Below are 115,343 nucleotides of genomic sequence, written 5' to 3' on the forward strand. Positions count from 1 at the left end.
CAATATAAATTTAATGTTAATTTGACAAATAAAAAAGTTTAAAGCAATTTTTTAAGCAATAAAATAGAAAGAAATTAGCCTATTTTAAATTATTTACAAAAACTATCCATAAACAGTAACGGGAATCACTGAGGTTTTAGGATAAAAAATCGAGATCTGCTTCCGCAGACCTCGATTCCTCAATTATAATATAATGACTCTAACAAAACTTACTCATTTTCAATTTTAGACAACCCAAAATTCTCAAGTCTGTCGTCTACTGTCTTATGTCTATTGTCTTTTGTCTTTAAATAGCTTTAAAGTTCCAGAACCATGCAGTTCCCCATGCACCTACGCCAGGTTCAGGATAGCTTAATACAATTTCTGAATCATTAATGATCAAGATGTCATATTCATAGACAGGTGCATTTCCCTCATTTGGGGATTTACCACAAAGGACAGTCACCCCTTTGGTGGTTAATTTTCCTTTGGCCCAAACGGTTCCATCGTCCAAGGTTACTTTCTTGCCCATGTCAAAAGAAAAACTTCCCACTTCTTGTTGCCCTGTAGATTTTACTTTGGTCAATTTCGCTCCACGAAGGGAAAAGATCATTTTTGCGCCTTTTCCCTCTCCAGGAGCCTGACCATCTATATCGGCCTCTTTCAAGGTCCACCATGCTGGACCATTGCTGCCCATATAACCTCCATTTCCCCAAACTGCAGGTTTGGTCGTATCCCATACCCAAGTCTTGTCCTTACCATCGGTTAGCATTCCCCATTCCAAAGGAACAGCAAATGACAACTCATCAACAGTGACTTTCAGGGACTTACTGATCTTACTGCCATCAGGGTTTAGACCTGTAAAGATGATTTCATTTTCTCCGGTAGAAACTAGAAGAACTGTATCCGTTTTCTTTTGTGTTACGCCGGTTCCATAATCCCAGGAGGATAGGACCGGACTATTGTTGTTGACTACTACCTTATTGCTCTTTTTACCATTTACGGTCAGAACAGTGGCAGAGATATCCAGTTGCTCAGCTGCAATGGCCGAACCCAATTCCATTCGATCTTCTATAGGTTCACAACCCAATAACAAGGCAAATGAAATCGAAAATATGATGATATTGATTAAATTTCTCATTTGTTTAAGTTTATTGATTACCAACCTGGGAACTCATTGCTTGAATCTCCCCAACCTTTATTTTGAACCAATACGCCTTCTGAAAGCGCAATCTGCGAACTTGGAATTGGCCAAAAACCGCCCGTAGCATCAAAACGCGCCTTATATCCACCGCCAAATCCCTTCATTTTCGTATCGATCCCTTTGTTTTTGATGTCCACACCTTCTTGTTTTGCCAAGGCAGTACTAGCATCATTCCAACGCATCAAATCAAAATAGCGTAAGCCTTCAAATGATAGCTCCCAACGACGTTCTTTTTTTAGGGCAGCCAATGAATAAGCTACTGGTGTCAATTTTGCCCTCGCTCTTACTCGGTTTAGGTTAGTTGCGGTCTCCGTCAACTCAGCATGCATTAGCAATACATCTGCAAACCTGATTAATGCCAGGTCCTGGGTATGCGCAAGTTGCATTTCAGATTGTGCGGCATTGGCCAAGATAGCATAGGATGGGAGTAGTGCGCCGCTTTCCTTGTCATAGGCTGTAATGGATATGTATTTCTTCTGCCAAAAACCCGTTTCTTCCATTTGGTTGTCGGCCCCAAAGATATAGGAGTCCACATCAGCTGTCGCATTGATGATGGAACCTTCACGTCTTACATCAGTTGGTTCGGCCTGTTTCCATTCGTTCCATAGGTTGCTGTTCACTGGTCCTGCTCCCCAGCCTTGGCCAAATGGGAATGTTCCAGCTAAACCGTTGTTAGAACGCAATCCAAAGTGTAAGTTGTATTGATTGGAATAACCCAAATTGTACTGATCTCCCCAATCAACCAAGGTGCCGAATTTCACTGCAAATACAGTTTCCTTATGGCCTTCGCCTTCATACTTAAGGTTGTTATCCTTTGCGTATTTATAGTCCAACTTGGTGAACTCATTGGAATACGGCCACAGATTCCTGAAATCACTTACCAGGTCATGACCGCTGTTTTTGATACAATCATCTAACCATTGAATGACCTGTGCTTTGGTTACCGATCCACCAGATGCTAAAGGAAGATCTGCTTTTTTATAATATCCAGTGTAAAAAAGGAAAACTCTAGCCATCAATGCTTCTGCTGCCCATTTGGTCGCATGACCCGAAGGGATTGAATTATAGGGCGTTGCTGGCATCAAGCTGATCGCGGTCTTCAAATCCTCAGCAATCAATGCATAAGTCTCTGCTGCTGGGTTTTTAGGGATATTGGTAACTTGAGTACTGGTCACTAAAGGAACCTCACCAAACATTTGGGAGAGTTCGAAATAATATAAGGCCCTTAAAAAATGAACCTCACCAAGAACTTGATTCTTCTGTCCTTCGTTGGTCCAACCTTGAACCTGATCCAATGTTTCCAATGCCGTATTGGCCCTGAAGATCCCTTGGTATCTTGCAGTCCAAAACGTCAAGAAACGGTCGGGCTGGGTATTCATCAGATGATCTAAACCTTGCATATCGCGGTCATTCTCACCACCACCGCCAAAACGGTCGTCTGAAGCCAGTTCAGCCATATAGAAATGTGTATTCGCTACATTCGAAATTGCTGCACTTAAACTGGAGTAAATGCCTGTAAGCATGGAGTTTGCGTCCGATACATTGACCGGAAAATTCGCTGTATTTTTCTTATCGTAACTCTCAGAATCTAGAAACTTTTCACAAGAACTAAGAAATCCTACAGCCATCAATAATAATATCGTCTTTTTCATGATTGCAATTAAAATTTAAGGTTTAAACCAAACATTATAGTTCTAGGCTGTGGATAGAATCCTAAATCAATTCCAGTAACCCATGATTTATCATATCCATAACCAATTTCTGGATCCATTCCGCTGTATTTGGTAAATGTATACAGGTTCTGAACCGTTCCATATAAACGGATCTGGCTGAATGGTGATTTATTCCATAATTTGGAGAAATCATAGCCTACAGTAATGTTTTGGATCTTCACAAAATCGGCATCTTCGATATAGATATCAGAAATATATTGGTTATTGGTATGGCTACCACTGGTTAAGCGTGGTAATTTGTTGGAGGTTCCTTCTCCATGCCATCTTTCAAAAATCTCAGTCGTATAGTTCTGTAATGGACTGTCAGCAAATGAACGGTAAGATTTTGCAATCTGATGTCCAAATGAACCATGAGCAGTAATGCCCAAATCAAATCCCTTGTAACCCAAGCTGATGTTCATACCACCACTAAAGTCAGGATGTGGGTTACCGATCATCATTTTATCCTCATCAGTAATTGCACCGTCCATGTTTGCATCAACAAAAGCCACATCGCCAGGTTGTGCGGTAGGTAATACGCCTTTTCCAGCAGCACGCCATGCATCAATCTGATCTTGGTTTTGGAAGATACCATCAGTCTTGAATCCATAGAAATAGCCTATTGGAAAACCGACTTGAGCACGGTACATCTCTTTTGTTCCTTGACTCAGTACATTTTCTTCACCGTGGATAATTCCTTCTGAATTGGCGATACGAACAACTTCATTTTTGTTATAGGCACCATTCAATCCGATGCTATAATTGAAATTATCATTTCTATCTGACCAGTTCAATCCAAGTTCAAATCCTTTGTTAACGATGTCACCACCATTGATAAATGGGGCAGAGGTTCCATAGATCGCTAGTACCGGAGCTTGAACTAACCAATCCACCGTTGATTTTTTATACCAATCGAAGACTACCGATAATTTGTTGTCTACAAACCTGGAATCTAAACCTACGTTGATCTGTTCGGAAGTTTCCCAACTCACATCTGGATTAGGAAGAATATCTGGATATGCTCCGCGAAGAAGCGTATTCATGTTATTGCCAAAGTAATAGCCGTTTTTATTGTTAATGGCAATGGTAGCCAAGTATTGAAACGGTGAAATGCTTGCATTACCATTTTGTCCCCAGCTTGCTCTCAATTTGAAGAAATTGATGCTTTCATTTCCTTTTAGGAAATCTTCATTGCTCACTACCCAACCCACAGATGCCGATGGGAAATATCCCCAACGCTTTCCAGGAGCGAAATTAGATGAACCATCCGCTCTTAGGGTTAAAGTAGCCATATAGGTCTCATTGTAGTTGTAGTTGATACGTCCAAAAACAGAGGCAATGGAACCCATTGGCCAATGAACACCATTCACGGTTGGAATAAATCCATCGTATCCTTGTCCATTGCTGACCCATGCTTTATCCCATTGGCCAGGGAATGAGGAGTTAGAGGTCGATACACTTAGGTCTTCCCCAATACCACTTTTCTCCATGGATTGACCGGCTACAACATCAAATTGATGACCTGTAATCGGTTCAAAATGGTAGCTTAAAGTGTTTTCTAAAACCCAATTATATCCTACAGATTGGTTCTGACTGATGTCATCTACCGCATTTTGAACCGTGGTAGATAGGTTATAAACATCCGTATATTGCCTGTAGGTCGATGCACTCATTCTATATCCAAAATTTGACTTGAATATCAAGTTCTTGATAGGCTGGACCTCTATATAGGCATTGGCAAATAAGCTATGGCTTTTTGCTTTATTCTGACCTCTACGGAAGACCATCTCCGCCATAGGGTTGGAAATAGCTCCATCCAATGCCCATTTATCTGCTACTTTGCTCGGTTGATCATAATATCCCCCATTTTCATTGAATGCAGGCAATAATGGATTGCCTACAAGCATGTTATGAACGTCATTCCAATAGATGTTACCAATACCGATTCCTGAGCGGTTGTTGTAACCGTAATTAATGTTCTCTCCAATTTTGATGATATTGAATTCATCATTTTTCAATAGGATATGGTCTGAATTAATCCGAACGGTATGTCTTTGGAAATCAGGTTGAACTGGTTTTCCAATGATCCCTTCACGATTGGTTATGGAATATCCCATAGAGAATTTTGACTGTTCATTTCCTCCCATGAGGTTTAAGGATGTATTCTGTAAAATAGCATTGTCATTATGGATCTCTTTCATCCAGTTGGTGCCATTCCAGGTTCCATCTTGAATTTGTTGATATTGTTTAGGAATAAGGTTTGCCCAGTCATAAGGAGCTCCACCCTCATTAAAGCGACGTTCATCTTGGATCGTCATATATTCTTTTGCTGTTAATAGGGAAGGCAGTTTATAGGCATTTTGGAAACCTAAATAGTTATCAATATGCAAGGACATTTTTCCATCCTTACCTTGCTTGGTAGTGACCAAAACAACCCCATTTGCAGCTCTTGCTCCATAAATGGCTGCAGAGGCAGCGTCTTTTAATACGTCGATACGCTCAATATCCGAAGGGTTCAGCATATTGATGTCTCCACCGGCAATTCCGTCAATGACATATAAAGGGCTTGAGTTACCAATGGTTCCTAGACCGCGGATCGTTACTTTGAAGCTTTCACCCGGCATCCCTGAACTTTGGGTAATCTGCACTCCCGGAGATTGACTTTGTAGGGCCTCCAAGATACTTGGGGTGCTTAATTTCTCAAGATCTTCTCCTTTTACCTCAATGGTTGCTCCTGTAGTCAATTTCTTCTTTTGGGTACCATATCCAACAACCACAATCTCATCTAAGTCACCTAATTCTTCTTTTAGGATGATATTGATGTTCTGTTGATTGCCAATACTAACTTCTGATTTCAAGAAACCTATGTAGCTCACGATCAAGGTTATATTGTTACCATTAACCTCTAAGGAGAAGTTTCCGTTTGCATCCGTCGATGTGCCGTTGTTGCTGCCTTTTACGACTACGGAGGCACCTTGAATAGCATTTCCAGACTCATCGCTTACCTTTCCGCTGATGCGTCTCTGTTGGGCGGATCTGTTTTCTGCCGTAGAAACTTGGTTTCCTAAGGTTGGTTTTTCTGATCGACGTAGGATGATCGTGCCATCAACCAATTCCCAGGAAATAGGTTTCCCGGTAAATAGATTCGTCAAGGCCGTTTCAAGTTTTTCATCCTTGATGTCTGCATTGATCTTGGTATTTGCAATGTCTTTGCCGTTCAAGAAAAATGGAATGCCACTCTGTTTCTGAATGGATTGCATTACTTGAACCAATGGTGAGTTCTTTGCTTTTATGCTGACATGCTGTGCATAGCTGCTCGCATATACTTGAACTACACTTAGGACAGTCAATAAAAAGGTTAATTTCATGGTCAATACCCAGTGTTTTAATTTAGGTATGGCAGACCTACTGCCATAATCAAATTGTTGTATAAAAATCATATTTTTGTACAATTAGGATTTTAAATGATTAAGGTTTACTATCAGTTTACTGTATTCTTGAGATCCTCATTTATAGCCGAACATTGGTGTGAGAGACCATGTTCGGTTTTTTATGATGATCACCCTAAATGGGAATTGTGTAATGGTTTCTTTTCATAATTTGTTTAGTTTATTAAATGATGATTAGTTTATAAGTACTTCCTTTTTGTTTCAATTTGAATTTCACGCCACTCTTCTCAATCAAGCGAATGACCTCAGCCAAGTTTTTGTCCCGACCGATTTCTCCATAGAAATAGGTAGCAGGGATATTTCCTTGGTACTCCACCTGTATGTCATACCAGCGGCTCAAGCCTTTCATCACATCCCTCAACTCCGTTTCATAGAACATGAATTTATTGTTCTTCCAGGCAATAAAGCTCTCAACATCCACCGTTCTTTTGCTTAGACCACTTGCTGTATTGATCGCTTGTTGATTGGGCGTCAGGCTTACTTTGCCAGAGGCGGAATGGATATTGATGGAACCTTCTACCAAGGTAGAAATGGTTTGGGCCTCATCTGGGTATGCCGAAACATTGAATTGTGTTCCCGTTACTTCAATGGTCTGCGCACTACTGATTACCTCAAAGGGGACTCTTTTGTTGTTCTTGTTCAGCTTCGCAACTTCAAAATAACCTTCACCTTCAAGTTTTACCGTCCTTCGATTTGGCTCAAATGCCAAAGGATATTCCAATTTGGACATGGAGTTTAACCATACCTTGCTGCCATCTGGCAATACAATCTGATATTTACCTCCTTTAGGAACATTGATCGTCGCCATGATCTTGCTGAGGTCTTTTTTATCTACAGCAAGGAGTGGGGTGCCATCAGAATATTCCAAATCCTGGTCTATTACTATCCCATCTTTGTCACTTCGTAGGTTTATCGTCCTTCCATCAGATAACTTTAATTCTGCTTTATTGGAACCTGGTAATACGGACGATAGTTCTGCATCGATTTCTGTAAAATCAGGCGTACGATAATGATAAAAAGAATATCCTATTCCCAGCATCAGGACAATGGCGGCAGCATAATACAACCAGGTCCGTTTCTTATAACGGATAGGTTTTGCTTCGGCATTCCTGATTTTTTGTAAGGTATCGGACTTCATGTCTTCCAGCCATTCTGCATGGTCTGATTGGTTTAGGTTTACCCATACCAAAGCATCCTCAAACAATTCATCATCGGTCAATAGTTTTTTGAAGAATGCTTCATGTTCTGGCTTTTCCTTTATCCATTGGTCTAATCGGACACTCTCAAGCGAACTGATATTCCCCTCAATGTATTTTTTGATTAATGCAGCTACTTCTCTGGAAGTTTTCATTTTGTTTATAATGGTCGTTGGAGCTAAAACGAACATCTAGGTCAAACCTTAGTAACTTTTTTAAAATATTTTTTATTTCCTCCCAGAAGCCATAACTTTGCACCTATGCTTAACACAACAATCGGGTTCAATCAGCAATTCCCCCTTATCGCTAAGGTATTAGGGATAGTATTGCTGTTTGTATTAACCTCCTGTCCGATTAAGGCATCAATCAAGCAAAATCTGTATCAGGATACCAAAACTGAAAGCAGAAGCAACAAATCAGCAAAGCCTGATTCTTGGATTGACTACGAAACGGTAGATTGTAGCGTTGCGAATGAGCAAATCAAAGCTCATGATCTCGTGGTTAAAGATTTTCAAGTACAGCCCGCTGTATTTGCTTTGTTTAGCCTTGCCTTAATCCTTTTTTCTTTCCTGCCTAGGAAAGAAGTAAAAAACTACCATTGGAATTCCCAAAAGACAAATTCCAATGACCTATTCCTTCAATTCCGTCGATTAAACTTATAGAATTGCTATCCTGACATCTGTTTGTCATTCTGACAAATGTATGTTGGCCTGGAAATGGACTGTCTTGTCCTTTCCTAAATTTTCTGTGCAGTGGCATGGCCAAGCCATTCAATCAATTCAAATTTTAATATTTAATATGGGTTTAAAATTAAATAGCCTATTGATCCTGCTGGGGATGTTTTTTGCCATGGATAGCCATGCCCAAAACCTGCAAGATCTCTGGGACAAAACAAGGAATTATTACAAAGGATTTGAAGTTCAGAAACAACAGATCCTATTGGCAAAACAGGATAGTATTGCCCAACAGATAAAATACAAACCGCAAGTTCAAGCGCAATTCCAACAAGGGTTTAGCTCCGTAGAAGGGACTTCAGGTGCTTTTCTTCCGCTACCCGGAATTATGAATATTTCCGGTCCTAATCAATTGGATGGAGCTTCCGCCACCTTTAATCATTTCCTTTCCGGTAGTATGAACTGGGATTTGATCAACTTCGGAAGAAAAGCGCTTGACAAGGACATATCCAGTACCAAGGTTGACTATTCCAAACTGAAAGAACAGGATTTCTCTTACAACGTCCAACAAAAGTTGAGCAGACGCTATATCGAATTCCTGTTTTTCCAGGTAATGGATGATTGGTACAAAAAACATAGCGAACGCTATCAGTCTATTTTGGAGATTACCAAAGGCCTTGCGCGTGCAGGAATTGTTCCTGGAGCAGATACCTTATTGGCTACCTCATCGCTAAAGAATGTAGAAAGTAACTTGCTTCAAATCCAAGGGAAATTAAATGGCGCCAAGATCTTGTTGAAAGAATTTACCAACGAAGAGGTAGTAAGTGTCGGAAATTCCAGTCCGGAAGCTTTTTTACAGGTAATAGGGAGTCAACAAACCAATGCGGTTGAACATCCATTGCTGATGATGAAAAAGAAAGAAGAGGAATCATTGACCCTCTTGGAAAAAAAACAGGGAAAAGAACTTTTTCCTCGAGTGATGTTATTGGGAGGATTGGCCAATAGGAGCTCAGGTATTACAGCCAATGGATATGTGAATGCCAACTACAGTGAAATCTATAATGATTTTGCCAATAATTATTTTGTAGGTGTTGGTGTAACCTGGAATCTTCAGGATATGTTTAGATCCAAATCGGATAAGAAGCAATTCAACATAAAACTTCAGAACAATCTATATGAACAGGAACTGCTACAGAATGAAATAAGCAGCAACCTCAATCAGCTGAATGCCGAAATATCAGCGGCTGCTGAGGGCATTGAAGAATCAAATATCAGTAGACAACAGGCAGAAGATGCCTATCAGCTCTATAAGGCACGCTATGAAGGTGGATTAATAAACCTTTCGGAGCTCTTGCAAGTTCAGGAAATCCTGCTTCAGACAGAAAGACAGAACCTGACGGCTTATTTGAATTACTGGAACCTGATGGTCAATAAAAGCTATCAACAAGCGGATTTCAGTCAGTTGTTTACTCACTTTTAAAGAATACTATGAATTTAATACGTTTTGCTTTAAGAAAACCGATCGCCATCATCATGGTCATCTTCGCGATTGCCTATTTTTCATGGCCGGTTATCAAAAAGATTAAAGTCGATATATTTCCGGAGATCGAATCTCCAGCCATGTACATTGCCATGCCTTACGGTGGACTTTCACCGGCCTATATGGATGGCTTTATGGCCAATGAATTCCAGAAAGTACTACTCTTTGTAAACGGTGTCAAAGAGCTGGATTTCAAAAGTGTACAGGGTCTTTCCTTAATGAAATTGACCTTCTATCCCGGAACGGATATGTCCCAGGCATCTGCAGAAATCAGTATGCAGGTTTCTAGGGCAATGGGTTTCCTGCCTTCCGGAGCGGTACCTCCCATGGTTGTACGCTTCGATGGTAGTTCACTGCCGGTTGGTCAATTGGTATTCGACTCAGATCAACATTCGGTCACCGAACTTCAGACCATGGCAGTTACGAAAGTACGGCCAATGTTCGTGAATATCCCGGGGATAACGGCTCCTGCACCTTTCGGTGGTAATATGCGAAGCTTGGTGGTCAATATTGATCCCCAGAAGATGAAAGCCCATGGCTTGAGTCCAGAGGAAGTGACCCTTGCTGTCACTAAAAACTCCATGCCTTCACCCGCAGGAAATGTACGGATCGGCGATAAGAACCTGATGGCGCCTATTAATTCTATTTCCAATGGAGTGGATGAGTTTTTACAGACGCCTATTAAATCTTTGAATGGACGAACCATATTGATCGGAGACGTGGCAACCGTCATGGATGCGGCGGATCAAACCGTAGGTTATGCCATCATCAATGGAAAACGATCGGTATACCTACCGATTATCAAAAAGCCCGATGCATCCACTTTAGATGCGGTAGATAACCTGAAGAAAGCTTTGCCCATGTTGGAAAGCCTTCTTCCTGAAGGGGTGAAGATTACCTATGCCTTCGACCAATCTGTTTATATCTCCCGGTCACTTTCCAATTTGATTTTTGAAGGTGCTTTGGGAGCCTTATTGACGGGCTTGATGGTATTTCTCTTCCTTCGAGATCCAAGGGGTGCCCTTATTGTAATCCTGACGATTCCGATTGCCATTATTACTGCTGTGATTACCCTGCATATGATGGGGCAGAGTATCAATATCATGACCCTTTCGGGATTGGCACTTTCTATCGGTATTCTCGTCGACGAGGCCACGGTGACCATTGAGAATATCCATCAGCACATGGAGCTAGGGAAGAAAAAATCACGGGCCATTCTGGATGCTCTGTTAGAAATATCAGCTCCAAAATTGCTGATCCTACTCAGTATTTTGGCAGTACTGACCCCAGCATTTATGATGGAAGGGATACCGCGAGATATGTTTATGCCATTGTCCATGGCCGTAGCCTTTGCCATGATCGCTTCTTTTATATCTTCCCAAACCTTCGTGCCCATCATGGCCAATTGGATCATGAAGACCAAGAAGCATCATGCTGGGAAATATAAACGTTCTTTTGTGGACAAAGTAGGGGTGAAATACGTATATAGATTGCGCTCGTATTTTGCGAAATCAAAATTGATTTCCGTTCTATATGTTGCGGTAGCTCTGTTGTTAGTTTTTGGAGCCGTGAATATCTTAGGTACGGATATCATGCCCAAATCAGAAGGCGGTGACTTTCAAGTCAGGCTGCGCATGCCTGATGGTACCAGATTGGAGCGTACGGAAGAGGCGGTAAAATCGATGACCAAAAGTATAGTTGCCGAGTTGCCTGAAAACAGTCTGAAGATTTCATCTTCTTTTGTCGGTATGCATCCATCAGCAAATCCAATCAACCCTATTTTCTTGTTTACGAGTTCAACTGGAGAGGCTGTCATGCAATTCTCCTTGGACAAGAAGAAATTAGGGATGAAAACAGATCAGTTCAAGGAGTTTGTTCGGAACCATGTCAAGGAGAAATATCCAGAAGCAAGGATAAATTTCGAACCGATCGAACTGATGGAAAAAATTATTGGACAGGGGTCCATGACTCCGGTGGAGGTGAAAGTAAGCTCTGCGCAATTGAAGAACGCCGAAGCTTTTGCCGAAAAAATTAAAAAGGAATTGGCAAACTATCCTTTCTTAAAGGATGTGCAGCTAGCCGAACCCTTACATTATCCAACCATTGATATCAAGATTGATCGCAGAAGGTTAGCGGAATTTGGTCTAACGGTTCAGGAAGTTTCCCGAAACTTGGCTGCAACAACTTCATCGACCCGATTTACGGATAAGAACCTATGGGTGGATCCTAAATCAGGTTTGGTTTTCCAAGTGCAGGTTCAGGTACCTGAAAATATGATCCAGACGCTTCAAGATTTGAGGTCTATTCCGGTTAAAGCTGGCTCATCAACGCCTTTATTGGAAGATATTGCAACTATTACCGCCAATGAGGTTCCCGCACAGGTAAACCGTAGAGGACCAAATAGGTATGTGAGCATTATTGCAGACATCCATGAAAAAGACCTTGGTGCTGCCAACAAAGCGGTCAATGAATCCTTGGAAAAGGTAGGAGAGGCTCCACGCGGTACCCGAATCTGGAAAGAAGGTAACCTAACTTTATTAGAGGACACCTTGGCTGGATTACTTTCAGGACTATCCATTGCCATTGTCGTCATCTTCTTTATGATGTCGGCTTATTACCAATCTGTTCGTGTAAGTCTGGTTATCCTTTCTGTAGTTCCTGCAGTGATTGCCGGGTCTTCCATTATGATCTGGATCTCTGGAAGTACCTTGAACCTACAATCCTATATGGGTATCATTATGTCCATCGGTGTGTCGGTTTCCAATGCGGTCTTGTTGATCAATCAAGCAGAATGGTATAGAAAGAAACTGAATCTAACAGCTTCTCGATCTGCATTATTAGCTGCCAAATCTAGGTTCCGTCCTATTCTGATGACCGCCCTGGCCATGCTTGCGGGAATGACGCCAATGGCATTGGGAATGGGAGATGGTGGTGAACAGGTTGCTCCATTAGGTCAAGCTGTTATTGGTGGGCTGCTTAGCTCTACCTTAACTATCTTATTGATTATTCCATTGATTTTCAGTCTTATCATGAACAAAGCATCTTATGGATCACCTTCATTGGATCCTGATGATTCAAACAGTAAATTTTATTTAGAGAAATAAACCATGAAAAAACTTAGCATATTCGGACTTGTCTTATTATTAGCTGGTTGCCAGGCAAACAGCAAAGAGGCAGATACTAAAAAGGAGGGTCCATCCAATAATACGGTTTCGGTTAAGGTTACCCAACCCATCGAACAACAACCTTCGTACAGCTTGAAGTTGCCAGCTGAATTGCATCCCTATGAATCGGTGGATGTCTTTGCAAAGATCAAAGGCTTTGTCCGAAAGATCAATGTTGATGTGGGCGATCAAGTGAGCAAAGGTCAGATCCTTGCGGTTTTGGAAGCTCCTGAAATGGATATCCAATCCACAGCGGACCGAGCTAAATCCCAGCAATTGAGTGCAAATTTCGAAGTCAGCAAAAGCCGGTTCGATCGCTTGAAAAAGGTAAAGAACCAAAGTTCAGGCGCTGTTTCAGACCTTGAATACGAGCAAGCCTATGGTTCGATGTTGAGGGATAGCGCCGCATTGGAAGAGAGTAACTTCTCTTACAAGAAATCAAACCAAATGCGTGAGTATTTGGTCGTAAGGGCTCCATTCTCCGGTGTGATTACCCAAAGGAACTTTTCCGTAGGTGCATTGATGGGCGATACGGGAATGCCATTCTTTAAATTGGTAGATAACAATAATTTAAAGTTAAAGGTGGTCGTGCCTGAATTACATGCGCAGTCTATCTCAGACAGTACCGTGGCAAGATTCAAGGTGCTGAGCAAACCTGATACGGTATTTACTGCCCAGTTGAAAAGGAATGCTTTGGTAATAGATCCTGTTTCTAGGTCCTTGGCCTTAGAATTTGATGTGCCGAATAAGAGCAGGGCCTTGAATGGCGGTGATTATACGGATGTCCAATTAAACCTTAAGCGAAAAAGACCTACGGTATTTGTACCCCAATCTTCTGTGGTGAATTCCCAGTCAGGAATATTTGTCCTTAAACTTGCTGATGGAAACAAGGTAGAACGCGTTCCTGTGGTTTTAGGTCAAGCTCAAGATAAGATGATGGAAGTGTTTGGTGATCTAAAACCAACAGATCAGATCATTGAAAAGGGTTCAGAAGAAATTAATTCTGGACAAATAGTTCAAATAATAAAATAATCTAAGCAAATTTAAATATGAAAACGAAGCAAATGATTTTGGGAATCTCTATGTTGGCTCTATTGGCAGTTGGATGTAGTTCCGGGACTAAAAAGGAAGGTTCTGCTGATTCAACGGTTCAAGTTGATAACACAGAAGAAGTCCAAGAAGCGAAAATGGTCGGCAAACAAAATGACCTGAAAGCAAGTTTTACCAATATCAACGGTGAAACTGTTGCATTGAGCGATCTTAAGGGAAAGGTTGTTGTCATGAACTTCTGGGCAACATGGTGTCCGCCATGCATTGCAGAAATGCCTTCCCTGCAAAAATTGCATGAGGAATTGAAATCTGAAAAGGATATCGTCTTTATGGCCATTGAAGTAGATCAGGATATTGATAAGGCGGCCAAATTTATGGCCAAGAACAAATATACCTTGCCCTTGTACACCGTTGGGTCGGAACTCCCAGAGGAGTTAATGTCCAATTCCATTCCAATGACTGTAATCCTAGCCAAAAATGGAGACATTATCGGCAAGCAGGTCGGTATGATGGATTTCAAGTCCGAGAAACTTAAACAAGGATTAATCGACCTTACAAAAGAAAACGAAAGATAATATCAATGAAATACATAATAATTATGGTGCTACTCGCTGGATTACATGCAGATGATGCCTTCGCGCAATCACGTGAAGAACTGATCGCAAAAAATCAACAATATACAGGTGCAGATACTCAAAAAGAGCAATATAAAGCCGTGTATCAATTGGATACCGATAATCCTGATATCGTAAAGAAAGCGTTCAGAAACATCAATAACCTTCTCAAAGATCCACGTTTAAGTGGCAAACTGGAAGTCGAACTGGTGACCTTTTCCGGAGGTACGGAAGTAATGCGCAAAGACAATCAATACGAAGAACAGCTCTTGGGACTTATTGAAAAAGGAGTACGGGTGGTTCAATGCCTGAATTCTCTTGAAGAAAGAGGGTATAAAAAGGACGAACTCTTTGACTTTATTGGATACACCCCAAGTGGCAATGGAGAACTCGTGATCTTAAATAATGAGGGCTGGACAGTGATCAAGCCTTAAAGATCTTAGCAGATAATAAAAAAAGCAACCCTTTCTGGGTTGCTTTTTTTGAATCAGGATGGAAAGGATTGGAGGATAGGCCAAGATTTACAATTCTAAAAGAATACTAGCTAACTTCCAATTCTGAACGAATAGTGAGGAATCTGTACGGTGGTCCTCCCAAACAGCCTGTCATCTTCAATCGAAGATTGAAGAATTGTACGCCATTGTTTCCCAGATCTTGGTCTATCCTTTCATCCCTTTCATCCTGGTTCAATATAGCTAACAGTTCCTGTACCGAAGGTGCAGGATGACATGATCTTCAAAAACAGTAAATAGATTCCTCACTGATCGTTCAGAATAGCAGTGTGCTAAAGAAATTTTCTTTTGGTGCTTTAATCTTGTTTCATCCTCTCATCCTTTTCATCCTGGTTCCTTCCCAGTTCTTGGTCTATCCTCTTATCCTTTTAATCCTGGTTCAACCAATCCATCCCTTTAATCCCACTAAAATTCTACAAATTATGATGGATATTTTTCGAACATTCTTTTGGTCTCATTCGAGACATATTCGGAAAATTCGGAATGTGTCTCGAATAAGGTCAATCCAAAACCCAACAAGAATTCTCAAACGAAATGCAGGTCGGCTCATTCAAATTTCCTTAAAAAAGTGATAGAAAAAAATGTAAAACACTTTTATTTTCTTAATTAATCGACAACACAATGTTAATATTCACTTAATAAAGCTTTGCTATTTTCGTGACCATAACTTAAGCTGATTAAACTATGAAAATCAAATCTACTCTTTTGGGAGCATTGCTTCTTTCAGTAGTTGTTACACAAGGCCAAACTGATAACGGCATTATGGAATTATCGGAGTTTGCATATCCAGTCAAACGCAAGAACTTAAATATTCCCAATGTCAATGGTTTCCAGGTTTTGAAATGTGATTTTCATATGCATACGGTCTTTACCGATGGTCATGTTTGGCCTAATGTCCGTGTTCAGGAAGCTTGGCGTGAAGGATTGGACGCTATTTCATATACCGAACACATGGAATATAACCCGCACAGTGCGGATGTGAAGGTAGACCATAACCGTTCCCATGATTTAGCCGTAGAACTAGCAAAAGAAAACAATATCCTTTTGGTGAAAGGTACTGAAATTACCCGTCAAACTCCTCCAGGCCATTTCAATGCGCTATTTATTCAAGATGCCAATACCTTAGTTTCCGATAATAATGCAAGCCTGGACCAAGAAGCGATCGATAAGGTTTATGCCCAGAAAGCCTTTATCTTCTGGAACCATCCTGGTTGGCAGGTAAATAACATACCTGGCTCTTATGAATGGATCGATTTTGTGGAAAAGATGTACCAAGAGAAAAAGCTGCATGGCATCGAAGTGGTTAATGGACTTGGATTCCATAAAAAAGCGTTTGACTGGGCATTGGACCGAAATCTGACCATTATTGGAAATACAGATATCCATAACCTGATTGCCCATGATTATGATATGGAAAAACCAGGGGTTCATAGAACTATGACATTGGTCATGTCAAAAGACCGTTCAGCAGCTGGAATACGTGAAGCTTTGGAAGCAGGGCGTACCGTAGTTTGGTCAAGTAACTATCTTTTTGGAAAGGAAGAACATGTTAGGGAATTAGTGAATGCCTGTGTTTCGGTCTCAGCATCCTATCATGAAAAAATCAATGGCAAAACAAAAGTGAAGACCAGATATTATGAAATCAAGAACAATAGTGACCTATACTTTGAATTGGAACTAAAAGAAGGAAAGGGAACAAAGCGATTGGTCCTTTATCCAGAATCCACTCAAATCTTGACTGCCGAAGATGGCCAATCCAGACTGTCCTATGAAATTATTTCCACTTATATCAGAAGTGACAAACATTTGCAGTTTGAAGTCAATCTTAAATAAATAAGCATACAACCAACAAGTTAATATTAAAAAACCGCCCCAGAAATTCTGTGGGCGGTTTTTGTTAAAGATCGTATTTTGGATTAATGGATCAGCAGCAGAGAAATGCTTACCAAGATCATCAATAGGATTGAAAAAGCAAATGAATTGACAATGAATACTAATATTCCTATCAGAATACTCCTTCTTTTCCTAGTCGCATAGAAACGGTGATGTGCGATAAAGAAATACAGGCCTGCATATATCATGGCAATGCCGTAAATCCATGTGGAAAGATGGTTGAACCAGGCATAGGCGTGAAGGCTCGGTTCAATCAGGTTCATGATCAGGAATAAGGTAGCGATCATGAGCAAGAAAGAAAAATAATGTAGGGTAAATACGCCATGGTCGTAATACCACCATTTTTTCTTGTCATGGAAGAGGTACAGGATCATTGCAAATATTGGCAGGTAGAAGAATAAGGCTTTCGGGAAGGTATGCATAAAAACAGTCACAAAGCTCTGTACTATATCATTCAATGGAACCTGATGGTCCTTCAGTTCAAAATATTTATTCACATAAGGCCTGAAAATCTTTCTGATTATGGATGGATTTACTTGGGAGATGGAGTCGTATTCAGCTAAGGAATTAAAACTGAACAGCTTTGTGTTGCTTAAATCGGCATCATCTTCATGCTGTAAGCTATCCAGATTAAATACTTGGTCTATTTTTGAATTTAATTCCGCAGAATCTAAAACCCCAATGCTTCCATTGGCCAAAAGATCCTGATTTAGTTCCTTCCGTAGGATTTCCTTTTGCAAGGAATCCAGGGAAACATTTCCTGAATTGTCAGCATGATTGTTAGTGCCTACGAAAGACGCAATAAAGAAGGTTACAAAGGAAATGAAGATATACAGTTTGACAGGGGGCACATATCCTTGCCTTTTACCGGAAAGGTAGATTTTGGTCAGCTTTCCTGGAAAGAACAAAAGATACTTCATGGTTTTCCAGAACTGACCATCATAGTGGGTGAAGTCTTCAAAAAAGTGGGTAAAGAGATAATGAAAAGGCTGTCTGTTTTCCGTGTTTTCCTGTCCGCAATGGGGGCAGAACCTTTCCTCGACGAAGTGACCGCAGTTTAAGCAGTTTTTTTCTTCACGTAGTTTTCCGTGGCTCATTAATTTGGTTAGTATTTTAATGCAAAATATTAAATATTATTAAAAAACTAAGGCTTTAATCCGACAAAAAATATTAACCATGTAGGCCTTGTATGAACGCTAGGGTTCTTGTTTAATTTTTCTAATTAATAAAAAATAGAAAGTAATTGAATAAATATTTAACATTACACTGCGTACTGAAGCCTTGTCTTAATGTATATTTTACAATTCCTTTACACAAAAACATCAATATGCATATTCGTTAATATTGGCTTAATAATTTGTTAATTCTTAATCTTCATTTTTGTGGGGATGAGAAATAGTATAATTCGCTTTTTTCCAATCCTAACTTTGTTAGGTACTACGTTTTTCTATTCATGTAGTAATAATTCCAATTCCATCAAGATGAAGGGGTCTGATACGGAAGTAAATTTGGCGGTCAATTTGGCTGAGAAATTCACCAAGTTGGACCCGACTTTCAGCATTGCCATTTCTGGTGGTGGATCGGGATTAGGGATCACTTCTTTGATGAATGGACAGGCAGACATTGCCAATTCCTCGAGGCCACTTTCCGAGGAGGAGGTTCAGCAATTCCAAGATAAGAACATCGATATCAAAACGGTTGTTTTTGCCGAGGATGCAACAGCCTTTATTGTTCATAAGGATTTGCCAATTGATTCCATTGATGTAGAAACCTTGGCGAAAATTATGGATGGAAGCATTAAAAATTGGTCGGAGGTTAATGCAATCAATTCTCCGGTCAACATTTATGGTCGTCAGAGCAGCTCTGGTACGCATTCCTTTGTAAAAAAGAAACTGAAGATTGAATTTGCCAACACGGCAAAGGAGATGACTGGGAATGCCCAGATTATCGAGGGCGTCAAGGCGGATAAGACTGGGATTGGTTATGTAGGAGCGGGTTATGTTTCTCCAGATCCGCAAGAAGCGCAAGGCATAAAAATACTAAAGATCAAAAAGGATAAAACCAGCCATTCAATTTCACCATTGGATCAGGATGCGATCAATAATGGTACATACTTCTTCCAAAGACCGCTGTACCAATTTATCCTGGCAAAATCTTGGGAAAAGGTTCGCCCATTTATCAATTTCGAACGCAGCCCTGCGGGAAGAATATTAATTGAAGACCATGGTTATTATATCTTAGAAAATCAAAAAAATGAAATATAGAGCAAGATTATCCTTGGACGTTTTTTTCAAATTCGTTTTCAAGGCCACAGGATTTTTGGTACTGGCTTTACTGGGCGGAATATTAGCCATGTTGATTTACAATTCCTTTTCATTTTTCTTGGATGTCAGACCCTTGGATTTTATTACAGGGATGGAGTGGAACCCTACCGGGAAGAATCCTAAATACGGGATGCTTCCATTAATCATTAGTACCACGATCGTCACCTTCGGGGCGATGTTGATCGCTATTCCCTTAGGGATTGGAACAGCTGCATTTATTGCAGAATATGCAAGTCCGAGGTTGAAGAATTTTTTGAAACCGGCGATTGAAATGCTTGCTGCAATTCCTTCCGTGGTGATCGGTTTCTTAGGTATTGTGGTGGTAAGCCCAGGGATTGCGAGCTTAGCTGATCTTTCAAATGGCTTAAATGCCTTGAATGGCGCCATATTGTTGGCTGTAATGGCTTTGCCAACAATCATTACGGTCGCTGAAGATGCCATCCATGCTGTTCCAAAGACATATAAGGAAGCAAGTTATGGAGTAGGGGCGACTAAATGGCAAACACTTTGTAAAGTTGTGATTCCAGCAGCGGCGCCGGGTATTATTGCTGCGGTGATGCTAGGGGTTGGCCGTGCAATCGGTGAAACCATGACCGTATTGATGGCGACCGGAAATGCATCCATCTTACCGACAAGTATGTTTGACTCCGTAAAAACCATGACAGCGACCATCGCTATTGAAATGGGTGAAGTTCCATATCAAACAACACATTATTTCGCACTATATGCCATTGCAACCGTATTGTTCATCATGACATTAGCGGCAAATATGTTGGGCGAGTATTTTATTAACCGATTCAGAAAATATCATGCAGCGTAGAACACATAGATTATCAAGTATCATTGAGTGGGGTACTTTATTGACCAGTACCTTATTGGTGTGTTTTTTTCTGGTGGTTGTGATTTGGGAAATTGTTTCCAAAGGTTCTAGTCAACTTTCTTGGGAATTTGTTTCTAAAGTTCCATCCGATGGAATGACCAAAGGAGGGATCCTGACGCCTATCATTGGAACCGTTTTGCTTACTTTGATTACGGCATTGTTTTCCATTCCATTTGGCGTTGCCTGTGCCATCTATCTCCAAGAATATGCAGAGGATAGCTGGTTGACCAGGACCATTCGTGCTTCCATCCGTAACCTTTCTGGGGTACCTTCCATAATCTATGGGCTTTTTGGATTGGCATTATTTGTACAGGCCATGCATTTTGGAACATCATTAATTGCTGCCGGCTTAACCTTAGGGCTCCTGTCCTTACCGTATATCATTACGACAACGGAGGAAGCACTGATGCGAATCCCGAATTCAACCCGAGAAGCAGCGTTAGCGGTTGGAGCAACAAAATTTGAGACCATTAAAGATGTGATCATTCCATCAGCCATGTCAGGGATTTTGACAGGTGTTGTACTGACATTGTCACGGGCAGCCGGAGAAACAGCTCCCATACTATTTACAGGTGCCGCATTTTACATCAATGGTACCAGTGCATTTATCAATCAAGAATTTATGGCCTTGCCATATCACTTATATATGTTGTCAACACAGCATCAATCCATCGATGAAGTCCGTCCGATCGCTTATGGTACGGCTCTCGTATTAATCATTGTTGTGTTCTTACTAAACCTGACCGCATTTTATATTCGTTATAAGTACAGAAAAAATGAAAACTAAGTTATCCGCAGAAAATCTAAACATCAGTTTCGGTACCAAGCATGTGCTGAATAATGTGAACGTGGAGTTTGCAGAAAATGAAATTACAGCCTTGATTGGACCCTCAGGATGCGGAAAGAGTACGTTGTTGCGTTCTTTCAATAGAATGCATGACCTTTCAGCAGATGCCAAAATAACAGGCTCCTTGAAGTTGGAGGATCTTGATCTTTATTCCAAATCCGTTCCTGTTACGGAAATCAGAAAGCGAATTGGCATGGTTTTCCAAAAAGCCAATCCATTTCCGAAGAGTATCTATGAGAATATCGCTTATGGCTTAAAGATCAACAATTTACCACATGATAAAGCTATCATTGAAAAGGCTTTGCGTGAGGCATTCCTATGGGAAGAGGTAAAGAACGATTTGAAAATGCCTGCTACCCGTTTATCTGGTGGTCAGCAACAGCGTTTATGTATAGCACGTGCGGTTGCCCTGAGACCTGAAGTTATTTTGATGGATGAGCCCTGTTCGGCTCTGGATCCTGTGAGTACCTTGAAAATCGAAGAGCTGATCATGCACCTGAAAGAGAAATACACGATCGTTATTGTTACCCATAATATGCAACAGGCGCAGCGTATTGCTGATAAAACAGTCTTTATGTATTTAGGAGAGGTAAAAGAAGAGGGCTTGACCCAGCAAATATTTGGAAATCCGCTGAACGAAGTTACCGCAAATTACATTACTGGCCAGTTTGGCTAATCAAAAGAGATATTTTTCCGTTCCGTTTATATATTATATTATCCTTGTGAGAACCTTGAGATTACTTCGGTAAAACAAGGTTCTCTTATTTTAGGTTACCTCCCTCATCTTCAAATCCTTATTAATATTATGCTAAAAACATTTATGTTAGGTTTTTGTTAAACTATTAAAACTTTCTTTGAGTTATTAGAATTTAAACTATATTTAACCGTTAAAATAATTAAGTTATGAGAAAATTAATCGTTTTTTGTGGCCTTTGTGCTTTGTTCCTGAGCAGTTGCGGACTTAAGGGATCTGGTGAAGCCGTAAAAGGGCCTCAATTGTTGACCGTGGAGTTTGTAGGTCAACAAGATTCTGTCCTTCAGAATAGCAAAGGAAAAGTGAAATTATTTGCCGTACCAGCAAATGTAGCCGATGTATCAGCTACCATGATAGATGAAGTAGACTTTGAGGCAGCACAAGTGCCCTTTACCGTGGATTTTGAAATCCCAATGGACCATTTAACATTGATCAAACCAGAAGTACAAGAAGGAGATTCCATTAAATATTATGTTTCAATGGATTGGGATTCCAATGGCGATGGCCAAATTGATTCGATGGATATGTCAATTGATTTTGATAGACAGTTCCCTGATATCGATATCAACCAATTACACCAACAAGTCTTTCTTAAATAAGGGTTGTTGCATTCAAGAATTTTAGTTGTTTTTTAAATTTTTTAGTTAAGGATTTCCGAAAGGGAATCCTTTTTTTGAACCAGGATGGGAAGGATGGGGGGATTGACCAAGATCTGGGAATAAACCAGGATGGAAAGGATGGGTGGATTGACCAAGATCTAAGGATCCGCAGGAAGTTTCTTTAGCGCACTGCTATTCTGAACGATCAGTGAAGAATCTGTAGACTGTTTTTTTTAAAAGATGCTGTCATTCTGCACCGAAGGTGCAGGAACTGTAGGCTATGTTGACCCAGGATCCCCTTCGACGCAACTCAGGCTTCGGATGGGGGTTCGACAGGCTCACCCACCGGATTGACCAAGATCTAAGGTTCCGCAGGAAGTTTCTTTAGCACACTGCTATTCTGAACGATCAGTGAAGAATCTGTAGGCTTTTTTTTAAAAGATGCTGTCATTCTGCACCGAAGGTGCAGGAACTGTAGGCTATGTTGACCCAGGATGCCCTTCGACGCCACTCACCCAACGAGGATTAGAAGATGGGCCAAGATCATGGATAACTTATGCTCTTTGCCCATATACCCTATAATATACCTTTTAAATGCGCCCAGACGTTTTCTGCTAAGATTTGTTGTCCTTCCTTAGTGGGATGTACGCCATCACCTTGGTTCAGGGTTTGGATTCCGGCAACTTTGTCCAATAGGAAAGGTACTAAGGTCATATTCTGCTCTTTGGCCAGTTTCGGGAATATTGCTGCGAAATCCTTGAAATATTGATCACCCATGCTTGGCGGAACCATCATCCCTGCAAGAACAAGCTTGCAATCTGGATATGCTTTTTTGACTTTGTTAACAATTTCGTTTAGGTTTTGGTAAGTGGCATCTGGTGAGATCCCACGTAGTCCATCATTGGCACCTAATTCAAGGACGAATACATCAATCTTATCTTTCAATAACCAATCAACCCTATCTTTTCCACCGGCTGAAGTTTCGCCGCTCAGACCTGCATTTATACAGGTATACCCTAAATTCAAAGAGTCAATTTTGCCTTGTATCAAGGCCGGAAATGCTTCCGACTGATCATCTAACCCTAATCCTGCTGTCAAACTATTGCCGAAAAACAGGATGCGCTTGCTGCTTTCTGTTTTGGTCGTATCGAGCGTTGTACTATCAGAAGATGATGGAGATTTCTGCTGTGGGTTGGAGTTATTGCAAGATGCAAGTAAAAAAACAACGGAAACGGCTGATATTATAGATTTGATGTGATTCATAAGGCTAATTTAATTAAAAATAATATATAAATTTATTAGATATGTCATCTACTATGATCCTACAAGTTCAGCATGTCTTCAAGAATTACCAAATTGGAGACCATAAAATCCCAGTCTTAAATGATATCAATTTTGAAATAGAAGAAGGTTCCACCGTTTCTATTGTGGGACCCTCAGGCAGCGGCAAGACCACCTTGTTAGGTTTGTGCGCGGGTCTGGACCAAAGTTCGGAAGGGGATATCCTCCTAAATGGAATAAAATTAACCGGGCTGAGCGAGGATAAATTGGCTCAGGTAAGAAATGAACATGTTGGTTTTGTATTCCAAAATTTCCAATTGTTGCCTACGCTTACAGCATTGGAAAATGTATTGGTTCCGATGGAATTGCGGGGAATGAAGAATAAACAAAAGGATGCTTTGGAACTGTTGGACAAGGTAGGTCTATCTTCTCGTGCAGACCATTACCCTTCCCAGCTATCGGGTGGTGAACAACAACGGGTTTCCTTGGCGCGGGCATTTGCCAATAAACCTAAGATATTATTTGCAGACGAACCCACTGGAAACCTGGATGCAGAAACCAGCGCGATCATTGAAGACATGTTGTTTCAGTTGAATAAAGAATCTGGGACTACTTTGGTTATCGTGACCCATGATCTGGACCTAGCGGCCAAAACACAAAAGATAATTCCAATTAAGGGAGGAAGGATCCAATGAATTGGCGCTGGATACTCTTAATGGCATGGCGGGATAGCCGGAAAAATAGATCGCGGTTATTCCTCTTTATATCTTCCATTATATTGGGGATAGCGGCCTTGGTTGCAATGAATTCCTTTAATGAAAATCTGAGAAAGGACATTGATTCGCAAGCTGCGGAATTGATCGGTGCGGATCTGGAACTGGAAAGCCGCAGGGAGCCTTCTGCAGAAGCCATGAAATTTATTGATTCCCTTAAGGGTATGAGTGAGGATTTTGCCAAGGAAGAAAGATTTATGTCCATGATCCGTTTTCCAAAGGCGGAGGGCTCCAGATTGGTGCAAGTACGTGCCATTGAAGGTCATTATCCTTTTTATGGTGAAGTGGAAACTAATCCTTCCGACAGCTATCGGGATTTTGGTACCAAGGCCGGGGTATATGTGGAGAATTCACTTTTGTTGCAATTTAACGCTGTGGTAAATGATTCCGTCCAACTTGGGAACAACAGTTATCCAATCTTAGGGAATGTGCTTTCCCAGCCTGGACAGGCTGCTATAGCAGGAGCCATGGCACCTTCGGTTTTTGTACCGATTGCCCAATTGAAGAATTCGGGCCTGCAACAGCAGGGAAGTCGAATTGAATACCATTATTATTTTAAATTGCCTAAAGGATTTGCTGTTGATAAGGAGGTTGAAAAATTAGATAAAAAGATTGAGGAGCTGCAGTTGAGGGCATCAACCATACAGACTACAAAAGAAAATACCGGTAGGTCTTTTGCCGACATGGCTAGCTTCATGGAATTGGTAGGATTTGTGGCCCTGTTGCTAGGCTGTATTGGCGTATCAAGTTCCGTTCAGATCTATGTTCGCGAAAAACTGCTTTCTGTTGCTGTGTTGAGATGTTTGGGTACAACAGCGAAGCAGGCCTTTTATATCTTTTTGGTTCAATTTGCAGGTATAGGGCTAATCGGAGGTATCATTGGAGCAGTTTTAGGCTCCTTGATCCAATATTTAATTCCCGTGGTCATGCAAGATGTCATACCAGTGAGCTTGACGACTGGTGTGTCCTGGCTTGCCATCTTAGAAGGCATTGGTTTAGGTGTCGTTATAGCAGTTTTATTTGCGCTGTTGCCACTATTGGCCGTACGAAATATTTCTCCGCTGAACTCTATTCGGATTTCAGATAAAGAGGAAAGCATGTTTAAGGATAAGATGAGCTGGTGGGTGTACCTTTTGATCTTGATCTTTATTACCGGATTTGCCAGGCTTCAAATGGCAGATTGGATACAGACTTTAGTTTTTGTTGCAGGAGTAGGTATTACCTTTTTATTGCTTTACGGTGTAGCAAAGGCTTTCACATATCTTATCAGGAAATTCTTTCCGAAGGGATGGCCTTATCTCTGGCGGCAGGGCTTGTCCAATCTTTACCGCCCTAATAACCAAACGGTGATCTTGATGATATCCATCGGTCTGGGAACGGCTCTGATCTCTACCATGTTTTTGGTGCAGGATCTATTGATCAATCGGGTGAAAATCTCTTCAGAACAGAGTCAGGCCAATATGCTGATGTTTGATATTCAACCTTCGCAGCATGAATCGCTTTCTAAAATGGCGAAAGAGGAGGGCTATCCCATATTAGAAGCAGTACCTGTTGTTACCATGCAATTGCAGAGTGTCAATGGCGTGACTTTAAAGGATGTGGTTGCAGATACCAGCAGTGAAGTTTCTTCAAGAGCGTTTCGCGGGGAAATCCGTGCGACCTATCGCGATTCTTTGACCAAAACGGAAAGCATTATTTCTGGTAAATGGGTAGGGGTTGTGGGAAATAAGGATACCGCTTCGGTTTCTTTGGACCAGAATTATGCCGATAACATCAAGGTAAAGATTGGAGATAGGTTGTCTTTCAATGTTCAGGGATTGATCATTCCTGCAAAGGTCAGTAGCATCAGACAAGTAGATTGGAATCGCTTCCAATCTAATTTTAGGGTTGTCTTTGCTAAGGGAAGCATCGATCAAGCACCCCAGTTTTATCTGATGATGACTAAGGTGCCTACAGAAATAGAATCCAGTAAATTTCAACAGAAGATCGTCAATAATTTCCCGAATGTTTCCGTAATCGATATGAATGCTGTTTTAACTGTACTGCAGGAAATTCTAGATAAAATTGGGTTTATCATCCAATTTATGGGGGCTTTCAGTATCCTGACAGGAATCATCGTTTTGATATCTTCGGTGCGGATCAGCAAGTTTCAGCGGATTCGCGAAAATGTGCTTTTGCGTACATTAGGCGCAAGCAGAAAGCAGATCTATCTCATTACCATCAGTGAGTACCTGTTTTTAGGATTGCTTTCTGCCTTAACGGGTATAATAATTTCACTTCTGGCGAGTTATTTATTAGCTATTTTTGTTTTTGAAAGTGTATTTGTGCCATCTATTGGTATGATCGCTTTGTTGTTGGTGCTGATTGTGGGATTGACTGTTCTGATCGGATTGATCAACAGCTTATCAGTCATCAATCGTTCTCCTTTAGAAGCTTTGCGAAAAGAATAAGGTATTTATCGAAAATATTGTAACAATATGTTAAATTTATACACTAACAAATTGAATTTAGATTATGAAAAAATTATTCACAATGCTGTTTGTACTTTTGGGTATGATAAGTACTAAAGCTCAGGTTGCTGGTGATTGGAAGGGAGAACTTGAGGTCCAAGGGGCCAAAATGGAGTTAATCTTTCACATCAGTGACAAAGACGGAAATTTAGCGGCAACCATGGATGTCCCTGCTCAAGGAGCATCAGGATTGCCCATGTCGACCGTAAAGTTCGAGAACAATAAGCTTAATCTGGCGATGGAGCAACCAGCTTTATCCTATGAAGGAGAACTTAAAGGGGAATATCTCGAAGGAATATTTAAGCAATCAGGAATGGAATTTCCATTGAAATTGGCTAAGACCAAGATCAGCAAACCCGGAGATCCAAGTTTAGTTTCAACAGACGCTGAATTGGCGAAATTGATAGAACTGGGGAATGGTAATTACAAGTACAAGGTAGAAGATTATTTTGCCAAACCAAAATCCTCTAGTTTTGCCTTGTCGCCGAATGGAAAATACATCTCTTATCGCGAAAAAGACGCCAACAACAAACGCCATGTAATGGTAAAGGAGGTCGCTACTGGTAAAGTGGTCAGAGCGATAGAAGAGAAAGATGAATTGATCCGTGGTATGGGCTGGGTGAATGATGAACGTTTGGTCTACATTATGGATCAAGGAGGAAATGAGAATTACCATCTGTATGCTGTCAATATTGATGGTACGAAGAATATTGACCTTACACCATTTGAAGGCGTTCAAGCGGGAATCCTGAATATGCTGAAGGAGCAAAAGGATGTAATCATTATCCAAATGAACAAGGATAACAAGCAAGTTTTTGAACCGTACAAGGTCAATGTGCAGACCGGTGAAATGGAAAAGCTTTTTACCAATACGGATCCTGAGAATGCTATTGTAGGTTATGAATTTGATAAAGATGGAAACTTACGCGGCTATGCCAAGATGCAAAATGGAGTAAATACCCAATTTTTCTATAAACCTCAGGGAAAAACGGAGTTTGAATTGTTTGGCACAACGAAATGGTATGATACTTTTTCAGTATTGTCGTTTAATTATGCCTCTAAAAATCCAGACGAGGCCTATGTGTTAACTAATTTGGATTCGGACAAGGCTAGGATCGTCCTGTATGATCTAGGTCAGAAAAAGTTGATCATGGAAGTGTATTCCAATCCAGATTATGATGCTACCATACTAGGGCTATCCAGGAATAGAAATTGGGAGTTGGACTATGTGGGTTATGAGGGAGAGAAAGTGGAGATTGAACCCAAGAGTGAAACTTTCAAAGGGATCTATTCCCTGTTCCAGAAGGAATTCCCGAATTATGAATATTCCATAGTTGGGAAGACAGATAAGGAGGATCAATATTTAGTGGTTGTGCAGAGCGATAAGCTGTACGGAAAATACTACCATTTAGATGCCGGAACTAAAAAGATCACTTTACTTTATGATCTGATGCCGCAATTGAAGGAAGCAGATATGGCTGAGATGCGTCCGATTTCTTTTAAATCAAGGGATGGGCTGACATTGCACGGTTATCTAACCTTACCTAAAGAAGCCTTGGATGGAAAGAAAGTTCCATTGATCGTCAATCCACATGGAGGGCCACAAGGAGTTCGTGATAGTTGGGGATTCAATCCGGAAGCACAATTATTTGCTGCTCATGGATTTGCGACATTGCAAGTCAACTTCCGGGTGTCAGGAGGCTACGGTAAGGATTTTTTAAAGGCCGGTTTCAAGGAAATTGGTAGAAAAGCTATGGATGATGTGGAAGATGGTATTAAATACGTCATTGATCAGGGCCAGATTGATAAGGATAATGTGGCTATCTATGGTGGTTCGCATGGAGGATATGCCGTATTAAGAGGACTGACCAAGACACCGGATCTATATAAAGCGGGAGTTGATTATGTCGGGGTGTCCAATATCTTTACCTTAATGAATTCCATTCCAGAATATTGGAAACCTTATAAAGAAATGCTCTACCAGGTTTGGTATGATCTTGATGATCCAAAAGAAGCGGAAATTGCTAAAGAAGTTTCTCCAATATTCCATGTAGATAAAATAAAGGCCCCATTATTTGTGGTTCAGGGAGCGAATGACCCGAGGGTGAAAATTGCGGAGGCGGATCAAATTGTAAAGGCTTTGCGTGAAAAGGGTGTTGATGTACCTTATATGGTGAAGTATGATGAAGGTCATGGGTTTGGAAAAGAGGAAAATCAGATAGAATTCTATAAAGCCATGATGGGCTTTTTCCACAAACATTTAAATTAATCTGTTGTTATATAAGCGTATAGCTCCTAAATTTAGGAGCTATACTTATTTTATTCGGTTATGAAAATCCTAAACGCTGATCAGTTGAAAATTGTAGACCAGGAAACCATCCAAAATGAAGGGATCAATTCTTGGGAACTCATGGAGCGTGCTTCTAGCATAGTCAGCACGGCAATCTTGGATGATTATTTTGATGTCATCAAGGAACTGCCCATTGCCATCGTTTGTGGAAAGGGCAATAATGGTGGTGATGGATTAGCTATTGCGAGGCAATTGATGGATTCAGGCTACGATGTAGAAGTTCGGTTATTGAAGTCGGATCATTATACGGCCGACAATCAGTTGAACCAAGATAAATTGGACAACATACAGTATTTCGATTTAGATGATGACCTCGATCTTCCCATAGAAGGGTTTTTAATAGACTGTTTATTTGGGTATGGATTGAATGCAACTCTTTCTGATGAATGGCGAGGAGTCATTGAACAGATGAATGATTTTCAAGGCAGGATAATATCGGTTGATATGCCCTCTGGCTTAATGCTGGATGCTGTTGGTCAATTTGAAGACCTTATTGTCCGTGCCAGCAAGGTCTACACCTTCCAGTTTCCTAAATTGGCACTGTTACTTCCTCAGAATTCCATTTTTGTAGGAGAATTCGAAGTCCTGGACATCGGCTTGGATGAGAATTCTATCCTGAAGCAAAGTACATCAAATCGCTATGTTGAAGTAGGAATGCTTGATATCTTATTGCGTTCCAGGTCAAGGTATTCGCATAAGGGTACCTTTGGGCATGTAGCAATTGTTGGAGGAAGTTTAGGGAAAATGGGAGCAGTTTTAATGGCTACAAAGGCTGCCCTAAAATCTGGTTGCGGTCTGGTAACTGCTTATATCCCGAAATGTGGCTACAATGTTTTGCAGATCGGTTTTCCAGAAGCTATGGTCTTATTGGATTCATCGGAAGAAAAGTTAGTTGACTTCCAAGTTCAGGGTGAGTTTTCTGCATATGGGGTTGGTATTGGGATGGGAAAGGATGAAGAAACCGTTCGCGGTTTTGGAATATGGTTGCAATCACTTGCTGAGGACAGTAAAATGGTTTTGGATGCGGATGCCCTAAACATCATCGCTGAAAATGAACATCTGTTAAAGCACCTACCTATTAATACTATTCTGACCCCGCACCCTAAGGAATTAAGACGCTTGATTGGGGAATGGGAGAATGATTTGGAGAAATTGGATAAAGTGAAAGCATTTTGCAGTGAAAACCAAGTGATTTTGGTCATCAAAGGAGCAAACACGGCTATTGTGAATCCTGCTGCTGAGGTTTATTTCAATTCTACCGGTAATCCTGGTATGGCAACTGGAGGAACTGGTGATGTATTGACCGGTATTATCAGTAGTTTACTTGCCCAAGGTTATAATGCCTTAGATGCAGCTGTTCTCGGGGTTTATATTCATGGTTCTGCAGGTGATTTTGCGAAAGATTGGGTAGGTGAGACCAGTTTGATTGCATCTGATCTGATCGATCATTTGGCCTCTGCCTTTATGAATCTCTTGAATGAAAGCGAGTAAATATGAAATTCAAATGATAGCATTGGACTAGAGGCTAATTTAGGTCCGGTAAAATATCCTTATCTTTATCCAATGCAAGTTCACATCAAAAATATGGTATGTCCTCGCTGCGTTATGGCAGTTGAACAGATCTTGAAAAGGATGGATGTTCCATTTGGTGATGTGAGTATTGGTTCCATTAACTTATGCAGACCCTTTACAGACGCAGAACGTATTCTATTTGACCAAGAGCTCAAGTTGATTGGATTTGAAGTATTAAAGGATAGGAAGCAGATTTTAGTCGAAGAGATAAAAATAGCGCTCTCAGAGATGTTGAAGGCGGAGGAGTCAATGTCAATCAAAACGTCGAGTTATCTATCAGAAAGGTTCAATCTGGAATATTCCTATCTGAGTAGTGCGTTTTCCGAAGTCCAAGGGGAGAGTATCGAAAAATATTTAATCAACCTAAAGGTTGAAAAGGTTAAAGAGCTGTTGAGCTATGATGCCACTTTGGCGGAGATAGCGGCACAACTGCAATACAGCAGTATCGCTCATTTGAGCAACCAATTTAAAAAGACGACCGGGGTTAGCCCTTCTGTTTATAAGAAACAGTTGATCTAATCTTGAAATTTAAATAAAACAGAAAAGCCCGCAAATTGCGGGCTTTCTGTTTTTGTTCAATTGTTATTTAAGGTTATCACGGTAAACTGTAGCTTTTTTAACTTCAGTTTGGATGTCTTTACGAGAAGCATCGTAAGTCAATACTTTCTCATAGTCTGTAATAGCTTTGTTGTACGCGTCAGTAGCTGTTGCTTTATTGTAGTTAGCCGCACCTTTAGTACCTGTAAGGATTCCTAGATCGCGGTAAGCAATAGCACGGTTTTGATATAATTTTGCGTCATTTGCATTGATAGCGATTGCTTTAGTATAGTCAGCTGTAGCAGATTTCAATAAAGCTTCACGTTCTTGGTTGCTCAATTTCAACTCTTTGTTTACTGCCATGTTGTTGTTCGCTTTTGCTTTGTAGTAGTAAGCAGAAGTGTTTTTGGCATCCAAGGAGATTACTTTGTTGAAATTAGCGATAGCTTTTTTGTAATCACCATTTTGGAATTGAGAGTAACCTAATAAATACACAACTTCAGGTTCGTTTCCAGCATTAGGTAATGCCTTTTCGAATTGAGTTGCTGCAGTTTTAAAATCACCGTCCAATAATGCTTTTTCACCAGCACGTACATTTGGATCGCTGTGTTGTTTTTCTTGTGCTTGTGCACCCATTGTAGCTAATGCCAAAGCAACAGTAGCTAACCCAATCTTAATCGTCTTCATCTGTGTATTCAAGTTATTTAATTTCATGTCTGAATTTTTATGTTGTTTTCCCTGTAAATTTCTATACTCCTACTAATAGAGTAAAAATCTGTTAAATAGTTTAACGCCGCAATCAATAGTTATAAACATTTCCACATTTTGTAACTTGCTTCTAAATATTGCAGAAATCTATACACAAAGGTGACAAAGAATGTGCTGATTACTGACGATTTAACAGATACAAATCAATAATAGCATAAAATGTACCAAATTTCGGACTTGGCACTTTGCTTGCACTATATGAGTTCATTAATTTTAAAATAAAAAATAGCTGATCGTCTGACAAGATGTCGGCAAGCTGGACATGTACATATGAACAAATTTGATTCATTCAATTTTAATCAAACGTTACCTATCATAAACGAAGAAACTGAATTCTTTCCCTTATTGACTCAACAGGATGAGGATGAAATGAGGAATGCAGAAATTCCCGATCAACTCCCGATTCTACCCCTTAGGAACACGGTTCTTTTTCCGGGTGTGGTGATCCCTATTACGGTTGGTCGAGATAAGTCTATTAAATTGGTAAAGGATGCCTATAAGGGTGATCGCACTATTGCTGTAGTATCGCAGAAAGATATGACGGTTGAGGATCCTACTTTTGAACAATTGAACAAAGTAGGGACCGTAGCCCATATCATCAAGATCCTTCAGATGCCTGATGGTAACACAACGGTGATCATTCAGGGTAAGCAGCGTGTGAAACTAAAGGAATTGGTTCAGACTGAGCCTTACCTGATCGCTCGTGTAGAGAAATTTCCGGAGGATAAACCAAAAACGAGCAGTAAAGAATTCAAGGCTTTGATCTCTTCTGTGAAGGAAATGGCTTTGCAGATCATTCAACTTTCGCCAAACCTACCAAGTGAGGCAGGAATTGCTATCAAGAATATCGAAAGTCCTACTTTCCTGGTGAACTTTATCTCTTCAAATCTTTCATTGGAGCTGGAGCAGAAACAGGACTTATTGGAAATCAAGGATTTTGTGAAGCGTGCTAAACAATTGTTGGAGCATTTGACGACTGAAATCCAGATGTTGGAGCTGAAGAATCAAATCCAAAATAAGGTGAGGATTGATTTAGATAAGCAACAACGCGATTATTTCTTGAGCCAACAACTGAAGACCATTCAGGAGGAATTGGGAGGGAATACCCCGGACCTTGAAATCGAAGAACTGAAGAAAAGGGCAAAAGCGAAAAAATGGAGAGAGGATGTGGGCAAACATTTCCAAAAGGAATTGGAGAAATTGGCCCGTATCAATCCCGCTGCTGCTGATTATTCGGTGCAGTTGAACTATTTGGAATTGTTGTTGGATTTGCCATGGGGTGAATTTACCAAGGACAATTTCGATTTGGCTCGAGCAGAAAAGGTTTTGAACAAAGACCATTATGGTCTGGAAAAAGTGAAGCAACGTATCATTGAATATTTGGCTGTCTTGAAGCTGAAAAATGATATGAAAGCTCCAATCTTATGTTTGGTAGGGCCTCCAGGAGTTGGTAAGACTTCGTTGGGGAAATCTATTGCTAAAGCTTTAGGAAGAAAATATACCCGTATGGCCTTGGGAGGTATCCGTGATGAAGCGGAAATCAGGGGGCATCGAAAAACTTATATCGGCGCCATGCCTGGGCGTATCATTCAATCCTTGAAAAAAGCAGGTGCTTCAAATCCTGTGTTTGTTTTGGATGAGATTGATAAAATAGGTTCTGATTTTAAAGGTGATCCTTCTTCAGCTTTGTTGGAGGTTTTGGATCCTGAACAAAATACCCACTTCTACGATCATTATGTGGAAATGGAATATGATCTATCCAAAGTGATGTTCATAGCCACTGCCAATTCATTGAGCGGTGTGCAGCCTGCACTCTTGGACCGTATGGAGATTATTGAAGTCAATGGTTACACCATTGAGGAGAAGATTGAGATCGCCAAGAAACACTTGTTGCCTAAGCAGCGTGAAATGCACGGTATCCAAGCAAAAGACATTGCTCTGAAACCTAAGATGATTGAGAAAATCATTGAAGAATATACCCGTGAATCTGGTGTCCGTGGTCTGGAAAAGAAAATCGGTTCGATCGTACGCGGTATTGCAACGAGGATCGTGATGGAAAAACCGTATGATCATAACCTTTCGGCAGAGGATGTGGAGGAAATCTTAGGTCCACCAATCTTTGACAAGGACCTGTATGAGAACAATGATATCGCTGGGGTTGTAACTGGTTTAGCCTGGACTTCGGTTGGCGGTGATATCCTATTTATTGAATCTAGCTTGAGCCCGGGAAAAGGGAAGCTGAGCTTGACGGGTAACTTAGGTGACGTGATGAAAGAATCTGCTGCCATTGCAATGGCCTACCTACGCTCTCATGCTGATGAGTTTGGAATTGATTTTAAAGTCTTTGATCAATGGGATGTGAATATTCACGTGCCTGCCGGTGCTACACCTAAAGATGGACCATCTGCCGGCATCACCATGTTGACTGCCTTGGCATCCTTGTTTACCCAACATAAGGTAAAACCTAAATTGGCCATGACCGGTGAGATCACTCTTCGTGGCAAGGTATTGCCAGTAGGAGGGATCAAGGAGAAAATATTAGCGGCTAAGCGCGCAAACATCAAGGATATCATCTTGAGTAAGTCCAACCAAAAGGATATTTTGGAGATCAAGGAAGATTATATCAAAGACTTGAATTTCCATTATGTAAGCGAGATGCGTGAAGTGGTTAAATTGGCGCTACTGGATGAAAAAGTTAAGAACGCAAAACAATTAAATCGAGAGAATTACTAATTTATATTGCATAATATCTAAGGCACAATTAATTCAAAATTGTGCCTTTTTTATTGTGTGTAGGATCGACGGTTTCCTTGTTAAGGGCTGATTTCCAAATCGGTTTGTCAGGGTCATTCAATCTTATGAGGTTAATTTTAATTATAATTTAATAAACAGTATTTTTGCGGCAATGAATCTCAACAGTAATACAGCGAGGTTTGTCAAGCGGGTCATTACCTCACCTCTATTAATTTATATCATCCGGTGTCTGATTGGTTTTGTTATTGGATACTTATTGTATCTAAGGTTTAAACAGTTTGAGGTCTTCTGGGCATTATTATCCATTATTTTAGTTATTTCTCCTGAGGAAAAGGATTCGAAAAGGCTTTCAATTGAGCGATTCAAGTCGAATTTTGTAGGGTCGGTCGTAGCCATGGGCTGTGTTTGGCTGTTGCCAAAGTCGGTATATTCTATTATGACAGGTATCGTGCTGACCATTTTCCTATGTTGGGGATTCAAGATCCTGAACATGGCAAGGGTAGCAATCGTGGCCTTATTGATCATAATGATAGAACCTCACCATACACAGATTGCCTATACGCCAATCTATCGTGCACTATCGACGGGTATTGGCTGTATTATAGGGTTGACGATCGTGATTGTATCTTCAGGAGTGATTCAATTCATGCGGGAAAAATACAAGATATTTACGGAGCCTGCCTAACAGCGAGTTACAATATAAATCCATCACTTACAATTAAATCGTTATTTTTACGGCAATGATTGAATTATATACTGACGGCGCATCCAGCGGAAATCCTGGTCCTGGTGGTTATGGAACTATCCTAAGGGCAATTTATCAAGGGGCAAATCCTGAATTTCAAGGTAAACTAATCGAAAAGGAATTTTCTGGAGGCTTTAGGAAAACGACCAATAACCGAATGGAATTATTGGCAGTTATCATTGGTCTAGAAGCCTTGAAGAACCTCAATCAGCAAGTGACCGTATTTTCGGATTCGAAATATGTCATCGATGCCATTGATAAAAAATGGGTATATGGCTGGATTCAGAAAGGATTTCAAGGAAAGAAGAATAAAGACCTTTGGATGCGGTTGATGAATGTATATAAACTGCATAAGGTCAAGTTGGTATGGGTAAAAGGCCATGCTGGGCATCCGCTAAACGAGCGATGTGACCAATTGGCTGTTAAGGCATCAAAAGATAAGTCCACCTGGAAAATAGATTCTGTGTTTGAATCAGAATTGCAAAAAGGCTTAGATATTTAATCTAAGCCTTTTTCATTTATGTTCGAGATGGATTAGATCAATCCAGCACGTTTCAATAGAGGGTCAACGGAAGGTTCTTTTCCACGGAACTGTTTATAGAGTTTCATTGGATGTTCCGTACCGCCTTTTGAAAGAATATTGTCCTTGAATTTTTTTGCAACCTCCCGATTGAAGATACCTTCCTGTTGGAAATAATCGAAAGCATCTGCATCCAGGACCTCTGCCCATTTATAGGAGTAATATCCTGAAGAGTAACCGCCATCAAAGATATGGGAGAAAGATGTTGACATGACATTCTCCTTGACATCGGGATAGATCGCTGTTTCCGCGAACTGTTGAGTTTCAAAATCTTTCACCTTGCTGATAGCACTTGGGTCCTGTCCATGCCAACCCATATCTAAAAGGCCGAAGCTCAACTGTCTGACCGTTGCCAGCCCTTCCAAGAAGGAAGCAGAATCTTTGATTTTTTGGATGTATTCCATGGGAATGGTTTCGCCAGTTTCATAATGCTTGGCAAAAAGTTTTAAAGCTTCCTCTTCATAGCACCAGTTTTCCATAATTTGACTTGGAAGTTCGACGAAATCCCAAAAGACGGAAGTTCCGGAAAGGGTAGGATAGGTCGTGTCTGCCAACATGCCATGTAAGGCATGGCCAAATTCATGGAACAGGGTGGTAACCTCGTTGAATGTTAACAAAGAGGGCTTACTTGAAGTAGGTCGAGTAAAGTTGCAGACGATCGAAACATGAGGTCTCTCATTGTGATCATCTTTAATATATTGCGATTTGTAGGAGGTCATCCATGCGCCATTTCTCTTGCCCTTACGGGGGAAGAAGTCTGCATAGAAAACCGCGACTAAATCACCCTCATCTGTACTTACCTCATAGGTCTGTACTTCTGGATGATATTTGTCTATATTCTGGATTTCCTTAAAATTCAAGCCATAGAGACGGTGGGCAATTTCAAATACACCATTTAAGACATTGTCTAATTTGAAATATGGCCTTAACTTTTCATCATCCAGATTGAAACGTTCTTGTTTCAGTTTTTCTGAATAATAACTGCCATCCCATTTTTCTAAATGGTCTAAACCATCCTTTTCTTTTGCATATTGGCTCAATTCGGCAAATTCCTTTAATGCTGCTGGTTTGCCTTTTGCAAGGAGGTCATTCAAAAATGAAGTAACGGTATTGGGGTTTTGAGCCATACGTTCTTCTAATTTGAAGTGTGCGTGGGAATCATAACCTAATAATTTAGCCCGTTGATGTCTCAGTTTGGCAATTTTTAGGATTATTTCTTCATTGTTGTTTGCATTGTCCTGAAAGCCTTTTTTACCAGCAGCGATTGCCAATTCTTTTCGCAATTCGCGGTTGCTGGCATAGGTCATAAATGGGATGTAGCTAGGATAGTCTAAGGTGAAAATCCAGCCTTCTTTGCCTTCTTCTTTTGCGAGTTCATGTGCTGCCTCGATCACAGAATCAGGAAGGCCATGAAGCTCCTCTTTTTTCAAGATATGTAATTGATAGGCATTGGTATCCGCCAATACATGTTCTGCGAAGTTTAATTTCAATACCGACATTTCCTGGTCGATTCCCCTGAGTTCTTTTTTCTTTTCGTCCGCTAGCAAGGCGCCATTGCGAACGAAATCTCTATAGTTTTTGGTCAATAAAGTTTCTTGTTCAGGGCTAAGATTTAGGTTGTCTTTTTGATCATATACCTCCTTGATCTTTAGGAATAACTCATAGTTCAAGGTGATGTCGGAGCTTAATTCTGCCAACATGGGAGCTACCTGTACAGCAATCTTTTCTAATTCATCATTCGTTTCTGCAGAATGGAGATTGAAAAATATATTGGAAATCCGATCTAATTGCATTCCAGAGAAGGATAGTGCCTCGATCGTATTTTCAAAGGTTGCTGCTTGAGAGTTTGTTGCAATCTGTTCAATTTCCCCTTTAGTTTCAGCTATTGCTTCCTGAAAGGCTGGAACGTAATCTTCGTTTTTGATTTGGGAAAAGGGAGCTGTATTATAATTCGTCTCGAAAGACTTTGTAAGAATATTCATAGTATATAAAGTTACAAATATAAATCTACTGGAAATGGGTCTGGAATATAGATTTATCAAGATTTTACGGAAACATTACGTATCATTATACGTTATAACAATAAAAAAAGATAAACATGAGAAATATTGCTAAGTCATTATTTGTTGTCCCGGTTTTGGTATTAAGTATGAGTGCTTGTAATAATTCTGGACAGGAGGCTAAAGACAACAAAGAAAATGATGCTGTGGCAGATGAATGGACCGCTTCAGAATTGGCCGGAAAATATGTGTTTGATGAAAATGGAGATACGATTTTATTGGATCTGAAAAGTCAAAACGACTCCCTTATTGGGCCATTAAGCTATAATTTTCAAGAAAAAGACAAGAACCATGGAGAATTCCGAGGAGTAATCAAGGATTCTTTATTGGTGGGTGAATATAGTTTTATGTCAGAAGGGGTAAACTCTGTTAGGGAGACAGTTTTTGGAATTGTTCCAGAAGGGTTGATTGAAGGATTTGGCGATGTGGAAGAGATCGATTCGAAGTTTGTTTTCAAAAATATGGACAGTTTGAGGTTTGATCATGGGATGATTTTACATAAAAAATAAGCTTCCATTGGGTGTTTAGTTCATTTTCTTTAAAAAGTTTGGTCATTTGATTAAAATATTTGTTTAATTCTCTTAAATGTTCTTACCTTTGGGCAATCTCAAGTGAAAAGCCAAAAGATGAATAAGAAGGAAGAGAAGGAATTAGATACATCAACCGAAGACAAAATAAAAGAAGCAGCGCGCATTGTATTTCATAAGAAAGGATATGCAGCGACTAGGACCAGAGATATTGCTGATGAAGCAGGAATCAACCTATCCCTTTTAAATTATTATTTCAGAAGTAAGGAAAAGCTTTTCGAACTCATTATGCTGGAAACACTAGGTGAGTTTATGAAAGGCTTGGTCTTGGTATTAAATGACCATGAGTCTACCTTATTGGAGAAAGTCAGTGCCATTGCTGAGCATTATATCGATTCGATAAAGAATAAACCCGAGATTCCTGGATTTATCGTGAGTGAGATCCGATCCAATGTCAATAATATTCTCGAGAAAATTCCTGTCCGTGAAATCTTAGGTGAATCATTCTTTGTCCAACAATTGGATGAGGAAATAAAGAATGGAACCCTGAAGGAGGTTAGTCCTATTCAATTTATTATGAACGTTTTGGGTATGGTCCTGTTTCCTTTTATTGCTCAACCTATGATCATGAACGGAACGGGGCTCAACAACAATGAATTTTTTGCCTTGATGGAAGAACGTAAGAAGTTGATTCCCATTTGGGTGCAGGCTATGTTTAAAGCATAGTCTATTTTTTTGTCTATAAATTGGTCAATTGTTTAAATCAATATATTAAAATATATGATTAAGGTAAATATCTTTACGAAAGTTTTAAGTTTTATTCTTTTTATGGGAATAGGGAATAGCTTCGCTATTGCGCAAAGTGAGATAGGGAAACTGAGTTTGGAGGATTGCTACACTTTAGCTCGCTCCAATTACCCACTAATCAAGCAACAAGGTCTCATATCAAGGACGAATGAGTTTTCCTTGGATAATGCTCAAAAGGCTGTCATGCCACAGTTGTCTGTGGCCGGTCAGGCAACACATCAATCTGATGTGACATCGATGCCTATTAAGCTTCCCAATATGGATATCCCAAGCATAAGCAAGAGTCAATATAAGGTTTATGCTGAGCTGACTCAATCCTTGACTGGTCTTTTGAATCTCAAGGACCAAAAGGAAAACCTAAATGCCAGTTCTGCCGTCGAAAACCAAAAAGTTGAGGTGGAAATGTACAAGCTGAAAGAAAGGATCAATAACCTTTATTTTGCCGTATTGCTTTTGGATAGACAAAAAGAACAGATTAATCTGAGTGTCCAAGACCTACAGAGCGGCATTGAAAAAATGGAAACTGCGGTTGCCAATGGTGTTGCGCTTAGGAGTTCTGCTAGTAATCTGAAGGCGGAAAAATTGAAAGCTGAGCAAAGAATTACAGAATTGGATTTCAACAAGAAAGCTTATCTGGAAGTTCTAGGTGTAATGATTGGAGAAAAGCTAGGTCCTGACACCAAATTACAGACTCCAGCTGCCTTGCAATGGAATAATGAAATCCATAGGCCGGAACAGACCTTATTTTCTTTACAAAGGAAATCTCTTGATGTTCAGAATAAATTGATTGATAATAAGTCTTTGCCACAATTTAGCCTATTTGTTCAAGGTGGTGTTGGGCAGCCGGCATTGAATATGCTGAATCCCGAAACGCAAGGCTTTTATATTGCCGGATTGCGTTTGGCTTGGAACCTGAACAGTTTCTATACCCAGAAAAATGAAAAGAATATCATAAAGAACAACCAACGGATATTGGAGGTGCAAGAGGAAACTTTCCTATTCAATACAAAAATGAGCCTTTCGCAACAGAAAACAGAACTGTCTAAGTTTCAAGAATTGCTGAAAACCGATCAAGAGATAATCGACCTTCGGGAGCAAGTAAAGAATTCTACATTGAACCAGTTGAATTATGGCACTGCCAGCAGCAACGATTACCTTATTTCGGTGAATGTGGTGGAACAGGCAAAACAGAACCTCGCCTTGCATGAAGTTCAACTCTTAATGGCTCAATATAACTTACAAACAACATCTGGAAAAGCAGAAAACTAATCATAATGAAAAGACTGAAAATATATTTGTTCCTAAGTACTGGAATACTGGCTTTGGGATCCTGTAAAAATGATAAAGATACCTTCGATGCCTCAGGGAGTTTTGAGGCAATAGAGACCATAATTTCTGCTGAGGCGAATGGGACTATCAAAGAGTTTAATCTAGAAGAAGGGGACCAGTTAGCTGTGGGGCAACAAATTGGCTATATAGATACGGTGCAGACCTATCTAAAGAAGCGCCAATTAGAGGCTCAGGTTGGTGCTGGATTAAGTAGGAAACCGAATATACCTGTCCAGCTATCTGCCATTAAAGAACAAATCCAGCACTTAGAAAGGGAGAGAATTAGGACCCAAAACCTGATCGCTGGTGACGCAGCGACCCCTAAGCAGTTAGATGATATCAATGCGCAGATAAAATTGCTCAATAGACAGTTAGAAGCCCAACAATCCAGCCTTTCGATTTCAAATCAAAGTATAGGGAAGGAAGTCGTGCCTTTGGAAGTGCAGATCTATCAATTGGAAGATCAATTAAAGAAATCTAAAATCGTGAATCCTGTCCAAGGGACGGTCTTGACTAAATATGCCGAAGTGAACGAATCTGCAGGTATGGGAAAACCACTGTATAAGATTGCCGACCTGTCCAGCATGATATTGAGGGCATATATTACCGGCAATCAGCTTCCAAATGTCAAGTTGAACCAAAAGGTTCAGGTGTTGACTGATGATGGAAACGATGGATACCATACTACTGAAGGGATCATCACTTGGATTAACAGTAAAGCAGAGTTTACTCCGAAGACTATACAGACCAAAGACGAAAGGGCTAATCAAGTCTATGCTATCAAAGTCAAGGTAAAGAATGATGGAAGATATAAGATTGGCATGTATGCTGAAATAAAGTTTATCTGATATGGATATGGTGCAAGTAGTTGATCTGGTAAAAACCTACAATAAAGGTGCACTCACCGCTGTGGACCATGTGGATATTTCTGTGAAAAAGGGTGAGCTATTTGGTCTAATTGGTCCGGACGGAGCAGGAAAGACAAGTATTTTCAGGATTTTGACTACCCTTCTGTTGCCTACAGAAGGAACTGCAAGTGTAGCAGGTTTAGATGTTGTCAAAGACTATAAACAGATCAGGAAGCTAATTGGCTATATGCCCGGTAAATTTTCACTGTACCAAGACCTAACCATTGAGGAGAACCTTAATTTCTTCGCGTCAGTTTTTGGAACTACGGTTGAAGAAAACTATGATCTGATCAAGGATATTTATGTGCAGATCGAACCATTCAAGGATAGACGGGCAGGCAAATTGTCTGGGGGAATGAAACAAAAACTAGCCTTGTGCTGCGCCCTGATCCATAAGCCCGAGGTTTTATTCTTAGATGAACCGACAACAGGAGTTGATGTGGTGTCGAGGAAAGAGTTTTGGGACATGTTGGCTAGACTAAAGGATCAAGGGATTACGATCTTGGTTTCAACCCCATACATGGACGAGGCTACCCTTTGCGAGCGTATTGCCTTGATACAAAATGGCAAGATTCTAAGCGTTGAGTCTCCAGATGAAATCATAAAGCAGTATCCAGATCCTTTGTATGCCATCAAAGCTAATAATATGGGCAAACTATTGGTTGATCTCAGAAATAATCCCAATATCAAAACCTGCAATGCCTTTGGTGAGTACCATCATATCAGTTTCAAAGAAGATAGCGATCATGCAGAAGAAATGCTGCTGAAATCACTTGGAAATCAAAACCATCTGGGATTGGATATCAAGATAATCAAACCCAATATTGAGGATTGTTTCATTAACCTAATGAACTAACATGACAGACGAAGTTGTAATAAAGACTGATAAGCTCACTAAGAAATTTGGCGATTTCATTGCGACCAACTCCATCAGTTTTGAGGTCTATAAAGGTGAAATCTTTGGTTTTTTGGGTGCCAACGGTGCAGGCAAAACCACCGCCATGAAAATGCTCTGCGGTCTTTCAAAACCAAGTTCTGGAAATGCCAATATTGCTGGTTTCGATATCTATAAACAGACGGAGGAAATCAAGAAAAATATAGGCTACATGAGCCAGAAGTTTTCGCTCTATGAGGACTTGACGGTTAATGAAAACATTGATTTTTTCGGAGGTATCTATGGCCTCAATTACAAGCAGCTGAAAGATAAACGGACTGAACTGTTAAGGACCTTAGGTCTGGAAAATGAAGCCAAGAAATTGGTAGCCTCCTTGCCCTTAGGATGGAAGCAAAAGTTGGCCTTCTCCGTTGCTGTCATCCACGATCCAAAGATTGTTTTCTTGGATGAACCGACCGGGGGAGTGGATCCCGTTACCCGAAGGCAGTTTTGGGACCTGATATATGCTGCTGCAGCACGTGGGATAACCATTTTTGTCACTACCCACTATATGGACGAAGCGGAATACTGTAACCGGATTTCGATGATGGTGGATGGAGAGATAAAAGCTTTGGATAGCCCGCTAAACCTTAAAAGAACATATAAAGCGGAAACCATGGATGACGTGTTTTATGAACTGGCTCGCGCCGCTAAAAGGAAGGGAGATTAGATGAAACAGTTTATGTCCTTTGTTCGTAAGGAATTCTACCATGTGTTCAGGGATAGAAAGACTTTACTGATGTTGTTTGGATTACCGATCGTGCAGATCGTATTGTTCGGATTCGCCCTGACCAACGAGGTTAAGAATGCAAAAATCGTAATCTGTGACTATTCCCAAGATATAGCCACTCAGGAAATAACGAGAAAGTTTGAAGCCAATCGGAATTTCCAAGTCACGAAATCCTTGATGAGCTATAAAGATATTGAGGACTCCTTTCAAAAGGAAAATATTAAGCTTGCTGTGGTGTTCCCAGCAAAGTTTAATGAGGATTTAATGCACCTGAAAAAAGCCCAAATCCAGGTGATCTCGGATGGTTCTGACCCGAATACGGCCAGTACCCTTCAGAACTATGCAAATGCTGTCATCATGGATTATCAGATGGATCTGATGCAGGGGCAGGAAATGCCTTATTCCATCAACACCGAATTGAGGATGCTCTACAATCCCGAGCTAAAAGGAGCGATGAACTTTGTTCCGGGTATTATGGCATTGGTGCTTATGTTGATCTGTGTGCTGATGACAGCTGTTTCTATCGTGAAGGAAAAAGAAATGGGCACTATGGAGATCTTGCTGGTTTCGCCTTTTAATCCATTTCTGGTAATAGTTTCTAAGGCACTGCCATATTTTATGTTGTCATTGATCAACTTGGCAGTTATCCTGATCATGGCCGTGACGCTCATGGGCATGCCAATTCATGGAAGTCTTATTTTGTTGGTCGCTGAGAGTGCGCTGTTGATCATCTGTGCCTTGTCAGTAGGGCTTTTGATTTCCAATGTGACGAACTCCCAACAGGCAGCAATGCTGATCTCCATGATGGGGATGATGTTGCCGATCCTGTTGTTTACCGGTTTTATGTTTCCTATCGAAAACATGCCCATGCCATTGCAGCTGGTATCCAATTTGGTTCCATCAAAGTGGTATTATATCATCGTAAAATCCATTATGCTGAAAGGTCTTGGGATTGCTGCCATATGGAAGGAAACCTTGATTTTGATAGGGATGACAGTTATCCTTTTGGTATTAAGTTTGAAAAATTTTAAAACAAGGTTAGAATGAGATCATTGTTGTTTTTGTTGAGAAAAGAGTTTAAGCAGATCTTTAGAAATAAAGCGTTGCTCCCTTTGATATTTGTTGCACCTATCATGCAATTGATCATTCTACCTTTTGCAGCGGATTACGAGGTGAAAAACATCAATGTTTCTATCGTAGACCATGACCATTCTCCGGCTTCACAGCAATTGATTGCTAAGATGACAGCCTCTGGATATTTTAGGTTGACCGATTATGGGCAATCCTTTAAAGAAGCGTTGAAGCAGATCGAAAGTGAAAAGGCGGATTTAATACTTGAAATTCCGACAAACTTTGAAAAAGATCTGATAAAAGAGAAGTCTGCAGAGCTGTTTATTGCCGCTAATGCCATCAACGGAGTAAAAGCTGGATTGGGATCAAGCTATCTCAGTAGGATCATAATGGATTTCAATGAAGATATCCGGACCAAATGGGTCAATCAAAATGGAGTTTCTGCCAATTCACTGATAGATGTCACCTCTTCCAATTGGTTCAATCCCTATCTGATTTACAATAAGTTTATGGTACCAGGGATTCTGGTCGCTTTAGTGACCATGGTCTGTTCGTATATGTGCGCCCTAAATATCGTAAAGGAAAAAGAAGTTGGAACCATTGAACAGATCAATGTAACCCCAATCAAGAAATATCAATTCATCCTCGGTAAGCTGATTCCATTTTGGATCATCGGAATGTTTGTCTTTACGGTTGGGTTATTTGTGGTCGGCCGATTTATATATGGATTAGTGCCAGTAGGCAATATGTTTTGGTTGTATGGATACCTGTCCATTTACCTTATTGCGATTTTAGGTTTAGGATTGTTGATTTCTACGATCTCCGAAACCCAGCAACAGGCGATGTCGGTCGCATTCTTTTTCATCATGATTTTTATGATGATGAGCGGCCTGTTCACTTCCATTGACAGCATGCCTCAATGGGCTTATGTGGTGACGAAAATGATCCCTGTAACATACTTCATTGAAGTGGTCCGTATGATTGTATTAAAGGGAAGTGACTTTCAGGATATCCAGCATCATTTCTTGATCATTATAGGATTTGCCATTTTGCTGAATGGCCTTGCCATTTGGAACTATAGAAAAACATCATAGGGGTTTATTCAACCCCTAACCACCATTCTTTGGTGTCATTATCTTTATCTAAGTAAATAAGCTGTCCCATTTTTGGAGTCCAAATGGGAACATTTTTATTTTTAGCTTCTTTGCTAATTCGGATCATAGGATCATCCCAAGCATGGTTGGCAAGTGGGAATTTAGAATTATGAACAGGAATGATTCTTTTCGCCAGTAAATCCTGGGCAGCTGTAACAGCTTCCTCAGGCATCAGGTGGATGTATTTCCATAATTCATTGTATTGTCCATTTTCAAGGATAGCAACATCAAAAGGGCCGTATTGCTCACCAATTTCCTTAAAATGTTTGCCATAGCCAGAATCTCCACCTACAAATATCTTCAACGAATCGGATTGAACGACAAAAGAAGACCATAAGCTGGTATTTCTCTTTAACCAACGGCCTGAAAAGTGTCTTGCTGGCGCAGCAGTGAATTGCAAGCTGTCTAGGGTTAACTTTTCACCCCAATATAACTCATGGATCCGTTCAGTAGGATAGCCCCATTTTTCAAAATGGGCTCCAACACCTAAACTTGTCACGACATCCTTGACCTTGCTTTTCAGTTGCAATATGGAAGGATAATCCAAATGGTCGTAGTGATCATGGGTAAGGATAAGGATATCGATTTCAGGAAAATCCTCCGCCTTGTATTTATGGGTCATTTTGAATGCTTTCACGCTGCCTGGAATCGGTGAAGCATTCCCATTCAATACGGGATCCACTAATATTCTTTTTCCATCCAATTGCATGTAATAGGAGGAATGACCAAACCACACGTAGACATTCTGGTCCAAGGGAATATTTTTTAAATCAGTAATCTCTACCGGTAATGGTTTTGAAGGAACATTCCTTTTATCCTTTTCAAAGAAAAAAGACTTGAATACAGCGACTTGGCTTACACCTTCCTTGATTGCTGGCGTTTTTTCTAGATTGTCATATACCCCATCTTTAAAGGTGGCGGTATGCTCCATTCTTTTCAATCGATCCGCAGAAGCCAAAGCGCCCATTTGATCCGACCGGCTCAATAAATATACTGCCACAGCGATGATCAAGACTAAGGCAAGAATGATATACATAAGTATCTTAAATATTTTTTTCATGTTAAAGCGGCACAATTTACAGTATTATCTGTAATCTGATTGCAATAAATGAATTAGTTAAAGTATCCTAATCTTAATATCAATAATTATGTAAAAGTTAATCAATAAATAATAAAATATTTAACGAATAGTTAAATATCATTTATATTTTTACATTAGTTCTTTAACATAAACAGTAAGTCATGTATTTAATTGAAGATTCTTCGATCCAGTCGTTTTTTAAAACAATTAATGATTTGGACAAGAAGTATCAAGAGTACCTCGCTAATGATGGAAAGTGGTTAGGCGGGGGATTTCAAAATTTGTTTTGGGTCTTACCAATTGCAGGCTCAAAAAACCTAAAACTAAATTTAAAACCTGAGGTATTTATGCAATTGCCTCGACCGTTACGAAAAGAGATCAGTGGGCTAATGTTGCTGGATGGATGAAAGGGAGCATGTTTTAGCGATAAAACAAAAAAGCAAGTTAATGTATGTTAACTTGCTTTTTTTATTTCAAAGTCTTCTTGCTTATTGGTAACCCAATAATTTCATGACTTGTTTTGAGTTTTGCTCTTCGCCAAACACCTCATAGTTAAATGTCTCATCTCTATTTCTGCGGATTAAAACATGCTTTGGTGATGGCAGTAAACAGTGGTGGATACCTCCGTAACCGCTCAATACTTCTTGATAAGCTCCCGTATGGAAGAATCCAAGGTATTGTACTTTTCTTGTTTTCGGCATAAATACCGAGTTCATATGTGCTTCCTGGTTATAGTAATCTTGGCCATCACAGGTGATACCACCAAGGTTAACACGCTCATATTCTGAATCCCAATTGTTGATCGGTAACAAAATATACTTCTGGTTCAAAGCCCAAACATCAGGAAGATTGGTGATAAACGAACCATCCAACATCAACCATTTCTCACGGTCGTTCTGTTGTTTTCTGCCCAATACCTTATAAAGGATACCTGAAGCCTCCGCAACGGTGTATTTACCAAATTCTGTAATGATATCTGGTTCTACCACCTCATGGTGCGCACAGATCTGCTTGATGCGGTTTACAATTTCATTGACCATGTATTCATAATCGAAATCATGAACCAATGAGTCTTTAAATGGCATACCTCCACCAATATCCAAGGTATCCAGATCAGGATTGATCTTTTTGAACTTACAGTAAAGGGTCACATATTTCTCCAACTCATTCCAGTAATATGGTGTGTCAGAAATACCCGAATTGATAAAGAAGTGTAATAACTTCACTTTAAAGTGCGGGTTATCTACGATCTTGCTGTTGTAGAAGTCGATAACGTCTTCCATACGGATCCCTAATCTGGAAGTATAGAATTGTGAATCTGGCTGTTCTTCCGCTGCAATACGGATACCTAAGTTGCAAGGTTCAGAAAGCTCAACTTCATCATCATACATGTTGAATTCCTCTTTATTGTCCAAAACTGGAATGATATTGTGGTATCCATCATGCAACATATCGACGATATATTGTTTGTACTGGTAGGTTTTAAAACCATTACAAATTACTGTAATGTCCTTGGTGACTTTTCCTTGTCTCTCCAGCGCATCAATCATTGGCATATCAAAAGCCGAAGAGGTCTCCAAATGGATGTCATTCTTCAATGCCTCTTCAACGATGTGTTTGAAATGCGATGATTTAGTACAATAACAGTATTTATATGATCCGCGATAATTATATTTCAACATGGCTGTTTGAAATAAGATCTTCGCTTGTTGTATCTTTTTGCTGATAATGGGTAAATAGGTAAAACGTAGGGGAGTACCGTACGTTTCTATCATTTCCATCAAATTCAAATCGTGGAAGTACAATTCGTCATCGATGATATCGAATCCGTCTTGCGGAAAACCAACACTTAAGTCAAGAAATTCCTGATAGCTCTGCATTTTTTATTATTTTTGGCAAAGATATGCTTTCACGATGAATACCTAAATAATCAATGCGTTATTTTTTAAATTCATTATCAGAAAGTTACGAATATTACGAAATATTTACATGGCAAAATCAATCCAAGAGCTGCTTATTGAGAAGACAGTTGAAGCGGTAAATGCATTGTATGGAGCGGAAATCCCTGCTTCTCAACTCGCATTACAAGAGACTAGAAAAGAGTTTGAAGGTCAAATCACTTTAGTTGTATTTCCGGTTACCCGATTTTCTAAAAAATCTCCGGAAGTTACTGGAAATGAAATAGGTACTTATCTAAAAGAAAACATTCAAGAGATCAGCGACTTCAATGTGATCAAAGGTTTCTTGAACCTCAGTTTCTCTGATGAATACTGGATAGAACTGTTGAACAAAACCATCCTCCCTGATTCATTCGGAAAATACCCTCAAAACGGTAAAAAACTGATGGTGGAATATTCTTCCCCAAATACCAACAAACCTTTGCACCTAGGTCACATTCGTAACAACTTATTGGGCTATTCCGTGGCTGAAATCCTTAAAGCTTATGGTTATGAGGTGATAAAAGCCAACTTAGTCAATGACCGAGGGATACATATCTGTAAATCCATGCTTGCTTGGCAAAAGTTCGGTAACGGTGAAACACCTGAATCCGCTGGTTTAAAGGGCGACCATTTAGTGGGTAAATATTATGTGGTATTCGATAAAGAATACAAAAAGGAAATTGACCAGCTGAAACAAGATGGCCAAACCGAAGATGAAGCTAAAAAGAATGCTCCATTGATGAAAGAAGCACAAGTGATGCTCCAAAAATGGGAGGCAAACGATGCAGAGGTCATCAACCTTTGGAAAACCATGAATGGCTGGGTATATGCTGGATTTGATAAAACCTACAAACAGCTGGGTGTAGATTTCGATAAATTCTATTATGAATCTGAAACTTACCTTTTAGGTAAAGACATCATACAAGAAGGTCTTGAAAAAGGTGTTTTCTTCAAAAAAGAAGACAACTCTGTTTGGATCGATCTAACCGATGAAGGCCTTGACCAAAAGCTGGTGCTTAGAGGTGATGGTACTTCGGTATATATCACTCAGGACTTAGGTACTGCGCAATTGAAATATGATGAATTCAACATGGATGAATCCATCTATGTTGTAGGGAATGAGCAAGATTACCATTTCAAGGTGTTGTTCGCCATCTTGAAAAAACTAGGCAAGGAATGGGCAAATGGCCTTTACCATTTATCCTATGGCATGGTGGACCTTCCTTCCGGCAAGATGAAATCCAGAGAAGGAACAGTCGTAGATGCCGATGATCTAATGGCTGAAATGATAGAAACGGCCAAGGAAAGAACAGAGGAATTAGGTAAGACCGAAGGCTTTAATGAAGAAGAAAAAACTTCGCTTTACCAAACCATCGGTATGGGGGCCCTTAAATATTTCTTGTTAAAGGTAGACCCTAAAAAACGCTTGCTTTTTGATCCAAATGAATCCGTGGATTTCCAAGGTCATACCGGCCCATTTGTACAATATACCCATGCAAGGATTAAATCAGTGCTTCGCAAAGCGGAATATACTGGTGCCGATGTGAAAACACCTGCATCCATTTCAACTTATGAGCGCGACTTGATCCAGGCATTGGCAAATTATCCTGCTATCATCGAAGCTTCTGCGCAAGAATTCAGTCCTGCGCAATTGGCTAACTATGCTTATGATCTAGCAAAACTTTATAATAAATTTTATCACGAGGAAACGATCCTTAAAGCTGAAGACGAAAATGTCAAAGGTTTCCGTCTGCAAATGTCTGCTTCGGCAGCAAGGATTATTGCGGAAAGCATGAACATGCTAGGGATCCAAGTACCGGAAAGAATGTAACTATGAAAAATCTTAAAGTCGGATTAATCGGATTTTCAATAGGGGGGCATGTTTTTCATGCCCCATTTATTGATGGCAACCCTGGACTAGAATTATACAAAGTCACCGCACGCAAACCGGAACAACAGAAAATGTTGGCCGAGCGCTATCCCAATGCTATCGGAGTATTGTCGGCAGATGATATCATCAATGATCCTGAAGTGGATATCGTTGCGATCGCTACATCCAATGATGTGCATTACAGTTTAGCGAAAGCTGCTCTTGAAGCAGGTAAGCATGTGATCGTTGAAAAACCATTTACTAATTATAGTTCTGAAGCTGATGAATTGATTGCATTGGCAAAAGAAAAGGGACTTCTACTTTCCGTACATCACAATGCACGTTATCATTCAGACTTCAAAACCGTTAAAAAAGTAATTGAATCTGGAAGATTGGGTCGGGTGGTGAATTATGAAGCGCGTTACGACCGTTTCAGGAACTTCTTGAGAGCTGGAGCTTGGCGTGAGGAGAACCTTCCGGGGTCAGGAATACACTATGACCTAGGTGCTCATTTGATCGATCAAGCATTGCAGGTCTTTGGAAAACCAGAATCCATTTTCGCTGACCTCCGTGTTCAGCGCGATGGGGCCAAGGCTATTGATGATTTCGAATTTATCCTGTCATTTCCAGGGATTAAGGTGTCCCTTAAAGGACAGATGCTAGCTAAGATCTCTACTGCCAGATATGCGGTCTATGGTATGAACGGCTGTTTTGTGAAATGGGGCGTAGATGCTCAGGAAGCTTTATTGCGTGATGGAGCGGTTCCCGCAAAAATCCAAGACTGGGGTATGGAAGATCCAGCTTTTCAGGGTACCCTTTCCATTCTGGAAAATGGAAAAGATGTGGAAGAGAAAATTGAAAGCGAATATGGGTCAGGACAAGATTTCTATAAGAATATTGTCGCTACCATCAAAGGTGAGGAAGGCTTGTTTATCAAACCTGAGCAAGCGCGCGATGTCATTCGCATATTGGAGCTCGCAGAAAAATCTTGGGCAGAACAAAGAACCATTTCTTTGGAAGGAGAGCTGATTTCCTAATGAAAGATTATGACGCGATAATCATTGGAGCTGGTGCCTGCGGACTGATGTGCGCAGTACAGGCAGGATTGCTGGGAAAAAGGACTTTGTTGATTGAACGCAATGAAAAACCTGGTGCCAAGATCCTGATCTCTGGTGGTGGTCGATGTAACTTTACAAACCTATATACCTCAACAGATAATTTCGTTTCAGAAAATCCGAAATTCCTTAATGCTGTGTTTTCCCAATGGACGGTGGAAGATACCATTACCTTCTTTGAACAATTTGGGAATATTGAAGGCCATGAAAAGACCTTAGGTCAATTATTTCCAGTCTCGAATAAAGCCAAGGATATTGTCGCTGTATTTACCAAGTTGATGTATGATACAGGGCAGGATATCTGGTTAGATACCTTAGTGACTGATGTGCAGAAAACAGATGCCGGATTCGAAATCAGCTATGAGAAAAACGGTAAAAAAGCTAAAATATCTGCACCTAAAGTCGTTTTAACTACCGGAGGTTTACCTGTTGCCAAATTAGGGGCATCCGATTTTGCCATCAAGCTGGCGCGTAAGTTTGACCATAGGATAGTAGAGACTGCACCTGCTTTGGTCCCTTTGACGATTACTGGTAAAGATGCAAATTGGTATGCTTCGCTTGCGGGAAATTCCGTGTTCTCCAGAGTCTATAACGATAAAATCTCCTTTGAAGAAAATATACTCTTTACCCATTGGGGACTAAGTGGTCCAGCAATCCTACAGATTTCTTCCTATTGGAAACCTGGAGAACAGTTTACCATTGATCTCTTGCCGAAATTCAATTTGGAAAACTTGATCAAGGAAGAAAGAAACAATGCTGGAAAAAGGACTATTGGGCAGTTATTGAACGACCATTTTACTAAAAAGATGGTGGATGCCTTAGGTGAGTTCCTGCCTATTCAGCTAAAAATAGCCTCCCTGAGTAAGGCTGATGCCAAATTGGTATCAGAGAGCATCCATAAGTTTAAAGTTAAACCTGCCGGAGATAAGGGTTATGATAAGGCTGAGGTTATGCGAGGAGGGATAGCCACTGATGAATTGAGCCCAAGAACCTTGGAAAGTAAAAAGCAGGAAGGGCTTTATTTTGGAGGGGAAGCAGTGGATGTCACCGGTTGGTTAGGTGGTTACAATTTCCAATGGGCATGGGCGGCTGGCTTTGCTATCGCACAAGATATTTAAGAGAAACTTGCTGACAATAAAAAAGGCTGTAACTTTTAGGTACAGCCTTGGTAATTATTTTGGAAAAAGTAGTTTCTTGTTCTTGGGTTTATATGATTAAAACTTGTGCTCTAAAAGACCTTCTTTTTTAATGTCAGTAATGTTAGCCTCTATTTTTTTTACTGATTTGTTGTCAACCAAAATTTCTAGGTTCACTTTTCCTGGTTTGTCTACTGTAGTTTTGATTTTCAATGCAGCGTTCTTAGCTGGAGCCGGTCTTCTCAATCTGATTTCTCTTGGAAGTTTGTCTGTGTCTTTAACTGCGATAGTTGAATCTTGACCTTTGTATCCAGTTACCACTAAAGATTTTAACTTCAAATCTTTTACCTGAGAGTTAATTCTGTAGACCACATTTACTATCTTGGTCTTTTTCTTTGTTGGTTTTGGATCCTCCTTTTTCGTGCAAGAAATAGTTGTCAATGCGCCTGCCATTGCTGTAACAGCTAATAATGTCCTTAAAAATGTAGTAGTTTTCATGTTAAGTTATAAATAATGTTTAATAAATAATTAAAAAGAACATCTTGTCGACTTATGTTTTATCATATAACGACAATAAAATTTAGCTCGCTACAGGCGAAGTGAAAAATATTTACTTTTCTTGTTAATTATTTTTCAATTCTATCAAAAATGTATGTTTAGCCTTATTCCATTGAATTTTTCGTAGTTTTGCACATTGAAGCAAACTGGTTCTATCGCTGCATGTTACATGGAGAGGAAAGTCCGGGCAACATAGGGCGATACGCTTCCTAACGGGAAGGCTGATTTTTTATCAGACAGCAAGTGCCACAGAAAATATACCGCCCCTCGGGGTAAGGGTGAAAACGTGAGGTAAGAGCTCACGGATTTGTATGGCGACATACATCTCGGTAAACCTCGTATGTTGAAAGACCAAATAGGTTGCAAGATTAGGAAGCGGCTCGTTTTCTGCCTTCGGGCACTTGCAATGGGTAGGTTGATGGAGTCTGTGTGTGAATGCAGACCTAGATAAATGATAGAAATTCTTATTTTAGAATACAGAACCCGGCTTACAAGGTTTGCTTCTTTTTTTTAATAATTGTACATTTTCTATTGCCTATAAACAAGTGTGTTAAGTTATGACAACAATTTTAATTATAGATGATGAGCGCCCAATCCGTAGCTCGTTACGTGACATCTTGGAATATGAAGACTACAAAGTCCTCGATGTCGACAACGGTGAGGACGGTCTGAAGATCTTGCAGAAAGAAAAAATCGACTTGGTATTATGTGATATCAAGATGAACAAAATGGACGGTATGGAAGTACTGACCGCTGCTAAAGAATTTTCCGACATCCCGTTCATCATGATCTCAGGTCATGGTACCATCGAAACAGCTGTTGAAGCTGCTCGTAAAGGTGCTTTCGACTTCCTGGAAAAACCTCTTGACCTCAACAGGTTATTGATAACCGTAAGGAATGCCCTGGAAAAAGGCTCCTTGGTCAAGGAAACAAAAGTCCTTAAGCGTAAAATCTCCAAAACTAAAGAAATCCTTGGTGACTCCTCGGGTATCAATTTGATCAAAGATACCATTGACAAAGTTGCCCCAACAGAAGCCCGCGTATTGATCACTGGGGCCAATGGTGCCGGAAAAGAATTGGTCGCGCGTTGGCTGCACGAGAAATCCTCTCGCTCTAGCTCAACCTTGGTCGAAGTTAACTGTGCCGCAATCCCTTCTGAATTGATCGAATCTGAATTGTTCGGCCATGAAAAAGGATCCTTTACCTCAGCGGTAAAACAGCGAATCGGAAAATTCGAACAAGCTAACAATGGTACCCTTTTCTTGGATGAGATCGGTGATATGAGCCTTTCTGCTCAAGCAAAGGTATTGAGGGCATTACAGGAAAATAAAATTACTAGGGTAGGTGGCGAAAAAGAAATCGATGTCAACGTGCGTGTGATTGCTGCAACCAACAAAGATCTTTTGAAAGAGATTGAAGAGGGCAACTTCCGTATGGACTTGTACCACCGTCTTAGTGTTATCTTGATCCATGTGCCTTCTTTGGCCGAACGTAAGGATGATATCCCAACTTTAGCCAATGCCTTCTGCGAAGAAGTGTGTGCAGAGTATAGCATGCCTGTCAAAGCTTTTACACCAGATGCCATGAAAGCCCTTCAATCTTTGCCTTGGAGCGGTAACATCCGTGAGCTAAGGAACATGATCGAACGCTTGATCATCTTGTGTGATAAGAAAATCACCGAAGAAGATGTATTGAAATTTGCCAACCCAGGCGGTCCGATCACTGCAAATAGCCTTGCCGGAAACCATACGAGCAATGGATTTGATATGGAGCAATTTACCTCTTTCCAAGACTTTAAAGACTTCTCTGAATGCGAATTCATTAAATACAAATTGGAAAGAAACAATTGGAATGTTTCCAAGACAGCTGATGACCTTGATATACAAAGAAGTCACCTGTACAGTAAGATCGAAAAATTCGGACTGAAAAGAGACTAAGCATAATATCTTGAAATATTATACAAACACAATACAACGAAAAAGGCCTGATCTAATCAGGCCTTTTTTTATTATACGTATATTTTAATACGTTGTTAATCGTTGAATTTCCGTTTTTGTCGACTATATAACATATATATAGCAACGGTCAAAACTATAATTCCGATTATTAAATACGGTAATGCAGATCCCTCACTCGTGCTAGCGTTGGTGTTGTCCTGTGCAAACAAACCAATAGATACTGCATTTAGTAGTACTAACACATTCCACTTTCTCATGATCAATTTGTTTTTTAAGTTTATATAATAATATACGAATAATATAACGCAAAAACCATGACAAAGCAAATGTATTAACAATTATTTAACCTATTAAATGCCAAAATCCGCCATTGTAATGATAATGTTACCCTGAAAACGTAATTGTCATCCATTTAGTTGTTTTTTTATTTCAAAAAACAAAAATTTTCAAATGAAATAGAAGGATATCTGATTGTATTTCAACCTCTTTATGGCCTAAATAGAAATCGTTCTAATACAAAAAAAGTGTTAATCCTTTTCAGGAAAAACACTTTCTATCTTAATTTAAAATGGAATTAAATGATTTCAGCTAAAAAATTACCCTGTTGATGGATAATTTCGCGCTTGGCGATAATTTCTTGAAGATTAATGGTTCCAATCACATATTTATGATCATCGCTAAAGAACCGCTCAGAAATACTGATAAAATCAATGTTTTCCAAAACATCCTCATCTTCATATCGGAAATAAACTTTTAGAGCATAGTCAGTTGAATATTCCACCTGTTGTGCCTCTAAATGTTTTTTGTACTCGTATTTGTAATCATATCTTAATGCAGCAATATCTGAAAGTACTGCAGAACCTGTAGGGTGGCCACCGGCTCCTTTGCCATAGAAAAATTGCTCATCGGCAAACGCAGCTTTAACCAATACCCCATTGTATTCGTTTTCTACATTCTGCAAGATATTGCCTTTGGAGATAAATTTAGGGAGAACATAAAGAACGACCTTGTTATTTGTTATCTCCTTGGCCAAAGGGATCAATTTAATTTTATAGTTTTTCTCTCTGGCATATCTGATATCGGCATTGCCCAATGTGTCGATCCCTAAATTCAGGATTTCGTCCGGGTTGATGTAGATGCCATAGGCATGAGATGCTACAATGGCCAATTTGTATTTGGGATCATATCCACCAACATCCAATGTCGGATCAGTTTCTGCAAATCCTAATTCCTGGGCTCTTTTCAATGCCTCATCATAGCTTTGGTTTTCATTGAAGATCTTGGAAAGGATGTAGTTGGAAGAACCATTGAAGATACCGCTTACAGAGTGTAAAAGCTCGTTGTCATAGTATTCTTCTAGGTTTCTGATGATAGGGATACTACCGCAGACTGCTCCTTCATATAATAGGGAAGTACCATGTTGATTTTGGATCTCGGTCAATTCCTCTAGATGGGTAGCGATCATTTTTTTATTGGCAGAAACAACATTCTTTCCAGTTGTCAATGCTCTTTTTGTAATCTCAAAAGCAGCTTCGGCATCATCGATCAATTCAACAACGGTATTGATCTCTGGGTCTTCCAGAATAGCATTGGCATCTGTGGTAAACAATTCCGCAGGCAAGGTCCTTTTTTTATCCGCGTTCTTGATAACAAATTTCTTGATCTCTAAGTTTAGGTTCTTTGTTTTTATGATATCGTATAAACCTTGTCCCACCACACCAAATCCAAACATCCCGATGGTAAGTTTCTTACTCATTATTCTTTAATTAAATTTAAGTGATTTTCTGCTTTTGTATTATGTTTCTCAAGAAAGTTGCCTATGACTTGAGTCAGGGTTTTTGTTTCAATCAAGAAGCCATCATGTCCAAAAAAGGAATGCAGCTCATAGTATTCTGCATTTGGAATATGTTTCGCGATGAATTCCTGTTCTTGTGGAGGGAATAGCACATCCGAAGGAATACCTATGATCAGGGCATTGACGCCCTCAATTGAGCTTAATACTTGCTCCACCTGTCCACGTCCTCTGCCTAGATGATGGCTATCCATGGCTTTGGTCAAATACCAATAGGAAAATGCATTGAATCTCTTGACTAATTTATCCCCTTGATAGGCTTGGTAGGAGGATGCTTTGTAAGCGTCTGTTTTGTCATGGTCCGATTCCACTTGGGTCGTTCCATAGGCATTGTATGTCCTATACGACAATAGTGCCATGCTGCGGGCCGCCTTTAATCCGTTCAATCCAGCATCATCCCTTTGCTCTTTAAAGCTGGAATCTGCTTCGATCGCAAGCCTTTGGCTTTCATTGAATGCGATACCCCACGGTGAGAAAAACGCATTTGTTCCGATAGCAATCAGATTATGGATCTTTATGGTTTTGGATACCGTCCATTCCAAAGCTTGTTGACCGCCTAGAGATCCTCCAATCAAGGTGTTGATTTCTTGGATCCCTAGATGATCAGCTAATAGTCCATGTGCTTTAACAATATCTCTGATCGTGAACTGAGGAAAGTCCGAATAATAGGGTAGGTTGGTATCAGGGTCAATGGATAGGGGATTCGTCGTCCCATAATGTGAGCCCAGTACATTGGCACAGATAATGAAATAATCCTTATCGTTGAATAACTCATTTTCGCCAAATAATCCTGGCCACCAGTCAAAAACATCTGAATTTGCAGTCAATGCATGACATACCCAAATTACATTGGATTTATCCTCATTTAGCTTTCCATAGCTATGGTAGGCTATCTGTAGGTTTGCCAGTTTTTTACCACTCTCTAATTCGAAGTCTTGGCTATATCCGAAAGTCTTTACACTCATTCTCTTTAATTATCTTCCTCCTAAAAAATCAGTTAAGCCCCCACTTACTTGATTTTGTCAAATGCTTGTGTTAAGTCTGCTTTAATATCGTCGATGTGCTCGATACCCACCGAAAGTCTCAATTGACCTGGAGCAACTCCAGCTGCTTTCTGCGCCTCTGCACTCAATTGTTGGTGTGTCGTTGCCGCAGGATGGATAATCAGGGATTTCGCATCTCCTACGTTCGCCAAATGGCTGATCAATTCCAAAGAGTCAATGAACTCATTCGCCTTATCAACTCCACCTTTGATGGTAAAGGATAATACCGCACCATATCCGTTTTTCAGATATTTTTGTGCATTCTGATGGTATGGGTGGTTTTTCAATCCTGGGTAGCTTACTTGCTCTACTTGTGGATGTGCTTCCAACCATTGTGCGATTTCCAAGGTATTGTCAACATGGCGTTGAACACGAAGAGACAAGGTCTCCAGACCTTGTACCAAAAGCCATGAATTGAATGGAGATAGGGCAGGGCCGAAATCTCTTAATCCTTCAACGCGAGCGCGGATAGCAAATTGAATGTTCCCAAACGGTCCGCCTTCACCGAATACATCCGAGAATACTAAACCATGGTAACCTTCAGAAGGCTCTGAGAATTGTTTGAATTTACCATTTCCCCAGTTGTAGTTACCGCCATCGATAATCACACCACCAATACTCGTTCCGTGACCACCGATCCATTTTGTTGCCGATTCTACAACCACATTGGCGCCATGCTCCAATGGTTTGAACAGATAACCGCCAGCACCAAAAGTGTTGTCCACGATCAATGGTAGGTCATGTTTCTTGGCAACCGATGCGATACGCTCGAAATCAGGAATATTGTAACTCGGATTCCCAATCGTTTCTACATAGATCGCTTTAGTTTTATCGTCGATCAAGGCTTCAATTTTATCTGCATCCGAATCTTCAGCAAATCTTGCCTCAATGCCTAATCTCTTAAAAGAAACCTTGAACTGGTTATAGGTACCTCCGTAAAGATTTGATCCTGAAACAAAGTTTTCACCTGCCTCGAGGATATTGGTCAAGGCCAAGAATTGTGCTGCCTGACCAGAAGACACAGCTACAGCTGCCACACCACCTTCTAATGCCGCGATACGTTTTTCAAAAACATCCGTAGTTGGATTCATGATCCGCGTATAGATGTTTCCAAATTGCTTAAGGGCAAATAAATTCGCGCCATGTTCCGCATTTTCGAAAACATAGGAGGTAGTCTGATATATAGGTAATGCTCTGGATCCAGTTGTAGGGTCTACATCTTGACCTGCGTGCACTTGTAGTGTTTCAAATTTAAGATTTTTGTTGTCTGCCATTTTTATGTTGATTATTGATGTTAGTAAATTGAATATATGATTTCCTTTCTTGCTGTGCTATTGGTCGTCTGTACTCTATTATTTTTGCACTTTTTCCTCGTGCTCAAACATAGTGACGACTATCGCATTCGGGTAATGCAAATAATACAGCTGGAAATAAATTGAATGTTGAGATCTGTTGCTGGTTTTCCAACAAGATACACTAATTCCGATTTTGAAAATTTTGAAGTCATAGTCTATTTCATTTATATGCTCCTGGGCTTTATTGCCTCGGACAGGAATTGGCACCTTTTCAATCCTTATTGAAGGTTGCCAGTGGGTCATTGAGCCAGTCTCTCGCCACTTCTTTATAAATCAAGACCATCTTTTTAGAGAGGTAATGATTAGCGTACCACTATCGAAGTACTCCGCAAATATAGTTCACGAAATTTAATTTTGCAATCTTTTTCTGAAAAGTTTATTCTTTGGCAGATCCCATTACCACTTTTCCCTATAAAGACCAGGGCTTCAACCTTTGTTAGTCCCTTCTCTAACGTCGGTTGAAGCCCCAATATTTTTCTGATATATATTTCCGATCAACTAAAAGGTAGTTGTCTTCGCATCACGCATTTGAATGATTTTGTCTACCACGTAGCGTGTATTCCCACGCCATGGTAATACGCCATGATATTCCTTATAATGAAGGTCAAAGGCTTTCCCGCTATTTAGTTCCAAGATATGGAAAACTGAGTCGTTTTCAATGGAGAATTCAAATTCATTGCTCGAAAGACCGGTCCCGGTCTTTTGCGAACGGATCCCCTCTTGGATCAGCTTTCCTTCGTAGGTCTTGAATAAATTTCCCTTTTTTACCGCATAATTCAAAACGCCAGATTTAACGCCTTCTCCAAATACAAAATAATATTTGAAATAAACAAATCCAGCAAAAGCCAGAAATAGAATAAGTAAAAACCAGCTGATGAATTTCTTGAACTTTGAACCTTTAGTGCTAGGTTGTGGGTTAGTTGTTTCCATTTTTTTTGATTCAGTTTCTATTTGGTAACAAAAAGAATACCTAAAAATAAAAAAGGTTGGCGAATTTCCATTGCCAACCTTATATTTTTTTTAACCTAGTAGCTGCATCTCTGCATCGATTGCTTCCTTGGTCTTGTCACTTACCGGAACCAATGGAAGCCTAACATGGTCTTTGCCAATCCCTTTCTTTTCTAGGATATATTTGACACCAGCAGGATTTCCCTCAATAAAACAAAGGTCAATGATCTTCAATAATTCCAAGTGAATGGCCCTTGCTTCCACATAGTTTCCTTCGCGACATAGATGTGCCAAGGCTGAAACTTTGGTAGGGTAGGCATTGCCGACAACCGAAATGATTCCGGCCGCACCCATCGCCATCATAGGCAATGTAACGGGGTCATCCCCAGAAATCAGGAGAAAGTCCTTTGGTTTATCTCGAAGGATCTCACTGAACTGTGCAAAATTCCCCGATGCTTCCTTGGTCGCTACAATATTTTTAAAACCCTTGGCCAAACGAACGGTAGTCGCTGGACTTATATTGCTGCCCGTCCTTCCTGGTACATTATAAAGGATAATAGGAAGTTTAGATGCCTCCGCGATTGCTTTGTAATGCTGATAGATGCCTTCTTGTGTTGGTTTGTTATAGTATGGAGAAACCGAAAGGATCGCAGCATAGTCAAGGATCTCAAAGTTCTTGATCTGTTCCACGATTTCATAGCTGTTGTTTCCACCAATTCCAGCTACCAATGGAATACGCTTATTAACGTGCTTCGAAGTAAATTGCCACAGCTTCTTTCGTTCATCTTGGGTTAGGGTAGCTGTTTCTCCAGTGGTACCCAATGAAACCAAATAATCAATGCCACCTTCAATCTGAAAATCTATCAGATTGCCGAGGCTTTCGTAATCTACTGTGCCGTCTGCGTGAAATGGAGTGACTAATGCCACTCCCGCACCTTGAAGCTCGTTCATCGTTTATGTATATTTATTTATTTTATTCTTATTTATTGATCATCGCCAGCAGCTGAACATCCGAGATCATCGGAACCTGAAGTTTTTCTGCCTTCGCTAATTTCGATGGTCCCATTTTGTCTCCTGCCACCAGATAGTTCAGTTTTGAAGAAATACTGCTCAACATCTTTCCGCCATGCGACTCAATCAGTTCTGTCAATTCTTCCCGCGAATGGTCCGCAAATACGCCCGATATCAAAAAGGTTTTGCCCAAGAGACTATCGCTAGCTAATAACACTTCCTTTTCTTCAATCTCAAACTGTAAACCCATGGCCTTTAGTTTTTCGATCTCTTCCCAATGCTCTGGATTAACCAGATAGGCATTGATGCTTTCGGCTATGCGCAAGCCTATATCCTGAACAGAAAGAATTTCATCTACGGTAGCAGCACGGATCGCATCGATGTTTTTGAAATGCTGCGCCAATTTCTTGGCTACGGTCTCACCGATATGTCGGATGCCCAAACCAAATAATACTTTCTCAAAGGGCTTATTCTTCGATTGCTCGATACCTTTCAGCATATTGTCTATGGACTTTTGCCCGAATCTTTCTATGCCGACCAGTTCAGGCTCCCTATCTTTTAGGGTATAGATGTCCGAAATTTTTCGGATCAATCCTAGCTTGAAGAACGTTTCGATGGTTTCATCGCCTAAGCCTTGTATATCCATCATCTTTCTGCCGATGAAATGTTGCAGCTTTCCTACGATCTGCGGTTTACAGCCATCCTCATTCGGGCAATAATGAACTGCTTCGCCTTCTTCCCTGATCAAGGTTGTGCCACATTCTGGACATTGAGTAGGGTATTCAAATGGTTTAGCTCCGTCGTGACGCTTTTCAACGTTTGCTGAAATAATCTTTGGAATGATCTCGCCGCCCTTTTCTACAAAGACCGTATCATGCTCGTGCAAGCCCAGTCGCTCGATTTCATTGGCATTGTGCAGTGAAGCCCGCTTTACTGTTGTTCCAGCCAACAGGACTGGTTTCAGGTTCGCTACGGGAGTCACCGCCCCTGTTCGCCCAACTTGATAGCTGATGCTGTTCAAGATCGTTTCAACCCGCTCCGCTTTAAATTTATAGGAAATTGCCCAACGCGGAGATTTTGCCGTAAAGCCCAATTCTTCCTGTTGTGCAAAGTCATTTACTTTGATCACGATTCCGTCGATCTCATAGGAAAGTTGGTGTCTGGCCTCATCCCAATGATGGATAAATTCCAGTACTTCCTCGATGGAATTGCACAGTCTACTATGTTCGCAAACTGGAAATCCCCATGATTTCACTTCCTCAATGCTATGCCAGTGGTCGTGGAATAATTTGTTTCTGTTATCACAGTACAGAAAATAAAGGAAACAGTCCAATGGTCTTTTTGCAACCTCCGAGGAGTCCTGTAACTTGATGGTTCCAGAAGCAAAGTTCCTTGGATTGGCATAGGTCTGCTCTCCATTTTCTTCCCTTTCTTTGTTCAACCTCAAAAAGGCCGATTTATGCATAAAGATCTCCCCACGGATATCGAAGCTTTCAGGATAGTCGCCTTTCCTCAGTTGATGCGGTATGCTGCGGATGGTCTTCACATTGTTGGTCACATCATCACCTTGGGTTCCATCCCCGCGGGTGACAGCCTGGACCAATTTTCCATTTTCATATGAAATAGAAATGGAAAGACCATCAAATTTCAATTCAGCAACGTATTGAACCTGATCACCAACTACCTTCCTGACCCTGTTGTCAAAGTCTTTTAACTCCTGTTCGTTATAGGTATTGCCCAATGACATCATTGGCCATTTATGACGAACCGTTTGGAATCTTTGTGTGATATCTCCGCCAACTTTTAGGGTAGGGGAGTTCGGATCTCTGAATTCAGGATATTGGAGTTCCAACGCTTCCAGTTCCTTTAATTTATGGTCAAAATCGTAATCGGAAATGGAGGGTTGCGCTAAAACATAATATTGATAATTATATTCGTTCAGCTCACGTGTAAGTTCTGTTATCTTCGCTTGAATATCAATTGACATAGACCACGAAAATACAAAATATATTAAGGGTAAAATAATTTAAAACAAAATTTGGCTACTCCCGTAATGTGTTGCTAAACAATGAAAATTATATGGGAAAAGATAATTCAGGACTTTCGCGATTAATGGAAATTATTTTCATGAAGGTCGCTGTATTTATGGATTTTATTCATGTAATAATCCCAAATAATGGAGTTCTTATATTGTCCTTTTTTGTTCTCTTTTTGTGCATATTTCTTTCTTTTCTTTGCTGTTTTGAAGAAATTCTTGAAAAAATACTGATGACCACGGCTGACAGCCCAAGCATCCGCCGTTTTTCCATCAAAAAGAAACTTGATTAAAGCAAAAAGATCCCACCATAATCGTAAGGATATTTTCCAAATCCCAGCAGCAACCGATAGGTTCTTTTGCATCATGACCAAATTGTTCCGGAAGTTGAGATAGGTCTTCTGCGGATTGCTGGTTTTTAAGGTTCCTCCGCCCACATGGTAGACAATGGAATCTGGACAATAGCCCACCTTGTAGCCCATTCGCTTTAATCTCCAGCAAAGATCGATTTCTTCAAAATGTGCAAAGAAATCAGCATCAAATCCTTCTGCTTCTTTCCAAGCCTTGGATTTAATGAACAGTGCGGCACCTGTCGCCCAGAACACCTCTTGGGCATCATTATATTGGCCTTGGTCTTTTTCAACTTTATCCAAGATCCGCCCTCGACAGAATGGAAATCCAAAATAATCAATATAGCCTCCGGCAGCGCCTGCATGCTCAAATTCCCCCTTGCTATGATATGCCTGAATCTTAGGTTGACAGGCTACCAATAATGGGTCTTGCTCCATATATGCGATGACTGGTTCAACCCAGTTCTCTGAAACCTCTACATCTGAATTCAATAGGATGTAATAATCCGCTTCCACTTGCTTCAAGATTTCATTGTATCCGCCAGCAAAACCTAAGTTCTCGCTGTTGCGAATGATCTTGAACATGGGGAAGTTCTCCTCCACATAACTAATGGAATCATCGGTCGATCCATTGTCGCCGATAATAAACTCTATATTTGGGTATGTACTATTAAATACCGAAGGAAGGAATTTCTCCAAGAAATACTTCCCGTTCCAATTTAATATGACAACGGCAACTTTCGGGTAATTTGACATTTAATTTCTTCTTTTACGCTTCCATCTACGATGGGACCATAACCAATAGGCAGGTTCGGAACGGATGATTTCTTCCGTAAACCTATTATGGATATGGGTAATCTCATGTTCTGGATAGGCATCTGGATTTTCCACCAAGGTGGTAAACTTACAGCTGTAATATCCTCTTTTCTTCTTTCTCCTGACCTCACAGAAAACCACCGGAAACTTCGTCAATCGTGAAATACGCTCGGCACCTGTATAAACCAAGGTGTCTTGGTTCAAAAATTCCATGAAATAATCAGAATCCTGATAGGTAGGTGTCTGGTCCGCTACAAACATACTAATATGCGGAACATTTTTCAACTTTATAATATGTCTTAAGATCTGTTTCATGGGAACCATTTCTGCTCCAAACCGTGAACGGATCTGATTATGAATCTTATTGAAGACTTTATTGTTTAAAGGTTTGTAGACAATCAGCTCGGGTACATCCATCATCAACGACAAACGGTGGATCGATAACTCCCAGTTCCCATAATGTGAGGTCACCCCAATCACCCCTTTCCCTTGGTCCGTATATTGATACACCTCCTCAGGATTCAATAATTCGATGCGCTTGATGACTTCTTTGGGCCTGATGGTCGCCATTTTTACCGATTCCACCAATAGATCGGGAAAATAACGGTAAAATTTATAGGCTATTTGTTTGATCTCTTCCTCGGGTTTCTCTGGAAATGCATTCCTCAGGTTCTCAAAGACCACTTTCTTACGATAGCCAAATACATAGTAAATCAGGACGAAAAGGAAGTCGGAGATCAGGTAAAGGCACCAAAAGGGCAGAAGTGATAGCAAATACAATGTCCCGTAAATCAGTTTTTCCTTCATGCCAATTTTAAAGTACTTTACAAATATCCCCAAATAAAGTTATTTTTGCGGACAAATTGAAGTGAATATTCGTTTATGTCAACAGGAATTCTTTTACCGGCACTCTACCTGCCTAATATCAGTTCTTTACAAACCATAAAAAATAACGATGGTCCCATTATCGTGGAACAGTTTGAAAACTTTCCCAAACAGACCTTCCGTACCCGAACCCAAATTGCTACAGCAAATGGGGTGTTGGATTTGTTAGTGCCTATACAGCACGGTAAAAAACAGAGACAGGTCATGAAGGATGTTTTGATCAATTACGACCATCCTTGGCAAAGGCTGCATTGGTTAAGTATTCAGACAGCTTACCGTAGCTCGGCCTATTTTGAATACTATGAGGACGATTTCCGTGAATTTTACGAAAAGGAATATAGCCATCTCCTGGAGTTTAATGTGGACCAATTGAAGCTGATCCTTAAATTGCTAAAGATCAACCGTGAAATTGTGCTCAGTGAAAAATATGAGGCAGAATCGCCTAACGAAATAGATTTTCGGAAAGCAATCCATCCTAAATTGCCTTCCCTAATACAGCAACAAAAGCCATATTATCAGTTGTTTGAAGATAAGAATGGGTTTCTCCCTAATTTGAGTAGCATAGACCTTTTGTTCAGTCAAGGACCCCAGTCGAAAAACTATTTCTAATCAGTTTTTATTTTCTTCTTGAAACAATTTCTTTATGTTTAGCGTTCTGTTTTTAAACCGTCTATTTCATGAAGAAAATTGTATTGATCTGCTTTTGCTTTTTTATGGCGATTTCAGCATTTGCACAAACAGGTGCTGATACCCTACATTACCGTAAAGTGTACTATTTTGGAGGAACGGGCCTTTCATTTCCTTTGGGGAAAACCAAGAACGTCCTCACCACAAAGCTATTTACGGGAAGTATGGGTCTGGATATCTCCTTGAAAAATCCAAAATATTACCTGCAACCCACCCTCTACATGTTGAGTTTCGGCTACGATCAACTATTGGATGATTCAGAATACAACCGGGTCTTAAAGAATGCAAGGTCTACGATGTATGTATTGAGTTTGGCAGGAGGGATGCGTAAGCAATGGGAACGCTTGAATACCTATGCTTATTTAGGTCCTTCCGGAGCGCTTAATATGGAACCGCGTTCTGAAGATAAAGGGGACGGTACTGTAGAACTTAATTATGAGTACAGTATATCCCCGGCCATAAAAATGGGGGTAGGGTCGGACTATAAGTTCAAGGGATTCTTCTTGGGCATGGAAGTAGGTTACCTGCACAATTTTAGGAAAATGCAGGGAAATCCGGTTAATGTGCTTTCAATAATGGTCGGTCTGAAGTCCGATATTACTAAATTAAGTGATAAAGTTGTAGAAGTTATTTCAAAATAATATAAAACTATTTTACTGATAATCAATGTGATATGTATATTCTTCAAAAAAAGCGGTCTTTTTTTTATGATTTCGCACAATATGGCAAGGTATATGTCGTTAATACACTATCTAGATAAATAGAAAATATTTAGGTTAATAATTGGTTTGGTAAAATACCTGGAGTTCTCCGCTCCGGGTATTTTTGTTTTTAGACCTTCCAGGAAAAATAAAAAAATATTCAATCGCTTATAATAAAGCGATTTAGTTACCGTTTAGATAGTAAATTCATAATTTCATAATTTAGGTTAATAATTGGTTTGGAAAAATACCTGAGATCCCCAATCTCAGGTATTTTTATTTTTTGGATTCCTGTGATGACAAGTTTTTAACTTATAGTGACACCTGGGGGTGAAACGAAGGGTCTCGGAACTATCCAATCTTCATTTGAAATAGTTTTTCTTCGTTACTTTTGGAGCCCAAAAGTAACCAAAACCGACGAAGGAGCTCACGGATACCAAAAAACAACTCGAATCCGTAACGCTTCGGCCCATTTAAGATGGCTTTTCGCACCAGCCATTACACATGAAAAGAATGCCTTGATGTCGGGAATATCTTTCAAAAGATCACCCCTTTTGATGGGATGACCTTTTGAAAGCATTCCAAGGCCAATCCCATCGCTCAGGACAACGGCATTCTTTCCATTTTTCCGCCATTGGAAATGAGCCGGAGGGCTAAAGGACTTCCTTCGGAAGGTGAAATGTTTGTTTGGAGAAACCCCTAGAGGGGTGGAATCTTTATAATGGATGACGGGTAATAAGAGCCAAGCCCCAGAGGGGGTGAAAAATTTTTCTATACTTTTTTGTGTCACCCTGAGGGTGCGCCCGAAGGGTCTCGGAACTATCAAATCTTTACTTGAAATAGTTTCCTCAACTTACGATTTCGGAAATGCACCGATCCTTAAAAAAAATCAAAATAGATTCTTCGTTTCACTCTGAATCTCTCTTTAGCACTCCTCCGATTCTGAACGATCAGTGAAGAATCTGTACGGTTCTTATAAAAATATGCTTGTCATCCTTTACCGAAGGTAAAGGACCTGTTCGCCAATACAGCAATGAATGTATTTCTTTTTGAAGGTTCGCATTTCTCCGAGAAGCTTCGTTCCTCAGCATGACACAAAAAAACCTAAATTTAACGACATTGCCGCTTGGGGTCTATGCCCCAAATTACTCTTCCTCAAAATTATATTTCAAGTCCCTAAAGTAATATACCTTATCCCTGATATTGATCTCCCGCAATACCCGACAAGGATTTCCTGCCGCAACTACATTTTCGGGAATGTCCTTGGTTACGACAGAACCAGAGCCAATCACTGTATTGCTGCCGATTTTCACACCAGGGTTGATCACCGTATTGCCTCCGATCCAGACATTGTCACCAATTTCAATGGGTAGGGCATATTCCCAACCTTCAACCCGCAATACAGGATCAACGGGATGTCCAGCGGTGAACAGGCTTACATTTGGAGCGATCATCACATTATCCCCGATCTTTACCTTGGCACAGTCCAAAATGGTCAGGTTATAGTTGGAATAGAAATTATCACCGATTTCAATATTGTATCCATAATCACAATAGAATGGTGGCTCAATAAAGAATCGGCTTGTGGTCTTCCCAAACAATTGTTTGATGATCTGGTTTCTCGCCTTGATCTTTGTAGGGTCCATTAGATTGAACTTCTGTAATTCCACTTTGGCATGTTGCCTTTCCTTAAATAGTTCATCTCCCGAAGCGATATAGGGTTCGCCAGCGATCATCTTTTCTTTTGAGCTTTTATTCATCTGTTATGTATTGTTGATTACTGATTTAATATACAAAAAATGGCTGGTTCGAGGCAAAATTAGCGGCATAACTTGTCGCATTTTCTTTGTTGTGGATAAGATTTTGGCTAAGAATAAGCTTCGGGAGAAGCTTTACCCTTATTCGAGCCATATTCGGAAAATTCGAAATATGTCTCGAATAAGGGTAAAGTTTGAATGGGTAAATTGGCTAAAAAACTTTCTTCTGAAGCCTTGGCTTTGACCTTAAAAATTGGAGGCCTTTTCGGTCGTCTGATCGAGTTCGGAATAAAGGTATGCAAAAGAGGCCACGAATCTATCAAGGCCTCTTCAAATATGTTGGATGAACTTTTAGTTTTTGCTGATCACGAAGTTCTCTTTGGTAATCCTCACTTTCTTCAAGTTTACCAACCAATCGTTTGATTCGTCGCGGTGACCTAAAGCCAAGATGGTTACAGAACGTAAACCTAATTCATTAAGTCCTAGGAATTGGTCCAGGGCTTGACTGTTAAAACCTTCCATCGGAGTGGCATCAACACGTTGTTCAGCAGCAGCGGCAATCGCGATACCAAAACCAATGTAGGCCTGGCGTGCAGCGTGTTCAAAATGCTGGTCTTTCGTCTGACTATTGAACCTGGTCATCAAGTTATTCTTATAGTCATTTGCGAAGCCAGCAGGCAATCCGCGTTCTTGCTCCTGTTGTAAGAACACTGAATCCACGCGCTCTTGGGTGTATTCATCGTATGCCGCAAAGATCAACAGGTGTGAAGAGTCAACGATCTGCGATTGGTTATATGCTAAAGGGAGAATCTGTTCTTTGATCTCTTGGTTGCTGATTTCGATTACCTTGAAAGGGTGTAGGCCAGAAGAAGTGGGGGCAAGCCTAGCAGCCTCGGTTATGTAATCAATTTTCTCTTGTTCTACAGCCGCTCCTGTCATTTTTTTAGTAGCGTATCTCCATTGTAAATCTTGTAGTAAGCTCATTCTCTTGAAATTTATGATAGTATTTTACGTTAAATCAATATGGATTTGATATAGCCATCAATGGCGTCCGCAAGGACAGCCGATGGACAGATGTTTTCCTTGCTGCTCAGGTCTAGCAAGTCCATGGCGACAATGCCATGCAGGATAGACCAAAGGGTCTTCAGTTTGAGGTATCGGTCAAGGTCCTTCTTTCCGCTGGCCTTGATCGCTTCATCGATCAGGGATAACATCAGGTTAGATACCCTTTTTATCTCTTCCGATTCGTTGGTTTTTTCGCAGGTTGGGATTCCCAGGCCAAACATGATCTCATAATGTTTGGGGTATTTTGCGGCGAACAACCAATATCCAACCGAAAGCTGTTTGATCTTTGTTGCGATGTTTTCTTGAGGGTCTATCTCCTGATTGATGGAATCCAGTAATTGGATAAATCCTTCCTTTACGAAATAAGCAGAAATAGCCTCCTTGTTTTCAAAATGCTTGTAGATCACAGGGACAGAATACTCGATGGCATCTGCAATCTTTCGAATGGAAAGCGACGCCCAACCTTCTTTTTCGACGATTTCTCGGGAGCAGACGATGATCTGTTCCTTAAGTTCTTGCTGTTGTCTGAGTTTTCTTTCTGTAAGTCCCATGCTGTATTTAGTTAACAGTGTTAGCAAAAGTAACAATGATATTTATATGTTGCAAACATCTATTAAAAACATACATCAAAATGACAATGAGCTTCGAGAAATAAATTCTAACTTTAAGGATGAACTTCTTAAAAAGTAAACGCAAGGTATCATTGGTCTTAGGCAGCGGCGGAGCTCGTGGACTGGTTCAAATTGGGGTAATTCGTAGTTTAGAGGAGAAAGGATATGAAATTGATGAGGTGGTAGGATGTTCGATCGGTTCTTTGATTGGAGCGGCCTATGTCGAAGGGAAAATGGGGAAACTGGAAGAATGGATGCGGTCCATTACCCGAAGGCAGGTCTTTAAACTGATGGATTTTACCAATCCAAAGTTTGGGCTGCTCAAAGGCGAGAGGGTCTTTGAATCCCTGAAAGAAATCTTCCCGGATAAGAACATCGAGGATATGGATATTCCATTTCGGGCCATCGCGACCGATATGGTAAGCGAAAAAGAAGTTGTGTTTGATAAAGGGAGCGTTTACAAAGCTATTCGGGCTTCCATTGCCATTCCAGCTGTTTTTACCAGTATAGAAAGCGAGGACTGGAACCTGGTGGATGGAGGGGTCATCAATCCATTGCCCATCAATTACGTCAGGAGGAAGCGAAGGAACATCATTATTGCGGTCAATCTCGATGGCAAACCGGATGCTGAATATGGGCCATACAATGGTGCAAAAGGACTGAATGCCATATCCATGCTTCAGGAGTCCTATTTTATGATGCGTAGACGATTGAGCCAACTATCGGTTGAACTGTACAAGCCCGATTACGTGATCAATATTCCCCATAATATCGCAGGGATTTGGGACTATGACAAAGCATCTTTTATGATCGAGAAAGGGAAGGAGCTAACGGACAAAGTGGTTCCTGATGTACCGATAAAAAAGAAGGAGACCAAGAAAAACAACAAAACTCCTAAAGAAAAAGAGAAAGAAAAAGAGGTCGTTTAATCGACCTCTAGCAATAATTTATTCATGTGGAGATTAAACTCCTCAGGATGTTCCAGGTTTGGAAGGTGCCCGCAATCTTCCATTTCAATATATTTTGAACCCTTGATTCCTTTTGACAGTTCTTCCATGAGATTGGCGGGGGTGATCTTGTCTTCTTTTCCGCGAACCACTAAAGTGGGAACATTGATCTTTGGAAGGACTTCCGTAGTGTCCGTTCGGGCTGCCAGTGCCAGCAAGGTTGCACAGATGGATTCGATGCTGTTCCTCCGGATACTGCTCTTGATCAATTCGATGGCATCGGGATTGGAATCAATGCTTTTTTTCGAGAACAGGTTGGCAATAAATCCAATGGCATAAGGTCTGCGACCATATTGCAATACTGCCTGTATGGCATCAAAACGCTTCTGTTTACCTGCATTTTCATCGGGTTTGCTGTGCGTATCGGAGAGGATCAGTCCAGAAATCCGATCTGGATACAATTCATAGGCCCTTAGGGCTATATAGCCTCCCATGGATACCCCACAGAGGACAGCTTTGTCAATTTCAAGTTTGCGCATGAATACGCCGAGGTCTTTAGCAAATACATCGATGGAAAAAAATCCATGACCTTTAGTTGTATTTCCATGTCCGCGAATATCGACTGCAATACCAGTAATGTTATCTTCTAAACTTTCGAGCTGATCTCGCCACATTTTTTTATTGAAGGGAAAACCATGTAGGAAAATGATCGTTTTTTCAGGTTGTTCGCTGGCCTTTTTGATATAATAGGAGATACTGATATCTCCAATCCGGATCTTGTTGCTTTTAATTATACGTTCCGCCATAATTTTAAATATATAAATATCAACACGATAAGCAAAATATAGTTTGAAAATGATCAAAAAAGGGAAAAAGGATTTGGAAAATCTAAAAAAGTCCCGATATTTGCGCCACCTCAAAGGACAATTTGTCCTTTAAAGAATGCGCTCATAGCTTAATTGGATAGAGCATCTGACTACGGATCAGAAGGTTAGGGGTTCGACTCCCTTTGAGCGCACTTTCTTTTATAAACACAGCCATAACATCTTCCTTTAAAAATTGAATTCCCGTAGCGAAAAGGGGAAAAATAAGTCATTGAGGCTGAAAGGAATTGGTTTTAAATGTGAAAAAAAATTTTGCTGAGGATATTATTTCCTTATATTTGCATCACCAAAACAGAAAGGGCGTCAGTCGTATAGTATTGGTTGCCGCGCTCATAGCTTAATTGGATAGAGCATCTGACTACGGATCAGAAGGTTAGGGGTTCGACTCCCTTTGAGCGCACTTGGAAAGAGCCTAATTCTTATACGGGATTAGGCTTTTGTTTTTTTACATCTAAAAAAATAACAACACATTATGCTAAACCTAGTTTTATTCGGACCTCCGGGGGCAGGTAAGGGGACCCAATCGGCTAAATTGATCGATAAATATGCCTTGCACCATATTTCTACTGGAGATATGTTCAGAGGGCACATCAAAAATCAGACTCCACTGGGCAAAGAAGTGAGTCAGATCATTGCTGATGGTAATTTGGTTCCTGACTCGATTACAATTTCTATGTTGGAAGAGGAGTTGAAAAACAATCCTGAAGCTAAAGGGTTTATTTTTGATGGATTCCCACGTACAGTAGCTCAAGCAGAGGCATTGGATAAATTTTTGGAAGCGAACAATACGTCGATCACTGGAGTGATTGCATTGGATGTGGATGAAAATGAACTTACCCAGCGTATCGCTAAGCGTCAGGAGATTTCAGGACGTGCGGATGATGCAGCTGACAAATTGAAAAAACGTATCGAAGAATACTTCGGAAAGACCATTCATGTGTTGCCTTACTACGAAAATCAAGGTAAGTTGACAAAAGTGAACGGTATCGGTGAAATCGAAACGATTTTTGCCGACCTTTCAAACGTTATCGATAATTATTAATAAAAATATTCTGAATAGGGAGAGATATGGCTCAGGGGTCAAATTTTGTTGATTATGTAAAAGTATGTTGCCGTTCTGGACACGGAGGTGCCGGATCAGCCCATTTGCACCGTGATAAACACACGGCAAAAGGGGGACCTGACGGTGGTGATGGTGGTCGCGGTGGACATATTATCCTGAAAGGGTCGCATCAGCACTGGACTTTATTGCACCTGAAATTCAGAAAACATATTATTGCTGAACCCGGTGAATCTGGGGGAAGTGCTTTGCGTACCGGTGCAAACGGAAAGGATGAAATCCTGGAGGTGCCGCTGGGTACCGTTGCCAAGAATGCCGAAACTGGAGAGGTCCTATTCGAAATCACCGAAGATGGAGAAACCAAGATTTTGACAGCAGGAGGAAAAGGTGGACTGGGTAACTGGCACTTTAAATCCTCTACCGTTCAAACACCAAGGTTCGCTCAACCGGGATTACCGGGTAAAGAGGAGTGGATGATCTTGGAATTGAAGGTATTGGCAGATGTTGGTTTGGTGGGTTTCCCAAATGCGGGTAAATCGACCTTACTATCTGTGGTATCGGCAGCAAAACCTGAAATTGCAGATTACCCCTTTACGACCTTGGTGCCAAATCTAGGGATCGTAAGTTACCGTGATGGGAAGTCATTTGTAATGGCCGATATCCCCGGAATTATCGAAGGGGCATCTGAAGGTAAAGGCTTAGGACACCGTTTCCTGAGACATATCGAAAGAAATTCGGTACTGCTTTTCTTGGTGCCTGCAGATACTGACCGTAGCATCGCTGAAGAATACGAGATCCTATTGAATGAATTGACCGCCTATAATCCGGAATTATTGGATAAGCCAAAGCTTTTGGCAATCAGTAAATCTGATATGCTGGATGAAGAACTGGAAAAGGAAATGGCCCTTCAAGTACCGAAAGGAATTCCTTACCTATTTATTTCTTCCGTTACCGGAAAAAATATCCAGCAACTGAAGGACATGATCTGGAAAGAAATCAATTCTTAATGATATATGAAAGCCATCGAAAGATGGCTTTTTTTTGAACCAGGATTCAAGAGATTCGAGGATAGACCAAGATTATGGCAGACATTCCGCTGGAAATCTTTATTTTTTCTGTCGTGTTGAGGAACGAAACATCTCGGAACAATCCAAACTTCCAATAATAATTCCATCATTTATTTTGTCACATACAGTTTCTTAGCCCTCGGTTATAGCTGCGATTGGCGTACAGTTCCTTGACCTTCGGTCAAGGATGACAGGGTCGGTGGGAGGAGAACCGTATAGATTCTTCGCGTTTCTCAGAATGCTCTTTAGCACATTTCCAATTCTGAACGAAAAGTGAAGAATCTGTAAGTAAATGTCCAAATACCTGCTGTCATCCCCATCGAATCATAAAGTGGCTGTAAGCGATACGCTCCTATCAAATATGCCGAACATATACGGGAATTTTGATCTTGGTCCATCCTCCCATCCATTGAATCCTGGTTCATGCCCAAATCTTGGTCCATCCTCCCATCCCTTCAATCCTGGTTCAAACTCTCCCTCAAAACTCCTGTCTTTTTTCCTTATTTTCGCAACAATGGATTTATCATTAAAGGAATTTTTGGACCGTAAAGTGGAGGAATTCAACCAACCGAATTTTATTCCTAATGACCCCATCAGTATTCCGCATCAATTTTCATTAAAGCAGGATATTGAAATCATGGGGTTCTTTGCGAGCATATTGGCTTGGGGACAACGGAAAACCATTATCAATAAATGTAATGAGCTTATCCAACGTATGGATGGCAGTCCCTATGATTTTATGCTGAACCATCAGGGGCATGATCTGAAAAATATGTTAGGTTTCAAACATAGGACCTTCAATGATACCGATCTCCTTTACTTCATCAGTTTTTTCCATTACCATTACCAGCATTTCGACAGCTTGGAAGATGCCTTTTTGCAGATTGAGGAAGGAGAGGAGTTTACTGTGGAGCAATCCTTAAATGGTTTCAAATCCTATTTTTTCTCTTTGGCGGATTTTCCGGAAAGGACCCGGAAGCATGTGAGTTCGCCAATGCAGAAATCAAGTTGCAAGCGTTTGAATATGTTTCTGCGCTGGATGGTAAGGAAAGATGATAAGGGCGTGGATTTCGGGATCTGGAACAGGATTGATGCCAAAGATCTGATCTGTCCTTGCGATGTGCATGTGGAAAGGGTAGGCCGGAAGTTCGGGTTGATCCAATCGGATAAGGTAAATTGGAAAACAGCCTTGGAACTGACCGAGAATCTGCGGACCTTGGATCCCAAGGATCCTGTTAAATATGATTTTGCTCTGTTTGGACTGGGAGTTGCTGGGGAGTTATAGGCACTTAGTAAAAGGGGATATACATTTCCTTGTGTTTACCCGCATCCTTATATTCGAATTCATCAGAAATAAATTCAAAGCCCATATCCAAATAAAAAGGGTATGCTATTTCTCGGGCAATGCACCATAGATAATCTCCATGTAACTGGGATTTGATATGGTCGATTGCTGCTCCTAATAATTCTTTTGCATAGCCTTTTCTTCTGGCTTCGGGGGCAGTTGCCATTCCCCGCAAACGGTACCCTTCATGTGGAAGCTTGGGATTGTTGGTTCTGTGAACGGTCAGAACACATTGTAGTTGGTTTTCATCGTCATACAGCCCTAAGTGGAAGCTGTCTGGCCTTAAATCTTCGGGGTTGACACAAAGCTCCAGAGCCTTGCCTTTTTGCAATACAGCGCTTCTTAACGGCAAAGTATCTTCTACTTTGATAAATCGGATCATCGGCTTGCCAGTTTCTGTAGGATATCGACCAATCTATTGGAATAACCAAACTCATTGTCATACCAGCCTACAACTTTGACCAAGCCTCCCACAATACTGGTCAGTTCCGAATCAAAGACGCATGAATAGGGATTATTGATGATATCCACGGATACGATGGGGTCTTCGGTATAGTATAGTACATCCTTTAATTCACCTTCTGCAGCTTCCTTAAATTTTTGGTTGATTTCTTCCACCGTTGTTTTTTTTGCCAGGTTGCAGGTGAAGTCCGTTAGAGAGCCATTTAGGACAGGTACCCTGATTCCGGCGCCTCCAAGTTTGCCATCCAGATGTTTGAAGACATTGGTGATGGCTTTTGCAGCTCCGGTAGTTGTCGGTATGATGGATGCAGATGCCGCCCTTGACCTTCGGAGGTCACGATGGGGTGCATCATGTAGATTTTGATCGCCGGTCATGGAATGTACCGTTGTGATATAGCCATCCACTATTTCCCAGTTTTCATCCAAGATCTTGATCAGTGGCGCGACATTGTTGGTCGTACAGGATGCATTGGAGAAGATTGGGCTGTTCCAATCAAAATCCTTATCGTTGATGCCTAATACTACGGTCGGGATCTCTTTGTCAGGGGAAGGGGCAGACATGACCACCTGTTTTGCTCCAGCATCCAGATGTTTTGCTGCCAATTCTGCCTTGACGAAGAAGCCTGTGGATTCCACGACCACGTCAATATCCAGATCTTTCCAAGGCAGGTCCCCTGGATTTTTCTGGTTTAATATCAGGATGGATCTGCCATCAATGATCAAATGATTTCCATCAAAATCTACCGTTCGATTCAATGGTCCATGGACCGAATCGTATTTGAATAAATGTGCCAATGTCTTTGCATCTGCAAGGTCATTAATGGCAACAACCTCCATCTGGTCGAGGTTTCTGCTCAGTAGATTTCTGAGGGTATGGCGGCCAATACGGCCAAAACCATTGATGGCAATTCTCATTATTTGTTAAATTCAGCGATTACTTCATTGATGTTTTTTTCACCTTCCCAATAAGTTTTCAATTGGCCGTCTGGACCATAAACATAATTGGCAGGGAACATATTCGGGATATGGAACTTTTGAACAAACTCTTGGTTTCTATCCCACAGCATCTGAACATTTGGTTTTCCGTCAAGTTCTTTTCCGAAGGTTGTGAAGAACTGCGCCATCAGAGCAGGGTCATTCATGGACACATAGATCACATTGATGTCCTTGATCTTATCGTAATTTTTAGCTAAACCTTTGGTTTCATTTTGACAGTGGCTACATCCTGGATCGAACAGTACGAATACGGTATTCTTTCCAGCAGGCAGGTCAGCCTTGGTAAAAGAGATCCCAGATTTTACTTTATAAAAATTGAACTCAGGGATACTCAAAGCTGCAGCTTTTGTTGTTTGGGGAGCAGCAGGAGCAGGGTTGCTTGATTGTGCCGTATGCTCGTGAGCAGAGTGGTCATGGGCAGCATGGTCATGGCCGGCATGTTCATCATGTGCTTCCGTATTTTCTGTTTTCTGCGGTTGGTTATTGCATCCCACAGCTAATACACCTAAAGAAAGGCAAAGAGAGGATAGGATTAATTTATTTCTCATGTCTTGTGTTTAAGATTCAAAACTAATAAAAAATATAGAGTATGCCGGCTGCGATCCTAGAATAAACATTATTTTGACATAATAAATGGCCTATTCTGACCGAAGGATTTAAGATTGCATAAAAAAAGGCCCTGAATGTTCAGGGCCTTCTATTTTTCAGGTAGATTCCAAGTATTATGGAGTTACTACTTTAGCTTGTTTTTTGTCTTTTTCTTTTGCAGAGTCTGCTAAGTGTTTACCAGCACTTAGGTCATAAATAGCAGGAGCTGCCAAGAAGATAGAAGAGTAAGTAGCTACTACGATACCCACAAGGATAGCGAATGAGAAACCACGGATAACCTCGCCACCAAAGACGAACAATACAGCTAACACGAAGATTACAGTCAATGATGTAATTACGGTACGGCTTAATGTGGAGTTGATCGCTTTGTTGATGGTAGTACCCATGTCCTCATGGTGTGCATTTGGTTTCTTCAAGTATTCACGTAGACGGTCAAATACAACCACCGTGTCGTTCACCGAGTAACCTAATACGGTTAGGATCGCTGCAACGAAGTGTTGGTCAATATCCAATGAGAACGGTACGATACCATCTAAGATCGAGAATAGCCCCAATAGGATGATCGCATCGTGAACTGTTGCAATCGCTGCACCAGCTGAATATTGCCATTTGTGGAAACGAATCAAGATATATGCTGCAATTACGATAATCGATAAGATTGACGCATAGATAGCACGGTCGCGGATGTCACTAGCAATGGTTGGTCCTACTTTTTGTTGAGATAGGATTTCGTATTTGTTTCCTTGAATTTTCGAAAGACCTTCATTCAATTTACTTAATACTTCCTTGTCAGCTTCATCACTTGTTTCTTCAATATGATAAGAAGTCGTGATACGCATTTGGTTTTCACTACCGAAAGTCTTAACCTCTGTTGTAGTACCAAAGATATTGTCTAGGTTCTCACGAATAACTTCAGGAGCAACGTTTTGATCATAACGAACGGTATACGTACGACCACCTTGGAAGTCTACTCCATAAGAGAAACCTTTGACCATGATGGCAGCAAATGATAGGATCACCGCAATAACTGAAATTCCGTATGCAATTTTTCTTTTCTTGATGAATTGGAAGTTTGCATTTTTCAAGGTATGGTTTGACCAAGGGAATGACAAAGTGATTTTCATGTCTTTGCTCAACATGTATTCGAAAATCAAACGAGTGATGAAGATCGCTGTGAACAAAGAGGTAATAATACCGATCATTAACGTTGTTGCAAAACCTTGGATAGGACCAGAACCTGTAAAGAATAGGATCAAACCTACCAAGAATGTCGTAATCTGCGAGTCAAGGATCGAAGGCATGGCATGTTTATAACCATCGGCAACAATCTGACGAGGTGATTTACCCAAAGCCTGTTCCTCACGCATACGCTCATAGATCAGTACGTTTGCATCCACCGCGGTACCCATCGTCAAAACGATACCTGCGATACCAGGTAGGGTCAGTACAGCATTCAAGGAAGCAAGAACTCCCATTAAGAAGAATACATTGAAGATTACAGCAATATTTGCAGCAATACCTGCACGGTTGTAATAAGCGATCATGAACGCCATAACAACGATGATACCGATAACTGCTGAGTTTACACCTGAATCAATCGCCACTTGACCTAATGAAGGACCTACGATAGCTTCTTCAACGATCTTAGCAGTTGTTGGAAGCCTACCAGCTTTCAATACGTTAGCTAAGTCTTTGGTGTCTTCAATAGTGAAGTTACCTGAGATTTGAGAATTACCGTTAGGGATTTCTTCGTTTACTCCAGGAGCAGAATACACGACACCATCCAATACGATAGCGATAGCGTCTCTGTTTTGTGCCGCTTGGGCAGTTACACGTTTCCATTGACGAGCACCATCAGCGTTCATTTCCATAGAAACGATAGGGCTGTTTTGTTGGTCGAATCCGTCACGAGCATCGGTAATAACCTCGCCCGTCATTACAGGACCGTTTTCAGCACCAGTAGTTTTGATCGCATATAACGAAAGGAAATCCTTTGCATTGTTTTCAGGTTTTACAGCCCATAACAATTTCAAGTTACCAGGGATAATCGATTTTACCTCTGGACGAGCAAGCAAAGCATTTACTTTAGCAGTGTCTTTCAAGTTAGCATATCCTACCACAGCACCAGGTGCCAATTGTTGTTGGCCGTTTTGGCTGAAGGTAGAAGGAGATAATACAGCAAATAGAGGATTGTCTGCTAGAGCAGCTGCATTAGGTTGTGCTGAAGAGTCAGCTTTTGCAGAGTCAGAAGACTTTTGGTTAGCCCCTAATTTTGCCAATAAGTTATCTTCTTTCTTAGTGCTGTCTGCAGCTGTAGTAGCAGCAGTAGAATCAGAAGCAACGTTTGCAGCTGGTTTATCAGCTTTCAAGGTCGTTGCCAATGTTCTGTTCACATTTTCTAATAAAGAATATACTTGTGGGTTTTGGTAAGTTTCGTAGAATTCCAACTTCGCAGAACCTTGTAAAAGCTTACGAACACGTTCTTCATCGTTTACACCAGGCAATTCGATCAAGATACGGTTGGTTCCTTGTTGGATTTGGATGTTTGGAGAAGCTACACCGAATTTATCGATCCGCGTACGCAAAACTTTATAGGAGTTTTGGATAGCGTTGTCAGCTTCTTTGTCCAAGAAATTACGGACATCCGATTCAGAGCTGTTACCAGAGATTACAGCGGAGTTATCTTTTGTAGCAAAGAAAGAAGCAATCGGCGTGCTTGCACCGGTCGCTTTATATTCATTTAAAAATAAATCAATCAACGAAGTGTTGGTCGTTTTACTTTTTTTCACTGCATTTTCTAATGCTTTGTTGAAGTTTGCATCCTTAGGATTGTCTGCTAAATTGGCGATCAATTCGTTCAATGAAATTTCCATTGTAACGTTCATACCACCTTTTAGGTCCAAGCCTAGTGCAATTTCATTGGATTTTGCTTCGCGATAAGTGAATTTAGCGATACCTATATTATATACTTCCTCACCAGCAATGGAATCTAGGTAGGCTTTTTCTTTAGCCATGTCGCCTTTGGCGTATTCCGCTGCGTCTTTCTCAACTTTTCTAGTTACAAAAGTGAATGATAAGGAGTAGAGGCACGCTAAGGAAACCACTATCACCAAAAATTTAATCAGCCCTTTACTCATTGTCTAATCGTAATAAATTATGGTTTTTTATGTTTTTTTTAAGCTTAATAATATTTTACCAAGATTCGCAAAGGTATAAAAAAATTATATAATGAAAATAGTATATCAAACTTAATACGGAAAAAGTTGTTATTAAATATTGTCTTCATTTTCAATTAGAATGGAATCGTCAAATTCCTAATTTTCTGTGTTATTATTGGGTTAAACTTTTTGGCGATAGCCAAGCATTCTTTTCCACATTCTTCCGATCAATTCCTTATTCAATTACCCTAAAATGCCCTGAATTCAGGGATGTTTTCCTTTGGTCCATTTCGATAAGTTTGCAACTCTGATCGATGAACATTGGCTTTTTACGGACTATTAATTAAATAAACAGAAACAATATGAACAGAAATGATTTGAAAATGAATGAGGAAAGGATTCAGGACAATAAGACATTAGGTGTCGTATCCTACTTGACTTGGATTGGTTTGTTAGTGGCATTTTTGATGAACAGGGACAAGAACGATCCCTTTGTCAAGTTCCATATTCGCCAAAACCTAGGTTTGTTTATCCTGGGCCTGGTTGCAGGTGTCTTGCACTATATACCAGGGGTAGGAGTGATTGTTGCTTATCTAGTCTTTATCGTACTGTTTATCTTTTGGGTAATCGGATTGATCGGCGCTATCAATGGGAAGGAAAATGCAGTTCCAGTGGTTGGGCCTATGTTCCAGGAATGGTTCAAGGGTTTTTAGTGTCTAGGATTTGATCCATTAAAAAAGGCTTTTCGGTATCCGAAAAGCCTTTTTTATACATTTTAATTCAGCTTATTTCAAAGTGAATTTAAATCCTAAGCTAAAACGAGCAGCTTCGAAGTTTGAGCTGTGAGAAAGGTTCCACCAAGGTTTCCAGTCAAAATGTAATGCTAAAGGAGCAGCAGGGATTTTGTACTCAAGACCAGCAGCTGGACGTACAGCAAACCAAGTCTCATCACCACCGAAACCTAACTGAGGACCAACACCTACATACCATCCTAAACCGTTTGTACCAGCGAATTGTTGGTTGTAAGAGTAGTCAGCTCCAACTGCGGTGAAGTTATCACCGAATAAAACTTGCGCGTTACCAGCATTGTTTCCACCGAATGAATGTTTGATCTGTGGGCCAAACAAAGTTGCGCCATCACCTAAGTCAATAGCTAAACCGATTGCTGTTTTATAAGGAGTCTGAGCTTTTGCTTCGTTAAAACCAAAAACTAATGCAGCTGCAGCTGCTAATGATAGTAATGTCTTTTTCATAAATATTGTGTTAATTAAACTTTAATTTATACATGAATAGCAATTAGCTTGCCAAAAATTTAACATTCCTTTAACTAATTGCTCAATTACCTGTTTTCCGGTAGTTGTACCTTAATGTCGATTTTATGTAAATAGTTATTTAGAGTTTTATTATTTTATAAATTTTCGTAAATTTGCCTCGCAAATAGGAAACCCCATTTAATATTTGCTATGCAATTAGATCCACAAAAATTCGTACAAGAAGGACTTACCTACGACGATGTATTATTAATTCCTGCATATTCAGAAATCTTACCTCGTGACGTAGACACAAGTACATTCTTAACTAAGAAAATCAAATTAAATATTCCTTTGGTATCGGCCGCTATGGACACCGTAACAGGTGCTGATCTAGCGATAGCGATTGCTCAGGCAGGCGGAATCGGTATGTTACATAAGAATATGACGATCGCGGAACAAGCAGCTGAAGTGCGCAAAGTAAAGCGTTCAGAAAGCGGAATGATCCAAGATCCGGTCACCTTATTGGAAAATGCAACCGTAGGTGATGCTTTTCAGATCATGAAAGATCATAAAATCGGTGGTATTCCGGTTATTAATTTGGAAAGTAAGCTGGTTGGGATTGTTACAAACCGTGACCTTCGCTTCCAGAAAGATATGGCCCGCCCGATTAGTGAACTGATGACCAAAACCAATTTGGTGGTTGCTCCTGAAGGGACCGATCTAATCAAGGCTGAAGAGATCCTTCAGAACCATAAGATTGAAAAACTACCAGTAGTTGATACAAACGGTGTCTTGAAAGGATTGATTACTTTTAAAGACATTCAGAAATACAAACACTATCCTAATGCAGCAAAAGATGAACATGGTCGTCTATTGGTTGGTGCAGCGGTAGGAGTTACGCCAGATACCCTAGAACGTGTTGAAGCTTTAGTTAAAGCTGGTGTTGATGTGGTTACCATTGATACTGCACACGGACATTCCCTAGGTGTTATCAATAAATTGAAAGAGGTAAAGGCTGCATATCCTAACCTACAGGTGATCGTAGGAAACATTGCAACGGGAGATGCAGCGAAAATGTTAGCAGACGCTGGTGCAGATGCGGTTAAAGTGGGTATTGGTCCCGGATCAATCTGTACAACCCGTATCATTGCTGGTGTAGGTGTTCCTCAATTGTATGCCGTTTATGAAGTCGCTAAGGCTTTAAAAGGGACTGGTGTACCATTGATCGCTGACGGTGGTATCAAACAGACAGGAGACATTGCGAAAGCAATTGCTGCCGGCGCAAATACCATTATGGCTGGTTCATTGTTTGCCGGTGTTGAAGAAGCACCAGGTGAAACTATCCTATTAGAAGGTAGAAAATTCAAGTCCTATCGTGGAATGGGTTCTGTAGAAGCTATGGAAAAAGGTTCTAAAGACCGTTATTTCCAAGATGTGGAAGATGATATCAAGAAATTGGTTCCAGAAGGAATCGTAGGTCGTGTACCATATAAAGGGACCTTGGCAGAGGTAGTTTACCAATATATCGGGGGATTACGTGCTTCTATGGGTTACTGTGGTGCTGCAACCATTGAAAAATTACAAGAAGCGAAGTTTGTTCGTATCACAGGTGCTGGATTGCGTGAGTCTCATCCTCATAATATTCAAATTACTAAAGAGGCACCTAACTACAACAGTAGAGGATAAACTCGCCTCCATGGGGTATTTAAACAGGGTTATGGTTTTGCCATAACCCTGTTTTGTTTTCGCCCATTTCCTTTTTGTTCATTTTGTAATATGTCTCATTTTTAGTAACTTGAGAATCCAAAATATATTTTTATTTAACAATTACATAATAACAAGCTTATGGGAAAAGGAGATAAAAAAAGTAGAAAAGGAAAGATCATCATGGGTTCATACGGTAAAAAAAGGCCTAGAGATCCATGGAAACATAAGACCACAGTAAAGTCTACAGAAGAAAAATCTAAATAGAACATATTTTCTGAAATGTAAGAAGCATCTTGAAGAAAGGTAAAACTGGAGCAAGATGCTTTTTCTTTTGTGTTGATATTAGTTAAAATTATCCTTTCCTTAAATTTTCTGCTTGTATTTTATAGAAAAATTGGGTCAATTCTTTCTATAAAATTAGCGTGACATATAGAGATTATCTATGCAATAATTCTGTAAAGCGTTGGAAGTATTCTATATTTTAGCGGACCTACCAATTGAGGGATGGATTTATGCAGGAAATTATAGACAAAATTTATAGTATAGTTTGGAGTGATGCCTTGGTGTACTTGTGCCTTTTGGCAGGGGTGTATTTTACGGTTCGCTTTAAATTTCCACAACTAATTTATTTGAAAGAGATGATCCGCCTTCTCTTTAAAGGCAATAGTTCCAAAAAGGGAATATCCTCTTTTCAGGCTTTTTCATTGGCCATATCGGGTCGGGTGGGGACAGGCAACATTGCTGGTGTGGCTACAGCCATTGGTATGGGTGGACCAGGCGCCGTATTCTGGATGTGGATCATTGCTTTCTTGGGAAGTTCATCGGCGATTATTGAGGCCACTCTTGGTCAATTGTATAAAGAGGAAAAGGATGGGCAATACCGCGGTGGACCAGCCTATTATATCCAAAAAGGGTTAAAGAGTAAGGTGTTTGCTTGGATATTTGCCATTGTGACGATCATCAGTACGGGTTTCTTATTGCCAAGTGTGCAGAGCAATAGCATTGCCTTGGCCATGAAGTCAGCTTTTGACCTTTCTCCAATGGTTATCGGAATCTTTTTGGTGCTGTTATTGGGTTTTATCATTATCGGTGGTGTAAAAAGAATCTCTAAGGTTGCCGAATATGTGGTTCCATTTATGGCTGGTGCATATATCTTAATGGCCGTTGTCATCATAATCCTAAACATCCAGCAAGTTCCGGCGGTTTTTAAACTGATCTTCCAGTCAGCCTTGAATTTGGATGCCACATTTGGCGGGATCGTGGGTTCCGCGATTTCTTGGGGTGTAAAACGTGGGATCTATAGCAATGAAGCCGGTCAAGGTACTGCGCCACATGCTGCAGCAGCTGCCGAGGTGAGCCATCCTGTAAAACAGGGTTTGGTACAGGGTTTTTCAGTTTATGTGGATACTTTATTTGTTTGTACGGCTACGGCGTTGATGATCCTGTTTACAGGGCAATATAATGTAGCAGATTCCGCTGGCGGATTTATTGTGCAGCACATCCCAGGTATTGAAGCAGGTCCGGAGTTTACCCAATTGGCCGTTTCGCAGCATTTTCCTTCCTTAGGGGCGGGTTTCATTGCCATCGCATTGATGTTTTTTGCTTTTACAACGATTATGGCCTATTACTATATCGCCGAATGTAATGTGAGCTTTATAGGAAAGAACAGGAGCAGGACTGCCTTGATCTGGGTTTTGAGGGTGATGATTTTGGGTTCGGTCTATCTAGGATGTATTTCAACAGCCAAGATGGCCTGGGACCTGGGCGATATTGGTGTAGGAATGATGGCTTGGCTAAACATGATCGCCATTATTTTGTTGCACAATAAGGTCTTGAAACTTTTCAAGGATTATAACCAACAACGAAAGGATGGAAAGGATCCGGTTTTTAATAATGCTGAAACGAAGTTTTCAGATGTGGGGATTTGGGAGAAAAATAAAAATATATAATTACCTATGGCTAAATTAATTAATCTGAACGTTTTTAAGGATTTCTTTGCGTCGAGTAACGCGGGTGGGATCATGTTGTTTCTATGTGTTATCCTATCCATGATCATTGCAAATAGTCCCTTGGCGGCAGCCCTTCAAAATCTTTTGGACCTGCCACTAGGTTTCGAAACAGAATCCATTCACTTGAAATATTCAGTTCTGCTGTGGATCAATGATGGTCTGATGGCTGTTTTCTTTTTATTGGTAGGGTTGGAGATCAAACGTGAAATCGTGGAAGGTGAACTGTCTTCACCTAAAAAAGCGAGTTTACCGATTTTATGTGCTATTGGTGGTGCTGTGGTGCCTGCATTGATCTATTTGTCCTTTAATGCTGGACAGGAAACGGCAAGTGGTTGGGGTATCCCAATGGCGACGGACATTGCCTTTGCATTGGCGGTGATCAATCTGTTGGGAAACAGGATTCCTTCCAGTCTCAAGATATTCCTAGCTGCCTTGGCTATCGTGGATGACTTGATCGCTATTTTGGTAATCGCGTTTTTCTATTCTTCGGGAATTGAATTGACTTATCTATACTATGCAGTTGCGGGTATGGTTGTATTGATCCTGATGAACAAATTCAATGTGCTGAATCCTTACCTGTATTTGATTCCGGGTGTGTTTATTTGGTATTTTATCCATCATTCCGGTATCCACGCTACTATTGCTGGGGTTTTGGTGGCGATGACCATTCCTACCAATGATACGGCAATTGAATCGCCATTGGAGCGTTTGGAGCATGCCTTGACCAAGCCGGTTAACTTCTTGATCATTCCACTTTTTGCTTTTGCCAATACCAATATAACCCTGGAAAAGGAAATGTTGGGCGGACTGACTTCTGGCTTAGGGTTGGGGATTTCATTGGGATTATTGGTGGGGAAACCGATCGGTATCCTGTTAACTTCCTTTTTATGTACGAAGGCTAAACTAAGTTCTCTACCTGAAGGAAGTAATTGGAAGCATATTATTGGAGTAGGGCTGTTGGCTGGTATTGGTTTTACCATGTCCATCTTTATCGCCATCTTATCGTTTAGCAATCCAGACCATGTTTCTGAAGCTAAACTATCCATTTTATTGACTTCTTTATTGGCGGGGGTATTTGGATATCTCGCCTTAAATTCCAAGAAAGAATATAAGTAATTAACAAAGGGAGGCTGATAAATGCCTCCCTTTTTTTATTGTGAATTTGCCCTTACGATTTGGATATTGCCAGTTTCCAATTTGTTTTCCAGCCATTTCTTTAATTTGCCAAGTTCCTCAGCGTTTATATCCTTCTGAGCATTGTATGTAATGATATTCTGGTAATGACTGCTGTCGGATGATACAACGACCAGTTGTTTTCCTATGCTGTAGGGTGCCAATTCAGGGAATAGGATATTGATTTCCTTGATTAGGTTCTGGTCATCGAAGGTATAGGAAGCGAGTTCTTTCCTTAGGTTCTGGATCGTCACATCCTTTTCAGAGACATTTCTAGATTGCCTGTTGATCTCTGCCAAAATATCTCTTTTGAGATCTGTGCTGTCCTGTCTGATCAGGAGATCCGTATTTTCTAGATTATAAGTAGCTAACTTCATTTTGAGATCCTTGATTTCCAAGGAGTCGAATTTCTTGTCCAGGAAAGCAAGTTCAATCTTTTTGGGCCTGCTGTTGAAATAGGTGTTCTCGTAAATCAAGGTGTAGCCCTTGTTCACAAATTCATTTTGGATGAAATTATCAACGTTTTGGCTGTATTTCTTTTCTTGTAGAAGGAGGTAAGCCAAATAGAAGCTTGGAATTAGGATCACCAAGATCAGGGTACTGATGGTTCTTGTAATACGTTTTTCCTTGGCTTCATCCACGAATTTTACTTTAGGGTATTTCAAGAATTTAACGATCAAGAAGGTTGAGATACAGATAAAGAAACAGTTGATGGTGTAAAGGTAAAGTGCTCCGCCGAAATAACTGAAATTGCCGATGGCGAGACCATATCCGGCTGTACAGAGGGGTGGCATGAGGGCGGTGGCAATCGCAACTCCGGGGATAGGATTTCCCTTTTCCACCCTGGTCAATGCTATTACGCCTGCTAAGCCACCAAAGAATGCGATGAGGACATCATAAATGTTTGGAGCGGTACGAGCCAGTAATTCCGATTGCGCTTCCTTAAATGGGCTTAAAAGAAAGTATACAAAGGAAACAAATAGACTGACAACCGTGGCAATAGCCAGATTCTTGATCGATTTCTTCAATAGGGTAAAGTCATAGGTCCCTAAGGCAAAGCCCGCACCTACAATCGGACCCATCAATGGAGAAATTAACATGGCGCCGATGATGACAGCCGTGGAGTTGACATTCAGTCCAACCGAGGCAACAACAATGGCACATGCCAAAATCCATACATTGGCCCCGCGAAAAGATATGCTGGAGGTGACGTTTTCCAAAACCTTATCCTTCGCTTCTTCCCCAAAATGTAAATTTAAAAATCTGTAAAGTTTGTTCATGGCAGTGTGATTCTGCCTGCAAAAATATCGTTTAATATGAATTGAAAAAATAAAAAAGGGAGCATTCGAGAAAAAATATCAAGGACTTATTTACTTCGTAATTAAGTCCTGAATTGATTGGGCGTGGTGCCCGTAATGCTCTTAAAAGACTTGTGGAAGCTCACAAAATTATTGAATCCAGAATCATAGCATACTTCTTTCAGGCTAATGTTGCTGTTCCGCAATTGAAAACAGGCATGTGATATCCTGACTTCGTTAATGAATTGCACCGGCGTTTTTCCGGTTTTATTCTTAAAATAGCGGCAAAAGGAGTTTTCGGTCATTCCGGCAACCTTGGCCAGGTCCTGAAGCATGATTCTGTGTTTGTAGTTTTCACGAATGTAGCCCATCAGGCTGTTCATCCGATATTGGTCTTCTGACTGATTGAGAATGGAATAATTTGTACTGATCAATTCCTCGGCTACTAGGTTGGATGCCTCCTGCAAGCATTCCAATAAGAGGAAAAACTTGGTCATTCCGCTGGATTGGATGCATTTCTGGATCTGCAGGTCAAATAAACCATCCTGATCAATGGGGATATACCTGCCTCTACTCGTTTGATCCAACAGCTGTTTGATCTGTACTAACTCAGGTGCTTGCAAAAACTTCTCTATTCCAAAGTCCTGGATAAAATGGACAACAACACAATCTATTGTTTCTTCAGGCTTTTCTGGATTGGATATTTCATCAAAAAGCCAATAATGAGGGATCTGAGATGGGATAAGCACAGCAATTCCAGCATGGAAACTCTTTATTCGGTCACCAATAAAAAGAGTTCCCGATCCTTTCTTGACATAGACCAGTTCCCATTCTTCATGATAATGCCAAATGGATTGATGCTTGGGGAAATAATCCCTTCGCATCTGGAAACTTTGATTCTCTGTTTTTGGAACAGTGAGTTGCTTGATGATCATAATGTCTAATTTATTCATAAAAATTGAATTGCAAAGGCCGTGAATGGTAAAATAGTTTATTAATTAGGTAATATAGTTCAATACTTTTTGCTGAAATATCTCGTATTTAGTTTCTCAATTATATTCCACACTATGAACAATAGGAGTAACACTATAGCTATCGTATTAATCACGTCCCTGTTTTTTTTCTGGGGATTTATCCATAACCTGGACCCTATATTGATAGCTCACCTCAGGAGTGCGTTCAGTTTGACCCATCTTCAAGCCTCTTTGGTGGATTCAGCAGTGTTTATTGCTTATTTGGTCATGGGTATTCCGGCCGGTCTGATTATGCAGAAGTATGGGTATAAGGTTGGGATTTTAGTGGGGTTGATCCTTTTTGCGGTAGGATGTTTTTTGTTTGTGCCGGCAGCCAACACGATGAGCTATATGTTCTTTCTTTCTGCTTTATTCGTGGTGGCCTGTGGAATCACGATTCTGGAAACCGCTGCAAACCCCTATATGACTGTCTTAGGGGATCCTAATACAGCCACCCAACGTCTGAATTTCGCCCAATCTTTTAATGGTTTGGCTGCTTTTGTTGCTCCGATCGTCGGAGGGAAGTTTATTCTGACGGAAGATCCCAAAACCGTTGAACAGGTTGCGGCCTTGACTGATGCGGAGCGTTTGGCCTATATACAGACGGAAACGGCCGTGGTAAAAGGGCCCTATGTTATTTTGGGGGTCATTATTTTGGTAGTTGCATTGATCTTTTTCTTCATCAAGTTGCCTGAAGTAAAGGAAGAAGAGGGCGAAGGAAAAGGCTTTTTAAAGGCCTTGAGGCATAAAAACGTTGCTTGGGCCGTCCTTGCACAGTTCTTTTATATTGGTGCACAGGTCTGTGTGTTGAGCTTTTTGATCGTATATGCCGTGGAAGTATCAGGTATTGAAGCTAAAGATGCTAAATACTATGCAGGGGTTGCTGGCTTGATGTTTATGTTAGGGCGATTTGTTGGGACCTTCTTTATGCGTTATATCGCTCCAGCGAAGCTGTTGTTGTATTACGCCGCTATCTCGGCCTTACTGACCTTATTGTGTATTTTTGGTACAGGAGTCATCACGCTTTACAGTATGGTTGCCATAGCATTTTTTATGTCGATCATGTTTCCAACGATCTTTGCGATTGGGGTAGAGGGTACAGGTGCGGATACTAAATCTGCATCAAGTTTGATCATTATGTCCATTGTAGGAGGGGCTTTATTGCCTCCGGTTTTGGGGTATGTGTCAGATTTGACCGGTCATATGCAATACGGGTATTTTGTGGTATTGGTTTGTTTCTTGGTGGTGGCCTTGTTTGCTACCCAAAACAAGAGCGATAAACTGATTGTTAAACAGGGACATTGATAAATAGATTATGAGTATTAAAAGATATGCCATGGCTTTGGATCTGGTTGATGATCCAAAAATGATCGCTGAATATGAAGATCACCATAGGCGAGTTTCTGCTGAAATCAAAAAGTCGATTACTGATGCTGGTGTAACGGTGATGGATATATATCGCTTTGCTAATCGCCTGTTTATGATCATGGAGGTTGATGAGAGCTTTAGCTTTGAGCGAAAAGATAAGATGGACGCTGAGAATCCTGCTGTGCAGGTTTGGGAGCAGTTGATGTGGAAATATCAGCAGTCTATTCCAGGATCTAAACCTGGCGAAAAATGGGTAATGATGGAACAAATATTTGAATTATAGTACCAAATGGAAAAAGAGAGATTGGAGTTTTTACAAATCCATCCTAAAGATAATGTCCTGGTGGCTCTTCGTGACCTGCCAGCTGGCTATTCCCTGGAATTTGAAGGGAAAGAAATCAGCCTGAAAAGAGCTGTGGCTGCCAAGCATAAGTTTACCATAGATCCTTTCCAAAAGGACGATGAGGTTTATATGTACGGCGTTTTGGTGGGAAAGGTGAATGAAGACCTGCAAAGTGGCGAGTTATTGGATGTAAATAACCTGCGCCATGCCGCTGACGATTTTAAACTAGGCGATAGAAAATTAGAATGGCAAAAGCCTGATGTGTCTGCATTCTTAGGAAGAACGTTTCGAGGTTACCATAGGAGTAATGGATTGGTAGGGACGGCTAATTATTGGTTGGTTATTCCATTGGTGTTCTGTGAGAACAGGAACGTGTTGACCTTGAAGTCGGCATTGGAAGAGAAATTAGGTTACCAAGTTGAATCGAAAGATTATTCGGATGAGGTGGATGAGTTGATTTCCAGATATCAAAGTGGAGCTTCCATAGATGATCTGATGTCTGTGGACTTGAGTGCCGCGAGAGAGAACAAGGCTAAAAAGAGGCTTTTTTCCAATGTAGATGGCGTGAAATTCCTGAACCATGATATGGGATGTGGTGGAACAAGGATGGATTCGGATGCCCTATGTGGCCTATTGGCTGGATACATTACGCATCCCAATGTTGCGGGAGCAACAGTGTTGAGCCTAGGATGTCAGCATGCCCAAGCTTCTATTTTGAAAGCTGAGATTGCAAAACGAGATCCCCATTTTGATAAACCGTTGTTTGTATTTGAGCAACAGTTTGAAGGGACGGAGCAGGAGTTGATGCAGAAAGCTATCAAATCAACCTTTACTGGTTTGGTAGAGGCAAATAAACTGGAACGCCAAGAAGCAGGGTTGGATAAACTGTGCATAGGACTGGAATGTGGAGGTTCAGATGGTTTTTCTGGTATTTCTGCAAATCCGGCACTAGGTTACCTTTCGGATATGTTGGTAAGCCTAGGAGGCTCGGTCATCCTTTCGGAATTCCCAGAGTTGTGTGGTGTAGAACAGGAATTGAGCGATCGATGTATAGATGAACCTACCGCAGAGAAGTTTATTCAGTTAATGCGAACATACAACGCGAAAGCGGAGGCTGATGGCTCTGGATTCTATATGAACCCATCGCCAGGTAATATCCGCGATGGATTGATCACGGATGCAATTAAATCAGCTGGAGCTGCAAAGAAAGGTGGGACTTCTCCCGTGGCAGCTGTAGTAGATTATCCTGAATTGGCAAACGGTCCTGGTTTAAACCTGCTATGTACTCCTGGAAATGATGTAGAGAGTACCACGGCTGAAGTTGCGGCTGGAGCCAATGTGGTTTTGTTCACTACCGGGTTGGGAACTCCAACAGGGAATCCGATTACTCCGGTTATCAAGGTGGCGTCCAATACGAAAGTCTACAATAAAATGAACGATGCAATCGACCTGAACTGTGGGACCATCATCGATGGGGAAGAAAGCATTGAGGAAGCTGCACACCGCATCTTGAATTATGTCATTGCAGTTGCAAGTGGTGAGGAAACAGCAAAAGCAGTTAAGCTTGGTCAGGATGATTTTATTCCTTGGAGACGTGGAGTTTCACTTTAGTAAATAATAATAAAACATTTAAATAGAAATAATTATGTCTAGGCTAAAAGATAAAGTAGCGATTGTGACAGGCGGGGCAAGTGGGATAGGAAAAGCCATTTCCACTTTGTTTGCCAAGGAGGGAGCAGTTGTACATATTTTGGACTTGAACCCGACTGGTGGGGAAGAAACCAAGAAGTTGATTGAAGACGAAGGTGGAAAATGTGAAGTCCATACTTGTAATGTGAGCAAGCAAGCTGAAGTACTGGATGTAGTAAAACAGATTGGCAAGGTGGATATATTGGTGAATAATGCCGGTATTGCTCATGTAGGCAACCTAGAAGGGTGTACTGAGGAAGATATGGACCGGATTTACCAAGTGAACATAAAAGGCGCTTATAACGCCTTATTTGTGGTCGTTCCAGTGATGAAAGCTAATGGTGGCGGAGCAATCTTGAATTTGGCTTCCATTGCAACCCTAGTAGGTATCCCAGATCGCTTTGCTTATTCCATGAGTAAAGGTGCTATGTTTGCCATGAGTTTGTCCGTGGCTAAGGATTACCTGAAAGATAATATTCGATCAAACTCCATTTCCCCGGCACGAGTACATACGCCTTTTGTGGATGGATTCATCGCCAAAAACTATCCTGGTAAAGAGGCTGAAATGTTTGAAAAGCTCTCTAAAACCCAACCTATCGGACGTATGGCAGAGCCGGAAGAAATTGCAAAATTAGCCTTGTTCCTTTGTTCAGATGACGCATCGTTTATTACTGGTAATGACTATGCTATCGATGGAGGTTTTGTGAAGTTGAATAACTAGAAATGAGAATTGTGATAGAAAACTTCATATATCTCAGATCAAATAAACAAAATACATAAAAGGATATGTCGTGGATTTGATTTTCTCAAATCTCACATCTCATATCACAATACTTTTTAACATGAAATTAATCAGATACGGAGAATCAGGAAGAGAAAAGATCGGTGTGAACATCGATGGTAAGAATTATGATGTTTCGGCATTTGGCGGAGACTTTAACGAAGAGTTTTTTACGGACAATGGACTTGCCCGTCTGGAAGAGTTTGTGAAAGCGAATCATGGGAAACTGATAGAGATTCCTGCAGATTCTCGATTGGGAGCTCCATTCACGAGACCATCCAAGATTGTATGTATTGGCTTGAACTATAAAGACCATGCGGAGGAAACTGGGGCTAAGATCCCAGCAGAGCCAATTATCTTTATGAAATCCACTACTGCATTGGTAGGTCCTAATGACCAAGTGATGATTCCTAAGAATTCAGTGAAGACCGACTGGGAGGTTGAGTTCTGCATTGTTATCGGTAAGAAAGCAACTTATGTCGAAGAATCTAAAGCCTTGGACTATGTTGCTGGTTATGTTCTTCACAATGATGTTTCAGAGCGTGAGTACCAATTGGAGCGTGGCGGAACTTGGGATAAAGGGAAAGGATGTGACACCTTCGCGCCTATGGGCCCATTTATGACGACTACTGATGAAATTCCTGATATCAACAACGTAAAACTTTGGTTGAAAGTGAATGGCAAGACCTATCAAAACGGAAATACCGCCAACCTGATCTTCAATGTGCCATTTGTAGTTTCCTATGTCTCTCAGTTTATGACCCTGTTGCCAGGGGATGTGATCTCCACAGGAACGCCTGCTGGGGTTGGCTTAGGCTTTGATCCTCCAATTTACCTTCAAGAAGGAGATGTGGTTGAATTGGGGGCTGATTATCTTGGCGAGCAACGTCAGGAAGTAATCGCTTTCCACAAAAATTAAAAGAGACCATGAGAATAGATACTCATCAACATTTTTGGTTATTTGATCCCGTAAAGGACGCTTGGATTAAAGATGAAATGTCGGTAATACAACGGAATTTCCTTCCCAATGATATTTCTGGAACCCTCAAGCAATTGGGATTTGATGGTGTTGTTGCTGTTCAGGCAGACCAGTCCCATCAGGAAACAGCGTTTTTGCTGGAGTTATCCCAAGTCTATGCCTTGATCAAGGGTATCGTTGGATGGGTGGATCTCAGGTCTGAAAATGTAGAAGAGCATCTCCAAAGCTTCTCAAAACATCAGGTCATCAAAGGATTCAGGCACATCGTTGAAGGTGAGGATGACCCTGACTTTCTCCATCGGGATGAATTCTTGCGCGGAATTGCCGCATTGACCAAATATAAATACACCTATGATCTTCTGTTGCGCCCAAGGCATTACCAGAGTTCCTTAAAATGCGTGGCAGCTAATCCGGATCAAGCTTTTGTTTTGGACCATATTGCAAAACCGCCAATCAAATCCCAGGAATTTACGGAATGGGCTAGCTATATCGAACAATTGGCTTCCTATCCGAATGTTCATTGTAAGATTTCAGGACTAGGCACTGAGGCAGATTGGAAACATTGGAAGTTGGATCACTTTACGGAGTACCTGGACCATGTCATTCAATGCTTTGGTAAGGAAAGATTGATGTTCGGGTCCGATTGGCCGGTATGCCTGTTGGCCGGTAGTTATGAGGACGCGCTCAAGATTGTTGAGCATCGCTTAGGTGATTTTACGGAACAGGAATTGAAAGGTTTCTGGGGAGATAATGCAGTGAAGTTCTACGGTTTAAAATAGTTTATATGAACTTAAATTTAAAAGATAAAGTGGTCTTGGTTACCGGTGGTGCCAAAGGAATTGGAAAGGGAATTGTTGAGCTTTTAGCTGAGGAAGGAGCGGTTCCGGTAATTATTGGAAGAAAGGAAAAAGATAACCTTGCCGTAGAGGAGGAGTTAGCTGCAAAAGGCTTTAGATCTTTCGCGGTGCAGGCTGAACTAACGAATCCAGAAGACTGTAAAAAGGCCGTTGATGCTGTAATAGCTAAGTGGGGCAGGATTGATGGATTGGTAAATAATGCAGGTTTGAATGATGGTGTGAGCCTAGAAGATGGCGATTATGACTCTTTTGTAAAGTCGCTGCACAATAGTTTGGTCCATTACTATCTGATGGCGCACCACTGTCTCCCTGAATTGAAGAAAAGCAAAGGGAGTATATTGAACATTACTTCTAAAACAGCCGAAACTGGACAGGGAGGGACATCCGGTTATGCTGCTTCCAATGGTGGAAGGAATGCTTTGACAAGGGAATGGGCGGTTGAATTGCTTCCGTATTCCATTCGTGTCAATGCCATAGTTGTTGCAGAAAGCATGACACCGCAATATGAAAGTTGGATAAAAACCATTGCTAATCCAGAAGAAACATTGAAAAAAATAACGAGCAGGATTCCGCTTGAAAACCGGATGACTACCGTGGAAGAAATTGCCAATATGGCCGTATTCTTACTGTCTGATCGATCAAGCCATACCACTGGGCAGTTAATCCATGTGGATGGGGGCTATGTGCACTTAGATAGAGCATTGATCAATGATTAAGTATAACAAGATATATTTGTAATCAACCTTTAGTAAACTCAATTGAGCTGCTTTCATTAAGCAGCTCTTTTTTTATCCCTTTCCTCCTAAATAAATTGTTACAAACGAAATACTTCATTCAAAATCTTATTCTATCTAAAACAAATCCTGTTTTTGATGTAAAATCCCATTTCTAACCATTGGTTCTTATCAGATTCGGACTTAACATTTTAAGATTTTATTTTGATATTAAACGTTTAAGCATTAACATTGTGTAATTATAAACTGAAAAGTTCCGCATTTGTTTTAATCTAATTGTCTTGAGCAGTCTTCCTTTATGCTTAAGGTGCTTAAACGATTAAAGCAATAGCCAAAACCCTTTACTAACCGAAAGATTTGGTAGTTCTTTTCAAAAATAGAATGTGACTTCCGATTGGACATTTGAATAATCAACTAATAAATAAATCATGAAAATTAAATTGTTATTAGCTTCCTTATTGCTCTGTGGCATGGCCTATGCCCAGCAAAAGCAGCCATTTAATGGAATAGATATGAGTTTGGGAAACCTTTCCAAACTTTCCAATGCCAAAACCAGATCAATTAGTCCAGAAAACTTTACCGGTGCCAAGGGGAAAGGAGGAATGGCAGATCCAGCGAAACAGGCTGGTCAAAAGAATGTTGCCAATGCTTCACATGCATCTAGGGAGCTAGGAGTGGGTTGGAAGGTAAATCCCTATATCACGATTGCGCCCGGTGAGACCTTTACCATGGCCGAAATCAATGAATCAGGGGTAATCCAGCACATGTGGATGACTCCAACAGGCAATTGGAACCACACGATTTTCAGGATTTATTGGGACGGCGAGTCAATTCCTTCGGTAGAATCTCCAGTAGGGCCATTCTTTGGGATGGCTTGGCATCGTTTCGCCCCTTTGAATTCCTTGGCTATGACCGTTAATCCGGGAAGTGCATTCAATTCCTACTGGAAAATGCCATTTCGGAAAAGTGCCAAGATTACTATGGAGAATATTTCCAGTGAGCCCATGAACCTGTATTACCAGATAGATTATGCTGTTACAGAGGTTCCTGAAGATGAAGGGTATTTCCATGCCCAATACCGTCGATCCAATCCTACCCAAGGCTCCTTGCACACTATAATCGATGGAATCAAAGGAAAAGGACAGTACGTAGGAACATATTTAGGGGTAGGTGTCAACAACATAGGTTGGTGGGGAGAAGGAGAGATTAAGTTCTTTATGGATGGTGATAAGGACTTTGCAACGATAGTTGGAACAGGACTGGAGGATTATTTCTGTGGCTCCTACAACTTCGAAAACAAGGCCACAAGGCAATATCAAGAATATTCCACCCCATACGCTGGCTTGCACCAAGTAATTCGTCCTGATGGCGTATATGAGTCCCAGGCGCGCTTCGGAATGTACCGTTGGCATATCATGGATCCAGTGAGGTTTGATGGAGACCTAAAAGTGACCATACAGGATTTAGGATGGCGTTCGGAAGGTAGATACCTACCGCAGAAGTCCGATATGATCTCTGTAGCCTATTGGTATCAATCCGAACCCCATAACAAATTTCCAAATCTACCATCCAAAAACGATCTAGAAGTAAACTAAATTTCTATGAAAAAGACATGGCTACATGCATTTATGGGAGCTTCGGCAGTTTTGCTGGCAAGCTCCTGCCAAGAAACCAAAAAACAAGAATCATCAATCCAGGATACCGTGAGCACCAACTATAATGAAGGGCAATTTGGCTACGACCTGCAATTCCTGCAGAAGTACGATAGCATTTTGATTTTGAGCAACGAAAGTGGACTAGGGCAGATCCTGGTGTCCCCAAAATATCAGGGCAAGGTATTTACCTCAACTGCAGATGGGCCGGACGGTAAAAGTTTTGGCTGGGTAAATTACAAAGCCTTCTCTGCGCCGGTTGATCCCCATATGAATGCCTATGGAGGGGAAGACCGCCTCTGGCTAGGTCCAGAAGGAAGTCCATTTTCCCTATACTTCGAAAAAGGCAGTGAAATGGTCTATGATAACTGGAAAACACCAACTGCCATTGACACGGAAGCTTGGACCCTGCTGTCAGCAACTGGAAATTCAGCAAGCATGGAGAAAACTGCAGAATTGAAAAATTATGCAGGTACCGTCCTCAGCATGAAGCTTAATAGGGATATCAAGATGTTGAGCAATTCACAGATCGAAGCCGATCTAGGCATTCAATTATCCGATCAGGTAAAAACGGTAGGCTTTAGCACCATAAACAGCATCAGCAATACTGGAAAAGAGGCATGGACCAAAGAAACTGGAGCACCTTGTCTTTGGAGCCTGGATATGTTTATGCCGACCGACAGCACTGTTATTCTTATCCCTTTTGAAGAGTCTGCGAAAGGAAAGGTCGCCACGACCGATTATTTTGGAGAAATCGATAAGGATAGAATCAGCTATAAAGCAGGGGTACTCTATTTCAAGGCAGATGGAAAGTCTAGAGGCAAATTGGGATTGTCGCCTTCTCGAGCCAAAAACATTGCCGGAAGCTACGATCTAGCCAATGGAATCCTGACCGTAACCAAATTCAGCATCGACTCAAGCAAGGTCTATTTGAACCAGGAATGGACCACCAAAAAGGATCCGTTCTTAGGAGATGCCGTCAATGCCTATAACGATGGACCATTGGAAGATGGAAGCCAAATGGGACCTTTCTACGAAATCGAAAGTGTTTCACCTGCTGCTTTCCTTAAACCATCTGAAAAGCTGGAACATACCCATAATGTATATCATTTTTTTGGAGATAAAATACAAATAGCTAGTCTGTTAAAGAGGTTATTTAATATAACCGTTGAAGATATTCAATCTGCTTTCTAAACCCCTAGACCATGAACAAATATCCAAAAATCGGGATTAGACCCATCATCGATGGCCGCTGGGGCGGCATACGGGAATCCCTGGAAGATACAACCATGAACATGGCCAAGGCTGTGGCAAAACTATATGAAACTGAACTGAAATATCCCGATGGCAGCCCTGTACAATGCGTCATAGCAGATAGTTGCATCGGTGGGGTCAAAGAAGCCGCAGGGTGCCAGGAAAAGTTTGATCTGGAGCAAGTCGGAGTTTCCTTATCGGTAACCCCATGTTGGTGTTATGGATCAGAAACCATGGATATGGATCCAATACGGCCCAAAGCCATCTGGGGTTTCAATGGTACAGAAAGGCCTGGTGCCGTATATCTTGCGGCTACCGTCGCTGCCCATAATCAAAAAGGCCTCCCTGTATTCAGTATTTATGGACATGATGTCCAAGATATGGGAGATACCAAGGTTCCGGACGATGTGAAGGACAAATTGCTTTCCTTCGCCAAGTCTGGCCTTGCTGTGGCCATGTTGCGCGGTAAAAGCTATCTGGCTATCGGCTCTGTTTCGATGGGCATTGTAGGTTCCATCGTTAATGCTGAATTCTTTCAGGAATATCTGGGCATGCGTAATGAATATGTAGACTCTTCGGAAGTGCTTCGGCGCATACAATTGGGTATCTATGATGAAGAAGAATTCAAAAAAGCATTGGAATGGACCAAAAAACATTGTAAGGAAGGGGCTGATTTCAATCAAAAGCATAAGGTAAAAAACAGAAAAGAGAAGGATGAAGACTGGGAGTTTGTGGTAAAGATGACCTTGATTATCCGTGACCTTATGATCGGAAATCCTAAATTGAAGGAAATGGGCCATGCTGAGGAAGCTATGGGCCACAATGCCTTTATTTCGGGCTTCCAAGGGCAAAGGCAATGGACCGATTTCCTCCCGAATGGTGATTTTTCAGAAGCTATTTTGAATTCCTCATTCGATTGGAACGGTATCCGTAACCCTTTTATGGTCGCGACGGAGAATGACTCATTAAATGGCGTGTCGATGGCATTCAATTACCTCTTGACCAATACGGCACAAATATTTGCTGATGTCAGGACATATTGGTCGCCAGAGGCAGTAAAAAGAGTAAGTGGATGGAAACCTACGGGTGCCGCCAAAGAAGGATTTATTCATTTGATCAACTCTGGTTCCGCTACCCTGGACGGTACTGGGCAGCAGTCCAGCAATGGAAAACCAGTCATGAAACCATTTTGGGAAATCTCTGATAAAGAAGCAAAAGCCTGTTTAAAGGCGACAACCTGGTATCCTGCAAACCGTGATTATTTTAGAGGTGGAGGTTATTCATCCAACTTCCTGAGTAAGGGCGGAATGCCAGTGACCATGTGCAGAATCAATTTAATAAAAGGTTTAGGGCCAACTATACAAATAGCTGAAGGTTATACAGTTGATGTGCCAGAAAAAGTGCATAAGGTATTGGACGAACGTACCGATAAAACCTGGCCGACCACTTGGTTTGTTCCTGAATTGACTGGGGAAGGTCCCTTCACCGATGTCTATTCTGTGATGGCCAATTGGGGGTCCAACCATGGGGCCATCAGCTATGGCCATATCGGGCATGACCTGATTACGATGGCAGCCATGCTTCGGATTCCAGTCTGTATGCACAATGTTCCTGCAAACCGTCTGTTTAGACCTGCAACCTGGGCAGCCTTCGGGATGAACCCAGAAGGAGCAGATTATCGGGCATGTGAGGTATTTGGACCACTTTATAGATAGCAATATGAGCAACCTAAAGAAATCATTGTTTCGGGATGATGAAGGGAACTATCTATTGGTTCCATTCCTTTTCATCTGCAGTTTATTCCTATTATGGGGCTTCGCCCATGGTTTTTTGGACGTGTTGGACAAGCATTTCCAGGATCTATTGCATGTTTCCAAGGCGCAGTCTGGCTTTGTACAGTTCTCTTTATACATCGGATATTTGGCAATGGCCATCCCTGCAGGCCTTTTTATCAAGAAATTTGGTTACCAGAAAGGCATCATATTCGGATTGGTGCTCTTTGCCATAGGTGCTTTTATGTTCTATCCTGCAGCCAAACTGGCCGCATTTATCCCTTTTTTGGCCGCTTTGTTCGTGATTGCCTGTGGATTGGCATTCCTGGAAACTGCTGCCAATCCTTATTCCATTGTCTTAGGTTCTAAAGATGGAGCTGCCAGACGTATCAACATTTCCCAATCCTTCAATGGTTTGGGCTGGATATTGGGACCGTTGATTGGTGGATTGATGATCTTTGGGACAGAAGCCGAAGGCGAACATGACAAATTTGACTCCTTGGTGCAGCCCTATATTGGAATTGGCTGTGTCGTGGTTTTGGTTGCTATTGTCTTCCTGATCATTAAGCTTCCTGAAATCAAGGAGAAGAAAGAGGCTGGGGAATACGAGGAAAACCCACCCATGCGGAACTTGCTGAAACATCCGGTATTCATCTTCGCTGTTATTGCCCAGTTCTTATATGTGGCAGCCCAGACTGGAACAAATTCATTTTTCATCAATTATGTGATCGATGCCATTCACGATTTGAAAACCCCGATTTCTAATATTATGGCCAATCTAGGTTCATTCGGTGAATTCTTCATGCCTAAAAACGACGAACAGGCAGCTTCCCTGATTCTTGCCTTTGGTGGAATGGGAGCTTTTTGGATAGGTCGGCTGACAGGTTCTTATTTGATGAAGTTCATCGCCCCACATCGTCTTTTGGGTTTTTACGCTATCATGAATGTCATCTTAAATATTTTGGTGTTCATGAACTTAGGTTGGGTTTCCGTGTTTGCGCTGTTCTTGACCTACTTTTTCATGTCCATCATGTTCCCGACCATTTTCGCACTGGGGATCAACAATTTGGGTACACTCACCAAAAAAGGATCATCCTTCTTGGTTATGGCGGTAGCAGGTGGTGCATTCTGTCCGCCTTTGATGGGCCTGATCGCTGATCATAGTACAATGGCTACTGGATTTATTATTCCAGTCCTGTGCTATGTGGTGATAGCCGTGTTTGCTATTTGGGGAGTAGGTAAAGTGGAAGGTAAATTAGATATGTCAAATCCCGTTCATTAATAGAAGGTTAAATGAAGCAATCATATGTAATTGGCGTTGATTTTGGGACCGATTCTGCTAGGGCTCTGCTGGTCGATGCTACCAATGGAGAAGTGCTAGGGTCTGCAACCTCCAGCTTTAGGAGGTGGAAAGAAGGACTGTACTGCGACCCTAAAAAGAGTCAATTCCGTCAACATCCATTGGATTATATTGAAAGCCTTGAAGCTTGTCTAAAGGGCTGTTTGGCAAATGTCCAAGATGAAATCAAGACTAATATAGTGGCCATATCCATCGACGCTACGGGTTCCACTCCAGTAGCCATTGATAGCAGTGGCCATCCTTTGGCGCTGACTTCGGAATTTTCCGAAAATCCTAATGCCATGTTTTTTCTGTGGAAGGACCATAGCTCCATCAAGGAAGTGGAAGAAATCAACCGAAAAGCGCAAGACTTTGAAATCAATTACCTCAGCTATTGTGGCGGAGCGTATTCCTCGGAATGGTTTTGGTCCAAATTGCTCCACTTAGCCAGGACTGACGAAGAGGTTTACAACGCTACCCATTCCTGGCTTGAGCAGAGTGATTGGTTGCCCTATCTTTTGACAGGTCAACAAGATGCGCAAAAAATAAGGAGGAATGTGTGTGCGGCCGGGCATAAGGCTTTATGGGCGCAAGAATTAGGGGGCTATCCACCGCTGGAATTCTTTAGCCACTTAGACCCTAAATTGGAAAGGATATACCAATCCATTAATAAAGAGGTATTTACCGCTGATGAGATTGTTGGACATCTGTCCGCAGATTGGGCAGATAAACTAGGATTAAAGGATAGCGTTATGATCTGCGTAGGAGCGATCGACGCGCATGTTGGAGCCATCGGAGCACAAATCCAACCTGGATATATGTGCAAGGTCATGGGGACATCCACCTGTGATATGATGGTCATTGATAGAGAAGAATTACAAGATCGATTGGTCCAAGGAATCTGTGGACAGGTTCAAGGGTCAATCGTACCACACTATATAGGTCTGGAGGCCGGACAATCCGCTTTTGGGGATGTCTATAATTGGTTGAAAAACTTGCTGTTGTGGCCAATTAGGAACAGTCTGAAAAAAACTGCATTTCTGGGTAGTCAAGCCATTTCAGATTTAAGGGATGAACTTGAGCAAAATTTACTTTCAGAACTATCCGAATTGGCCAAGCAACAGCCTATCCGAGAAGATGATGAAATGGCCTTGGATTGGTTCAATGGAAGGAGGACCCCAGATGTAAACCCTTCACTGACTGCCGCCTTGTTCCATTTGGATTTGGGGACCAATCCTGTCCATATCTTTCAGGCTCTGGTCGAAGCAACCTGTTTTGGCTCCCGGGCGATCGTTGAACATGTGGAACGCCAAGGGGTTGCTATTCAAGGTGTCATTGGAATAGGGGGAATAGCCAAAAAATCGGATTATGTCATGCAAACCTTGGCAGATATCCTTCAAAGACCAATTATGGTCCATCGATCAGATGAAACCTGTGCTATGGGAGCTAGTATGCTGGCTGCAACTGCAGCAAAAATCTATCCTTCCTTGGCTGAGGCCATGGATAACATGGGAGCCGGATTTGAAAAAGAATATTCGCCCAATCCTGATAAGAAGGATTTGTTCGACAAACGCTATGCTAAGTATTTGGCTTATGGTTCTATGCTAAATACCATACAATAACTGAAATGAGAATTCACTTAATTTACATATTTGTTGGTTTGTTAACTTGGCTGCATGCTATGGATCCTTCCATAGCGTATGGCCAAGGGATTCCAAAGTTGCTCCAGCCGTACATATCCAATCTGGAGTATTCCAAAATTGGAAATCAAAATCCTGAAATCAAGTATAAAAAAATCGATAAACAGACTTTTAGGCTTGAATTCAATTGGGAAATAAAAGCCGATACAAGCTTAGATAGGCTCTATGTCGCTGTAAAGCCTGAATTTAAGCCTATTTTTCATTGGGCCCCTCATCTGACACCTACAGATAACCATATCATCGCCCAACATGTTTTTCGTTCGGCGGCCTTGATTGTTCAGGATAGCAAAAAGTCTTTGGCCATCATTCCGGATGTGTCGCTGTTAACATCTAAACCTACTGTTCCTTACTATCTAGATCTTGATGCCGATGAGAATCTTTTGACCTTAGGTCAGGCAAATTCTAAGATTACCGATCATGTGCTTTATGAAAAAGAAGAAAAGACAGATTTTCCAGCAGGAACCTATCGTCTGGCTTTTTACGTAAAATTCTCTTCAGATCCAGCTAGCATTGATAATCCGTTTGCCGGAATAAATCAGTTTATGTGGCAGCAATGGGGTAAGAAACTCTATCAAAATGGGGAGCCTTTCGATAATAACAATCTCGATGCTTATGTAGACTATACCTATCAATGGGCCTTCAAATATTGGCGAGACGCTGTATGGCAGGAATTTGACCTGAATGGCAAAAGAGTAGGAGCTCCCACCTTTATTGTCAATGTTACCCAAAGCCCTAATTATCCAGGTGAAGTCAACGAAAGGGAGTTTAGGTCCATTTGGAATCAAGCTTGGTTCAATTCCTTACGCTCTGCATCTGGCTTATTTCGCTATGCAAAGCGGAAAAACATAGATTCGCTGATACGCTATGCGAATATGACCAAGGAATTGACGCTTTCCTTTCCGCAGAGAAATGGTTTTTTCCCGGGATTGATCGCCACAGAAATGAAGGAAGTAGAAGTCGAGGGAAAAAAATATTGGCGCTCGGCAGGCTGGAATACCCATTTCTTCGGCAACTCAAACCGTAATCCCTATACCTGGAATGCAAAAGAATCTCCTTACCATATTCTGGATATGAGCTATACGGCTCTATTGATGCTGGATTGGTATTCTGAGTTGGAAAAAGATCCCCGATTATTGGATTATGCCATTCGATATGCCGATGCATTGGTCAACATACAACGCCCTGATGGCTATTTTCCAGCATGGCTAGATCTAAATCAGCAGAAAGATATGGAGCTGTTGAGCAAATCTCCAGAATCTGCCATGTCCGTAAGTTTTTTGCTGAGATTATATCAGATAAGCAAAGTTGAAAAATATAAAGCATCCGCTTTAAAAGCCCTTGATGTAATCGTAAAGGAAATTGTTCCAGTCGGACGCTGGGAAGATTTTGAAACCTATTGGTCCTGTAGCCGATTTGGACATGACAGTTTAGTGGATCGGAAAATTGCTAGGAACAATATGTACAAGCAAAATACCCTGAGCATGTATTATACGGCCCAGGCAGCCATGGAAGCCTATAAGGTTACAGCGGACCAAGCTTATTTACAAAAAGGAAAAAGGGTGCTGGATGAACTGTTGATGTGGCAAGCTGTTTGGCAACCATCCTTTATCTATATACATGCCCTGGGCGGTTTTGGAGTCATGAATGCCGATGCGGAATGGAATGATTCCAGGCAGAGCTTATTTGCTGAACTGATCATGCAATATGGAAAAGAATTAGGTCGGAAAGATTATATGCAACGGGGCATTGCTGCCTTAAAGGCGTCCTTTGTCATGATGTATGCTCCCGAGAATCAAGAAACCAAGGAACAATGGCAAAAACGCTGGCCATTTCTGAGGAAACAGGATTACGGCTTTATGATGGAAAACTATGGGCATGATGGTCATACCGATTCCAACGGAATTGGAATTGGAGAATTTACTATCTATGATTGGGGGAACGGAGCAGCCTCGGAAGCAGTTAATCGTGTCATCGATCATTGGGGTGAAAATGTCTTTGCAAAATGGTAATGCAAGGTTAGTTATGAATTAATAATAATATATTTACAAAATGGTAAAAAAGGTATCATTAAAGGATATTGCTCAGAAAATTGGCGTTTCTACCGCATTAGTTTCTTATGTGTTAAGTGGTAATGAAGAAAAGGGCAGAGTAGGGAAGGATACTGCAGAAAAGATCAGACAGGCTGCCAAAGAACTGAATTATCAGCCCAACCATATCGCCAAAAGTTTAAAAACGGGTAAAACCAATACCATCGGACTAATTGTTGCAGATATTTCAAATCCTTTCTTTGCTTCGATCGCACGAGGAATAGAAGATGAGTCTGGACATTTTGGTCTGACCACCATAATAGGTAGTTCCGATGAAAGTACGGAGAAATTGAAAAACCTAGTCGATGTTTTTATTAAAAGGCAAGTCGATGGTTTTATCATCTCTCCACCGGATCACTCCGAAGAAACCATCGAATATATTATTTCTTTGGGCATTCCCATCTGTTTGATCGATAGGCATTTTGATCATGTCAATTCCAGCTATGTCATCACAGATAATAAGGAGTCCATGCAGACCGCGGTGGGCCATCTCATTGAAATGGGGTACAAGAACCTGGCTTTTGTTGCCTACAAGAGTAGCCTACAGCATATGAAAGACCGTGAACAAGGTTTCTTGAATGCCAGCTCTGCAATCCAAACCAGATTGTATAAAATTAATTTCAGTAAGCAACAGCAAGAATTAGGGCAAGTCCTAGAGGAGATTTTGAACGATCAGAAAGCTGATGCCATTGTTTTTGCCACCAATACCCTTTCGGTTGCGGGATTAAAATACCTCACCCAAAAAGAGATCCAGATCCCAAAGGACTTAAATGTAATGTGCTTTGACTTTAGTGAGGTATATGATTTCTTTTATCATCCCATAATCCATGTTAAACAGCCTATTGAGCAGTTAGCAAAGGAAAGTGTAATTGCCTTAACCCAGCAGATGAAAGATAATACCATTCAGAAAAAGGTGTTGAATTCTGAATTGGTTGCAAAGAAGAGGGGTTAATGATTTATTGAAATAATTTCCAGAACATCAAGCCACAGTAAACTGCCGCCAATCCAAGAACAACGCTAAGGCCAATGTATAGGAAGGCCTGCGACGTCTGTTGGTTTTGGATAAGATTGATGTTTTCTGCCGCAAAGGTAGAGAAGGTCGTGTAACCACCACAAAAGCCTGTTACCAGTAACAGTTTCCATTCATTGCTCAAGCCTTGGTTTTTGGCAAAATAACCCAATAATAGCCCAATCAGCAGACAGCCTAAGAGGTTCACGATTAAAGTGCCAAGGGGAATCTGGCTGGGATAATTTTTGCTGATGAACTGCCCGCTGTAATACCTTAGTACACTTCCGACAGCTCCACCTGCAGCAATAATGAATGCCTCTCTGATCATGAATAATAACTAATGTTGATTTATTTTTTTTCGAATTTAATGAATTCCTTTACAAGTTACGAATGGATCGATATTCAATAAAACCGAGCGAAAGGTATGAAAATGAATGAAATATGATTGATGTCAGAAAATTGTTGCGTAAATAATCTTATAAAAATTCAAAAAATACCCTGCGATTGTAAAAAAATGATATTTTTGTTATAACTAAATTATGAATATCATTATCCCCAAACAACAATAACCGGTTGGATTGGGACAAAAATTAGGAATGTATGGAAGCTTTAAAGACTATGGAAGCAAGGTATCCAATTGAGTTTACTGTGCCTGCTTTTGGAGCTGGTTCGTTTTATATTCAAGAAGACCTTAGGGAGGAATTCTATACCCACTATCATAGGCATAAGGAAATTCAAATTTCCTATATCCTAAAAGGTAGGGGTTCGGTCGTTATCGGAAACTTAATACAGCCTTTTTTTGAAAATGAAATCTATATCTTAAAGGCCAACGACCCCCATATCTTTATTAAAGAAGGAGCTGAAAATGACCAGATCCATGTTGTCCATATTTTTGTTGCCTTCGACAAGATGCAGTCCTTCTTCAATATGCAGGAGCTGCATCGGATCAGGGATATCTTTACAACCTTGGATTCCAGTAAAAAGTTGTTGCAGAAATATAGCCTGCCAGTGAGGTCCATCTTTCAATCATTACTGCGAGAGGAGGGTCTGCCTAAACTTATGCGCGTATTGGAGGTCTTCGAATACCTGATCGCCAATGAAAAGGAAATGATCTCCCTGTATTCCGGACTTCCTGAATCAAACTTCAATGATAAAGTCGGGGTCCGTATCAATGAAGTCCTGCGATATTCCCTAGAAAACTATAACAGGGAAATCAGTATCGATGCGGTTGCCAAACTCATCCACATGACCCCATCTGCATTCTGTAAGTATTTTAAAAAGCATACCATGAAAACCTATGTAACCTTTTTAAATGAAATCCGAATCGAAAAAGCCTGCCAATTGCTCATCAACAAGTCCACAGAAAATATTTCCGAAGTCGCCTACCAATGCGGATTTAATACCGTCGTCCATTTTAATCGTGTATTTAAACATATCCTCCATAGTTCACCCTCTGAGTTTATCCATCGACATGCGGTGAATAATATGGCGAATTAAGGAGGGGATTTGAGATGGGAGATATGAGAAGTGAGGCAGTGAATTTTCCGAAAGGGTAATTTTTTAGTCATTCTGAGGTTTATCCGAAGAATCTCGGAGTAATACAAACAAAGATTGAATTGACGTAAGGGCACTCCATCTTCGATGGAGAATGAAGGGAACTGTTGGAGGAGAACCGTACAGATTCCTCACTGATCGTTCAGAATCAAAATATGCTAATGAAGGATTCAGAGTGAAGCGAAGAATCTATTTTTGTTTTTTTCTTGGGGATGCATTCATTCCGAAGTCGTAAGATGAGGAAACTATTTTCTGGGGATTAATTTCCGCTTTAGAGGATTTATAGAAAAATATTTCATCCCTGTTAAGGGTTGTGTATCCCAAAGATATCCTTTGACCTATTCCAGTCCAATCCTCCCATCCAGTACCCTGAGCGGCGTATAATGGCATCCTGATTCAACAACGGGCGTTTGCATAACGCCCCTACAGTATTGGGGCCTTTCCAACGACACAATAGCAAGATGTTCCTGGTCTATCCTCACATCCATTTAATCCTGTTTCTTGCCCAGTTCCTGGCCCATCCTCCCATCCCTTTAATCCTGGTTCAAAATATTTACCCAATCGCCTCTACATTCACTTCAGCACACAGCTCTCTTATCTCTTATCTACTCCAAATTTGGAATTTGGCTCAAAATTTGTTATATTACTAGCAAACAATAAAAGAAAGGTAAATAATATGATTAAAAAAGAAAGAAGTAAAAAAGAAAAAATGATCCAGAACCCATTCTCATTCTATGTAACGAATGTAGGGTTTATCGGAAACCAACCAAGCCCACAAAATAGAAGTGTTAACAAGAAAAGTTAACCCTTCTACAAAACCAAAACAAATTAAATTAGACGTGCTTTTTGAGAAAAAAGCATTTTGTGTTTCTAGCGGGTTCCTATTCTCGCGGCCCTAAATCCCCAGCCTCATTTCCGAATTAAAAATTGAAACTGGCCGTCCTTTTAGGATTGTCTAGTTTGGTGCTTTTTTTAATATTATTGACCTTGATATGCATAATGTTCGACTGATTCTTGAAATCCTGGAAAAGAAGCTGGTTGACAATATCCAATTTGCTGATCGAATTAACATTGCTGACTTCAAAATAGCACCAAGCAACATCCTCCTCAATTTCATAGCCCACATACTGTAAGTTTCGAAGATGATTATTGATAATGATCTTGAAATTTTGTCGGATGTATTTCGAAATGGCAGAATCTGCCGCAGCTTTGTTTTTGGGATGGATTACATCGATATGCTGGCCTAATTGGTTTTTCAAGGCTACTTCCAGATCATCATAAAACAATCTGCAGGATACCTCAATACGTTTTTTGCTTGGGTTGAAGTCTACTGAACTAATGCTAACATAAAAAGGATGCGCAAAAGCAATAAATGCCGTAAATATTCCAACAAGCAGCAATCCTAGTCTTAATTTCTTCCAATCCATTCTATTGATTTTTTGCAACAATTATGTGCAAATCTGCCTAAAATTAGTAAATCCGTTTGTCTATGTTAAAATAATATTAATTTTGCTATGTTATTATTACAAGACCTAATTAATGAGCGATTTCTCTATCTATTTTCAGCTTGGTTGGCAGCATATCTTGGACCTGACGGGTTATGACCATATTCTTTTTGTTCTCGTTTTATGTTGCAGTTATACGCTAAAAGATTGGAAGAAAATTCTTTGGCTGGTAACCGCATTTACGGTCGGCCATTCCATCACCTTGGCATTGGCAGCATTTAAGATCGTCAGGGTAGATACCGCCTGGGTGGAATTCTTGATTCCGGTGACCATTTTGGCCACTGCATTCTATAATTTGCCCAAAAGAAGAAAGCAGCGAAGCCCATATGTCCTTTATGCGATGACCCTATTCTTTGGACTGATCCACGGTCTTGGATTTTCAAATTACCTGCAATCGTTGTTGGGACAGGAAGCAAATATTGTACTGCCACTGCTGTCCTTCAATATAGGTTTGGAGTTTGGACAACTTATCATTGTCTTTTTTGTTATTCTGCTGTCGGAGTTGATGCTCAAGATTTTTGCGGTCAGCAACCGTGATTGGAGCTTCTTCCTCTCATCGGCTGTTATCGGAATCTCCTTTATTATGGCACTCGAACGTATTCCATTATGAAATTATATTCATCAATAATCAAAACCTTCTGCCTTGCCCTTGTAGGTTCGGCAGGCATATATGCTGCCCAAGCGCAGATGCAGCATAACCCAGGTTCCAACCATGGGAACAAGTTTGAGCAACTGGGTAACCTGTTGACGGATCCAAATATCTTTCGAACGGCATCTGGTGCACCAGGGGCAATGTATTGGCAGCAGAAAGCCGATTATGTCATTGATGTAGAGATCGATGATGTCAATCGCGTGCTGAAAGGGTCTGAAACCATTACCTACACCAACAATTCTCCAGATCCATTGACCTATCTTTGGATTCAGCTAGATGAAAACGAGCATGCGGACAATGCCGAAAGTAAACGGTTTGACCAAAGTAGCTTAAGGGAGAAAATGTCAATAGGCGAACTGAAATCATTGGTTCCAGAGAAAAAAGGTTTTGGAGTCAATATCCATAAGGTGACCGATGGAGCCAATAAAGCGCTAAAATATACCATCAACTATACCATGATGCGTATTGATCTTCCCATAGCGTTGAAGCCTGGCGCTAAATTCGTGCTGAAGATTGATTGGGATTATAAGATCTCAGACCGTATGGTTGAAGGTGGTCGTGGTGGATTTGAGCATTTTGCTAAAGATGATAATAACCTATACACTATAGCACAATGGTTTCCACGTATGGCAGTCTATTCCGATTTTCAGGGATGGCAAAACAAACAGTTTACCGGAAGAGGGGAATTTGCGTTAGTTTTTGGTGACTATAAAGTAAATATCACGGTTCCAGCGGACCATGTGGTAGGAGCGACAGGTGAATGCCAAAACTATGCACAAGTATTGACCTCGACGCAATTGGCTAGATGGAAGCAGGCTCAGCAATCGAAAGAACCCGTTGAGATTGTTACTTTAGAGGATGCTAACAAAGCCATTCAACAGAAATCCAGTGCCAAGAAAACTTGGGTTTATGAAGCCAAGAACGTTCGCGATTTTGCCTTCGTTACCTCTCGTCGCTTGATCTGGGATGCTTTGCGTGTGAATGAAGGTGTTCCGGGAAATCAACCAATGGCCATGTCCTATTATGGTCCTGAGGCTTACCCATTGTACCGTAAATATTCCACCAAAGTTGTTGCCCATACCTTAAAGACATATTCTAAATTCTCCATTCCATATCCTTATCCCGTAGCTATCTCTGTGGAAGCAGCAAATGGTATGGAATATCCGATGATCTGCTTCAATTATGGCCGTGCCGATGAGGATGGTACCTATACTGAAGCCGTAAAATATGGCATGATCGGTGTAATTATCCACGAAGTTGGACATAACTTCTTTCCAATGATTGTCAATTCGGATGAGCGCCAATGGACTTGGATGGATGAAGGACTGAATACGTTCCTTCAATATTTGACGGAACAAGAATGGGACAAGGATTTTCCTTCCCGTCGTGGACCGGCCTACAAGATCGTGGATTACATGAAGCTTCCAAAAGATCAGTTGGAACCTATCATGACCAATTCAGAAAATATCGTTCAATTTGGACCTAATGCATACGCTAAACCAGCGACAGCTCTAAATATATTGAGAGAAACAGTAATGGGGCGTGAGCTCTTTGACTATGCCTTTAAGGAATATGCAAGACGATGGGAGTTCAAGCACCCTACTCCGGCCGACTTCTTCCGAACCATGGAAGATGCTTCTGCCGTAGATCTTGATTGGTTCTGGAGAGGGTGGTTCTTTGGAACTGATCCGGTTGAGATTTCCTTAGATAATGTGACGCAATATAGAATGAGTGGAGCAGACCCTAAGAAAACGCAACAGGAGAAAAAAGAAGCATTTGATAAAGACCTGAACAGTATTACGCGTCAGCGAAACATGGAAGAGAATATGGCTTTCTTGGTCGATAAGGATACCTCTCTTCTGGATTTCTATAATAAATGGGATCGTTTCGCCGTGAAGCCAGCCGATGAAACCAGCTACCAAGATTTCTATAATAAGCTAACCGATAAAGAAAAAGATATCTTCAATGGTAAGACTACATTCTATGAGTTGAACTTCAGGAACAATGGTGGATTGGTCATGCCATTGATCATCGAATGGACCTTTACCGATGGAAGCAAAGAGATCGATCAAGTCCCTGCTTATATCTGGAGAATGGATGAAAATGAAGCAACGAAAGTATTTGCAAAGAGCAAGCAAGTTGCCTCCATTCAATTGGATCCGTATCGTGAAACTGCGGATATAGATGAGTCCAACAATGCATGGCCTAGAACTTCTCAACCTTCCAGGTTTGAGTTGTACCAGCAGAATGGACGGGCAGCTCGCGGTCAATCGGCCGAGAGCAATCCGATGAAGGAAGCTAAAAAGCAAAATAATAGATAGGTAATACTAAACCAAAAATATAAGGGGCAGTTCAAATTTTGAGCTGCCCTTGTGTTTTATTCTACAATTTTTTGACTATTTTATCCTGGTTTTCCTTTGGTCTTATTCGGGACACATTCCGAATTTTCCGAATATGGCTCGAACAAGGGTAAAGCTTGGTCAAGAGCTCGTGGTCTATGAACGCTTGATCTGGGAAAATTTCAGATGAGAGATAAGAGGGTTTAGATATCCTAAAACTATGGTCTGTCTGACTTCAGCCTGCTGAATACCAGAAGATCCCTAAATTGGAAATTGCCCATCCATTCCCCATTCCTTTTGGTTCCTTCAAGTTTAAAGCCTAGTCTTTTGGGAATATTGATGCTTTTTTCATTGCCTATGGCGCAGCAGATCTGTATGCGTTCTAATTTAAGCTCTTCAAAAAGCTCCTGGATCAGGGCTTCCACCGAGCGGGTCATGATCCCCTGGTTTTGGAAATCTTGGGATAGCCAATAGCCAATTTCCGTGTTTTTGTTCAATAAATCGGTTTCCTTGGTGCCGATCAAGCCAATCATACGGTCATCGAAACAGATCTTATAGACATAGTCTTTTTTAAGCTTTCGGCTCAGCATTGCCATTTCAACAAAGCCCTTGCTGTCTTCTACTCTGTTGGTAAATTGGACGAAAGGGAGCCATTCTCCGAGATATTCCCTTTGGCTATTGATGATGTTGTACATGCGAATGGCATCACTCTCGACGATTGCTTTCAAGCTGATTTGAGGATCTATTTCGATGATTCTTTTCATGTTTGGGTCTTAGTCAGTATTTCTCTTAATGCTGCGGAAACTCGTTCTTGGTCTTTTTCGGAATTCAGGTCTAGTCCGCAGAAGGTGCTTCCATTTGTTTTGGCGTGAAGAGCTAGGTAATATAAGCCTGCAGTTTGCAAGGCAAGGATGGCGCAGGTGTCGACATCGGAATTAGGGCGGCTCTTCTCGTATTTACGGATGAGTTCCGCGCCAATTTCTTCACGGCTATCAGCTAGTTTACGGAGGATTTCCTTGTTTTCAGAAAGCTCCCACTGCAGGATTCGCTGTAGGATCTCGTCGTTAAGAACAGCATTGAACTGTCCTTGCAAGAGCGCAAACATTTCATCATCCTGAATGATCTCCTGGCCCAATAATCGGGAAATAGTGGATTTGGCCTTGGTTTTCCAATAATCCCTCTTTTCGATGTATAGCTCCACCAAGTTGTCCAAGTTGTCAAAATAAGTATAGATCAATTTACGGTCGACTTTTGCTTCTGTGGCAATATTTGCAATGGTCAACCCAGGGTAACCATGTTTTTTTAAGACTTTTCCGACGGCATTTACGATTCTGTTCATCGTTCTTGCCTTTTCACGTACGGGTCCAGAGGTGATTTTTCTGGACTTCTGCTCAGGATTCGGAGCTTTTTTCATATCTGTTTAAAATAGTAGGATAAATTTAAGCATTATTCACAGCATAGGGAATAAAGTGAGTAATATCATTATTTATCAGGTTGCTTCTGCGGCTCTGTATCTTCCCTTATGATTTGGGCTTTGGCATATTGATTTAACGCTTTGTAGTGCCTATAAAGTATTCTCTTTTCTAGGCTTTTTGGGGCCAATACCTTAACACATTCCCCGAATCCCAATATCTCTCGCTCCAGCTCAAGATTCAGTATCACGTCTATCCGTATGGTAATGGAACCATCATCATGCCTTTTTTGGATCTGTTGGGAGCTGTGCAAAGGTTTGGTCTCTACATAGGGTGCATTGGCGGCGTTTACCTGTAGGATGACTTTCTGACCACGCTCCTTGGCAGACTTGGTAACACCTATGGTATCTGAAAAGTATCGATCGAAATCAACACCTTCATAAGGTTGAAACCCATTTTTGGCCATCATGTCAATTTCAGCCATCCGGTCCAGTGCCAAAGTAGTTAGGCTTGAATGGTGCTTTTTACAACAGATAAGAAACCATCGGTTTCTATACTCCTTTAAAAGATAGGGGCTGTATACTTCAAGTGTGGGCTGTTTTGACTTGAAGGATTTGTATTTGATTAAAACAGGGTTTTCGTCCTTTATGGCTTGATAGAGTGGGGTAATCCATTTCAATCCCTTTAATAAAGGATTGGCTTCAAGCTGTACAATGGACTTGCCTTCTCCCTTAGAAGCGTACATCTGGCTCTCTAAACGGATAATCATATCGCTCATTTC

The 115,343-nt window shown here is 40.9% G+C and carries 96 protein-coding genes, 2 tRNA genes, 1 other RNA gene and 1 riboswitch (1 of these 100 only partly in view); of the genes, 64 read left to right on the forward strand and 35 right to left on the reverse strand.

Annotation, left to right across the window (positions count from 1 at the left end):
* Positions 1-286: 286 nt before the first annotated feature.
* The 4 genes from ACWIB3_RS04830 to ACWIB3_RS04845 all read right to left on the reverse strand — a co-directional run bounded on the left by ACWIB3_RS04830 (position 287) and on the right by ACWIB3_RS04845 (position 7,695).
* Positions 287-1,120, reverse strand: coding sequence for a hypothetical protein (locus tag ACWIB3_RS04830; protein WP_185213601.1), 834 nt, complete (start codon positions 1,118-1,120; stop codon positions 287-289).
* Between the two features lie 17 nt (positions 1,121-1,137).
* The gene (locus ACWIB3_RS04835) at positions 1,138-2,835 is read right to left on the reverse strand and encodes a RagB/SusD family nutrient uptake outer membrane protein (protein WP_454291045.1); all 1,698 of its coding nucleotides are present in this window, start codon (positions 2,833-2,835) and stop codon (positions 1,138-1,140) included.
* A gap of 8 nt (positions 2,836-2,843) precedes the next feature.
* Positions 2,844-6,335, reverse strand: a complete 3,492-nt coding sequence (locus ACWIB3_RS04840; protein ID WP_454291046.1) for a TonB-dependent receptor — start codon at positions 6,333-6,335, stop codon at positions 2,844-2,846.
* A 172-nt stretch (positions 6,336-6,507) separates the two neighbouring features.
* Entirely contained in the window at positions 6,508-7,695 is a 1,188-nt protein-coding gene (locus ACWIB3_RS04845) for a FecR family protein (protein WP_454291047.1), read from the reverse strand.
* Between the two features lie 105 nt (positions 7,696-7,800).
* Between ACWIB3_RS04845 and ACWIB3_RS04850 the strand changes: the two genes are divergently transcribed.
* From ACWIB3_RS04850 to ACWIB3_RS04880, 7 genes are all read left to right on the forward strand, one after another.
* Entirely contained in the window at positions 7,801-8,202 is a 402-nt protein-coding gene (locus ACWIB3_RS04850; RefSeq protein ID WP_185217249.1) for a hypothetical protein, read from the forward strand.
* Between the two features lie 136 nt (positions 8,203-8,338).
* Positions 8,339-9,694, forward strand: a complete 1,356-nt coding sequence (locus ACWIB3_RS04855) for a TolC family protein (protein WP_185217248.1) — start codon at positions 8,339-8,341, stop codon at positions 9,692-9,694.
* 8 nt (positions 9,695-9,702) lie between these two features.
* Positions 9,703-12,858 (forward strand): efflux RND transporter permease subunit, encoded by a 3,156-nt coding sequence (locus tag ACWIB3_RS04860; protein ID WP_185213606.1) that lies wholly within the window; start codon positions 9,703-9,705, stop codon positions 12,856-12,858.
* A 3-nt stretch (positions 12,859-12,861) separates the two neighbouring features.
* A complete protein-coding gene (locus ACWIB3_RS04865) occupies positions 12,862-13,950 on the forward strand; it encodes an efflux RND transporter periplasmic adaptor subunit (protein ID WP_185213607.1) in 1,089 nt (362 codons plus the stop codon).
* A gap of 17 nt (positions 13,951-13,967) precedes the next feature.
* Positions 13,968-14,543, forward strand: coding sequence for a TlpA family protein disulfide reductase (locus ACWIB3_RS04870; RefSeq protein ID WP_185213608.1), 576 nt, complete (start codon positions 13,968-13,970; stop codon positions 14,541-14,543).
* Between the two features lie 5 nt (positions 14,544-14,548).
* Complete coding sequence (locus ACWIB3_RS04875; RefSeq protein WP_185217245.1) at positions 14,549-15,016, forward strand: DsrE family protein; 468 nt, start codon at positions 14,549-14,551, stop codon at positions 15,014-15,016.
* A gap of 762 nt (positions 15,017-15,778) precedes the next feature.
* Positions 15,779-16,927 carry an Sb-PDE family phosphodiesterase gene (locus ACWIB3_RS04880; RefSeq protein ID WP_454291048.1) on the forward strand — a complete coding sequence of 383 codons (1,149 nt, stop codon included), beginning with the start codon at positions 15,779-15,781 and terminating at the stop codon, positions 16,925-16,927.
* Positions 16,928-17,010: 83 nt separating this feature from the next.
* Here ACWIB3_RS04880 and ACWIB3_RS04885 read toward each other — a convergent pair whose 3' ends face one another.
* The gene (locus ACWIB3_RS04885; protein ID WP_313258907.1) at positions 17,011-18,084 is read right to left on the reverse strand and encodes a DUF3667 domain-containing protein; all 1,074 of its coding nucleotides are present in this window, start codon (positions 18,082-18,084) and stop codon (positions 17,011-17,013) included.
* A gap of 291 nt (positions 18,085-18,375) precedes the next feature.
* On the opposite strand from ACWIB3_RS04885, the gene ACWIB3_RS04890 reads away from it, so the two are divergent.
* The 5 genes from ACWIB3_RS04890 (at position 18,376) to ACWIB3_RS04910 (ending at position 22,391) form a co-directional block, all read left to right on the forward strand.
* The gene (locus ACWIB3_RS04890) at positions 18,376-19,251 is read left to right on the forward strand and encodes a PstS family phosphate ABC transporter substrate-binding protein (protein WP_185213612.1); all 876 of its coding nucleotides are present in this window, start codon (positions 18,376-18,378) and stop codon (positions 19,249-19,251) included.
* Positions 19,241-20,131 (forward strand): phosphate ABC transporter permease subunit PstC, encoded by an 891-nt coding sequence (pstC, locus tag ACWIB3_RS04895; RefSeq protein ID WP_185213613.1) that lies wholly within the window; start codon positions 19,241-19,243, stop codon positions 20,129-20,131. Before ACWIB3_RS04890 ends, pstC begins: the two co-directional genes overlap by 11 nt.
* Positions 20,121-20,978: a phosphate ABC transporter permease PstA gene (gene pstA, locus ACWIB3_RS04900; protein ID WP_185213614.1), complete on the forward strand. Its 858-nt coding sequence runs from the start codon at positions 20,121-20,123 to the stop codon at positions 20,976-20,978. The genes pstC and pstA overlap by 11 nt, the downstream gene beginning before the upstream one ends.
* Positions 20,968-21,714, forward strand: coding sequence for a phosphate ABC transporter ATP-binding protein PstB (gene pstB, locus ACWIB3_RS04905; RefSeq protein ID WP_185213615.1), 747 nt, complete (start codon positions 20,968-20,970; stop codon positions 21,712-21,714). Before pstA ends, pstB begins: the two co-directional genes overlap by 11 nt.
* A 227-nt stretch (positions 21,715-21,941) precedes the next feature.
* Complete coding sequence (locus ACWIB3_RS04910; protein WP_454291049.1) at positions 21,942-22,391, forward strand: hypothetical protein; 450 nt, start codon at positions 21,942-21,944, stop codon at positions 22,389-22,391.
* A gap of 576 nt (positions 22,392-22,967) precedes the next feature.
* On the opposite strand, the gene ACWIB3_RS04915 is transcribed toward ACWIB3_RS04910, so the two are convergent.
* A complete protein-coding gene (locus tag ACWIB3_RS04915) occupies positions 22,968-23,654 on the reverse strand; it encodes an arylesterase (protein WP_254528304.1) in 687 nt (228 codons plus the stop codon).
* A gap of 41 nt (positions 23,655-23,695) precedes the next feature.
* On the opposite strand from ACWIB3_RS04915, the gene ACWIB3_RS04920 reads away from it, so the two are divergent.
* The 5 genes from ACWIB3_RS04920 (at position 23,696) to ACWIB3_RS04940 (ending at position 31,396) form a co-directional block, all read left to right on the forward strand.
* Positions 23,696-24,367 carry an ABC transporter ATP-binding protein gene (locus ACWIB3_RS04920; protein WP_185213618.1) on the forward strand — a complete coding sequence of 224 codons (672 nt, stop codon included), beginning with the start codon at positions 23,696-23,698 and terminating at the stop codon, positions 24,365-24,367.
* 20 nt (positions 24,368-24,387) lie between these two features.
* The gene (locus tag ACWIB3_RS04925) at positions 24,388-26,895 is read left to right on the forward strand and encodes an ABC transporter permease (RefSeq protein WP_454291123.1); all 2,508 of its coding nucleotides are present in this window, start codon (positions 24,388-24,390) and stop codon (positions 26,893-26,895) included.
* A gap of 64 nt (positions 26,896-26,959) precedes the next feature.
* The gene (locus ACWIB3_RS04930; RefSeq protein WP_454291050.1) at positions 26,960-29,224 is read left to right on the forward strand and encodes a prolyl oligopeptidase family serine peptidase; all 2,265 of its coding nucleotides are present in this window, start codon (positions 26,960-26,962) and stop codon (positions 29,222-29,224) included.
* Positions 29,225-29,284: 60 nt separating this feature from the next.
* A complete protein-coding gene (locus tag ACWIB3_RS04935) occupies positions 29,285-30,796 on the forward strand; it encodes an NAD(P)H-hydrate dehydratase (protein ID WP_454291051.1) in 1,512 nt (503 codons plus the stop codon).
* A 72-nt stretch (positions 30,797-30,868) separates the two neighbouring features.
* The gene (locus ACWIB3_RS04940) at positions 30,869-31,396 is read left to right on the forward strand and encodes a helix-turn-helix domain-containing protein (RefSeq protein WP_454291052.1); all 528 of its coding nucleotides are present in this window, start codon (positions 30,869-30,871) and stop codon (positions 31,394-31,396) included.
* 63 nt (positions 31,397-31,459) lie between these two features.
* Here ACWIB3_RS04940 and ACWIB3_RS04945 read toward each other — a convergent pair whose 3' ends face one another.
* On the reverse strand, positions 31,460-32,128 hold the full coding sequence (locus tag ACWIB3_RS04945) for a tetratricopeptide repeat protein (RefSeq protein WP_093095065.1): 669 nt from the start codon (positions 32,126-32,128) through the stop codon (positions 31,460-31,462).
* Positions 32,129-32,452: 324 nt separating this feature from the next.
* Between ACWIB3_RS04945 and lon the strand changes: the two genes are divergently transcribed.
* The 3 genes from lon to rnhA all read left to right on the forward strand — a co-directional run bounded on the left by lon (position 32,453) and on the right by rnhA (position 36,183).
* Positions 32,453-34,915, forward strand: coding sequence for an endopeptidase La (lon, locus tag ACWIB3_RS04950; RefSeq protein ID WP_185213624.1), 2,463 nt, complete (start codon positions 32,453-32,455; stop codon positions 34,913-34,915).
* Between the two features lie 172 nt (positions 34,916-35,087).
* Positions 35,088-35,621: an FUSC family protein gene (locus ACWIB3_RS04955; protein ID WP_185213625.1), complete on the forward strand. Its 534-nt coding sequence runs from the start codon at positions 35,088-35,090 to the stop codon at positions 35,619-35,621.
* A 55-nt stretch (positions 35,622-35,676) separates the two neighbouring features.
* On the forward strand, positions 35,677-36,183 hold the full coding sequence (rnhA, locus tag ACWIB3_RS04960; RefSeq protein WP_254528321.1) for a ribonuclease HI: 507 nt from the start codon (positions 35,677-35,679) through the stop codon (positions 36,181-36,183).
* A 32-nt stretch (positions 36,184-36,215) separates the two neighbouring features.
* Here the strand turns inward: rnhA and ACWIB3_RS04965 are convergent, their stop codons facing one another.
* Positions 36,216-38,243 carry a M3 family metallopeptidase gene (locus ACWIB3_RS04965; protein WP_454291053.1) on the reverse strand — a complete coding sequence of 676 codons (2,028 nt, stop codon included), beginning with the start codon at positions 38,241-38,243 and terminating at the stop codon, positions 36,216-36,218.
* Between the two features lie 116 nt (positions 38,244-38,359).
* On the opposite strand from ACWIB3_RS04965, the gene ACWIB3_RS04970 reads away from it, so the two are divergent.
* The 8 genes from ACWIB3_RS04970 (at position 38,360) to ACWIB3_RS05005 (ending at position 45,721) form a co-directional block, all read left to right on the forward strand.
* On the forward strand, positions 38,360-38,830 hold the full coding sequence (locus ACWIB3_RS04970; RefSeq protein ID WP_185217235.1) for a hypothetical protein: 471 nt from the start codon (positions 38,360-38,362) through the stop codon (positions 38,828-38,830).
* A 117-nt stretch (positions 38,831-38,947) separates the two neighbouring features.
* Positions 38,948-39,574 carry a TetR/AcrR family transcriptional regulator gene (locus ACWIB3_RS04975; RefSeq protein ID WP_454291054.1) on the forward strand — a complete coding sequence of 209 codons (627 nt, stop codon included), beginning with the start codon at positions 38,948-38,950 and terminating at the stop codon, positions 39,572-39,574.
* Positions 39,575-39,628: 54 nt separating this feature from the next.
* Complete coding sequence (locus ACWIB3_RS04980) at positions 39,629-40,924, forward strand: TolC family protein (protein WP_454291055.1); 1,296 nt, start codon at positions 39,629-39,631, stop codon at positions 40,922-40,924.
* Between the two features lie 5 nt (positions 40,925-40,929).
* A complete protein-coding gene (locus ACWIB3_RS04985; protein ID WP_454291056.1) occupies positions 40,930-41,832 on the forward strand; it encodes an HlyD family secretion protein in 903 nt (300 codons plus the stop codon).
* 7 nt (positions 41,833-41,839) lie between these two features.
* On the forward strand, positions 41,840-42,748 hold the full coding sequence (locus ACWIB3_RS04990; protein ID WP_454291057.1) for an ABC transporter ATP-binding protein: 909 nt from the start codon (positions 41,840-41,842) through the stop codon (positions 42,746-42,748).
* Position 42,749: 1 nt separating this feature from the next.
* Positions 42,750-43,496, forward strand: a complete 747-nt coding sequence (locus ACWIB3_RS04995) for an ABC transporter ATP-binding protein (protein ID WP_254528331.1) — start codon at positions 42,750-42,752, stop codon at positions 43,494-43,496.
* Complete coding sequence (locus ACWIB3_RS05000) at positions 43,497-44,603, forward strand: ABC transporter permease (RefSeq protein WP_185213634.1); 1,107 nt, start codon at positions 43,497-43,499, stop codon at positions 44,601-44,603. It begins immediately after the preceding gene.
* Positions 44,600-45,721: an ABC transporter permease gene (locus tag ACWIB3_RS05005; RefSeq protein ID WP_454291058.1), complete on the forward strand. Its 1,122-nt coding sequence runs from the start codon at positions 44,600-44,602 to the stop codon at positions 45,719-45,721. Before ACWIB3_RS05000 ends, ACWIB3_RS05005 begins: the two co-directional genes overlap by 4 nt.
* A 4-nt stretch (positions 45,722-45,725) precedes the next feature.
* On the opposite strand, the gene ACWIB3_RS05010 is transcribed toward ACWIB3_RS05005, so the two are convergent.
* A complete protein-coding gene (locus tag ACWIB3_RS05010) occupies positions 45,726-46,841 on the reverse strand; it encodes an MBL fold metallo-hydrolase (protein WP_454291059.1) in 1,116 nt (371 codons plus the stop codon).
* Positions 46,842-47,023: 182 nt separating this feature from the next.
* Here ACWIB3_RS05010 and ACWIB3_RS05015 point away from each other — a divergent pair, with 182 nt between their 5' ends.
* Positions 47,024-47,269: a hypothetical protein gene (locus ACWIB3_RS05015; RefSeq protein WP_185213636.1), complete on the forward strand. Its 246-nt coding sequence runs from the start codon at positions 47,024-47,026 to the stop codon at positions 47,267-47,269.
* An 81-nt stretch (positions 47,270-47,350) separates the two neighbouring features.
* On the opposite strand, the gene ACWIB3_RS05020 is transcribed toward ACWIB3_RS05015, so the two are convergent.
* Positions 47,351-48,742 (reverse strand): arginine decarboxylase, encoded by a 1,392-nt coding sequence (locus ACWIB3_RS05020; protein WP_185213637.1) that lies wholly within the window; start codon positions 48,740-48,742, stop codon positions 47,351-47,353.
* A 109-nt stretch (positions 48,743-48,851) separates the two neighbouring features.
* Here ACWIB3_RS05020 and argS point away from each other — a divergent pair, with 109 nt between their 5' ends.
* The 3 genes from argS to ACWIB3_RS05035 are packed head-to-tail and all read left to right on the forward strand — an operon-like array spanning position 48,852 to position 52,905.
* The gene (gene argS / locus ACWIB3_RS05025) at positions 48,852-50,633 is read left to right on the forward strand and encodes an arginine--tRNA ligase (RefSeq protein ID WP_185213638.1); all 1,782 of its coding nucleotides are present in this window, start codon (positions 48,852-48,854) and stop codon (positions 50,631-50,633) included.
* 2 nt (positions 50,634-50,635) lie between these two features.
* On the forward strand, positions 50,636-51,709 hold the full coding sequence (locus tag ACWIB3_RS05030; protein ID WP_454291060.1) for a Gfo/Idh/MocA family oxidoreductase: 1,074 nt from the start codon (positions 50,636-50,638) through the stop codon (positions 51,707-51,709).
* A complete protein-coding gene (locus ACWIB3_RS05035) occupies positions 51,709-52,905 on the forward strand; it encodes a BaiN/RdsA family NAD(P)/FAD-dependent oxidoreductase (RefSeq protein WP_185213651.1) in 1,197 nt (398 codons plus the stop codon). The genes ACWIB3_RS05030 and ACWIB3_RS05035 overlap by 1 nt, the downstream gene beginning before the upstream one ends.
* Before the next feature lie 96 nt (positions 52,906-53,001).
* On the opposite strand, the gene ACWIB3_RS05040 is transcribed toward ACWIB3_RS05035, so the two are convergent.
* Entirely contained in the window at positions 53,002-53,421 is a 420-nt protein-coding gene (locus ACWIB3_RS05040; RefSeq protein WP_185217227.1) for a hypothetical protein, read from the reverse strand.
* 199 nt (positions 53,422-53,620) lie between these two features.
* Between ACWIB3_RS05040 and rnpB the strand changes: the two genes are divergently transcribed.
* Together rnpB and ACWIB3_RS05050 are read left to right on the forward strand one after the other, a co-directional pair.
* An RNA gene (rnpB, locus tag ACWIB3_RS05045) (RNase P RNA component class A) lies at positions 53,621-53,988 on the forward strand.
* A gap of 50 nt (positions 53,989-54,038) precedes the next feature.
* On the forward strand, positions 54,039-55,418 hold the full coding sequence (locus ACWIB3_RS05050; RefSeq protein ID WP_185213641.1) for a sigma-54-dependent transcriptional regulator: 1,380 nt from the start codon (positions 54,039-54,041) through the stop codon (positions 55,416-55,418).
* A gap of 595 nt (positions 55,419-56,013) precedes the next feature.
* On the opposite strand, the gene ACWIB3_RS05055 is transcribed toward ACWIB3_RS05050, so the two are convergent.
* The 8 genes from ACWIB3_RS05055 to ACWIB3_RS05090 all read right to left on the reverse strand — a co-directional run bounded on the left by ACWIB3_RS05055 (position 56,014) and on the right by ACWIB3_RS05090 (position 65,656).
* The gene (locus tag ACWIB3_RS05055) at positions 56,014-57,195 is read right to left on the reverse strand and encodes a homoserine dehydrogenase (RefSeq protein ID WP_185211465.1); all 1,182 of its coding nucleotides are present in this window, start codon (positions 57,193-57,195) and stop codon (positions 56,014-56,016) included.
* Positions 57,195-58,256, reverse strand: coding sequence for a homoserine O-acetyltransferase family protein (locus ACWIB3_RS05060; RefSeq protein WP_185211466.1), 1,062 nt, complete (start codon positions 58,254-58,256; stop codon positions 57,195-57,197). Before ACWIB3_RS05060 ends, ACWIB3_RS05055 begins: the two co-directional genes overlap by 1 nt.
* Positions 58,257-58,300: 44 nt before the next feature.
* Complete coding sequence (locus ACWIB3_RS05065) at positions 58,301-59,608, reverse strand: O-acetylhomoserine aminocarboxypropyltransferase/cysteine synthase family protein (protein ID WP_185211467.1); 1,308 nt, start codon at positions 59,606-59,608, stop codon at positions 58,301-58,303.
* Between the two features lie 242 nt (positions 59,609-59,850).
* Positions 59,851-59,964, reverse strand: a riboswitch (SAM riboswitch).
* Between the two features lie 223 nt (positions 59,965-60,187).
* Complete coding sequence (locus ACWIB3_RS05070; protein WP_185211468.1) at positions 60,188-60,619, reverse strand: hypothetical protein; 432 nt, start codon at positions 60,617-60,619, stop codon at positions 60,188-60,190.
* A gap of 90 nt (positions 60,620-60,709) precedes the next feature.
* Positions 60,710-61,588 (reverse strand): 4-hydroxy-tetrahydrodipicolinate synthase, encoded by an 879-nt coding sequence (dapA, locus tag ACWIB3_RS05075; RefSeq protein WP_313258864.1) that lies wholly within the window; start codon positions 61,586-61,588, stop codon positions 60,710-60,712.
* Between the two features lie 28 nt (positions 61,589-61,616).
* On the reverse strand, positions 61,617-63,635 hold the full coding sequence (ligA, locus tag ACWIB3_RS05080; RefSeq protein ID WP_185217224.1) for an NAD-dependent DNA ligase LigA: 2,019 nt from the start codon (positions 63,633-63,635) through the stop codon (positions 61,617-61,619).
* A gap of 122 nt (positions 63,636-63,757) precedes the next feature.
* Positions 63,758-64,789, reverse strand: a complete 1,032-nt coding sequence (locus tag ACWIB3_RS05085) for a glycosyltransferase family 2 protein (protein ID WP_185211471.1) — start codon at positions 64,787-64,789, stop codon at positions 63,758-63,760.
* Positions 64,790-65,656, reverse strand: coding sequence for a lysophospholipid acyltransferase family protein (locus ACWIB3_RS05090; RefSeq protein WP_313258861.1), 867 nt, complete (start codon positions 65,654-65,656; stop codon positions 64,790-64,792).
* Between the two features lie 75 nt (positions 65,657-65,731).
* Here ACWIB3_RS05090 and ACWIB3_RS05095 point away from each other — a divergent pair, with 75 nt between their 5' ends.
* Entirely contained in the window at positions 65,732-66,343 is a 612-nt protein-coding gene (locus tag ACWIB3_RS05095) for a WbqC family protein (RefSeq protein WP_313258858.1), read from the forward strand.
* 68 nt (positions 66,344-66,411) lie between these two features.
* Positions 66,412-67,062 carry a hypothetical protein gene (locus ACWIB3_RS05100; RefSeq protein WP_185211474.1) on the forward strand — a complete coding sequence of 217 codons (651 nt, stop codon included), beginning with the start codon at positions 66,412-66,414 and terminating at the stop codon, positions 67,060-67,062.
* 1,205 nt (positions 67,063-68,267) lie between these two features.
* Here ACWIB3_RS05100 and ACWIB3_RS05105 read toward each other — a convergent pair.
* The 3 genes from ACWIB3_RS05105 to ACWIB3_RS05115 form a co-directional block, all read right to left on the reverse strand.
* Positions 68,268-68,882: a sugar O-acetyltransferase gene (locus tag ACWIB3_RS05105; RefSeq protein ID WP_313258855.1), complete on the reverse strand. Its 615-nt coding sequence runs from the start codon at positions 68,880-68,882 to the stop codon at positions 68,268-68,270.
* 348 nt (positions 68,883-69,230) lie between these two features.
* Entirely contained in the window at positions 69,231-69,863 is a 633-nt protein-coding gene (locus ACWIB3_RS05110; RefSeq protein ID WP_313190482.1) for a nitroreductase family protein, read from the reverse strand.
* A gap of 29 nt (positions 69,864-69,892) precedes the next feature.
* Entirely contained in the window at positions 69,893-70,495 is a 603-nt protein-coding gene (locus tag ACWIB3_RS05115) for a TetR/AcrR family transcriptional regulator (protein WP_454291061.1), read from the reverse strand.
* 119 nt (positions 70,496-70,614) lie between these two features.
* Between ACWIB3_RS05115 and ACWIB3_RS05120 the strand changes: the two genes are divergently transcribed.
* On the forward strand, positions 70,615-71,484 hold the full coding sequence (locus ACWIB3_RS05120; RefSeq protein WP_454291062.1) for a patatin-like phospholipase family protein: 870 nt from the start codon (positions 70,615-70,617) through the stop codon (positions 71,482-71,484).
* Here the strand turns inward: ACWIB3_RS05120 and ACWIB3_RS05125 are convergent.
* Positions 71,481-72,308: an alpha/beta fold hydrolase gene (locus tag ACWIB3_RS05125; RefSeq protein ID WP_313258848.1), complete on the reverse strand. Its 828-nt coding sequence runs from the start codon at positions 72,306-72,308 to the stop codon at positions 71,481-71,483. The two genes, ACWIB3_RS05120 and ACWIB3_RS05125, sit on opposite strands and share 4 nt — an antisense overlap.
* 138 nt (positions 72,309-72,446) lie before the next feature.
* Here ACWIB3_RS05125 and ACWIB3_RS05130 point away from each other — a divergent pair.
* The 5 genes from ACWIB3_RS05130 to ACWIB3_RS05150 all read left to right on the forward strand — a co-directional run bounded on the left by ACWIB3_RS05130 (position 72,447) and on the right by ACWIB3_RS05150 (position 75,798).
* Positions 72,447-72,520: transfer RNA gene (locus ACWIB3_RS05130), tRNA-Arg, on the forward strand.
* 192 nt (positions 72,521-72,712) lie between these two features.
* Positions 72,713-72,786, forward strand: a tRNA-Arg gene (locus ACWIB3_RS05135).
* A gap of 72 nt (positions 72,787-72,858) precedes the next feature.
* Complete coding sequence (locus ACWIB3_RS05140; protein ID WP_185211480.1) at positions 72,859-73,428, forward strand: adenylate kinase; 570 nt, start codon at positions 72,859-72,861, stop codon at positions 73,426-73,428.
* A gap of 26 nt (positions 73,429-73,454) precedes the next feature.
* On the forward strand, positions 73,455-74,453 hold the full coding sequence (gene obgE / locus ACWIB3_RS05145) for a GTPase ObgE (RefSeq protein ID WP_454291063.1): 999 nt from the start codon (positions 73,455-73,457) through the stop codon (positions 74,451-74,453).
* Between the two features lie 574 nt (positions 74,454-75,027).
* The gene (locus ACWIB3_RS05150; protein ID WP_313258845.1) at positions 75,028-75,798 is read left to right on the forward strand and encodes a TIGR02757 family protein; all 771 of its coding nucleotides are present in this window, start codon (positions 75,028-75,030) and stop codon (positions 75,796-75,798) included.
* Between the two features lie 4 nt (positions 75,799-75,802).
* Here ACWIB3_RS05150 and ACWIB3_RS05155 read toward each other — a convergent pair whose 3' ends face one another.
* The 4 genes from ACWIB3_RS05155 to secDF all read right to left on the reverse strand — a co-directional run bounded on the left by ACWIB3_RS05155 (position 75,803) and on the right by secDF (position 81,062).
* Positions 75,803-76,240 carry a GNAT family N-acetyltransferase gene (locus tag ACWIB3_RS05155; RefSeq protein WP_454291064.1) on the reverse strand — a complete coding sequence of 146 codons (438 nt, stop codon included), beginning with the start codon at positions 76,238-76,240 and terminating at the stop codon, positions 75,803-75,805.
* Positions 76,237-77,235, reverse strand: coding sequence for a type I glyceraldehyde-3-phosphate dehydrogenase (gap, locus tag ACWIB3_RS05160; RefSeq protein WP_454291065.1), 999 nt, complete (start codon positions 77,233-77,235; stop codon positions 76,237-76,239). The genes ACWIB3_RS05155 and gap overlap by 4 nt, the downstream gene beginning before the upstream one ends.
* On the reverse strand, positions 77,235-77,864 hold the full coding sequence (locus ACWIB3_RS05165) for a peroxiredoxin family protein (protein ID WP_313258839.1): 630 nt from the start codon (positions 77,862-77,864) through the stop codon (positions 77,235-77,237). Before ACWIB3_RS05165 ends, gap begins: the two co-directional genes overlap by 1 nt.
* Before the next feature lie 174 nt (positions 77,865-78,038).
* Complete coding sequence (gene secDF / locus ACWIB3_RS05170) at positions 78,039-81,062, reverse strand: protein translocase subunit SecDF (protein WP_313258836.1); 3,024 nt, start codon at positions 81,060-81,062, stop codon at positions 78,039-78,041.
* A gap of 383 nt (positions 81,063-81,445) precedes the next feature.
* On the opposite strand from secDF, the gene ACWIB3_RS05175 reads away from it, so the two are divergent.
* Complete coding sequence (locus ACWIB3_RS05175; RefSeq protein ID WP_454291066.1) at positions 81,446-81,796, forward strand: DUF4870 domain-containing protein; 351 nt, start codon at positions 81,446-81,448, stop codon at positions 81,794-81,796.
* Between the two features lie 72 nt (positions 81,797-81,868).
* On the opposite strand, the gene ACWIB3_RS05180 is transcribed toward ACWIB3_RS05175, so the two are convergent.
* Entirely contained in the window at positions 81,869-82,336 is a 468-nt protein-coding gene (locus ACWIB3_RS05180; protein WP_185211489.1) for a hypothetical protein, read from the reverse strand.
* A 210-nt stretch (positions 82,337-82,546) separates the two neighbouring features.
* Here ACWIB3_RS05180 and guaB point away from each other — a divergent pair, with 210 nt between their 5' ends.
* From guaB to nhaA, 4 genes are all read left to right on the forward strand, one after another.
* Positions 82,547-84,022, forward strand: coding sequence for an IMP dehydrogenase (gene guaB, locus ACWIB3_RS05185; protein ID WP_093095148.1), 1,476 nt, complete (start codon positions 82,547-82,549; stop codon positions 84,020-84,022).
* 159 nt (positions 84,023-84,181) lie between these two features.
* Positions 84,182-84,307: a 30S ribosomal protein THX gene (locus ACWIB3_RS05190; protein WP_093095150.1), complete on the forward strand. Its 126-nt coding sequence runs from the start codon at positions 84,182-84,184 to the stop codon at positions 84,305-84,307.
* A 248-nt stretch (positions 84,308-84,555) separates the two neighbouring features.
* Positions 84,556-85,992 (forward strand): alanine/glycine:cation symporter family protein, encoded by a 1,437-nt coding sequence (locus tag ACWIB3_RS05195; RefSeq protein ID WP_313258832.1) that lies wholly within the window; start codon positions 84,556-84,558, stop codon positions 85,990-85,992.
* A 6-nt stretch (positions 85,993-85,998) separates the two neighbouring features.
* Complete coding sequence (nhaA, locus tag ACWIB3_RS05200) at positions 85,999-87,168, forward strand: Na+/H+ antiporter NhaA (RefSeq protein ID WP_185217209.1); 1,170 nt, start codon at positions 85,999-86,001, stop codon at positions 87,166-87,168.
* A 35-nt stretch (positions 87,169-87,203) separates the two neighbouring features.
* On the opposite strand, the gene ACWIB3_RS05205 is transcribed toward nhaA, so the two are convergent.
* Both ACWIB3_RS05205 and ACWIB3_RS05210 read right to left on the reverse strand, forming a co-directional pair.
* Positions 87,204-88,505, reverse strand: a complete 1,302-nt coding sequence (locus tag ACWIB3_RS05205; RefSeq protein WP_254528361.1) for a DUF389 domain-containing protein — start codon at positions 88,503-88,505, stop codon at positions 87,204-87,206.
* Positions 88,506-88,606: 101 nt separating this feature from the next.
* Positions 88,607-89,476, reverse strand: a complete 870-nt coding sequence (locus tag ACWIB3_RS05210; protein WP_313258829.1) for an AraC family transcriptional regulator — start codon at positions 89,474-89,476, stop codon at positions 88,607-88,609.
* 114 nt (positions 89,477-89,590) lie between these two features.
* Between ACWIB3_RS05210 and fucP the strand changes: the two genes are divergently transcribed.
* From fucP to ACWIB3_RS05280, 14 genes are all read left to right on the forward strand, one after another.
* Positions 89,591-90,841: an L-fucose:H+ symporter permease gene (gene fucP, locus ACWIB3_RS05215; RefSeq protein WP_454291067.1), complete on the forward strand. Its 1,251-nt coding sequence runs from the start codon at positions 89,591-89,593 to the stop codon at positions 90,839-90,841.
* Between the two features lie 16 nt (positions 90,842-90,857).
* A complete protein-coding gene (locus ACWIB3_RS05220) occupies positions 90,858-91,187 on the forward strand; it encodes an L-rhamnose mutarotase (protein ID WP_093097687.1) in 330 nt (109 codons plus the stop codon).
* A 6-nt stretch (positions 91,188-91,193) separates the two neighbouring features.
* Entirely contained in the window at positions 91,194-92,858 is a 1,665-nt protein-coding gene (locus tag ACWIB3_RS05225; protein WP_454291068.1) for a UxaA family hydrolase, read from the forward strand.
* Positions 92,859-92,892: 34 nt separating this feature from the next.
* On the forward strand, positions 92,893-93,657 hold the full coding sequence (locus tag ACWIB3_RS05230; protein ID WP_454291069.1) for an SDR family NAD(P)-dependent oxidoreductase: 765 nt from the start codon (positions 92,893-92,895) through the stop codon (positions 93,655-93,657).
* A gap of 121 nt (positions 93,658-93,778) precedes the next feature.
* Positions 93,779-94,636 carry a fumarylacetoacetate hydrolase family protein gene (locus ACWIB3_RS05235; RefSeq protein ID WP_454291070.1) on the forward strand — a complete coding sequence of 286 codons (858 nt, stop codon included), beginning with the start codon at positions 93,779-93,781 and terminating at the stop codon, positions 94,634-94,636.
* 8 nt (positions 94,637-94,644) lie between these two features.
* Positions 94,645-95,475, forward strand: coding sequence for an amidohydrolase family protein (locus tag ACWIB3_RS05240; RefSeq protein ID WP_454291071.1), 831 nt, complete (start codon positions 94,645-94,647; stop codon positions 95,473-95,475).
* 5 nt (positions 95,476-95,480) lie between these two features.
* Positions 95,481-96,269 (forward strand): L-fucose dehydrogenase, encoded by a 789-nt coding sequence (locus tag ACWIB3_RS05245; protein ID WP_185217201.1) that lies wholly within the window; start codon positions 95,481-95,483, stop codon positions 96,267-96,269.
* 446 nt (positions 96,270-96,715) lie between these two features.
* A complete protein-coding gene (locus ACWIB3_RS05250; protein WP_454291072.1) occupies positions 96,716-97,882 on the forward strand; it encodes a glycoside hydrolase family 172 protein in 1,167 nt (388 codons plus the stop codon).
* 6 nt (positions 97,883-97,888) lie between these two features.
* Positions 97,889-99,133, forward strand: coding sequence for a DUF6786 family protein (locus ACWIB3_RS05255; protein ID WP_454291073.1), 1,245 nt, complete (start codon positions 97,889-97,891; stop codon positions 99,131-99,133).
* Between the two features lie 11 nt (positions 99,134-99,144).
* Positions 99,145-100,908 carry an L-fucose isomerase gene (locus ACWIB3_RS05260; protein WP_454291074.1) on the forward strand — a complete coding sequence of 588 codons (1,764 nt, stop codon included), beginning with the start codon at positions 99,145-99,147 and terminating at the stop codon, positions 100,906-100,908.
* Between the two features lie 4 nt (positions 100,909-100,912).
* A complete protein-coding gene (locus tag ACWIB3_RS05265) occupies positions 100,913-102,247 on the forward strand; it encodes a sugar MFS transporter (protein ID WP_454291075.1) in 1,335 nt (444 codons plus the stop codon).
* 11 nt (positions 102,248-102,258) lie between these two features.
* Complete coding sequence (locus tag ACWIB3_RS05270) at positions 102,259-103,926, forward strand: ribulokinase (RefSeq protein WP_454291076.1); 1,668 nt, start codon at positions 102,259-102,261, stop codon at positions 103,924-103,926.
* Between the two features lie 5 nt (positions 103,927-103,931).
* Positions 103,932-106,013: a hypothetical protein gene (locus tag ACWIB3_RS05275; RefSeq protein WP_454291077.1), complete on the forward strand. Its 2,082-nt coding sequence runs from the start codon at positions 103,932-103,934 to the stop codon at positions 106,011-106,013.
* Between the two features lie 40 nt (positions 106,014-106,053).
* Positions 106,054-107,043 (forward strand): LacI family DNA-binding transcriptional regulator, encoded by a 990-nt coding sequence (locus tag ACWIB3_RS05280; RefSeq protein WP_454291078.1) that lies wholly within the window; start codon positions 106,054-106,056, stop codon positions 107,041-107,043.
* A 4-nt stretch (positions 107,044-107,047) separates the two neighbouring features.
* On the opposite strand, the gene crcB is transcribed toward ACWIB3_RS05280, so the two are convergent.
* A complete protein-coding gene (gene crcB, locus ACWIB3_RS05285; RefSeq protein WP_185211506.1) occupies positions 107,048-107,428 on the reverse strand; it encodes a fluoride efflux transporter CrcB in 381 nt (126 codons plus the stop codon).
* A gap of 272 nt (positions 107,429-107,700) precedes the next feature.
* Between crcB and ACWIB3_RS05290 the strand changes: the two genes are divergently transcribed.
* Positions 107,701-108,597 (forward strand): AraC family transcriptional regulator, encoded by an 897-nt coding sequence (locus ACWIB3_RS05290; RefSeq protein WP_185211507.1) that lies wholly within the window; start codon positions 107,701-107,703, stop codon positions 108,595-108,597.
* A 977-nt stretch (positions 108,598-109,574) separates the two neighbouring features.
* Here ACWIB3_RS05290 and ACWIB3_RS05295 read toward each other — a convergent pair.
* Positions 109,575-110,081: a DUF6702 family protein gene (locus ACWIB3_RS05295; RefSeq protein WP_454291079.1), complete on the reverse strand. Its 507-nt coding sequence runs from the start codon at positions 110,079-110,081 to the stop codon at positions 109,575-109,577.
* A gap of 112 nt (positions 110,082-110,193) precedes the next feature.
* Between ACWIB3_RS05295 and ACWIB3_RS05300 the strand changes: the two genes are divergently transcribed.
* Together ACWIB3_RS05300 and ACWIB3_RS05305 are read left to right on the forward strand one after the other, a co-directional pair.
* Positions 110,194-110,769: a HupE/UreJ family protein gene (locus ACWIB3_RS05300; RefSeq protein WP_185211509.1), complete on the forward strand. Its 576-nt coding sequence runs from the start codon at positions 110,194-110,196 to the stop codon at positions 110,767-110,769.
* Positions 110,766-113,132 carry a M1 family metallopeptidase gene (locus tag ACWIB3_RS05305; protein ID WP_454291080.1) on the forward strand — a complete coding sequence of 789 codons (2,367 nt, stop codon included), beginning with the start codon at positions 110,766-110,768 and terminating at the stop codon, positions 113,130-113,132. Before ACWIB3_RS05300 ends, ACWIB3_RS05305 begins: the two co-directional genes overlap by 4 nt.
* A gap of 236 nt (positions 113,133-113,368) precedes the next feature.
* Here the strand turns inward: ACWIB3_RS05305 and ACWIB3_RS05310 are convergent, their stop codons facing one another.
* The 3 genes from ACWIB3_RS05310 to ACWIB3_RS05320 all read right to left on the reverse strand — a co-directional run.
* The gene (locus ACWIB3_RS05310) at positions 113,369-113,914 is read right to left on the reverse strand and encodes a GNAT family N-acetyltransferase (protein WP_185211511.1); all 546 of its coding nucleotides are present in this window, start codon (positions 113,912-113,914) and stop codon (positions 113,369-113,371) included.
* Positions 113,911-114,564, reverse strand: a complete 654-nt coding sequence (locus ACWIB3_RS05315; RefSeq protein WP_454291081.1) for a TetR/AcrR family transcriptional regulator — start codon at positions 114,562-114,564, stop codon at positions 113,911-113,913. Before ACWIB3_RS05315 ends, ACWIB3_RS05310 begins: the two co-directional genes overlap by 4 nt.
* A 68-nt stretch (positions 114,565-114,632) precedes the next feature.
* Positions 114,633-115,343, reverse strand: the 3' portion of a protein-coding gene (locus ACWIB3_RS05320) for a helix-turn-helix transcriptional regulator (RefSeq protein ID WP_454291082.1). The gene runs 354 nt beyond the window's last position; the window shows 711 of its 1,065 coding nt (coding positions 355-1,065); its start codon lies off the right edge, out of view; it ends in the stop codon at positions 114,633-114,635.

This window comes from Sphingobacterium sp. NPDC055431, from assembly GCF_053644255.1.

What these genes read in the sequence shown, in the direction of transcription:
- ACWIB3_RS04830 (WP_185213601.1), bottom strand. Translation starts at nt 1,120, where the DNA reads ATGAGAAATTTAATCAATATCATCATATTTTCGATTTCATTTGCCTTG.
- ACWIB3_RS04835 (WP_454291045.1), bottom strand. Translation starts at nt 2,835, where the DNA reads ATGAAAAAGACGATATTATTATTGATGGCTGTAGGATTTCTTAGTTCT.
- ACWIB3_RS04840 (WP_454291046.1), bottom strand. Translation starts at nt 6,335, where the DNA reads ATGATTTTTATACAACAATTTGATTATGGCAGTAGGTCTGCCATACCT.
- ACWIB3_RS04845 (WP_454291047.1), bottom strand. Translation starts at nt 7,695, where the DNA reads ATGAAAACTTCCAGAGAAGTAGCTGCATTAATCAAAAAATACATTGAG.
- ACWIB3_RS04850 (WP_185217249.1), top strand. Translation starts at nt 7,801, where the DNA reads ATGCTTAACACAACAATCGGGTTCAATCAGCAATTCCCCCTTATCGCT.
- ACWIB3_RS04855 (WP_185217248.1), top strand. Translation starts at nt 8,339, where the DNA reads ATGGGTTTAAAATTAAATAGCCTATTGATCCTGCTGGGGATGTTTTTT.
- ACWIB3_RS04860 (WP_185213606.1), top strand. Translation starts at nt 9,703, where the DNA reads ATGAATTTAATACGTTTTGCTTTAAGAAAACCGATCGCCATCATCATG.
- ACWIB3_RS04865 (WP_185213607.1), top strand. Translation starts at nt 12,862, where the DNA reads ATGAAAAAACTTAGCATATTCGGACTTGTCTTATTATTAGCTGGTTGC.
- ACWIB3_RS04870 (WP_185213608.1), top strand. Translation starts at nt 13,968, where the DNA reads ATGAAAACGAAGCAAATGATTTTGGGAATCTCTATGTTGGCTCTATTG.
- ACWIB3_RS04875 (WP_185217245.1), top strand. Translation starts at nt 14,549, where the DNA reads ATGAAATACATAATAATTATGGTGCTACTCGCTGGATTACATGCAGAT.
- ACWIB3_RS04880 (WP_454291048.1), top strand. Translation starts at nt 15,779, where the DNA reads ATGAAAATCAAATCTACTCTTTTGGGAGCATTGCTTCTTTCAGTAGTT.
- ACWIB3_RS04885 (WP_313258907.1), bottom strand. Translation starts at nt 18,084, where the DNA reads ATGAGCCACGGAAAACTACGTGAAGAAAAAAACTGCTTAAACTGCGGT.
- ACWIB3_RS04890 (WP_185213612.1), top strand. Translation starts at nt 18,376, where the DNA reads ATGAGAAATAGTATAATTCGCTTTTTTCCAATCCTAACTTTGTTAGGT.
- pstC (WP_185213613.1), top strand. Translation starts at nt 19,241, where the DNA reads ATGAAATATAGAGCAAGATTATCCTTGGACGTTTTTTTCAAATTCGTT.
- pstA (WP_185213614.1), top strand. Translation starts at nt 20,121, where the DNA reads ATGCAGCGTAGAACACATAGATTATCAAGTATCATTGAGTGGGGTACT.
- pstB (WP_185213615.1), top strand. Translation starts at nt 20,968, where the DNA reads ATGAAAACTAAGTTATCCGCAGAAAATCTAAACATCAGTTTCGGTACC.
- ACWIB3_RS04910 (WP_454291049.1), top strand. Translation starts at nt 21,942, where the DNA reads ATGAGAAAATTAATCGTTTTTTGTGGCCTTTGTGCTTTGTTCCTGAGC.
- ACWIB3_RS04915 (WP_254528304.1), bottom strand. Translation starts at nt 23,654, where the DNA reads ATGAATCACATCAAATCTATAATATCAGCCGTTTCCGTTGTTTTTTTA.
- ACWIB3_RS04920 (WP_185213618.1), top strand. Translation starts at nt 23,696, where the DNA reads ATGTCATCTACTATGATCCTACAAGTTCAGCATGTCTTCAAGAATTAC.
- ACWIB3_RS04925 (WP_454291123.1), top strand. Translation starts at nt 24,388, where the DNA reads ATGGCATGGCGGGATAGCCGGAAAAATAGATCGCGGTTATTCCTCTTT.
- ACWIB3_RS04930 (WP_454291050.1), top strand. Translation starts at nt 26,960, where the DNA reads ATGAAAAAATTATTCACAATGCTGTTTGTACTTTTGGGTATGATAAGT.
- ACWIB3_RS04935 (WP_454291051.1), top strand. Translation starts at nt 29,285, where the DNA reads ATGAAAATCCTAAACGCTGATCAGTTGAAAATTGTAGACCAGGAAACC.
- ACWIB3_RS04940 (WP_454291052.1), top strand. Translation starts at nt 30,869, where the DNA reads ATGCAAGTTCACATCAAAAATATGGTATGTCCTCGCTGCGTTATGGCA.
- ACWIB3_RS04945 (WP_093095065.1), bottom strand. Translation starts at nt 32,128, where the DNA reads ATGAAATTAAATAACTTGAATACACAGATGAAGACGATTAAGATTGGG.
- lon (WP_185213624.1), top strand. Translation starts at nt 32,453, where the DNA reads ATGAACAAATTTGATTCATTCAATTTTAATCAAACGTTACCTATCATA.
- ACWIB3_RS04955 (WP_185213625.1), top strand. Translation starts at nt 35,088, where the DNA reads ATGAATCTCAACAGTAATACAGCGAGGTTTGTCAAGCGGGTCATTACC.
- rnhA (WP_254528321.1), top strand. Translation starts at nt 35,677, where the DNA reads ATGATTGAATTATATACTGACGGCGCATCCAGCGGAAATCCTGGTCCT.
- ACWIB3_RS04965 (WP_454291053.1), bottom strand. Translation starts at nt 38,243, where the DNA reads ATGAATATTCTTACAAAGTCTTTCGAGACGAATTATAATACAGCTCCC.
- ACWIB3_RS04970 (WP_185217235.1), top strand. Translation starts at nt 38,360, where the DNA reads ATGAGAAATATTGCTAAGTCATTATTTGTTGTCCCGGTTTTGGTATTA.
- ACWIB3_RS04975 (WP_454291054.1), top strand. Translation starts at nt 38,948, where the DNA reads ATGAATAAGAAGGAAGAGAAGGAATTAGATACATCAACCGAAGACAAA.
- ACWIB3_RS04980 (WP_454291055.1), top strand. Translation starts at nt 39,629, where the DNA reads ATGATTAAGGTAAATATCTTTACGAAAGTTTTAAGTTTTATTCTTTTT.
- ACWIB3_RS04985 (WP_454291056.1), top strand. Translation starts at nt 40,930, where the DNA reads ATGAAAAGACTGAAAATATATTTGTTCCTAAGTACTGGAATACTGGCT.
- ACWIB3_RS04990 (WP_454291057.1), top strand. Translation starts at nt 41,840, where the DNA reads ATGGTGCAAGTAGTTGATCTGGTAAAAACCTACAATAAAGGTGCACTC.
- ACWIB3_RS04995 (WP_254528331.1), top strand. Translation starts at nt 42,750, where the DNA reads ATGACAGACGAAGTTGTAATAAAGACTGATAAGCTCACTAAGAAATTT.
- ACWIB3_RS05000 (WP_185213634.1), top strand. Translation starts at nt 43,497, where the DNA reads ATGAAACAGTTTATGTCCTTTGTTCGTAAGGAATTCTACCATGTGTTC.
- ACWIB3_RS05005 (WP_454291058.1), top strand. Translation starts at nt 44,600, where the DNA reads ATGAGATCATTGTTGTTTTTGTTGAGAAAAGAGTTTAAGCAGATCTTT.
- ACWIB3_RS05010 (WP_454291059.1), bottom strand. Translation starts at nt 46,841, where the DNA reads ATGAAAAAAATATTTAAGATACTTATGTATATCATTCTTGCCTTAGTC.
- ACWIB3_RS05015 (WP_185213636.1), top strand. Translation starts at nt 47,024, where the DNA reads ATGTATTTAATTGAAGATTCTTCGATCCAGTCGTTTTTTAAAACAATT.
- ACWIB3_RS05020 (WP_185213637.1), bottom strand. Translation starts at nt 48,742, where the DNA reads ATGCAGAGCTATCAGGAATTTCTTGACTTAAGTGTTGGTTTTCCGCAA.
- argS (WP_185213638.1), top strand. Translation starts at nt 48,852, where the DNA reads ATGGCAAAATCAATCCAAGAGCTGCTTATTGAGAAGACAGTTGAAGCG.
- ACWIB3_RS05030 (WP_454291060.1), top strand. Translation starts at nt 50,636, where the DNA reads ATGAAAAATCTTAAAGTCGGATTAATCGGATTTTCAATAGGGGGGCAT.
- ACWIB3_RS05035 (WP_185213651.1), top strand. Translation starts at nt 51,709, where the DNA reads ATGAAAGATTATGACGCGATAATCATTGGAGCTGGTGCCTGCGGACTG.
- ACWIB3_RS05040 (WP_185217227.1), bottom strand. Translation starts at nt 53,421, where the DNA reads ATGAAAACTACTACATTTTTAAGGACATTATTAGCTGTTACAGCAATG.
- ACWIB3_RS05050 (WP_185213641.1), top strand. Translation starts at nt 54,039, where the DNA reads ATGACAACAATTTTAATTATAGATGATGAGCGCCCAATCCGTAGCTCG.
- ACWIB3_RS05055 (WP_185211465.1), bottom strand. Translation starts at nt 57,195, where the DNA reads ATGAGTAAGAAACTTACCATCGGGATGTTTGGATTTGGTGTGGTGGGA.
- ACWIB3_RS05060 (WP_185211466.1), bottom strand. Translation starts at nt 58,256, where the DNA reads ATGAGTGTAAAGACTTTCGGATATAGCCAAGACTTCGAATTAGAGAGT.
- ACWIB3_RS05065 (WP_185211467.1), bottom strand. Translation starts at nt 59,608, where the DNA reads ATGGCAGACAACAAAAATCTTAAATTTGAAACACTACAAGTGCACGCA.
- ACWIB3_RS05070 (WP_185211468.1), bottom strand. Translation starts at nt 60,619, where the DNA reads ATGGAAACAACTAACCCACAACCTAGCACTAAAGGTTCAAAGTTCAAG.
- dapA (WP_313258864.1), bottom strand. Translation starts at nt 61,588, where the DNA reads ATGAACGAGCTTCAAGGTGCGGGAGTGGCATTAGTCACTCCATTTCAC.
- ligA (WP_185217224.1), bottom strand. Translation starts at nt 63,635, where the DNA reads ATGTCAATTGATATTCAAGCGAAGATAACAGAACTTACACGTGAGCTG.
- ACWIB3_RS05085 (WP_185211471.1), bottom strand. Translation starts at nt 64,789, where the DNA reads ATGTCAAATTACCCGAAAGTTGCCGTTGTCATATTAAATTGGAACGGG.
- ACWIB3_RS05090 (WP_313258861.1), bottom strand. Translation starts at nt 65,656, where the DNA reads ATGAAGGAAAAACTGATTTACGGGACATTGTATTTGCTATCACTTCTG.
- ACWIB3_RS05095 (WP_313258858.1), top strand. Translation starts at nt 65,732, where the DNA reads ATGTCAACAGGAATTCTTTTACCGGCACTCTACCTGCCTAATATCAGT.
- ACWIB3_RS05100 (WP_185211474.1), top strand. Translation starts at nt 66,412, where the DNA reads ATGAAGAAAATTGTATTGATCTGCTTTTGCTTTTTTATGGCGATTTCA.
- ACWIB3_RS05105 (WP_313258855.1), bottom strand. Translation starts at nt 68,882, where the DNA reads ATGAATAAAAGCTCAAAAGAAAAGATGATCGCTGGCGAACCCTATATC.
- ACWIB3_RS05110 (WP_313190482.1), bottom strand. Translation starts at nt 69,863, where the DNA reads ATGAGCTTACTACAAGATTTACAATGGAGATACGCTACTAAAAAAATG.
- ACWIB3_RS05115 (WP_454291061.1), bottom strand. Translation starts at nt 70,495, where the DNA reads ATGGGACTTACAGAAAGAAAACTCAGACAACAGCAAGAACTTAAGGAA.
- ACWIB3_RS05120 (WP_454291062.1), top strand. Translation starts at nt 70,615, where the DNA reads ATGAACTTCTTAAAAAGTAAACGCAAGGTATCATTGGTCTTAGGCAGC.
- ACWIB3_RS05125 (WP_313258848.1), bottom strand. Translation starts at nt 72,308, where the DNA reads ATGGCGGAACGTATAATTAAAAGCAACAAGATCCGGATTGGAGATATC.
- ACWIB3_RS05140 (WP_185211480.1), top strand. Translation starts at nt 72,859, where the DNA reads ATGCTAAACCTAGTTTTATTCGGACCTCCGGGGGCAGGTAAGGGGACC.
- obgE (WP_454291063.1), top strand. Translation starts at nt 73,455, where the DNA reads ATGGCTCAGGGGTCAAATTTTGTTGATTATGTAAAAGTATGTTGCCGT.
- ACWIB3_RS05150 (WP_313258845.1), top strand. Translation starts at nt 75,028, where the DNA reads ATGGATTTATCATTAAAGGAATTTTTGGACCGTAAAGTGGAGGAATTC.
- ACWIB3_RS05155 (WP_454291064.1), bottom strand. Translation starts at nt 76,240, where the DNA reads ATGATCCGATTTATCAAAGTAGAAGATACTTTGCCGTTAAGAAGCGCT.
- gap (WP_454291065.1), bottom strand. Translation starts at nt 77,235, where the DNA reads ATGAGAATTGCCATCAATGGTTTTGGCCGTATTGGCCGCCATACCCTC.
- ACWIB3_RS05165 (WP_313258839.1), bottom strand. Translation starts at nt 77,864, where the DNA reads ATGAGAAATAAATTAATCCTATCCTCTCTTTGCCTTTCTTTAGGTGTA.
- secDF (WP_313258836.1), bottom strand. Translation starts at nt 81,062, where the DNA reads ATGAGTAAAGGGCTGATTAAATTTTTGGTGATAGTGGTTTCCTTAGCG.
- ACWIB3_RS05175 (WP_454291066.1), top strand. Translation starts at nt 81,446, where the DNA reads ATGAACAGAAATGATTTGAAAATGAATGAGGAAAGGATTCAGGACAAT.
- ACWIB3_RS05180 (WP_185211489.1), bottom strand. Translation starts at nt 82,336, where the DNA reads ATGAAAAAGACATTACTATCATTAGCAGCTGCAGCTGCATTAGTTTTT.
- guaB (WP_093095148.1), top strand. Translation starts at nt 82,547, where the DNA reads ATGCAATTAGATCCACAAAAATTCGTACAAGAAGGACTTACCTACGAC.
- ACWIB3_RS05190 (WP_093095150.1), top strand. Translation starts at nt 84,182, where the DNA reads ATGGGAAAAGGAGATAAAAAAAGTAGAAAAGGAAAGATCATCATGGGT.
- ACWIB3_RS05195 (WP_313258832.1), top strand. Translation starts at nt 84,556, where the DNA reads ATGCAGGAAATTATAGACAAAATTTATAGTATAGTTTGGAGTGATGCC.
- nhaA (WP_185217209.1), top strand. Translation starts at nt 85,999, where the DNA reads ATGGCTAAATTAATTAATCTGAACGTTTTTAAGGATTTCTTTGCGTCG.
- ACWIB3_RS05205 (WP_254528361.1), bottom strand. Translation starts at nt 88,505, where the DNA reads ATGAACAAACTTTACAGATTTTTAAATTTACATTTTGGGGAAGAAGCG.
- ACWIB3_RS05210 (WP_313258829.1), bottom strand. Translation starts at nt 89,476, where the DNA reads ATGAATAAATTAGACATTATGATCATCAAGCAACTCACTGTTCCAAAA.
- fucP (WP_454291067.1), top strand. Translation starts at nt 89,591, where the DNA reads ATGAACAATAGGAGTAACACTATAGCTATCGTATTAATCACGTCCCTG.
- ACWIB3_RS05225 (WP_454291068.1), top strand. Translation starts at nt 91,194, where the DNA reads ATGGAAAAAGAGAGATTGGAGTTTTTACAAATCCATCCTAAAGATAAT.
- ACWIB3_RS05230 (WP_454291069.1), top strand. Translation starts at nt 92,893, where the DNA reads ATGTCTAGGCTAAAAGATAAAGTAGCGATTGTGACAGGCGGGGCAAGT.
- ACWIB3_RS05235 (WP_454291070.1), top strand. Translation starts at nt 93,779, where the DNA reads ATGAAATTAATCAGATACGGAGAATCAGGAAGAGAAAAGATCGGTGTG.
- ACWIB3_RS05240 (WP_454291071.1), top strand. Translation starts at nt 94,645, where the DNA reads ATGAGAATAGATACTCATCAACATTTTTGGTTATTTGATCCCGTAAAG.
- ACWIB3_RS05245 (WP_185217201.1), top strand. Translation starts at nt 95,481, where the DNA reads ATGAACTTAAATTTAAAAGATAAAGTGGTCTTGGTTACCGGTGGTGCC.
- ACWIB3_RS05250 (WP_454291072.1), top strand. Translation starts at nt 96,716, where the DNA reads ATGAAAATTAAATTGTTATTAGCTTCCTTATTGCTCTGTGGCATGGCC.
- ACWIB3_RS05255 (WP_454291073.1), top strand. Translation starts at nt 97,889, where the DNA reads ATGAAAAAGACATGGCTACATGCATTTATGGGAGCTTCGGCAGTTTTG.
- ACWIB3_RS05260 (WP_454291074.1), top strand. Translation starts at nt 99,145, where the DNA reads ATGAACAAATATCCAAAAATCGGGATTAGACCCATCATCGATGGCCGC.
- ACWIB3_RS05265 (WP_454291075.1), top strand. Translation starts at nt 100,913, where the DNA reads ATGAGCAACCTAAAGAAATCATTGTTTCGGGATGATGAAGGGAACTAT.
- ACWIB3_RS05270 (WP_454291076.1), top strand. Translation starts at nt 102,259, where the DNA reads ATGAAGCAATCATATGTAATTGGCGTTGATTTTGGGACCGATTCTGCT.
- ACWIB3_RS05275 (WP_454291077.1), top strand. Translation starts at nt 103,932, where the DNA reads ATGAGAATTCACTTAATTTACATATTTGTTGGTTTGTTAACTTGGCTG.
- ACWIB3_RS05280 (WP_454291078.1), top strand. Translation starts at nt 106,054, where the DNA reads ATGGTAAAAAAGGTATCATTAAAGGATATTGCTCAGAAAATTGGCGTT.
- crcB (WP_185211506.1), bottom strand. Translation starts at nt 107,428, where the DNA reads ATGATCAGAGAGGCATTCATTATTGCTGCAGGTGGAGCTGTCGGAAGT.
- ACWIB3_RS05290 (WP_185211507.1), top strand. Translation starts at nt 107,701, where the DNA reads ATGGAAGCTTTAAAGACTATGGAAGCAAGGTATCCAATTGAGTTTACT.
- ACWIB3_RS05295 (WP_454291079.1), bottom strand. Translation starts at nt 110,081, where the DNA reads ATGGATTGGAAGAAATTAAGACTAGGATTGCTGCTTGTTGGAATATTT.
- ACWIB3_RS05300 (WP_185211509.1), top strand. Translation starts at nt 110,194, where the DNA reads ATGAGCGATTTCTCTATCTATTTTCAGCTTGGTTGGCAGCATATCTTG.
- ACWIB3_RS05305 (WP_454291080.1), top strand. Translation starts at nt 110,766, where the DNA reads ATGAAATTATATTCATCAATAATCAAAACCTTCTGCCTTGCCCTTGTA.
- ACWIB3_RS05310 (WP_185211511.1), bottom strand. Translation starts at nt 113,914, where the DNA reads ATGAAAAGAATCATCGAAATAGATCCTCAAATCAGCTTGAAAGCAATC.
- ACWIB3_RS05315 (WP_454291081.1), bottom strand. Translation starts at nt 114,564, where the DNA reads ATGAAAAAAGCTCCGAATCCTGAGCAGAAGTCCAGAAAAATCACCTCT.